We start from the raw sequence: 111,726 nt of genomic DNA, 5'->3' as shown, positions 1-111,726 counted from the left end.
CACGGCTTTAATATCAAATTTCACCGAGCCAGCCACCGCAAGCTTGTCGTCAGCGACACCGAGGCTTGCAAAGCGCGCTTGGTCGTTTTGATGCTGACAAACGATTAAGTCGATATGTTTACTCATGGCTTGAAAGAGCGGTGCGATTTTCTGATAGCGTTGGCAAGCTTTTTGAGAAAGCCGGGCGTTGATAACCGTAATGGGAATGCCCGCTCGACCCACATGATGCAAGGTATTCGGCCAAAGCTCAGTTTCCATGATCACGCACACCCGTGGTGACACCGCGCGGAGAAAGCCTTTTACCGCAAATGGAAAATCAACCGGCATATAGCGGTGTATGATCCCATCAAGACGCCTGGCCTGCTCTGCGCCGGTGGCGGTAGTGGTGGTGACCAAGATCGGCACGTCTGGATAGGCTTGTTGCAGCGCGCTGATCACCGGCTTTGCCGCGAGAACTTCCCCCACCGACACCGCATGGAGCCAAATAGGCTGACCGTCTACGTTGGGCGTACCGCCAAAGTGCTCACGCCATCGCTCGCCAACAGAAGGCTTACCAGGCCGTTTACGGTACAGCCCAATAAGCAAAAAAGGGGCGGCAAGCGTGAGTAAGAGTGTATATATCCAGCGCACAAGTTAGGTCCTGTTGAAGATTTGGTGAGACAAACATTGGGACAATTTTTACCGATCCTCTATAACCCAAACCTTTATGGTTGCTGGGCTGTCAAGCTAAGATTCGTCCTTTACTTTTTGATACAGAGTTTGGTAGGTCAAGGCGGTTTGACTGACATCGAAAGTTTTCGCTTGTTCGAGACTGCCAGTAATAAGGTGATCTCTAAAAGCGGTATCAGTGGCAATATTTGTGATAAATTTTGCTAATTGGCTGCTGGCTCCAACTTCGATAAGTAGTCCAGAAATACCATCTGTAATGATATCAGGGATCCCGCCGGCTCGAGCGCCTATCACGGGTAGCCCTGCTGCCATCGCTTCTAAAATAACTGATCCCAATCCCTCTGTATAAGAAGGGTGGATAAGCAAATCGGCCGCCGCGAACCAATCTCCCATATTAGTTTGTTTACCTATAAACTGCACATTCGTGATCCCTTGGGCTTGCGCCTCTAGTGACGCTCGCTCTTTGCCGTCACCGAGTAAGCAAAACTGAATGTTAGGTGATGTGTCAGCCAGTAACCGTGCAGCTTCAATCGTGACATCAAAGCCTTTATGCGCATACATATTGGCGGCATGAAGCACCAAGAACTTCCCACGAAAGTGCGCTTTGATTTGCTCAACCTTATCTTGTGAGACAGGGTAGGTGACAGGAGAGCTAGGGATTTTGACTAACTTGGCATCAGGGTGGCGTTTTTCTAGTTGATGGATAATCTCCGAACTCAAACCGACCAGCGCGCTGGCTTCGCGGTACGCCAGTTGAGATAACCACTTTTTCTTTAAAGGGTTATCAATGCGGCGTGTCACTATGTAGGGAACACGATGCAATAGGTGTTGAAGCAACGCCCAATAAATGGCGCGGCCTTCGTGGACATGGACCAGATCGCATGTTGCGGTGATTGAGCGCCCGTGTCGCCGAGTATAGTGCGGACAAAGCACGATCTGGCATTGAGGTATCGCACGAAGTTCGTTGACCAGCGGGCTTTTGGGGTTCACCACTGCGGTGAGCTGATAGCCCATTTGGGCTTGTTGCTGGATCAAGGTGAGGGTTTGACGTTCACCACCGCTAAAACCTGATGCGAGATTGATGTGACAAATGTGCATTTTAACGCTGCTTTTTAACATAGTCTCTCAGCCATAAGTCGGCATAACGCGTAAATACAACATTGGCACTGAGTAACGCGAGGATAAACCCATGTCGGCCATCTAAAAATCCTTTTTTAAAGAAATACATCTTAATAAACCGAAAGATCGCATGCCCGACAGCTTTCGAAACGCTTGACGATTTTTTCCCTTCTCGCTGATCGCTCCATAGTCTAATGTATTGATTTGTTTTAGCCGTATACTCATGAAGATAATTAAACGTGTTATGTCGCAGGACACCGTTTAAATAAACTTTTTTATGTGTATCAGGGACTACAACGTGCTCATGTACCAGTGAGTCAGAATAATGCATTTCTGATGTTTTATAGAGGCGGCAGATCCAATCTGGATGCCAGCCGGAATATTTGATTTCTTTACCAAAGGCGTTAGAAAGCCTATTTATATAGTAGGCGCAGTGGGATTGGCCATGATTGATAGCGTTTAGGATGTTTGCTTTTAGTTCAGGCGTTACTTGTTCATCGGCATCGAGCCAAAAGATGAACTCACTTTCTACATAAGACTGAGCACGCTGGCGTTGTTTACCGAAACCGGGCCAGTCAGATGCTATATAAACTTTATCTGTATATTTTTTGGCTATTTCAGGTGTGTTGTCTGTGCTCCCTGCATCCATCACCACAATTTCATCTACCCAGTCGTGCACTGATTGTAAGCATGACTCAATATTATGTATTTCGTTTTTAACGATGAGTGCGGCGGCAATCTTTTTGTTCCCTTTGCTCATGGTGCTTTATCCGTTTCAATTAAAGAAGACACTCGGCTCGGGGCGAGATCGTTTAAACATTTTAAGTGCCCTAGGGGACATTCGCGCTGGAAGCAAGGACGGCACTCGATATCCGTGTGCACAATATCGACCTTACTGGTCAGCGGCGGGGTGTAATCGGGGGATGTTGAGCCGTAGATGGCTATCACTTGGCAGTTGACTGCCGCGGCGATGTGCATCAACCCCGAGTCATTGCTGACCACGGTTTGACACGCGCCTAAAAGGTCGACGGCTTCGATTAAGTTGGTTTTGCCTGCCAATACATGAATATTAGGCGCATGCTCTGCGATAGCGGCAATTTTTTCACAGGTTTCAACATCTTTCGCCGAGCCAAAAAGCCAAATTTGGTAGCCTTGTTGATGCGCTTGGCGTGCGACCTCAGCATAGTGCTGTTCTGGCCACTTTTTGGCAGGCCCGAACTCGGCCCCCGGGCATAAACCAATCACAGGTTTGTCTTGGTTTAATCCCAGTTTGGCGATGACAGCCGCTTGGGCGTCTGGATCGATGTCTAGCGCCGGCTTAGGGAGGTTGTCGAGCCCTCCCAGCGAGGAAGAGCTTTGCATCTCGGTGCGCGGGTGACCGAGGGCAACATAACGCTCAACCATGTATTGAAACGCTTTCTTGTTGGGACGCAGGTCGTTGAGCAAGCCATAACGCATTTCACCTTTCCAACCCGTACGCGTCGGGATCCCCGCAAACCACGGGATCAGTGCGGATTTAGCGGAATTAGGTAACACGTAGGCGCGATCATAACCGTGCTTTGCTAAGCGTTTCCCCAGTTGGTAGCGCTTACCAAGTGCCAATTCGCCATGGCCGAGTGGCATTTCAATGCTGCGATTAACCTCGGGCATGCGCGCGAGAATTGGCGCGCACCAAGCGGGCGCCATCACATCAATCTTGGCATCCGGGTGCTGTTGCTTGAGGGTTTTATACAAAGACTGCGACATCACCATATCGCCGACCCATGATGGGCCAATGATTAATACGCTGGTCATGATGCCCGTTTCCTCTTTGCTTCTTGGTAGATATTACGGCCGTCCTCGCGGGTACGAAGTAGCTGCAAGATCCACATGTATTGATCCAGCTGACCGTCGAGCATGGTTTCTATTTGTTGGTTCATCATGCGTGCGTCGATGCAACTGTCTCCCGTTGGGAAGTCGTTAAACGCAGGGTGAATCTCGATGACGAACCGACCCGTCTGGGCATCAAAGCCTGACAGCACAGGGACAATATGCGAGCGGGTGACTTTGCTTAACTTGCCTAGACTCGGCAAGGTCGCTTTGGTGGTGGCAAAAAACGGCACGAACTCGCTGCTCTCATCTCGCATATCTTCGTCGGGCAAGTAATATCCCAAAAATCCGCGCTTAACTGCACGGATAAAGGGCTTAATCCCTGCTTCGCGCTCATAACAGTTACCGCCATATTGTACGCGTTGGCGATGCATCAGCCAGTCTAGTAGCGGGTTTTTTTGTCGTTTTGAGAATGCCGCCACGGGGAGCCCTTGCGAGGCAAATAAAATCGCGGCTGCATCGATGGCCCAAGTATGGGGCACAAAGAGGATCACCGCTTCGTCGTTATCAGTGTGCCGAGTGATATGTTCCATGCCAGTCACATCACAGTGGTGTTGAAACCACTGGCGACTGCGCAAGGTGATCAGCGGAAAGCTCAGCAAAAAAGCCCCTGCGGTGGTCAAGGTGTCGACTAATATGGCTTCGCGTGCTTGCGCGGATTTCTCGGGAAAGCAGGCTTCCAAATTAAGCCAGGCGTTAAGGATCGTGCCTTTTTTCTTTTTAACCAGTTTGCGCGCCACCCATTGTGCGAAGCGATGCTTACCGCGCGCCGGCACCAGAAGGCTGAAAGGCATTGCGATGAGTAGCATCAGCCACGTGCCCCAGAATTTAGGCGCTAAGTAAGCACGCGAGAACTCTGGGTTATACGCGTGCGCGTCGTAATCGTGTCGCTGTTTTGTCATTGCTCTTTCTCGCGTCCCACTATCAAGGGGGACGAATTGCTTTTATTAGCGATTGATTTCGGCTAGGTAAGCGGCGACACCTTCAGCCACGGTCTTAAAGGAGGCGGTGTATCCCGCTTCACGCACCTTGGTCAGATCGGCTTGTGTGTACGCTTGGTAGCGACCTTTTAGGTGGTCGGGGAAGGGGATCTCTTCAATCTCTCCTTGACCGTGGAAATTAATCACCGCATTGGCAACCGCACTAAAAGGCTCGGCGCGGCCGGTACCACAGTTGTAGATCCCGCTGATCTGTTGCTGCCAGAACCAAATATTCATTGCGCAGACATCACCGACATAGACAAAGTCACGCTTGAAGGTATCACTGCCCTCAAAAAGTTTGGGGTTCTCGCCTTTTAGAATTTGTTGATTGAGGTGATAAGCCACTGACGCCATGCTGCCTTTGTGCTGTTCGCGCGGACCATACACATTAAAATAACGGAAGCCAGTAATCGGTGGCAGTGTCTCGCCATGGGCTTTGGCATCTTCTTGCACACGACGGACATAGTTGTCGAACTGCTGCTTGGAATACCCATAGACATTCAGCGCGCCTTCATACTCTGGCGCTTCAATGAAGTTACTGTCGCGGCCGCCATAGGTGGCTGCTGACGAGGCGTAGAGAAAGGGGATATCGCGGTCAATACAATAATGCAACAGTTCTTTCGAGTACTCGTAGTTGTTGAGCATCATGTATTTGCCGTCCCACTCTGTGGTCGCTGAGCAAGCGCCTTGGTGGAAAATGGCTTCGATAGGGCCGAAGTTCTCTCCGGCCATGATTTGGGTAAGAAAATCTTCCTTATCCATATAGTCCGCGATGTCGAGGTCAACCAGGTTAACGAATTTGGTGCCGTCTTTGAGGTTATCGACCACCACGATGTCACGGTAGCCTTGCTCGTTCAGTGCTTTTACTAAGTTGCTGCCAATCATGCCAGCACCACCAGTCACAAAAATCATATCGTTACCTAATTCATCTCTATCTGACGACAGACCCCGTCGCCATCACTGTTGACTGTGATAGTATGGTCAAGCATCAACCGGGCAGAGGACTGAACCATACATGAAAACCCGAGACCGAATTATCCATGCTGCACTGGCTTTATTCAATCAACATGGTGAACCGAATATCACCACCAACCATATCGCAGCAGAACTCGGGATTAGCCCGGGCAACCTTTACTATCACTTCCGTAATAAAGAAGCGATTATACACAGTATATTCGACCAATACGCACAAGATCTTGCCCTTGCCTTTGATCCTAGTCAGCCTCGTGATGATACCCAAGCCTTGCTGCAGCATTACTTGGACGCGACCTTTAGCTTGATGTGGCGTTATCGGTTTTTTTACGCCAATTTGCCGGACATTTTGCGTCGTGACGAAGCACTGCAACAAAAATATCTTGGGGCGCAGCAACAGCTACAAACCAACTTGATGACCATTTTGCATCATTACCGTCAAGCCGGTTGGCTGAGTCTCAATGACAGTGCTTTGTCTGCGGTCGGAGAAACGCTTAAGCAAGTGGCGTCGAGCTGGATTTTTTATCAAAGTGCACAAGCTCCCCAAACGCAAATTCATGCAGGGGTGATCTACAAAGGTATTTTGCAGATGCTGGCATTGTTACATCCTCTGACATCGGCACAGGGACAAATGGCCATCACTGCGTTAATAGACCACTACGAGCAGCAGTTAGTTCGCCAAGACTCACGCTCGCTGGACACATTGAACTGAGCTATCTCTCTAGGCGGTGGTGGCATTGCGCGATATTCGCCCAGCTTGTCAGTGATTACACGATATGAATCACTGTCTCGCGCCCCTTATTGGCACAAAACGCGCGAACGTGCCATGATAGCAAGCATTCATTCGTCGTACACAATGTGTGCGGCGGCCTTCCCAAAGTAATCATCACAGCACGGAGATTGCGATGACGGCTGCCTTCTACCAGCAAATCCGTCATCAGCTTGAGCAAGTTAAAGCTGATGGCTTGTACAAAAGTGAACGCCTTATCACCTCACCACAAGCGGCCAGTGTGGCCGTCAATCATGAACAGCAGGTATTGAACTTTTGCGCCAATAACTATTTGGGGCTCGCTAACCATCCCGAGTTGGTGGACGCTGCCAAAGCAGGCATGGATGAGCACGGCTTTGGTATGGCGTCGGTACGGTTTATTTGTGGGACGCAAGATGCGCACAAAACCCTGGAAGCCAAGTTATCTGACTTTCTCGGGATGGAAGATACCATCCTGTATTCCTCATGCTTTGACGCCAATGCGGGATTATTCGAAACCATTCTCGGCCCAGACGATGCCATTATTTCTGATGCGCTAAATCATGCGTCGATTATCGATGGCGTGCGCTTATGTAAAGCCAAGCGTTTCCGTTATGCCAACAACGATATGGACGAGTTGGAAGCCCAGCTAAAAGCGGCGAAAGCGGCCGGTGTGGCGAATATCTTGATTGTGACTGATGGTGTCTTCTCGATGGACGGCGTGGTAGCGAATTTGCCGGCTGTGTGCGATCTGGCGGAGCAATATGGTGCGTTGGTGATGGTGGATGACTCTCACGCGGTCGGCTTTATGGGCCAGAACGGTCGAGGCACCCACGAATATCATCAAGTGATGGATCGTGTCGACATCATCACTGGTACCTTGGGCAAAGCCATGGGCGGCGCGTCAGGAGGCTACACCTCAGGCAAAAAAGAGGTGATTGATTGGTTGCGTCAACGTTCGCGCCCTTACCTTTTCTCCAACTCGCTGGCACCGGCGATTGTATCTGCCTCTATTCGCGTACTGGATATGCTGGCCGAAAGTGATCACTTGCGTGAGCAGCTTTGGGACAACAGCCAACACTTCCGTGCACGCATGACGGAAGCTGGCTTTACCTTAGCGGGCGCTGATCATGCCATTATTCCTGTGATGCTCGGTGATGCCAAAGTGGCCAGTGAGTTTGCCGAGCGGATGATGGAAGAGGGTGTCTATGTGGTGGGCTTCTCCTACCCAGTGGTGCCCAAAGGGCAAGCACGTATTCGTACCCAGATGTCAGCCGCGCATACGCGTGAGCAACTGGACCGTGCCATTGATGCCTTCATCAAAGTGGGCAAAGAGATGAAATTGATTGGGTAATGTCATGACACAAACAACCATGAAAGCCTTGGCCAAACTCAAGGCGGAGCCCGGCATTTGGATGACGGAGGCCGAGCTTCCTGAGCTGGGGCATAACGATCTGCTGATCAAAATTCGTAAAACGGCCATCTGTGGCACCGATGTGCATATTTATAAGTGGGACGAGTGGTCACAAAATACCATCCCTGTTCCTATGGTGGTCGGCCATGAATATGTCGGTGAAGTCGTCGGCATTGGTCAAGAAGTGCGTGGCTTTTCACTGGGTGACCGTGTTTCTGGTGAGGGCCATATCACCTGTGGGCACTGCCGGAACTGCCGTGGCGGTCGTACCCACCTATGTCGTAATACCGTCGGGGTGGGGGTTAATCGCGAAGGGGCGTTTGCCGAGTATTTGGTGATCCCTGCGTATAATGCGTTCAAAATCCCCGATGAGATTTCGGATGACTTAGCCTCGATTTTTGACCCGTTTGGCAACGCCGTCCACACCGCGCTCTCGTTTGATTTGGTGGGCGAGGATGTGCTGATCACCGGTGCAGGTCCGATTGGGATCATGGCCGCTGCGGTGGCGCGCCATGTCGGGGCGCGTCATGTGGTGATCACCGATGTGAACGAGTATCGCCTCGAGCTTGCCCGCAAAATGGGGGTGACTCGTGCGGTCAATGTCGCCAATACCTCGCTGGAATCCGTGATGGAAGAGCTGGGGATGAGTGAAGGCTTTGATGTTGGCCTCGAAATGTCTGGTGTGCCGGCGGCGTTTAATAGCATGCTGACGGCCATGAATCACGGTGGCAACATAGCGCTGCTTGGGATCCCACCCAGTGATATGGGGATTGATTGGAACCAAGTGATTTTTAAAGGCTTGGTGATCAAAGGTATCTATGGCCGTGAGATGTTCGAAACCTGGTACAAGATGGCGTCGTTAATCCAATCAGGGTTGGATTTAACCCCGATCATCACCCATCACTACAGCGTGGATGACTTTCAACAAGGCTTTGATGTGATGTGCTCAGGCCAATCAGGCAAGGTGATCCTCGATTGGCAGAACTAAATGCCACGATTGCCGCGTCCATGTTGAACCATGGCGATGGGCTCTGTTAGATGACAAACGCGCCCGCCGATGAGGTGGGCGTGTTTAATCCAGCCAAGGCACGGGGTTGATGGTGTTGCCTTTACGGCGAATTTCGAAATACAGAGAAGGGGTGGATTGTCCACCACTGTCACCGACCAAGGCGATAGCTTCCCCGGCAGTGACCGTATCGCCTACGTCTTTTAGCAAAGCTTGGTTGTAGCCATACAAGGTCATGTCACCTTTACCGTGGTCCACGGCAATCAATAGGCCATAGCCACGCAACCAGCTCGATAGCACCACTTTACCCGCATGCGCCGCTTTGACCTCGGTACCGCGTTTGGCCCCAATTACGATACCATTCCACGAGACTTCACCTGACTGACGCTCACCAAAACGGTGGAGCAGCTTCCCTTGGGTGGGCCAGTGAAGTTTGCCTTTGGCTTTTCCAATGCCCGCCATTTTTACTTGTGCACGGCGCGCGGCCGCGGCAATTTGTTCTTGCAGCCGTTGCTTATTTGTCTTGAGCTCAGCTAAATAAGCATTGTCGCTGGCAATTTTGGCCCGGATTTTTTTCGCGGTCTGGCTTTGCGAGGCTTGCTCCCGCTCCAGTGCTTGTTTTTTCTCGGTTAACTCTGCCACCAAGCTAGCCTGCTTATCACGTTGTTGTTTGAGCTGGTGGGCCGTGAGTTGATAATCGGTGCGGGTCGCAGCTAATGATTCGATCGCCTCCTGCATGGTGCTTGCTAGCACTTCAGCATACTTCGTGAGTCGGTCGAGCTTGGTAGGTGATTCTTGGCTAAGTAGGCGTTTGAGCTGATCATGCTCGCCTTGGCGATATTGGGCGTCGATCAATTCGGCTAACTGTGCCTGCTGGGCAATCATCTCTTGTTTGAGTCGCGCTTGCTTTTTGCTTAGGCGCGTGATTTGAGCATCAGTCTGCTGCAGGGTTTGCTGAGCTTGGCGCGTTTTTTTAGACAGGGTATCAATGCGTTTCGACTGTGCTTTTAGATCGCTTTGTAACGCATTGAGCTTTTTATTGTGCGCCGCCAATTGCGATTGTTGGCGGGCAATTTCATCGCTCACTCCCTCTAGCTCAGAGTTGGCATTGGCTGAGCCAATCAACAGGCAGAGAAAAACGCCAGTGCATAATGCACTGGCGCGGAGGGTTTGGCTTAAGCGTGTTCGTTTCTCCCGCATAGGGGGATTATTTCAGATCGAACAGTGGCTTGCCAGTCATCTCTTCAGGAATCTCCATACCGGTTAATGCCAGCATAGTCGGTGCAAGGTCAGAGAGCTTACCGCCTTCTTTCAAGCTTACCGGCTGACTCCCCACATACATCAGCGGGACAGGCAGGTTGGTGTGTGCCGTATACGCACCGCCGGTCTCTTCGTTGACCATCATCTCAGCGTTACCGTGGTCGGCGGTGATCAGCATCTGACCATCGACTTCTTTGATGGCTTCCAAGACACGGCCGATGCAGTGATCGACGGCTTCGCAGGCCTGTACTGCAGCGTCATACACCCCAGTGTGGCCAACCATGTCGCCGTTTGGATAGTTACAGATGATCATATCGAACTTACCAGACTTAATCGCATCAACGAGCTTGTCGGTCAGCTCTTCTGAACTCATTTCTGGTTGCAGATCATAGGTAGCCACTTTTGGTGAGGCGACCAAGGCACGCTCTTCGCCTTCAAACACGGTCTCGATACCGCCGTTGAAGAAGAAAGTCACGTGTGCGTACTTCTCGGTTTCAGAGATACGCAGCTGAGTTTTACCATTTTTTGATAGCCACTCGCCAAGCGTGTTGGAGAGGCTTTCAGGTGGGAAGGCCACCGTGGTATCGATGTCGGCTGCATATTCTGTCAGCATCACAAAGTCAGACAGTTCCGCGTATTTTTTACGCGCAAAGCCATCAAAATCCGGCATAAAGGCGCGCGTCATTTGACGAGCACGGTCGGCACGGAAATTCATGAAAACGACCGCATCGCCATCGTTGATGGTCGCTTTGTTGTCACCGTCACGGTAAATTTCTGTTGGGGCGACAAATTCATCATTTTCTTCACGTGCGTAAGCCGCTTCCAAGCCTTCTACAGCGCTGGTCGCAGTGAATTCGCCTTGCGCTTGGGTGAGCAAATCATAAGCGCGCTCGACACGGTCCCAGTTGTTGTCACGGTCCATGGCGTAGTAGCGACCAACCAGTGATGCGGTACGGCCTTTACCCAGCTTTTCAAACAGGGCATCGAAGCGCTCTAGCGATGCTTTTGCACTGCGTGGCGGCGTATCACGGCCATCCAGGAAGCAGTGTAGATAAATCTGATCGGCACCGCGCTCTGCGGCCAGTTCAACCATGGCGGCAATATGATCTTCATGGCTGTGTACACCGCCAGGCGACATCAGACCCATAATATGCACGGCTTTGCCTTTATCGACGGCTTTATCAACGGCGGCCGTCAGTGCTGGGGTTTGGTTAAACTCACCGTCCGCAATGGATTTGCCAATACGGGTCAAGTCTTGGTAAACCACGCGACCTGCGCCGATGTTGACATGGCCAACTTCTGAGTTACCCATTTGCCCATCAGGCAGACCCACATCGAAACCGGACGCTGAAATCAGTGTGCTGTTCTCGGCCATGAGGCTGTCGATCACAGGGGTGTTGGCGTTGGTAATCGCGTTATCGCTTTGTGGGTCGCGATAACCCCAGCCATCGAGAATCACCAGTGCAAGTGGTTTTTTCGCAGACATGTTACGTCCTCTTAATTCAAGCAAAAGACTGACATTGGATGCCAATGACATTGGATGTCATGGAGCAACCACTGAGGCATGGAGCCAGATGCATGGCTAGCTTCAGGGCTCAGTGTGTGCGTAATTTTACAACATTTTACGGGCTGATATGTAGGCTAAGATCAATTATCCCAGCTGACAAGTTAACCAGCAAGCCTTGGTTCACTTGCCTTCGACCCTTGACTCCCCTCATTATGGCGAAGATCGCCGCTGTGCGCGAATGGCTTGGCTCGATTTCTGCGATTGATGAAACCTTCTTTCTTTTCAAGTTATTGAGCGGAAGGTGAAAACGCGGGGACGTGCGTATGAGTGAGCAAACGCGCGATTTCGTCTCGGCAGGCTGTAAAACCATGGCGAGCAGGTTATACTCGACACCATTTTCACCCCTTGATGGACTCTCGCCCTCGGCGAGACAAGCAAGCAGTATAGAGCAAAGGTTATGCAGGAATATATTGATTTTGTCTCCAATAACATGATTCTCACCCTTGTCTGGGTAGGCTTGGCGGCCGCTTTACTGATGTCGCTGATTAAACAAAAAACGGCTGCCTATAAAGTGGTAGGCCCTAATGACGCGGCGATCCTTAACAACCGAGAAAATGGGGTATTCGTCGACATTCGTGGCCATGATGATTTTCGCGCCGGCCATATCACGGGGGCGATTAATGTGTTGCCGAGTGAAATCAAATCACAGTCGTTTGGTGAGCTTGAAAAACACAAAAATGACCCCATCATTGTGGTATGCAAAACCGGTCAAACGGCGGCAGACAGTGCCAATCAACTGGCAAAAGCAGGCTTCGAGTCCGTTTATATTCTTAAAGACGGTTTGACCTCTTGGAACGATGCCAAAATGCCGCTGGTCCGTGCCAAAAGCGGTAAGGGCAAGAGCAAAAAGAAAAAGTGATCCTTCACTCAATTCTCGAGCGACCGCATGACGCGGTGGCTCGCATTTTTTAATGTGCCAAGCGCATTTGCAATTTTTAAAATAAGGACGAACCATCATGGCTGAAGCCGAAAACAACCAACAAGCCGAGCAAAATTTTGCCATTCAACGCGTTTTTCTCAAGGACGTGTCTTTTGAAGCGCCAAACTCTCCAGAAGTGTTCCAACAAGATTGGGCGCCAGACGTTAACCTTGATTTGGACACGCAAAGCCGCGAGTTGGGTGAAGGCATCTATGAAGTGATCTTGCGTTTGACCGTGACGGTGAAAAACCAAGAAAGTAATGCCTTCCTTTGTGAAGTGCAGCAGGGTGGTATTTTCTCTGTGTCAGGCATGGAATCGCCACAATTGGCACATTGCCTGGGCGCTTTCTGTCCTAACATTCTTTTTCCTTATGCGCGTGAAACGATTTCGAGCTTGGTCGTTAAAGGAACCTTCCCGCAACTGAACCTGGCACCGGTTAACTTTGATGCCTTGTTCATGAACTACCTGCAGCAGCAGGCGGGCGAAACAGCTAGCGAAGAAGACGCGCAAGCGTAAGGTGTGATGATGACAGATCTTGCTCCTACTCAAGATGCGGCCATTACGGTACTGGGCGCCGGCTCTTACGGGACGGCGCTAGCAATCTCGTTGGCCAGAAATGGCGCCAACGTGGTGTTATGGGGGCACGATCCGAGTCATATCGCACAGCTGGAAATTGATCGCGCCAACCAAGCGTTTCTTCCCGATGTGGCGTTTCCAGACTCATTAGTGCTCTGTGCGGATCTATCTGTTGCGGTCAATGCCAGTCGCGATTTGCTTGTGGTCGTCCCCAGCCATGTATTTGGTGATGTACTGAGCCAAGTGCGCCCTCACTTACGGGCCGACTCTCGTGTGTGTTGGGCGACTAAAGGCCTAGAGCCGGAAACCGGTCGTTTATTGCAAGACGTGGCACGTGAACAATTGAGCGACGATATACCGCTCGCGGTGTTATCGGGGCCTACGTTTGCTAAAGAGCTTGCCGCGGGCATGCCTACCGCGATTTCGGTGGCCTCGCCCGACGCAGAGTTCGTGAGTGATTTACAAGAAACCATTCATTGCCAACATAGCTTCCGTGTGTATGGCAATCATGATTTTATTGGCATGCAACTTGGCGGCGCGGTGAAAAATGTGATTGCCATTGGCGCAGGGATTTCCGATGGCATTGGCTTTGGCGCCAACGCACGGACGGCCTTGATCACGCGGGGCTTGGCGGAAATGACCCGGTTAGGTGAAGCGCTGGGTGCGTCCCGTGATACCTTTATGGGGATGGCGGGGTTGGGAGATTTGGTGCTGACGTGCACCGATAACCAGTCGCGTAACCGTCGCTTTGGCCTGGCATTAGGCCAAGGTGAGGATGTGCAAGGTGCCCAAGACAACATCGGCCAAGTGGTCGAGGGGTATCGCAACACCAAAGAAGTATGGGCACTGGCCCAGCGCGCGGGCGTCGAGATGCCTATTGTAGAGCAGATTTATCAAGTGCTCTATCAAGGTAAATTGGCCCATCATGCCGCGCGCGATTTGCTGGCACGAGACAAGAAGTCCGAATAACAGCAAAAATCGAAGAGAGTAACGCGCGGGGTGAGAACCGCGCGTTTTTTTTATACACTGGCGTGAGGCGGTGTTGTCGCCTGAGTGGTAGATCATTTGGGATAAGGATGAAGGCAGTGAATCAGGCCAAAAAACAATGCCAACAAGATCGTGTCTGGCAAGCAGTGAAAAAAGAAGCGCGTGAGCATTCAGAGCGTGAGCCGATGTTAGCGAGTTTTTACCATGCCACCATTATTAAGCACGACAATTTAGCCAGTGCGCTTAGCTATATTCTCGCCAACAAGCTTTCCACCCCCTCGATGCCCTCAATGGCGGTGCGAGAGGTGATAGAAGAAGTGTATGCCAATGATGCTTGCGTGGCGGAATCAGCCGCGTGCGATATTTGTGCCACCGTTGAACGTGATCCTGCCGTTGAGCTGTATTCAACGCCACTTTTGTACCTAAAGGGCTTTCATGCATTACAAGGTTTTCGGGTTGCGAACTGGCTATGGCGTCAAGGACGAAAAGAACTCGCGACCTACCTGCAAAACCAAATCTCGGTGACCAGTCAAGTGGATGTTCATCCCGCTGCCTGCATAGGTCGTGGCATTATGTTTGACCATGCAACGGGTATCGTGATCGGTGAAACGGCCGTTATCGAAGACAATGTGTCTATTTTGCAAGATGTGACCTTGGGCGGGACAGGCAAAGAAGGCGGCGATCGCCATCCGAAGATCCGCACAGGGGTGATGATTGGCGCAGGGGCAAAAATACTGGGTAATATTGATATTGGTGAAGGCGCGAAAATTGGCTCCTGCTCTGTGGTGCTTAACCCTGTTCCACCTCACACCACGGTGGCAGGCGTGCCGGCCAAGATTGTGGGTCGACCCAGCTCGCACATGCCATCGCTGGATATGGATCAAGAATTTAATGGCTCGCACAAGACATTTATCTCGGGAGATGGGATCTAATGCGGCTTGCACAAGCGCGGCTTGCATAAGTGCGGCTTGCATAAGTGCGGCTTGCACCCAAGCTATCTCAGAATAAAAAAACGGAGCCGTGGGCTCCGTTTTTAGCAATAGATGAAAGCTTGGCCGCGAGTTAGAACAGTTTTTCGGCAACTTCGTACAAGTCGTCGCGGAATGGGCGCTTCATGTTTTCAATCGCGTCAACGATGTCATGATGCACCATTTTGTCATTCTGAATACCGACACAACGGCCACCTTCACCTTGTTGCAGAAGGTCAACGGCGTAAGCGCCCATGCGCGAGGCAAGAATGCGGTCAAAGGCACCGGGTTGGCCGCCACGTTGAATATGGCCAAGAATGGTCGCGCGTGTTTCGCGGCCGGTTTCGCTCTCGATGAACTTCGCGAGTTCATTGGCGTCGGTCATCAGCTCCGTGATCGCGATGATCGCGTGCTTCTTACCTTTGTAGATGCCTTCTTTCACTTTGGCGAGAAGCTTGTCTTTATCCAGCCCAATCTCTGGGGTAATAATGTATTCACAGCCACCAGCAATCGACGCCATCAGGGTCAGATCGCCGCAATGACGGCCCATGACTTCAACAATAGAGATACGCTGGTGAGAAGACGAGGTGTCGCGCAGGCGGTCAATGGCGTCAATCACCGTGTTCATCGCCGTCATATAGCCGATGGTGTAGTCCGTCCCCGCAACATCATTATCAATGGTGCCCGGCAGGCCAATACAGGGGTAACCCATTTCGGTCAGTTTCTTTGCCCCCATGAATGAGCCGTCACCACCAATGACGACCAAGGCGTCGATGCCGTGCATTTTCAGGTTCTGAATCGCTTGCTCACGCACTTTCTCGTCGGCAAATTCAGGAAAACGCGCTGAACCTAGGAAGGTGCCGCCGCGGTTAATCACGTCAGAAACGCTTGTGCGATTGAGGCGCTCAATGCGGTTTTGATGCAGGCCGAGAAAACCATCATAAATACCATATACTTCTAAGCCTTCGCTGAGCGCGCTGCGAACCACACCGCGAATCGCTGCGTTCATACCTGGCGCATCACCGCCACTGGTCAAAACACCAATTTTTCTAACCATGGTTACCCTCTAACTGTTCGTCACTTAATTCGTGCCGATTGCGGTAATGGCAACCTGCTTGCCCCAGTGAACCCGCAATGACGATCGCTTAAACTGTAATTTTCCTACTTCTGTAATAGTATTACAATTGCTATAGAAAAAAAGTTGATACATGTCAGCCCGATGAGCTTTTGTTCATGCCGCCCTTCACGCTTTTGCCTCCTTTGGCACCACGGATTTGGGGTCTTGATGGATGATCACATCTGCCCCGGGAAAGGCGACGAGCAATCTATCTTCCACTTCATCGGCAATAGTATGTGCATCCACTAAGGGTAGCTCGTCATCAAGCTCTATGTGTAATTGGATAAACTTTGTCATGCCCGCCTGACGAGTGCGCAGTTGATGAATGCCATGCACCCCTACCACTGAGCTCGAGAGCACCGCTATTTTTTCTTGCTCTTCAAGCGGTAACTGCCTATCGAGCAGTGATTGGATGGCCTCGTAAGCCATTTTAAGTGCTTGCGATAAAATAAACAGGCTGATGGCAATCGCAAACCAGGCATCGGCCTGTGTCCAGCCGTACCAACTCAGTCCAAGGGCAATAATGATCGCGACATTCATTAACAAATCAGATTGATAGTGAAGGGCATCGGCGGCGATGGCGGGACTGGCGGTTTTGCGGATCACCCATTTTTGAAACAGCACCAAGCCGAAGGTGATCATGGTAGCGCCAACGCTGACCATAATGCCAAGTTCAGGGGCGGCAATCGGTACGGGCTTGAACAAACGTTCGAGTCCACTGAGCAGCAAGAAGGAGGCGGAGCCAATAATGAAGGTGGATTGCGCCAAGGCGGCCAATGATTCCGCTTTACCATGACCAAAGCTGTGTTCACTGTCCGCGGGCTGAACCGCGTAGCGCACCACGAGTAAGTTGGTGAGCGAGGCGAGCAAATCGAGCAATGAGTCAACAAACGAGGCCAGCACACTGACCGAGCCGGTGAGCCACCACGCGATGAGTTTGGCTAATAGGAGGAGGGCCGCCACACAGGTGGCTGCCCACGCCGCGGCTTCGACCCAAAACGCATACTTTTTTGTCATACAGAGGGCAGTCGGTTAATCAACACTGCCCTCAAGTATATATGCCATTGACGGCAAACGTATGACACGGCGCAGGTTTAGCGCCAACAGTCGCCTTTTTGACCCGGTTGGCGATGCTCCCCTTTACCTCGGTGACCGTGACCGCGTTGCGCCCGCTTTTCCATCATCGCATCAAAAAAGGCGCTTTGTTGCTCAGCGGTCAGCACTTGTAACATCGCATGCTGATGGCGGGCGTGCTTAACGCGACGCTCAAGATTTGGCTGTGGTTGAGACGCCAAGAGATCGCGCACTGCCGCTTCATCGAACGTCTGTTGGGTGAGTAAAGCATGCATGTTGGCATGGAAATCGTCTCGTGCCTGTTGACGCTGGGCACGATAGTCATCACGAAGCGCTTGAATTTGCGCTTTTTGCTCATCAGTTAAATCCAGATCGCGCCACAGACTGCGGTCCATGCCACCACTAAAGTGCGGGGCAGCCAAGGTGGGAAGGGTCACTGCCGCAAGTGCTAAGCCAATCGTAAAGCGTTTCATCATCTCTCTCCTGAATGGAATGTTTACCCTGTTAGCCTACGTGTTGGGATGTAAAGTGACGTTATTGGGTGTAAAGATGGGTAAAGTCACGCATGTGTGTGAGCCGCTATGATAAAAATACACCCTGTTCGGTGTCACAAACACGCCACCCTGGGAGTGAGTGTAAAAGCATGTATCAGGTTTTAATCATCGATGATGACACAGCGTTAACGGACCTTCTCAGCGAACTGCTGTCCTTGGAGGGGTTTTCGGTGCGCTGCGCGGATAACGGCCAAGTGGGTTTGGAGATGGCGAATGCGTCACCGCCTGATATCATTTTGCTGGATGTGATGATGCCTGTGCTCAACGGGATGGAAGCCTTGCGTCAGCTACGCGCGACCTCAAACGTGGCGATTTTGATGCTCACTGCGCGAGGTGAGGAAGTGGATCGTGTGATGGGGCTAGAATTAGGCGCGGACGACTATTTGGCTAAACCCTTTAGTGATCGTGAACTGCTTGCCCGAATGCGAGCGATTTTACGCCGGACGCAGGGAGAGGGTGTCGAGCCGACGCAATCGGACGAAGAACCTGTCCTCGCCCATCATGACGTGCGGGTCTACCCACGCCGGCTGGAAACCCTCTGTCAAGACAGACCCGTGGAGCTAACGGGGATGGAAACCGAAATGCTCGCTTGTTTACTTCATCACCCAGGCGAAGTGGTGAGCAAAGCCCTGCTGAGCGAACAAGTGCTCGGTAAACGCTTAATGCCGTTTGATAGGGCAGTCGATGTACACATTTCCAATCTGCGCAAAAAACTGCCTGAGCGCCTTGATGGCAAGCCAAGGATCAAGACCTTGAGAGGTAAGGGTTACTTATGGGTCGATTAGTGACGTGGCGACAACGAGCCGGGGCACGTTGGGCGCGGGTGCCTTTTCTCGGCAGCTTATACGGTCGGGTTTTTATTATTTTCTGGCTTACGTTGCTGGTGGTATTAGCCGCAGTGATGTGGGCGCAGCGTGGTGATCCGCGTAGCCTGCATGCGATCCCGTCCCCAGAAAAGGCGCGCATACAAGCTCAGATTGAGAAATTGATGGCCGTCGCGCAAGGTCGCGATATACCGCTTTCCGTGTTGGTTGCACGGCAAAATCAACATCATGGACACCGTCGCACCCCCTACAAGCTCTACTGGGTGCCTGACAGCGCACCGCTCGACTCGCTTCCTCGCGAGTTACGTCACTTTATGTCACGGACGTCAGACACTGCCGAGCCCTTGCAACGCCTCTATCATCGTTACATGCTGGCGGGGCCATTTCCGATTGTGACTTCACGTGAAGCCGGCCGTTTTTACCACGCCAGACGCTGGCAACCTAGGTTGCCCTTTGTTCTCAAAATATTGGAAAAGCCGGAGCATCTATTGGGTGTGACCATGTTGGTGAGCACGCCTTTATTATTGTGGTTAGCGTATACTTTAACGCGCCCTGCTCGGCGCTTTCAGGCGGCAAGTCAACGGGTGGCGCACGGTGAATTGGTGACAGACTCTGATCTTGAGCGAGGTCCGCGGGAGTTTCGCGACGCAGGGCGGGGGTTTAACCAAATGGTCACCGCGCTTAATCAGATGGTGACCGGACAGCAGCAATTGGTCTCAGATATTTCCCATGAGTTACGTTCGCCACTCACCCGTCTGCAGATGGCGCGTGCCTTGGCGGTACGTGAGCTGGGGGACAGCGAGGCGTTAGCGCGGATTGAGCAAGAGGCGAGCCAACTAGAGTCGCTGATCAGCGAGTTACTGACCTTGTCACGTTTACAATCCCAAGGCCATCTCGAGCGAGAAAGAATCAGTGCCGATGCCTTGTGGCAAACAGTGATAGAGGATGCCCAATTTGAAGCAGGCCAACAAGGTAAGCAGGTCACCAGCAATGGGATCCCAGATGCCATGCTGACCGTTAATGTGCGCCTGGCGCGTAGTGCTTTAGATAACGTATTACGCAATGCCATTCACTATGCCGACCAACAAATTCGCATCACCATGGAACGAGACGAGGGACAGCTCTGCCTCTCCATTGACGATGATGGACCTGGGGTGCCAGACAGCATGTTAAAAGACATTTTTCGCCCGTTTTATCGGGTATCGGCCGCGCGTGATCGCCAAAGTGGCGGCTCAGGACTTGGGCTGGCGATTACCGCACAAGCGATTCAACAGCACGGTGGGCAGGTTAACGCGGCCAATCGCCCACAAGGTGGACTGGCGGTGTGTTTATATTGGCCATGTAGTTAATATTGCGCAATCGAAAAGCGGTTGCGACAATACCGCCTTTGCTGGATTTTGCAGGTCACTGCCATGTTTGATATTGCGCTCTATGAGCCTGAAATTGCACCGAATACGGGCAATATTATTCGTCTGTGTGCTAATTGCGGCGCGCACTTACATCTGATTGAGCCCTTAGGCTTTGATCTTGACGAAAAGAAAGTTCGTCGCGCGGGGTTGGATTATCACGATCTGGCGCGTGTGACGCGTCATCAGGACTATGCGGCGTTTGCAAAAGCAATGGCTGGCCGACGGATCTTTGCGTGTACCACCAAAGCAACCCAATTTCATACTCAGGCGCAATTCCAAGCGGGTGATGTGTTGCTATTTGGCCCCGAAACCCGAGGGTTACCCGATGCGCTGATCCAAGCGTTACCCGACGCGCAGCGGTTACGCATTCCGATGCAGCCAGAGGCACGCAGCCTTAACCTTTCTAACGCCGTGGCGATTATTGGGTATGAAGCGTGGCGGCAGTTTGGTTTTAATGGCGCGCAATAAAAAACGCCCCCAGCGATGGCTGAGGGCGTGGGTCTTTTGTGTCTTCGGCGCGTAATTTACGCGTTTTTCGCCTCAGCCGCGGCTTTGGCAATCGCCGCAAAGCCAGCGGCGTCAAGTGCAGCACCGCCAACTAGCGCGCCGTCGATATCCGGCATCGCGAATAGCTCAGCCGCGTTGCCTGCTTTCACAGAGCCGCCGTACTGAATCACCACTTTGCTTGCGACATCTTCACTGTAAGATGCAATGTGCTTACGAATTGCAGCATGGATATCTTGTGCTTGCTGCGCGGTTGCCGCTTTACCCGTACCGATAGCCCAGATAGGCTCGTAAGCGATCACAGCATCGTTCAAGGCTTCAACACCTTGTGATTGGATCACTGCATCCAGTTGGCGAGCACAAACGGCCAGCGTTTCACCCGCTTCATTCTGTGCGTCAGACTCACCAATGCATAATACAGGCGTGAGGCCATTTTCTTTCAAGAAAGCAAATTTCTTTGCCACAAACTCGTCAGACTCTTGATGGTATTCACGACGCTCTGAGTGGCCGATAATGATGTGCGTGGCACCAAAGTCTTTCAGCATGTCTGCAGAGATATCACCGGTGAATGCGCCGCTGTTATTGATGTCTACGTTTTGCGCACCGAGTTTAATGGCGCTGTCAGCCAGCAGTTGCTCGGCTTGTGCCAAATACATCACCGGTGGTGCAACGGCAACGTCGACGCCTTCAACATTTTGTAGTTCGGCGTTCAGGCCGTTAAGCAGTTCAGTGACCATGGCTTTGCTGCCATTGAGTTTCCAGTTACCCATTACCAATGGACGGCGCATAGGAATTCCTCCGCGGTTTAGTTGATTTGAAGTCAAAAGATGTAAAGAAGGTAGTCTATTGTAGCGCGGCCTTCTCTGTTTAAAATCATAGAATGGCGAGAATGCTTTCGTTTTTACCCGTTTTAGGCGTAAAAGGGAACCTTAAGGTAGTAAATTTTCATCATAATGGCGGCGAGAGACGGACGAAAGTGTGAGCCATGCGCTCGTGCAATACGCAACGTTTCGGCACTATGCAGGCTGACGATGATAATGGAGGGAGGTTTTATGCCCCATCTGGTGATGGAATACACAGACGCACTGGCAGAGCGCGTCAATATTGATCAACTGGTGGATGATCTTCATCGTGCCGCGATTTCGACGGGAAGCTTCGATCCCGAGGCCTTAAAATCACGCGCGGTGCCTTGCGGTGTGTGGCGTGTCGGAGCGCAGGCAGATCGTAGTGAGTTTGTTCATGTTGAATTTCGGTTACTCGCGGGACGCAGTGCCCAGCAAAAAGAAGCAATCAGTGACGCCCTAACAGCCCCATTGCGTGAGCACGCCGGCCATGTCAGCAGTCTTACGGTAGAAGTCCGAGATATGGACACCAGCAGCTACCGTAAGTGGGTGGGCGACAAGCAAGCGATGTAAACCTAGCTTGGACGCTCGGGCGCATCGGCTGTCGCTTTTCTGGCGGCTTGGCCGACGCGAAAGTCCATAATGTCTGCTTGATGACTGCGCAACTCTTCCGGGGCCGTAAAGGCGGTGGCAAAGCGTGAGTACTGGCGCGTGAGTGCCTGGAACAACATCATGTTAACGTGAAGCGGGTTCTTACCATGGTCAATCATTCGATTGATGTGGCTTAACATCGCGTGGAGTTGAGGCTGGGTGGCATATGAGGCGTTAGCGATAACATCTTCACTCATTGACAGTCTCAGCGCTTCTAATGCATGCGGGTCTGACTCAGCCAGTGCCGCCAATTCGTCGAAAGAGGGTAGGGTCTTCATCGCTTACTCCTTACACGCCGCCGATCATCTGATCGTGTTACCAAAGCGTTAATCTAACTATGAGCCGTGGGCTGGAGGGGATCAAATAAGCGGTGTCTGGCTATATTGACGGCCTGAATGGAGATGCAGACGGAGGCGGGGGCAATCGACTGAATCCGAATTGGTTTTTGTGGTTAATTCTCGTCGATAAAAATGCCCTGCTTTACCGTATGCGTGTCAGCAAAGCAGGGGAGCAGCTTACCAGTAGTGCTCGGTGGTGACGTTGCCTGGCTTACGGCGCAGGTTTTTGCTGAGTCCTTTGCCTTCCAAGAGTGTTTTCACTTCTTTGACCATGGCGGGGTTGCCACACAGCATCACTTGGCTGTGTTCAGGCGTGAGGGGCAGACCAACCACCCGTTCGAGTAGTCCATCCTCAAGTGCGTGGGTCACACGCCCAGAGAGCGCACCCGCGGTCGGCTCACGACTGACAAATGGCTGCACCACTAGTTGGTCAGGGTATTGCTCTTGCAGCGCGTTAATGCGTGCTTGGTAGGTTAAATCGGCCGCGAAGCGTACCGCATGCACCAGTATCACTTTACGAAAACGTGACCACAGATCGCCTTGTTCCATCAGTGAGATGTAAGGGCCGATTGCCGTCCCAGTGGCAAACATCCAAAGGTGTTGGCCTTGTGGCACTTCATCGAGGGTAAAGTAGCCGGCCGGATCTTGCGTGATCATCACGCTGTCGCCTGGCTCGAGTGCATGGAGGCGGGGTGACATTATCCCGTCGGCGACACGCGTGGCATAGACTTCTAAGTATTTACTTTGTGGAGGATTCACGAACGAGTAGGCACGCTGGATCAACTTACCATCGATCTCCATGCCGAGTTTTGTGAATTGGCCTGCCTTAAACGGCTCGACAGGGGCGGATAACACCAGGCTGAAGAGATCCTTTGTCCAATGTTGGTTCTCCACTACCTCAGCCTTGATCCAAGTGGCCATATTACCTCCTCACGTCTTCTCTCCAATACGATATGTGCAGCGGCGCTGTCCAGAGACGATATGCTCTTCGCGTTCGACCCGGTAGGCCTCACCGAGTAGGTGGCGGAATAACTGGATTTCTGAGCGGCATAATGCCGGACAGGACTTCGCTGCATGACAGATAGGGCAGTGATGTTCAATCAGTATATAGTCGGTGCCGTCTTGATGAAGCTCGGCCATATATCCCTCGCTCTCTCTAAGATACGCCAAGGTTCGCAATTTAGCCTCTAAATTATCGCAATCTTTGAGCGCGTCTTGATATTGGGCAAAGGTGGCGGCTTCACGTTGAGCAATGACTTTTGCAACACCTTGCTCGCCAAAAACGTCTTGCACGGAATCGATAAGGGTAATCGATAAATCATGGTGGCTGTCGGCAAAGCGGCGGTGACCATGGGCGGTTAGGGACCAATGACGAGAAGGTCTGCCCACTTTGGCGCGGATATCCTCAAAGTCGACCAAGCCATCGCGCTCTAAGCTTTGCAAATGTTGACGTGCGCCCATGGTGGTCATGCCAAGCTCATCAGCCAGGGATTTCGTACTTACGCTGCCTTCGCGTTTGATGGTGTGTAGAATGCGGTCAGTGGACTTCATGATTCGATTTCGATTACCCCAATCGTGTCGTCGCAAATAAATAAAGTAAACTATTTATAAAAGGGTAATCGAAATCGACGGGCTTGACCAGTCAGTGGCCGTATTCACGGCCACTGAGGTTACAGGATGTGCGGTTTGATCGCCGCATCTTTGCGGCTTAAATAATGGGTCGAGCGGATCCGACGAATGGTGCGGCACTGTCCGCGCACCACCAAGGTTTCAGTGGTGGCTAAATCCCCGTGTCGGGTAATGCCATCGAGCAGATCGCCTTTGGTGATCCCGGTCGCCGCAAATACCACATTATCACTGCTGGCCATGTCCGATAGCGTTAACACCTGATGAGCGGTAATCCCCATTTGCGTACATCGTGTCATTTCTTGTTCACCGAGCAAGCGGTTGTCTGGGGTATCCCCTTTCACGTCGTGGCGTGGTAGCAATCGCCCTTGCATATCGCCGCCCAGCGCCCGGATCACGGCTGCGGACACCACGCCTTCTGGCGCACCGCCAATGCCAACCATCACATCCACTTCACTTTCAGGCATACAGGTCAGAATGGAGGCCGCCACATCCCCATCGGGGAACGCAAAGACGCGGATCCCTTTCGCCTGCATGGTGGCAATGATCTCATCATGGCGTGGCTTGGCCAAGGTGGCCACCACCAAGGTATCGAGTGTTTTATCCAGCGCCACCGCAATGCGCTCAAGGTTATCGATTAAAGGTTTACTGAGGTCAATCGCGCCTTTGGCGTCGGGGCCGACAACCAGTTTTTCCATGTACATATCAGGGGCTTTCAAAAAGCTGCCTTTCTCGCCGGCGGCGAGCACCGCGAGCGCGTTGGCTTGCCCCATGGCCGTCATTCGTGTGCCTTCTATCGGGTCAACGGCAATATCGACCGCATCGCCACCCAACCCGACGTGTTCGCCAATGTAGAGCATCGGGGCATCATCGATTTCACCTTCCCCTATCACGATTTCACCGTCGATATCGGTGAGGTTAAGTAAGGTGCGCATTACTTCAACAGCCGCGCCATCGGCCGCGTTCTTGTCTCCTCGTCCCAGCCATTTGTACCCAGCCAATGCTGCGCCTTCGGTCACACGCGAGAAAGCCAATGCGAGATCACGTTTCATCAGTACTCCGGAAATGTCAGCCACATTAAGACAGGCCTTAGCCCAATTTGCGCGCAAGTCTACCAGAAAGGGAAAACGTTTGCGTTGGGTCAGGTCGGGTGTTTTTGCCGAATCTGAAACGGTGATGACAAAAGGCGCTGCATTTTTGCGCACTTGTACGCGGGCAGGTAGCGAGAACAGTGGCAGTCTGGTATCACCTGAGTACAATAAAGCCGGGGTGCACGTTCAGTTGCACGGGTTGCTGCGCATTAGGCAGTAACGGGATCAATCGTCAGAAATAAGGTGGCCTTGATGTCATTGGAAGTATTAGAACAACTCGAAGCTAAAGTACAAATGGCGGTGGATACCATTTCGCTGCTACAAATGGAAATCGAAGAGCTCAAAGAAAAGAACGGGTCACTCGAGCAAGATGCCGTCGCGGAAAAAGAGCGCCGTGAGCAGCTTGAGCAGGAAAACGCCAAACTGCGCGACGAGCAGCAAGCATGGCAAGATCGCATCCGGAGCTTGTTAGGTAAGATTGAGAACGTCGAATAAACAAAAACAGAGCCAATTGGCTCTGTTTTGCTATTCGGTGTCAGGCGACGAGTCAGTCGTCGTCTTCCGCCTCATCGATGTCCGCGTCTGCCATGGTCAGCGCATCAGGTGAAAGGATCACGCCGGTGGTGTCGGCATAGACATGATCATCAGGCAAGAAGGTAACGCCGCCAAAGTTCACTGGCACGTCCGTTTCACCGACACCTTGCTCGTCAGCCCCCACAGGAATTGAAGCCAGTGCTTGAATGCCGATATCGATTTCATCAATGGTATCGACATCACGGACACACCCATAAACAATCATGCCAGCCCAGTCGTTGTCAGCGGCAAGCTGCGCAATCTCGCCGTCAATAAGGGCGCGACGTAACGAACCGCCGCCATCAATCAGCATAATTCGCTGCTCGCCGTCTTGTTCGGCCATTTCACGAATTAACCCATTGTCCTCAAAGCATTTTACTGTGGTAATTTGGCCACCAAACGAGCTGCGGCCCCCATAAGAGCTAAACATTGGCTCCACGACATCCACGTGTTCGGGGTACATGTCGCATAGTTCCGAGGTATTATATTCCATAGTCTAACTTCTTGTTGAGGCAGAAAAAGGCTGGCAAGCTAGTGTTGCCAACATGGCAAGTCCAAGTATAACGAGCCCATAAGGGTTTGCAATGTTAAAGCGGACAATCTGTGGCCTGATTAGACTAACAGCATACCGGTCATAAACAGGCCATTGGTGATCAGTGCACAACGCACCATGGCTCCCATCATGGGACGCAGGGCGTTGGCATTGGTGGCTTGGTAAACGTCACGCCCATGGCGCACCAGTAAGGGCACACTGGCAAGGAACAACCAACCCAACCAGGCTTGCAAGGTGAGGGCGGCAAATAAGGAATAACACGCAACCGCCCCGGCCAGTAAAATCACATGATACTGACGTCCGCGCTCCGGGCCTAAACGCACCACTAAGGTATGCTTACCACACGCGCGATCGTTATCAATATCTCGTAAGTTATTGATATTGAGAACGCCGACCGCTAATAAGCCACAAGCCGTCGCGGGTAAAATGACCAAGGAATCAATGTGGCCGACCTGCAAATAATAAGTGCCTGCCACCCCGAGCCAACCAAAGAAGATCAGCACCGACACATCTCCTAAACCGCGATAGCCATACGGCTTGTTGCCCACGGTGTAGGTAATGGCCGCGACAATCGCCATCACACCGAGCAGCAAGAAACTAATAATGTCAGTCGGCTGTTGGCAGGCAATCGCAATCAGTGACCCACCACTGAGTAGGGTTAAACCAATATTAAGTATGAGCGCGCGGCGCATGGTGGTCAGGCTGACGTGGCCGGATTGGATCGCGCGCATGGGACCGATACGCGTCGCGTTATCCGTGCCTTTTATCGCATCACCATAGTCATTCGCGAGGTTAGACAGGATCTGCAGCAATAGGGCAGTGACGAGCGCCATCAAGCTGATTGACCATGACAGGCTCCCTTGCGAGGCAGCGACCGCACTGCCGGACAAAATCGAGGTAACGGCCAGCGGTAGCGTTTTAGGTCGCGCCGCATCCAGCCATATCGCGAGAGTAGAAGGCCGCATAGCGATCCTCAAGACGAAAAAACGATGTCACCATTATTGCGCAAGCCAGGGGAGGAGTAACCCATTGTCGGCTGAAATCCGACTTGCTGTTGCGCTAGCTCAAATTTTGATGCAAAAAAGGGCAGCGTTTGCTGCCCTAGTGTTGCGGTCTCGAGCTCGTTTAGAGGATGAAGCGACTCAAGTCTTCGTCATCAACCAGCTCTTCGAGGTGGCGGCGGACATAATCCGCATCAACGGTGACACTTTGACCGGCGCGTTCGCTGGCGTCGTATGAGACCTCTTCCATCAAGCGTTCCATCAAGGTATGCAGGCGACGGGCGCCGATGTTTTCGGTTTTCTCGTTCACCCGCCACGCGGCAGAGGCCAGCTCATCAATACCACTTTCCTCAAACGCCAGATCAATCTCTTCGGTTTTTAGCAGTGCGGTATATTGCTGAGTGAGCGACGCATTTGGCTCGGTGAGGATCCGCTTAAAGTCATCGGTGGATAGCGCTTCAAGCTCAACACGGATGGGCAAGCGCCCTTGCAATTCCGGGATCAGATCAGACGGACGTGATACTTGGAAAGCGCCTGAGGCGATAAACAGAATATGATCGGTTTTGATCATACCGTGTTTGGTGGACACTGTGCTGCCTTCAACCAATGGCAAGAGATCGCGTTGCACCCCTTCGCGAGACACCTCGCCACCACTGGTGTTACCTGACTTACAGATCTTATCGATTTCATCCACGAAAACGATGCCGTTATTCTCCACCATGTGGATGGCTTGCTCTTTAATTTCTTCTTGGTTAACCAGCTTGGCGGCTTCTTCCTCGGTCAGCGCTTTCATGGCGTCTTTGATTTTCATCTTACGCTTTTTGGTGCTGTTGCCACCGAGGTTTTGGAACATGCTTTGAAGCTGGTTGGTCATCTCTTCCATGCCTGGTGGCGACATGATTTCCACTCCCATTTGTGGGGCGGCGACATCGACTTCCACTTCTTTATCATCAAGCTGGCCTTCGCGTAATTTTTTACGGAAGCTTTGCCGTGTTGAAGAGTCCTCTTGGCTGGCCTCATTTTGGCCCCATGCGTCGCGTGCTGGTGGCAGCAAGATATCGAGGATACGATCTTCAGCTTGTTCTTCAGCGCGGAATTTTACCTTTTCCATCGCTTGCTGCTGGGTCATGTTCATCGCCACATCCGCCAGGTCGCGAATAATGGTTTCCACCTCTTTCCCAACATAACCCACTTCGGTGAACTTGGTAGCTTCCACCTTGATAAAAGGCGCGTTGGCAAGGCGTGCTAACCGGCGAGCGATCTCCGTTTTACCCACACCGGTTGGACCAATCATCAAGATGTTTTTCGGGGTGACTTCCGCACGCAGCTCTTCGGCAAGCTGCATTCGGCGCCAGCGGTTTCGCAGTGCGATCGCCACCGCACGTTTGGCATTGTCTTGACCGATAATGTGACGGTCAAGCTCATGCACGATTTCGCGTGGAGTCATTTCAGACATCACTAATCCTGTTTCTTACTCTCGAGTTCTTCAACGGTGTGCTGCTGGTTAGTAAACACACATATATCACCGGCGATGGTTAGCGCTTTCTCTGCGATCTCGCGGGCATCTAACGCCGTGTTTTCAAGCATAGCAACGGCGGCGGCTTGGGCATAGTTGCCGCCAGAGCCAATGGCGATCAAGTCGCGCTCTGGTTCAACCACATCGCCGTTACCGGTAATGATCAATGAGGCGGTTTCATCAGCGACCGCCAGTAGGGCCTCTAATCGACGTAGCGCGCGATCAGTACGCCATTCTTTAGCCAGTTCAACGGCCGCTTTGGTTAGGTGCCCTTGGTGTAATTCAAGCTTGCGCTCGAAGCGCTCAAATAAGGTGAAGGCATCAGCAGTGCCGCCAGCAAATCCGGCGAGAACTTGGCCGTTATACAAACGACGGACTTTTCGGGCATTGCCTTTCATCACGGTATTGCCGAGTGACACTTGGCCATCGCCAGCAATAACCACTTTACCTTCGCGACGAACGGAAACGATTGTAGTCACGGGAACCTCTTTCTTTGTGTCTGGTACACCAGGTGGGTGATTAATGTAAGAGGTTGGGCTTTGCCGCTCACTTTTCAAGGGGAGAAGGAAGGATTTCAATCAAGGCTGGGCAAGGAATAGACTTGGCCCAGCCGATAAAATGTGGCGCTGTTATTCCCAGTACCAAATAGCACAAGGCTCAACCCCGGCGCGGCGGAGCATATTACGGTCACGCTCTGCTTGACGCTTGCGTGGGTAAGGACCTAATACCACCCGGTACCAGGTGCCTTTTTCTCCTTGGCTTATCTTGATTTGGCTTTCTAGCCCTTGAAAAGCGATGATCGCTTTACGTTCATTTGCCTGCTCTTGACTGCGGTACGCACCGCATTGCATCAGGTAAGGACGCGTGGATTGCGGCAATGCTTTGGCCTTCACTTCCACCTCTTTACTCTCCAGCTCTTCGATGTAACTCCATTTTTCTTCAGGCTTTTTAGGCAGATGTGCCTTCTTGCTCTGCGTGGAAGGCTGAGGCTGTGTGTCTGTTGCCGGTTTAGGCGCGGGTGCGTCGGTATTGCTTAATAGGTACAGGCCATAACCAAACGCGCCAACCAAACAGACAGCAAGCAACGCCCATTTTAATGGGAAACGAGCACGCGCTTTAGGTGGTTGGCGGCGGGTATTTTTTTTACGTGGTGCTTTACCACGTTTTACGTAGTCACGAGTTGCCACAGCAAATATTCAATTTCAAAAAGCCAGTAAAGCGCTCATGTTACTGGCTTCGACTCGTGCTGACCAGTCTTACTACCGAGACGGTGGGGCAACGCTCTCACGGATCACTAACTTGGCATCTAAAAGTCGTGATCCTGCATTCACTTCACGCCCTTGCAAGGTGTTGAGCAGCATTAACATCGCCTGACGACCAATGTCGTAGCGAGGTTGGGAGACAGTAGTCAGAGGAGGATCGCAATATTCGGCGAATTGGATGTCATCAAATCCTACAATCGAAATATCTTGCGGCACGCGCATGCCTAGGCGCTTTGCTTGTTGCATGGCACCGACGGCCATCACATCACAATGACAGAATACCGCGGTGGGAGGCTCAGGGAGGGACAATAGATTTGTCATTGCCCGCGCTCCAGAGGCAAAACTGAAATCTCCCACCACGCTGTAGGCTGGGTTGACTGTAATCCCCGCGCGCTGCAGGGCCTGCTGATAGCCTTGTGAGCGGAATTGCGTCAGTGCGGTTTCCGGCACCCCAGTAATATTGGCAATACGGGTGTGGCCGACTTGGGTGAGGTAATTGACCGCCTCAAAAGCGGCAGTCAGGTTGTCGATATGCACCGTCGGCAATTCAAGATCCGGGGCATACTCACATGCCATCACAAGCGGAGGGAGATTTTTCTGCTCGGGCTTACTGACATCAAAGGGGACATCGGAGCCCAGTAGGAGCATGCCATCTGCCTGTTTGGTAAAAACCAAGTTGACGAATGAGTTTTCGCGGTGGTGTTGTTGGGCACTATCTCCGAGCAAAACCAGGTAACCGTGCTCCATCGCCGCTTCTTCGATCCCGCGGATGATCTCACTAAAGTAAGGATCGCAGATGTCTGGGACAATCGCGACGATGGTTTTGGACTCGTTGCGGCGTAGGTTACGTGCAAGTGAGTTAGGGGAATAGCCAGCTTCTACGACCGCTTGCTCAACCTTTTTACGGGTTGTGGCCGAGACCTTCTCAGGGTTCATCAGCGCGCGAGAGACGGTTGCTGTGGATACACCGGCAATGTGGGCAACGTCCTTCATTGTCGCCATAATGACAGTCCTCTTGTTATCTGTATTGTGAGATCAGACAGTTATTAGCTCGTCTGACCTGTTCTCTTAGCCAATTGCGGCCTTATTCTACCTAGCCTTGTCCGATTTAAACACGGACAAGCTAACACTTATTGCAATGAAAGTGTGATTGCTGTCGCTTTACTGCAAGGGAATGTTAAGAAAGGTCTTGCGGCTCGACATCTAATGACCACCTCACTTTACGCGACAGAGGGAGCTGTTGGATGGCCGGGAGCGCCACTTGGAGCCATTGCTGCATGATTTTTCGGCTGGGCGCTTGAATGAGGAGTTGCCACCGATAGCGACCCGCGCGTTTCGCCATGGCGGCGGGCATAGGCCCCATAATATGGCATTCATCCTGTTGAATCGGTGAGGTAGCCAGCGTTTGACGCACCTGTTGTAAAAACTGCTGGACACTGTTTTCTTCATGCCCGTCGGCGCGAAAGAGACTAAGAAACGTGTAAGGCGGCAGCCACGCCTGACGCCGTTCATTTAACGCAGATTCGGCAAAGGCTTGATAACCTTTATGCACTAAAGATTGGATCAGGGTGTGCTCTGGATGGTGGGTTTGTAATAACACGGTACCCGGCTTACTGGCGCGGCCCGCTCGCCCGGCGACTTGCACCATCAATTGGGCCAAACGCTCAGGGGCACGAAAGTCATTACTGAATAGAGCCCCGTCAACATCGACTAAGGCGACCAGGGTGACGTTAGGAAAGTGATGGCCTTTGGCGAGCATTTGTGTGCCCAATAGAATTTGATACTCACCCTTTTCAATGTCGGCCAAGTAACCTTCAAGGCTCCCTTTTCGCCGGGTATTATCGCGATCAATGCGAACGGTATTGTATTCGGGAAACAAGGTACCAAGCTGGGATTCGAGTTGCTCGGTACCGACACCGACACTAATAAGCTGGGTAGAACCACAGTCGCCACATTGGGGAGGCACACGTTTTTGGTGGCCACAGTGATGACAACGCAACTCTTGGTGTTGTTGATGAAGGGTATAGTAGGCATCACAGCGTTGGCAGTTCGCTAGCCAGCCGCATTCGTGACACATCATCGCGGGCGCATAACCGCGGCGATTTAAAAACAGCATCACCTGGTTACCTTGTTGCAGGTGCTGACGCATTTCAGCAATCAGCGGCGCCGACAAGCCAGCTTCGAGGTGATGGCCTTTGATATCGAGCACCCCTTGCCGGGCGGTGACCGCGTTACCAGGACGTTGCGTGAGCTTAAGGTACTGGTATTTGCCGGTTTTGGCGTTGTGTAAGCTCTCCAGTGATGGCGTTGCCGAGCCCAAGATCACCGGCACTTGTTCTTCATGCCCCCGCATGACAGCCAGATCGCGGGCGTGATAGCGAAAGCTATCTTGCTGCTTATAGGAAGGGTCGTGCTCCTCATCGATAATGATGATGCCAAGCTTTGCCATGGGGGTAAAAAGCGCTGAGCGTGTACCAATCACTATCGCGGCTTGATTCTCCCGTGCGGCCAGCCAGGCGTTGAGACGGTCGGTATCGCTGAGCCCTGAATGCATCACGGTCACAGGAACAGCAAAGCGGCGCTCAAAACGGCGAATGGTTTGTGGTGTCAGGCCAATTTCTGGCACCAAGATGAGCGCTTGCTGGCCACGTGCGAGCACCGGCTCAAGCACATTGAGATACACCTCGGTTTTGCCTGAGCCAGTGATCCCCTCTAATAGCGCGCAGGCAAAACCATCGCCAGCATTGAGGGTGGCAACCGCCATCGCTTGCTCGTGGTTTAACGTCGGTTTTTCTTCGGTCACCGCAAAGTTTTTTACCCAAGCATTGGCCTGAGAAGGGGGCGAGTAGGGCGCGATCCAGCCTTTTTCTGCCACCGTTTTTAGCACCGGCGTGCCGATGTCTTGTTCCATCAAGTCGGCTTGAGTGGCTGGACCGTGCGTGAGAAGCTGCAACACTCGGGCTTGTTTGGGGGCGCGGCTCAGACCTGATAGAGGTTGGTTTTGTCCTGACTCGGTGATTTGCCACCATTTTTGTTGCTGCAATGTCGCAGGGCGTCCTTTACGCAGCGAGGTTGGCATCACCGCCCCCATCGCATCTCCTAGCGGATGATGGTAAAAACGGCTCGCCCATTGCAGGAGATTGTATACCGCGGGGGTCCAAACCGGCTGCGTGTCGAGTACGGTATCAATCGCTTTGAGTTGGCTGGCTTCCACACTGGCCGTTGGCGACAAGCCGGTAACGATGCCAACTTTATGCTGGCGTCCAAACGGCACCTTGACGCGCCCTCCGATGATCGGATGCTGATCGTCTGCAATACGGTAATCAAAGGTTTTCGGCAAAGGGACAGGCAAAGCCACCTGAGCAAACTGTTCCATCACAACATCTTATTGGCCAGAAGGAATGTCAGTGTAACGGTTAGCCACACGTTGGCAAAGCCTTGTTGCACCGTAAGAGACACGCGGATTGCACAAAAAAGTTGCGAAAAAGAGGGCGCTTGATTAGAATTGCGCGCCTTAGAAAATGTTTGTTAACGACGTGTGGTGCCCGGCTTAGGATCGGGAGAGCGACACGGCCTTTAAGATGAGGTTATCCCTATGAAAGCTGGTATCCATCCAGAGTACAAAGCCGTCACAGCAAAATGCTCTTGCGGTAACGAATTCGCGTTCAGCACAACCCTAGGCAAAGACATTTACCTAGACGTGTGTGACAAGTGTCACCCATTCTACACTGGTAAGCAGCGTATCCTTGATACCGGTGGCCGTGTTGACCGCTTTAAGAAGCGTTTCGGTGCCCTTAGCAGCAAAAAATAAGCCGCTATTGACCGAATACAGAGAAGGGACGCATCAGCGTCCCTTTTTTGATCGTATCGTCCCTGTCATCGGACAACAGGTCCGAGCATCATCGCGAATGTGCTGTTAGTACTGGTGGACGTTTGCTCCCTGCGTTACCATCTTTTTTATTATACAAACCTTCCCTGTGTGGTTTGTAGAGTGTCTGACTAATATCGGTGACGCTTCCCTGTCGATATTAGTTTCCCCTTCACGATAATAATTAGGAACACTAGATGTCGGACGATAAACGCCAGCAAGCGCTGGATTATCATGCATACCCTACTCCCGGAAAAATTTCTGTTGAATTGAGCAAACCTGCCGACTCGGCCGCGGATCTCGCGTTGGCGTACAGTCCTGGCGTTGCTGAGCCTGTGCGTGAGATAGCGCAAGATGCGGATGCGGTTTACCGCTATACGGGTAAAGGCAACATGGTGGCGGTGGTCTCAAACGGCACCGCGATTTTGGGGCTAGGAAATTTAGGCCCCATGGCTTCTAAGCCTGTCATGGAAGGTAAAGCTTTATTGTTCAAGCGTTTTGCTGGATTGGACTCGATCGACATTGAAGTCAAACACCGTACTATCGATGAATTCGTGGATACCGTGGCGAACATCGCGGATACCTTTGGCGGTATCAATCTCGAAGATATCAAAGCCCCAGATTGTTTTGAGATTGAAAAACAATTAATTGCACGTTGCGAAGTGCCTGTATTTCATGATGATCAACACGGCACTGCCATCGTCACCGCTGCCGGCATGCTTAACGCGCTTGAGCTGCAAGGCAAAGATATCCGCGAGGCGACGGTGGTGTGCATGGGCGCAGGCGCAGCGGCTGTTGCCTGTATGGAGCTATTAATAAAATGTGGCGCTCAGCGGGAAAAAATCTATATGTTGGATCGTAAAGGCGTGATCCATACGCGTCGTGACGACATCAACAAATATAAGCAGCTGTTTGCCAATAACACGGATAAGCGTACCCTCGAAGATGTGATTGAGGGCGCGGATATGTTCGTTGGCGTCTCCGGTCCAGACTTGCTTTCACCCGACGCCTTGAAGCTGATGGCAGATAAACCCGTGGTATTTGCCTGCTCGAACCCAGATCCTGAAATTCATCCGGATGTGGCGCATCAAGTGCGCGATGATCTGATCATGGGAACCGGGCGTTCGGATTACCCGAATCAGGTCAATAACGTGCTCTGCTTCCCGTTTATTTTCCGTGGCGCATTGGATGTACGTGCCAGTGAAATTAACGATGCGATGAAGTTGGCAGCGGTAGAGGCCATTCGCAGCCTAGCCAAAGAGCCTGTCCCACAAACGGTATTAGACGCCGCCGGTTTGTCTTCGCTAAGCTTTGGCCCAGATTACATTATTCCCAAGCCAATGGACGCGCGTTTATTACCTAAGGTTGCCCGCGCGGTAGCGCTGGCCGCCGTGGAAACCGGCGTGGCTCGTATCGAGATGCCAGAAAACTATATGCTCGACAAGGCGTAATGCTTGAGCGTGAGGAAAAGCGCGGTGGAATAGAGCCCGAAAAGGCTGTGCTGAGCACCTATCATTACAGAAAACCCGCCAATCGGCGGGTTTTTTTAGTATTCGCTATCGTCGAACTCGATACCAAGCTCTTCCATGATCCGACGTGCTTCAGCGGGAATGCTGTCGGGTTTATCCTTACGGATATCGTCATCGGTTGGTAGTGGTTGGCCGGTGTAGGCATGAAGAAATGCCTCACACAACAACTCACTGTTGGTCGCATGACGGAGGTTTTGCACCTGACGACGAGTACGCTCGTCGGTAAGAATTTTTAGTACTTTTAATGGGATAGAGACGGTGATCTTCTTTACCTGCTCTTTCTTTTTACCATGTTCGGCATACGGATTAATGTAGTCGCCGTTCCACTGCGCCATGTCTCACCTATCTTGATTATGGAATACCCAGAATGATGCTGCGGAGATTTTAGCTATATTAACCGCCACATGCAAAGGAGTATAGACGTCTAGAAGTGTTGACGTCCCAAAAAGCGCAGGGTAAGGTGGCAGTATGAAACCTGGATCACGCCCACGATGCGCAAACCAGACTAGCAAGGATAGATCATGACTGAGAAAAAAACCGACACTATCGCCGTTCGGACCGGGATTGGGACTGACACCCAGCACCATGCGGTGGTGCCTCCCCTGTACTTATCGACCAATTACCGTTTCCCGGCACTGGGTGATGTGCCTACTTACGACTACGCGCGAGGCGGCAACCCAACGCGTGCGCAGCTCGAACAAGCGCTGACTGACTTAGAAGGGGGCGCAGGTGCGGTGGTGACCAACTGCGGGATGTCGGCGATAAACTTGGTGCTATCTCTGTTGGAGGCTGGCGAGCATATTGTCGCCCCACATGATTGTTATGGCGGCACCTATCGCTTGCTCGAATCGCGTGCCAAACAAGGGATCTGGCAGGTAAGTTTTGTCGATCAATCGGACCATGATGCGTTGGACCAGGCATTGGCCAAACAGCCCAAGCTCGTGCTGGTGGAAACCCCATCCAATCCACTCTTACGCGTGGTCGATATCGCAGAAATATGCCAAAAAGCCCATCAAGTGGGGGCTTGGGTAGTGGTCGACAACACGTTTTTATCGCCAGCTTTGCAAACGCCTTTTGCGCTGGGCGCGGATATGGTGGTGCATTCGACCACCAAATTTATTAATGGCCATTCTGATATTGTCGGTGGCGCGGTGATCGCCGCGACCAGTGAACTTGCCGAGACATTGGCTTGGTGGGGAAATTGCTTAGGGGCGACGGGCAATGCATTTGACAGTTATATGACACTGCGAGGGTTGCGCACATTGGGTGCACGCGTTAAACAACACCAACACAACACTGAAGCGGTACTCAGCTACCTGCAAACGGTGTCGGCAGTGCGGAAAATCTACTACCCCGGGCTGGCCTCTCACCCTGGCCACCAAATTGCTGCGCGCCAGCAAGCGGGGTTTGGTAGCATGCTGAGCTTAGAATTGGATACAGACCAAGCCGGTGTGGCGCGATTTATTGATGGCCTCACGTTATTTGCCCTCGCCGAGTCTCTCGGGGGGGTAGAAAGCTTGGTGACGCATCCTGGTTCGATGACACACAGAGCCATGAGTGACGCCGCGCAAGCGGAGGCGGGCATCGCACCGACCTTGTTGCGTTTTTCCATTGGATTAGAAGATGCGCAAGATTTGGTTGCCGATTTGGCGAACGCCTTTGCCCGTTTAGAGGGTGACACCCCATAGAGGCTGCGCTTCAGTGCGCGCCGCTTTACCGAGATCGATAGACATTAAGAGAGACCTTGCCATGCATGCGCAACCGACGGAAACGTCCCCCGAGTCACCACGCCAATTGCACAAGTTTGGTGGCAGTAGCCTTGCGAGCCCTGATTGCTATCGCCGTGTGGTCGATGTATTGACCGCGCATGCGAGCCAGCAAGACTTAATCGTGGTGTCCGCGGCAGGAAAAACCACTAATCAGCTGATCATGTGGTTAGCACAGTTAGACAAGGATGGACGAGTGGCGCATGAGACCTTGCAAGCGGTGCGCGCCTTTCAGCAAGACTTGATTGAGAACTTGATTGATGGTGAACCCAAGCAGCAGCTGGTGGATGCGCTTTATGCCGATATCGCAACCATTGCGTCGTTGGGCGATCAGGGCGTGAACGAGAGCGACAAAGCGTACGTGCAAGGTTTTGGAGAGGTCTGGTCGGCGCGTCTGTTGGCCCAGTTATTGAAACAGCATCGACGTGCCGCGGTGATGTTAGATTCACGCCAATGTTTGCGCGCCGAGCGCGCCGCTCAGCCGGAAGTAGATCGCGGGGCGTCTTGGCCTTTATTGCAAAATCAGCTTTCTCAGCATGGCGATACGAATGTGGTGATCACCGGCTTTATGGCACAAAATCAAGCGGGAGAAACCGTGCTGTTAGGGCGCAATGGCTCCGATTACTCGGCCACTGTCTTGGGGGCGCTTGCAGGCGTGAGCCGTGTGACCATTTGGAGTGATGTCGCCGGGGTCTATAGTGCGGACCCACGCCATGTTGATAATGCCTGTTTGCTGCCTTTAATTCGTCTCGACGAAGCGGGCGAGCTGGCGCGACTCGCCGCTCCCGTGCTGCATAGCCGAACCTTACAGCCGGTGGCGCAAAGTGCGACCGACCTGACGTTGCGCTGCACCCAAGCGCCGGATAGCGGATCAACACGTATTGAGCGCGTGTTAGCCACCGGGCGCGGGGCAAAAATCATTACGGCGTTGGATGAGGTGAGCTTGCTCCAGTTTGATGTTGCGCGAGGACAAGATTTTCAAGCGATAAAACAAGAGCTCAGCCGGATTTTGTCACAGCTAAAAGTACAGCCATTAGCAACGGATTACCAAGACGACCAGTACCGTATTTTGTTAGCGTTTACCACGGAAGTCGTGGCATTGGTAATGGCGCAAATTCAAGACGCCGGCCTCCCAGCTGAACTCAAACTGCGTGAAGGCTTTACCATGGTGGCGGCGGTTGGGGCAGGTGTGGTGAACAATCCCGTACACTGCCATGGCTTCTATCAGCAACTCAAATCACAGCCGGTGGAATTTATCAGTGAGTCGGCCTCTGGGCTGAGCCTGGTTGCTATCCTACGCCATGTCCACACTCAGGCACTGGTTGCCAGTTTGCATGATGCCTTGTTTCAAGCTCAGCGCCGTATCGGCTTGGTGTTGGTGGGCAAAGGCAATATTGGTACCCGTTGGCTAAGCCTTTTTGCCGAGCAAAAAGCACACTTGGAAAAGCGTCATGGTAAGGAAGTCTCACTGATTTCAGTGGTGGACAGCCGCAACCAATGGCTTGATTTTGCCGGTATTGATGCCACGCATGTGTTGGATGGGTTTGACGAGCGTTGCGAGCCTTATTTTGATGATGAGTGGCTCACCCGTCTACTGAATCACCCGTATGACGATGTGATTGTGTTGGATGTCACCGCCAGTGAGTCATTAGCGTACTTGTATCCGCGACTTGCCGAGCATGGCTTTCACTTAATCTCCGCCAACAAAGAGGCGGGCGCCGCACCCGCCGAGCAGTACCACGCGATTCAGCAGGCGTTTAGCAAAACCGGGCGCCATTGGCTCTACAATGCGACCGTGGGCGCCGGGTTACCGATTAACTACGCGGTGCAAGATCTGCGTGAAAGTGGTGACACGATTGTTGCACTGTCTGGGATCTTTTCTGGCACCTTGTCATGGCTGTTTTTGCAATTCAGTGGTGAGGTCCCCTTTAGCGTCCTGCTTGAGCAGGCTTGGCAGCAAGGCCTAACCGAGCCTGACCCACGGGATGATCTTTCTGGGGCTGACGTGGTGCGTAAATTGGTGATTTTGGCACGTGAAGCGGGCATGTCCCTCGAACCTGAGCAGGTAAAGGTTGAGTCCTTGGTGCCTAAGTCACTGGCTGATCTGTCTTTGGATGCCTTTCTTGATAATGCACACCAAATGGATGAACCGCTACAAGAGCGATTAGACAAAGCGCATAAAAATCGGTCAGTGCTACGTTATGTGGCGCGCTTGGAAGTTAACGGTCACGCCCATGTGAGCCTAGAAACCCTACCCAGCGAGCATCCACTTGCGCATCTATTACCGTGTGACAATGTGTTTGCGATTGAAAGCCAATGGTATCGCGAGAATCCTTTGGTCATTCGTGGGCCAGGGGCGGGACGCGATGTCACCGCAGGCGCCATTCAATCCGATTTAAATCGCTTGATAAGTCGCCTTCACTAACCCGCTAATGGATAACCGTGATCAAGCTGTCTGCGCGCTGCGTAGGCAGCTTTTTTTGTGCCGTTACCCGCGTTGTGAGGTGTGCATTGATGGCTGTGTCGTCTATCTTCATAACACCATGAGTTTTTTTCATGGCTTGCATCGTTGACATTTTATCCGAATCACGACAATCTTTAGACATATGGACGTCTAAACGTATAAATCAAAAGCAGAGCAGAAACAGGCAGACTGAACAGCGTCGTTCGGTGTCAGGGAGAGGATATGAGCTACACACACGCAGGCCACATTGATGCACTCAATCAGAACATTGCTGACTTAGATGGCGATATTAATGTCTCATTTGAGTTTTTTCCTCCCAGCACCCCAAGTATGGAAGAAACCCTCTGGAACTCAGTACATCGCTTAAAAGCACTCAAACCTAAGTTTATGTCGGTAACCTATGGCGCCAACTCCGGGGAGCGTGATCGCACCCATGACATCGTGAAAAGCATTCATGACCAGACTGGTATCGCGGCGGCGCCCCATCTAACCTGCATTGATGCTACTGAAGATGAGCTCCGTCATATTGCCCGTGATTATTGGCAAAATGGCATCCGTGACATTGTGGCGTTGCGTGGCGACTTGCCATCGCCGGAGAAGAAGCCGGATATGTACGCGGTCGATTTAGTCCGTTTGCTCAAAGAAGAGCATGACTTTGATATCTCGGTTGCCGCTTACCCTGAGGTGCACCCAGAAGCGAAAAGCGCGCAGGCGGATTTGATTAACCTCAAGCGCAAAGTGGATGCTGGTGCTAGCCGGGCGATTACGCAGTTTTTCTTCGATGTCGAAAGTTATCTACGTTTTCGTGATCGCTGTGTTGCCGCCGGGATTGATGTGGAAATTGTCCCAGGGATTTTGCCCGTCTCTAACTTTAAGCAGGCGTCGCGCTTTGCCAAGATGACCAATGTGCGTGTGCCGCAGTGGATGCACAAACAGTATCAAGGGCTGGAGGATGATCCTGTCACGCGTCAGATGGTTGGCGCCTCTATTGCGCTTGATATGGTGCGAGTGCTAAGCCGTGAAGGCGTGAAAGATTTTCACTTTTATACCCTCAACCGTGCGGAATTGACGTATGCCCTGTGCCATACCTTAGGGGTTCGCCCGCTTACGGTCACGCCTTAAAAAAATACGCCCCGGTTATGTCGGGGCGTATTAAGTTGCGTGTTGTGTTTGTTGTAGTGATTAAGCACTTGCGGCGAGCATAGTGAGCTCGTCGCGCACTTCCTGCGCCCATGCCATCCATGCACGACGTTGATGGATGCTGCGTCGCAGTGCGAGGCGCATTAAACGTTGTTGTGACGTGAGCAGAGTGACTTGGCCATATTCACGCTGTTCCAGTAGCGTATAGTGATTAAGCAGCTGCTGAGACTCGGCAATCAAGTTATTCACATGATCCAGCATGGGAGCTGGGTCGAGTACATCACAACTGAGTAGTCTGGCGACATACTCGTCACGTGGTGGGGCTAACTTGGGTGTTTGAATAAACCACGCCTCAAGCATCTCAGTGCCGACAGGTGTGATGGCGTAGACCTTCCTATCGGGTTTACCGACTTGCGGCTCCAGGCGGTAGGTGACAGCACCTCGATCGGCGAGCTTATTGAGTTCACGATATACCTGTTGATGGCTGGCTTTCCACACATTGCTGATGGTGGTGGAAAACGCCTTGGTAATATCATAACCCGTGGCCTCGCAGTTGCTTAGCACTGTCAGTATTACATGGGGGAGTGACATCTCTTATATCCACAGTTTTGTTTGTACAACGATTGTTTCCTGGCGGCGGCTAGCCTTCTTTGGGCTATTTCACCGTCGCCAAGGCTTGTTCCAAGTCGGCAATGATGTCATCGATATGCTCAATGCCGACACAAAGACGGATCATCTCTGGCGTTACCCCGGCTTTGGCTTGTTCTTGCTCATTCAGTTGGCGGTGGGTCGTCGAGGCGGGGTGACAAGCCAGCGATTTAGCATCACCGATATTCACTAAACGTTTAAACAGATTAAGCGCATCATAAAATTTCACCCCTTCATCAAAGCCGCCCTTTAAGCCGAATGACAGCAATGACGCGGGCAGCCCACCGCGTATCAGTGACTGGGCGCGGGTATAATGTGGGTGAGCGGACTGACCCGCATAGTTCACCCACGCGACGGCGGGGTGTTGGGCAAGGTAATCGGCCACGGCTTTGGCGTTTTCGCAGTGGCGCTCCATCCGCAGACTCAAGGTTTCTAAGCCTTGCATCAACATAAAAGCATTCATCGGCGAGAGGGCTGCGCCACTGTTACGCAGCGGTACCGTACGTGCGCGGGCAATAAACGCCGCAGGACCAAAGGTCTCACTGTAAACCACGCCATGATAGGCCGGTTCCGGTTGTGAGAATTGCGGGAAGCGGGCTTGATGGGCCACCCAGTCAAAGGTACCGCCATCGACAATCATGCCGCCAAGGGTGGTGCCATGGCCGCCAATGTATTTAGTCAGCGAGTGCACCACGATATCGGCGCCATGCTCAATGGGTTTACACAAAACGGGCGTAGCCACGGTATTGTCGACCACCAAAGGGACACCATGCGCGTGTGCGATTTTGGCAAAACCCGGTATATCCGCGATATTGCCAGCAGGGTTGCCAATCGACTCGCAATAGACCGCTTTGGTGTTATCATCGATCAGCGCCTCAATCGCACTGGCGTCGTCACTCGCGGCAAAACGCACCTCGATGCCTTGCTCGGGAAGCATGTGGGCAAACAAGGTATAGGTGCCACCATAAAGCTGTGGCGTGGCGACGATGTTATCACCGGCCTTGGCAAGTGTTTGAATCGCATAGGTGATGGCGGCTGCACCGGCACTGACGCAAAGCCCTGCGATCCCTCCCTCTAATGCCGCCACCCGTTGTTCCAACACGTCGTTGGTCGGGTTCATGATCCGTGAGTAGATATTGCCTGGCACATCGAGGTTAAATAGATCAGCGCCGTGTTGGGCATTATCAAACTCGTAAGCGACGGTTTGATAGATAGGTGTCGCCACCGATTTGGTAGTGGGGTCGGTCTGGTAGCCGTGATGAATCGAGAGGGTTTCGTCTTTCATGGCAATTCCTTTGCGTTGTTGGGTCGCGTCAGTGCGACCTTCAATAGTAATAATATTATCAATGCAACAGCAAGCATTCGCTGACGCTTTAGCTAAAAAAAACGAGCAGCGGTTGCCGTGACACGACAAATCGATACGGAAACAAAAAAGCCGTACCCTGAGGTACGGCTTGGTGCTCGGTGATTTAACCGGTATTACGTAGGCCGGCGGCAATCCCCGCGATGGAAATCATCAAGGCATCGTCGAGTGATTGGTCCGGATCCTCTTGCTGACGCGTGCGGTATAACAGTTCGGCTTGTAGCATGTTGAGCGGCTCGACATAAATATTACGTAAGCGAATCGCTTCAGCCCCCCACGGGTTTTGCTCCATCAGGTTATCGCTGTTTTCCACCGCCAGCACCACTTGGATATCTTGGCGTAATTGCTCACGCAAGGATTCACCTAGCGGCCAGAGGCTTTCATCGACCAAGCGCTGATCATAGTACTTGGCAATGTCTAGGTTGGTTTTGGTAAACACCATTTCCAGCATCCCGAGACGGGTGGAGAAAAACGGCCATTCGCGGCACATTTCTTCCAGCTGGGCTTTGTGGCCCTTTGCAATGGCGTGATCGATTGCTTGTCCAGCCCCCAGCCAAGCCGGTAGCAATAAACGGTTTTGACTCCAGGCGAAAATCCAAGGAATCGCGCGCAAGCTTTCCACACCGCCGTTGGGGTTGCGTTTAGAAGGGCGCGATCCCAGTGGTAGTTTGCCTAATTCAAGCTCAGGGGTGGTGGAGCGGAAGTAAGGGACAAACTGCTCATGCCCCCGCACTACATCACGGTAGGCTTGGCAGGAGATGTCACTCAAGGTGTCCATCAGCTGTCGCCATTCCTGCTTAGGCTCCGGCGGTGGCAGCAAGTTCGCTTCCAAAATCGCGCTGGTATACAGGTTTAAGCTGTTAACGGCGACACCAGGCAGCCCCAATTTAAAGCGGATCATCTCGCCTTGTTCGGTCACGCGTAGGCCACCTTTTAGGCTGCGAGGTGGCTGTGAGAGCAAGGCGGCGTGGGCAGGGGCACCTCCCCGGCCAACCGTCCCGCCACGGCCATGGAAAAGGGTGAGATTAACCCCTTGTTCATCACACAAATTGACCAAGGCTTCCATGGCGCGATATTGCGCCCAACCCGCGGACATGACTCCAGCATCTTTGGCGGAGTCCGAGTAACCGATCATCACCATTTGAACGTTCTGGGTAAAGCCTCGGTACCAATCAATGGCCAGCAGCTCACCAATCACCGCCTCGGCATTGTTCAGATCGTCCAGGGTTTCGAATAATGGACACACATCCATGCGGAATGGACAGCCGGCTTCTTTTAGCAATAAATGCACGGCCAGCACGTCGGAAGCGGTGCGAGCCATCGAAATGACATAGGCGCCCAAGGCTTCACGCGGCTGTTCGGCAATTACTCGGCAAGTGTCGATCACTTCTTGTACCTCAGGCGAGGGTGACCAATCACGTGGCAACAACGGACGCTTAGACGCCAGCTCGCGAGTCAGGAAGGCTTGCTTGTCTTGCTCGCTCCATTGGGCGTAATCGCCCATCCCCAAATAACGGGTCACTTCTGAGAGTACGTCGGCATGACGGGTACTTTCTTGGCGAATATCGAGTTTGATCAGGTGTACGCCAAAGCATTGCACGCAGCGAAGTAGGTCAAGCAACTTGCCGTCGGCAATAATGCCCATGCCACATTGATGGAGAGACTGGTAACACGCCAGTAATGGTTGCCACAATTGCTGGATGTCGGTCAGGATACCTTGTGATGAGGCGCGTTCGCCTTTCAGTTTGGCATCCAAGTAGTTCAAGGTGTGGGTCAGCTGACTGCGCATGGTTTTGAGGATGGCGCGATACGGTTCGTGCGCCTCGCCGGCCATTTCACGCACAGTGTCATCACACTGTGTCATTGACAGTTCACTGATCAAATCCTGCACATCGCGCAAATACAAATCCGCTGCTTTCCAGCGTGATAACAGCATCACTTCACGGGTAACCTCGCTGGTGACATAAGGGTTACCGTCACGGTCGCCGCCCATCCAAGAGGAAATTTGTACCGGTTTGGCATCAATGGGTAAGTTGATGTCGAGGTGGCTTTCAAGCTGCTGATCAAATTGGCGTAAAAACGCCGGTACTGCTTGCCACAATGAATTTTCAATTACCGCGAAGCCCCATTTGGCTTCATCAAGCGGGGTAGGGCGCTCTTGGCGAATAACATCGGTGTGCCACGCTTGTGCAATCAACTGCTCAAGACGTTTCTCAGTTTTGGCACGCTCTGCCGCCCCCAAATGTTCACTGAGCTCTAATTTCGATAAACATTTATTTATTTGCACCAAGTTATGAATGGTGGTGCGGCGTGCGATTTCGGTCGGGTGAGCGGTCAGCACTAACTCAATTTTTAAATCGGCGATCGCTTGTTGCGCGTCATTGGCATTTATTTCACCTTGGCTGACACGGCGGAGTAAATCGTCGATAGCGTCCGGGCTGCACTCCAACGCGTCGCATTGACGCGAGACGGTGTGATATTGCTCGGCGATATTAGTCAGATTCAAAAATTGGCTAAAGGCGCGGGCGACCGGAAGCAGTTGGTCAGCCGGCAAGTTTTGCAGCACGGTTTTCAGCTTAGCATGATCGTTCTGATTGCCAGCGGCAGCCGATTTTGAGAGCTGACGAATTTCCTCAACTTTTTCTAAGAGTGCTGGACCATGGGCATCTTGGATGGTGTTACCCAGCAGACGGCCAAGCATACTGACATTGCTTTTTAAGGCAGAGTACTTTTCGTTCATAGCGTATCCATTCTGTAACAAAGTTACATCCTACTGTGACTGTAAAGAACCAATCTAGCGAATATTGCGCGATCGGGTCAACTTAACCGCAAATTAGCGCGAAAACTGACCACCGGATTTGATGCTTATCATAGCACCACCCTAAAAGCTGAAAAAAAGTTTCAGCTTTTAGGTTTGCCAGCCCTTCGAGGGTTTCTCCGCGCCCGCTATATCGCGACTTTCTCGTGAATGGCGACAGGGCGATTTGCATGATTAGATAGAATTATTGCTCTAATGTGAATGAAAAGACATAAAAAGTGACTTTTTACGCTTTTAGTGCTTGACGTCCAAACGGGAATGCGATAAAAAATAACCATTCACTATTTATGAATAAAAATATTTTCGAGAGTTGACCCATGATGCCACTCGCCACCAAATACAACGCCCTTTCTGCTCGACGACGCTAGCCTGCCTTGCGTGGCTATTGGCTACGCCCTCGATACTCTGCTGCCCCGCAGCACACCGTAAACACCCATAAAGAGAGACACCCATGACACTTAACACCATTATTGTCGGTGCCAGTGGCTACACAGGAGCCGAGCTTGTCGCCCTTGTCCATCGCCATCCACAACTTCACTTGGCCGGTTTATATGTCTCGGCAGGCAGTGAAGACGCCAACCGTCCTGTGAGCGCGTTGCACGGCCAATTGCGTGGTGTAGTGGATATGCCACTGATGCCTTTGACCTCGCCACAGGATGTGGCCAAGCAAGCCGATGTGGTGTTTTTAGCTACTGCGCATGCGGTTAGTCATGAATTGGCGCCGATTTTTCTGGCTCAAGGTTGCGTGGTGTTTGATTTGTCGGGGGCGTATCGGGTCAATCAAGCGGATTTTTATCCTACCAATTACGGCTTTTCGCACCAGTCACCGGTATGGCTGGCGCAAGCCGTGTATGGCTTGGCGGAGTGGCAACAGGAAGCATTATCTGCAGCGCAGTTGGTAGCCGTGCCGGGATGTTACCCGACCGCCAGCCAATTAGCGCTCAAACCTGTGCTGGATGCAGACTTGTTGGATAAACAAATGTGGCCGGTGATCAATGCCACCAGTGGCGTAACGGGCGCGGGGCGCAAAGCGAGTCTGACCAACAGTTTTTGCGAAGTGAGCCTGCATGCCTACGGGGTGTTTTCTCACCGTCATCAGCCAGAGATTGCCGCACACCTAGATACGCCGGTGATTTTCACCCCGCACCTTGGCAGCTACAAACGCGGCATTCTTGCCACCATTACCGCCAAATTAGCGACAGGTGTTAGTGAGGCCGAGGTGGGGCAGGTACTGAACCAAGCTTATCAAGATGCGCCGCTGGTACGGGTACTTCCTGCCGGTGAGGTGGCCAAGCTGCAAGCGGTGCAACATACCGGCTTTTGCGATATTGGCTATCAGGTCGCGGATGGGCATCTGATCCTTACCAGTGCGATCGATAACTTACTTAAAGGCGCGGCCAGCCAAGCCGTGCAGTGTTTAAACCTTAAGTTTGGCTTTGCCGAAACCACAGCGATTGTCTAGGAGAAACGGATGAAAACGCCATTAGTGATTAAGTTAGGCGGCGCGGCACTGAGCTGCAGCGAGACCCTCGCCAAGGTTTTCGGCGCGATGAACACCTATCGCAGTGAGGCTGAGCGGCCGCTAGTGCTGGTGCACGGTGGCGGCTATTTGGTCGATGATCTACTGAAAAAGCTCAGTCTCACCAGTGTAAAAAAACAAGGTTTACGGGTCACGCCAACTGACCAGATTGATTATGTCACCGGTGCCTTAGCTGGCACGGCCAATAAGCTGCTGTTAGCTGAGGCGCGTAAGGCGAAGATTAAAAGCTGCGGCTTGAGCTTGGCCGATGGCGGCTTGTGTCAGGTCAGCCAGCTGGACCCTGAACTGGGGGCAGTGGGGGAAGCCAGCGCCGGTGATCCGAGTCTGCTGCAAGCGGTACTGGCCACGGATTGTGTTCCTATTATTAGCTCGATTGGCATCAGTGACCAAGGTGAGCTGATGAACGTCAATGCCGACCAAGCGGCGGTAGCGGTGGCAACCACTCTCGGCGCGGAGCTGGTGTTGCTGTCGGATGTCAGCGGCGTATTAGACGGCAAAGGACATTTGCTGCCTTGCCTTACCGAGTTAGATGCGCAGCACTTAATGGAAAAAGGGGTGATCACCGATGGCATGGTGGTCAAGGTCAACGCGGCGTTTGCCGCTGCCCGTGAACTGGGTAAACCGGTTGAGATTGCCACCTGGCGTTACCCAGAAAAACTCACGCAATTATTCGATGGCCAGCAAATCGGCACCCGGTTTAGCGCCAGTTAATTAGACGTATAACGACGCGACGAAACCGTCGATTTAGGATTTAAGGAGAGCAAGATGAGTAAGGTAAATAAAGTCGTACTGGCCTATTCGGGTGGATTGGATACTTCGGCCATCATTCCATGGCTAAAAGAAAACTATGACTGTGAGGTGGTGGCCTTTGTCGCTGACGTGGGTCAAGGCGAACAAGAGCTCGATGGCATTGAGCAAAAAGCACTTGCCTCGGGGGCATCACAGTGTTTTATCGCCGATCTGAAACACGAAATGGTGGCGGAGTATATTTACCCCAGCCTGAAAACCGGTGCGGTGTATGAAGGTAAGTATCTTCTGGGCACCTCGATGGCACGTCCTATCATTGCCAAAGCGCAGGTCGAATGTGCTCTAGAGGTCGGGGCGGATGCACTGTGCCACGGCTGTACCGGCAAGGGGAACGATCAAGTCCGTTTTGAGAGCACCTTCTCCGCGTTGGCGCCGCAACTGAAAGTGATTGCGCCGTGGCGGGAGTGGGATCTTACCAGTCGTGAAGCCTTGCTCGATTACTTGGCCGCCCGTGACATTCCTTGTACGGCGAGCCTTGAGAAAATTTATTCACGTGATGCCAATGCTTGGCACGTTTCGACCGAAGGCGGTGTGCTGGAAGATACTTGGACCGCGGCCAACCAAGATTGCTGGGTATGGACAGTGGCACCAGAAGAGGCGCCCAATACGCCTGAGTTTGTCACCTTGGGAGTACAAAGCGGAGAGGTGGTCTCGGTCGATGGTGAGTCTATGTCGCCTTATGACGTGCTGACGCTGCTGAACGACAAAGGCGCCCAACATGGCGTGGGACGGATTGATATCGTTGAGAACCGTTTGGTGGGGATGAAATCCCGTGGCTGCTATGAAACCCCGGGTGGCACCATCATCATGGAAGCGCTGCGTGGCGTTGAGCAATTGGTGCTGGATAAAGAGAGTTATCAGTTCCGTGAGGAGCTCGGTTTAAAAGCGTCTCACCTGATTTATGATGGGCGTTGGTTTACGCCGCTTTGCCAGTCGATTGTTGCCGCGGCTAATTCCCTTGCCGCACCGGTAACGGGCGAGGTGGTGATCAAACTCTATAAAGGGCAAGCGACTGTGGTACAAAAACGCTCGACCAACAGCCTGTACTCGGAAGACTTTGCCACCTTTGGTGATGATGATGTCTACGATCACAGCCATGCCGAAGGCTTTATCCGTTTGTATTCGCTGTCGAGCCGGATTCGGACGCTGAACAAACAAAAACAATCCTAATTAAAAAAGCATCGTGAGCAGTAAGGAGAGACAGCATGGCATTATGGGGCGGACGCTTTAGTCAGGCAGCAGACAAACGGTTTCAAGCGTTTAATGATTCACTGCGCTTTGACTATCGCTTAGCAGAGCAAGACATTGTGGGCTCCATTGCTTGGTCCAAAGCCTTGCGTTCGGTGGGCGTGCTGAGTGATGACGAGCAACAGCAATTGGAGCTCGCGCTCAATGAGCTCAAGCTGTCGGTGATGGAAAACCCGAAGCAAATCTTACGCTCAGAGGCCGAAGACATTCACAGCTGGGTTGAGCAGCAACTGATCGACAAAGTTGGGGATTTGGGCAAAAAGCTGCACACCGGACGCTCGCGCAACGATCAGGTCGCTACGGATCTCAAGCTCTGGTGTCGCCAACAAGGCCAGCAAATCTTGCTGTCTCTCGACAAGCTTCAGCAGCAGCTGGTGGATGTGGCCAGCCAACACCATGATACCGTGCTGCCCGGCTACACCCACTTGCAGCGTGCGCAGCCAGTGACCTTTGCCCATTGGTGTTTGGCCTATCTGGAGATGTTTGAGCGCGACACCACCCGCTTACAAGATGTGCTTAATCGTCTTGATACCTGTCCGTTAGGATCTGGGGCGCTGGCAGGCACGGCGTATCCGATTGATCGCGATGCCTTGGCACAACAACTGGGCTTTGAACGGGCCACCCGTAACAGCCTTGACTCAGTCTCGGATCGTGATCATGTGATGGAAATGCTGTCTGCGGCGTCGATATCAATGCTGCATTTATCACGGATGGCCGAAGATATGATCTTCTATAACTCGGGCGAATCCGGGTTTATCGAGCTGGCCGATACGGTGACATCAGGCTCCTCGCTGATGCCACAAAAGAAAAACCCTGATGCGTTAGAGCTTATCCGCGGCAAAACCGGCCGCGTCTATGGCACCTTGTCGGCAATGATGATGACGGTCAAAGCCTTGCCACTGGCTTATAACAAGGATATGCAAGAAGACAAGGAAGGGCTCTTCGATGCGATGGACACTTGGCATGATTGCTTGGATATGGCCGCCTTGTGTTTTGAAGGTATCACCATTCACAAAGACAAAACCTTGCAGGCGGCGCAGCAAGGTCATGCCAACGCCACCGAGCTCGCGGATTATTTGGTGAGCAAAGGGATCCCGTTCCGTGAAGCGCACCACATAGTGGGCGTGGCGGTGGTGTCTGCCATTGAGCAAGGTTGTGGACTAGAAGATTTACCGCTTGCCACCTTGCAGCAATTCTCACCGGTGATTGAAGACGATGTGTATGCCATGCTCACGATCGAATCCTGCTTGGCCCAACGTCGGGCGCTGGGTGGGGTGGCACCTGAACAGGTCAGCTTTGCCATTCAAGAGGCGCAAAAGCGTTTAGATAAGCGCTTTACCCCTAAAGTCACGGTGCGCTCGGCAAGGCTCACTGACCTCGATACCATCGAAGGCATGGTGGTGTATTGGGCAAAATTGGGGGAGAACTTACCTCGTGATCGCCATGAATTGGTGCGTAATATCGGCCTATTTGCGGTATCCGAGCATCAAGGGGATCTCACCGGCTGCGGATCGCTCTATATTTACGACTCAGGACTGGCAGAAATTCGCTCCTTAGGGGTTGAAGCAGGCTGGCAGCGCCAAGGTCACGGTACGGCGCTGATGATGCACTTGATTAAAAAAGCCAAGCAAATGGCGATTGAGCAAGTCTTTGTCCTCACCCGGGTGCCCGAGTTTTTCACTCAATTAGGCTTTACCCCGGTGTCGAAATCGCAACTGCCTGAGAAAGTGATGAAAGATTGTGAAATCTGTCCGCGCTTCCACGCCTGTGACGAAGTGGCACTGACCTATCACATAGCTGGATCTGCGACCATCTCGACATTCTCACACGCAGAGGTTAAGTAAAAGAGAAAAGGAGGCGGCTTTAGGGCCGCTTCTTATTGCGCCGAAACGGATAAATCACCACATGCAGGGTGAGTAGCACACTGGCACTGCCGGCGGCGAATAACAAGGCAATTGACTCCACTTGCCGTGGCGTGTCGGCATAGCCCCACCACCAGAGTGGCCAAAGTAGCGCGCAGATGGCGGCCAGTTGTTTCATACAACGGGTACAGCGTCCCAGTTTTTGTTGCCAAATCGCGGACTGACAGTATTTGCAAGCCATGCGGTGTCTCTTGGTCGGTAGTAGCGATAGCTTATTGTGGCGCAGTGGGCCGCTGGATACAAAAAAGCCCTCCAACGAGGAGGGCAAAAGGTAAGCAAGTGCTTGGGGAAGCAACAGGCAGCGCCTGTAAAGCGCCGAGTGTCGGCGAAAAGGGCAGTGGATTAGCAGCCTGGGCCGCAGTCCATGCAGTGTTTGATCATTTCAGGGCCGAGTTTGAGCTTGGCATTCACATCCCGCAATGCGGTACGTACCCCCTCCTCAATCACTGGGTGATAGAAGGGCATATCTAGCATTTGCGAAATGGTCATTTGGTTTTGATGTGCCCATGCCAACAAGTGGGCCAAGTGTTCGGCGTTCGGGCCAATCATTTCGGCGCCCAAGAAACGGCCAGTGCCTTGTTCGGCATAAACGTGTAACAAGCCTTTGTTGCGCAGCATCACCCGTGAGCGGCCTTGCCCTTCAAAAGAGACCACGCCGGTTTCAAAGCAGCCGCAGGGGCCGAGACGGTCGGTAATTGCTTTGTAGCTTTCGCCCACCATCGCAATTTGCGGGTCAGAGAAGACCGCAGAGAGCTTGCTGCGGCGCAATCCGGCACGAATACCTTTGCCGCGTCCGGCGTTGTCACCGGCGATACGCGCTTGGTCAGCCGCTTCGTGCAGCAACGGAATTTGGTTACTGGCGTCACCGGCAATAAAAATGTGCGGTGCCGTGGTTTGCAGGGTGTAACTATCGGCAACTGGCACCCCGCGGGCATCCACTTTGATGCTGGTCGCATCGAGGTTTAGCTTGTCGACATTGGGGCGACGACCGGTGGCGGCAACCACATAGTCGACCCAACGCAATTGGCTCTCGCCCTCTTTATCACGATAACGGATTTGCACCTTATCGCCTTCACGTACCATCTCTTCCACCTTGGCATCGGCGTCGAGATAAAACTCCTCGCTAAAGGTTTTATCCGCATATGCCATGATCTCTGGATCGGTGAGGGGGCCCACTTGGCCGCCGACGCCAAACATGGTCATCTCGACCCCGAGGCGATGCAGCGCTTGCCCCAGTTCAAGGCCAATCACGCCCGGACCAAACACAGCGAGTGAATCAGGCAGATCGTCCCATTCGAAAATATCATCATTGACCACTAAACGATCACCAAGGTGATCCCAAGCGGACGGCCAGCTTGGTCGCGAGCCTGTCGCGATCACGATGCGATCAGCATGGATGGTGGTGTGATCGTCAACCATTAAAGTGTGATCATCCACAAAGCGCGCATAGCCATCAATTTTGTCTTGGGCGGGAATGTCATCGACACTTTCCAGTACAAAGCCGACAAAACGGTCACGCTCGCGTTTCACCCGATCCATCACCTCACGGCCATTAATTTCCGTGGTGCCGCCGGGGTACACACCGAAGCCGGGCGCTTTGTCGATATGATGCGCCGCTTCAGCCGCCGCAATTAACAGTTTGGAAGGCATGCAGCCAACTCGCGCACACGTGGTGCCATAGGGACCGCCTTCAATCATCACCACGTTATCCGTATGTGCTTTGGCTGCGCGGTAAGCACCAAGTCCGGCAGTTCCGCCACCAATCACAGCCACATCAACCGTTAATGTTTTCATTGCTTTCTCCTGGGAAAATAACGGGCGGCGAAGAGGCCGCCCAAACAGCGGATTACTGATTTAGATAGGTGTCTAGCTCTTCACTGCCACCGATATGACGGCCACCGATAAATACTTGTGGCACCGTGGCGCGACCGCTCACCGCACGCAAAGAAACCGTGGTGGCGTCTTTACCGAGGATGATTTCTTCAAACTGAAGGCCTTCATCGATCAGGGCTTGTTTGGCCTTGGCACAGAATGGGCAGCCTGGCTTACTAAACACGGTGATCGAGTCTTGCAGTTTGTGCTCAGGGGCGATGTAGCCCAGCATGGTGTCGGCATCAGAGACCTTGAACGGGTCGCCTGGTTCGTTGGGTTCGATAAACATTTTCTCGACCACGCCGTTTTTCACCAGCATGCTGTAGCGCCATGAGCGTTTGCCAAAGCCAAGATCGTTTTTGTCGACCAGCATTCCCATGCCATCAGTGAACTCGCCGTTGCCATCAGGCAGGACATGAATGTTGTCAGCGTCTTGGTCGGCTTTCCATGCATTCATCACAAAGGTATCGTTGACGGACACACAGACAATGTCATCGACGCCGTACTGTTGGAACACTGGATACAGCTCGTTATAGCGTGGCAGGTGCGAGGATGAACAGGTTGGGGTAAACGCACCCGGCAAGCTGAATACAATCACGGTTTTATTGGCAAAAATGTCATCGGTGGTGACGTCTTTCCATTGATCGCCTTCGCGAGTACGGAAAGTAACTTGTGGTACTGGCTGACCTTCTTTTGTTGCTGTCATGGTGATGTCCTTTTTATTCAAGTATTGATTCAAGTGAATGGGCGAGTGCTTCGCCGCGTTTTGATGGAATCAGTATTACCGATTGCAATTGATAGCTCTAATCGCTTAATGCTATGGTTTTGATAGTTATCCTCTATAGAAGAGACAAAGATGAACATTCGTGACTTGGAGTACTTGGTCGCCTTGGCCGAACATCGACATTTTCGTAAAGCGGCCGAAGCCTGCTTTGTTAGCCAACCCACCTTAAGCGGGCAAATTCGCAAGTTGGAAGATGAGCTGGGTGTGAGTTTGTTAGAGCGAACCAGCCGTCGTGTGTTGTTCACCGATGCCGGTATGAGGTTAGTACAACAGGCACGTAACGTCTTGCGGGAGGTCACAATTTTGACCGAATTGGCCAGTGAGCAAGGGGAAAGTATGACCGGCCCTTTGCATATCGGTCTGATCCCTACGGTCGGGCCTTACCTGCTGCCTAAAATCATCCCGCTACTGCGTGATCGTTTCCCTGAGCTGGAGCTGTTTATTCACGAAGGACAGACGCAGCAGTTAGTGCAGCAACTGGAAGAGGGCAAACTCGATTGCATCATTTTGGCCTCTGTAGAAGAAACCCAGCATTTAAAAGAGCTCCCACTTTACAGTGAGCCGATGTTGCTTGCGGTTAATGAAAAGCATCGCCTCGCCGATTGTGCCGAGGTGGCGTTAGATGTATTGCAAGGCGAAACCTTGTTAATGCTCGGCGATGGCCATTGCTTACGTGACCAAGCGATGGGTTTTTGCTTTAAAGTGGGCGCGCGCGAAGATCAGCGCTTTCGTGCCACTAGCTTAGAGACCTTGCGCAACATGGTTGCGGCGGGGAGTGGAATCACCTTGTTGCCTCAATTGTCCGTGCCTGCTGATAAGCGAGATGGTGTGGTGTATATTCCGACGACCTCGCCGACGCCGTCGCGACAAATCACCCTCGACTACCGTCCTGGCTCGCCATTACGTGGCCGTTATGAGCAGTTGGCTGATGCCATCCATGAACAAATGACGGCCGTGATGAATGATCGAACTCGCCACTAGTGTGTCGTGTGACGCGTAGATAAAAAGACGCCCGCATCGTGATGCGGGCGTCTTGATATTACGCGGCTATTGACGATGTAACAGAGTTAGAACAGCGACTCTGTGCCTGACTCATAAATGTTGCCATCTGATTGCGACGACACATACTCGGTTGGCTCGGTGCCTTTTATAAAGTACTCGAACATCGAAGTATGATCGGTTTTTCTGGTTAACAGCCCTGTTTCGCGGTCAATGCGCACTTTGACGATCCCCGGCGGCACGGTTTTATTCTGCTCAGGTACGTCCGCGAGTGCATGCTGCATAAAATCAATCCATGCTGGCTCCGCCGTTTTGGCCCCCGACTCCGCGCCGCGGATAGGCTGACGCTCGTCGCCTAAGTTTGCATTACGGGTCGTGCGACCCAGTTTACGGGAGTGATCATCAAAGCCCACCCACACAGTGGTCACAATCCCTGGGCCATAGCCGGTGTACCAGGTATCTTTGGAGTCATTGGTGGTCCCCGTTTTTCCGCCGATATCGCGTCGCTTGAGCGCTTGTGCGCGCCAGCCCGTACCATTCCAGCCTGTCCCGTAGCGCCAATCACCGCCACCCCAGATGTTGCTTTGCATCATTTCACGTACCAAAAATGCATTTTGCTCATCAATGACTTGTTTGGCATGACGCTGTGTGGTGGTGTCGTTGTTCTCTAGCAAATTCTGCTCATTAAACGGATCGGCCTGTTCTGCTTTTTGTTCGCAGTTATCACAAATGATGGGTGGATTGGCGCGATATATTTCCTCGCCAAAGGGGGTTTCGACCCGATCAATGATAAAGGGCTCCATAAAATAGCCGCCATTGGCAAACACGCTAAAGCCCTGTGCCATTTCAACCGGCGTCAAGCTTCCCGCACCAAGCGCAATGGCTTCTGCACGCGGTAAATCATCTCGTTTAAAGCCAAAGCGGGTGAGGTAATCGAGAGCGTCATCCAATCCCACCCGACGCAGGACACGTACGGCCATGACGTTTTTCGACTGTGCCAAACCCAGTCGCGCCCGCAGTGGCCCTTCATAACGTGGTGGCGAGTTTTTCGGCCGCCATGCCACGCCTTGACTGCGATCCCAGCGATTAATGGGGGCGTCGTTAATCAGGGTGGCGAGTGTCATGCCCTCATTCACTGCCGCGGAATAAATAAACGGCTTGATGCTCGAGCCCACCTGACGTACTGACTGTGTGGCACGGTTAAATTTGCTATGGACAAAATTAAATCCGCCCACCAGTGCTTTGATTGCTCCGGTTGCGGGGGACATGGAAACCAGTGCGGTATTGGTCGTCGGGACTTGGGCCAAATGCCAGCTGTTATCCACTTGGCGAATAAATATTTGTTGGCCACTGGCAAGGAATTCATCAGCGCGTTGAGGGGCCGGACCTTGACGGCTATCGGTGATATAAGGGCGCGCCCAGTCAAGTCCCTCCCAAGGCAGTTCGATTTCACGGCCATTGGGTCCGACAACCTGCGCCGATTTAGCTTGGACATCAATCACGACGGCGGGCTCTAGCGGGCCGTAGCTGGGTTGCTTGGCCAAGTGATCAACGATGCGCTGGTGTTGCCAACGTTGGCTAGGGGCTTGCCATAGCGTGGCAACTGGCCCACGGAACCCATGGCGACGGTCGTAGGCGAGAACGTTTTCTACTGCCGCCTCATTTGCGGCGCGTTGCATATCGGCATCGACGCTGGTGAAAATACGCACACCCGAGGTATAAGCGTCTTCGCCAAACTGCTCAACGGCCCATGCGCGTGCCATTTCTGCTACATAAGGTGCGGACAGTTCAATTTCGGCCCCATGATAGCGGGCTACGATCGGCTCGTTCTTCGCTTGTTGGTACTCGGCGTTGGAAATATATCCCTCTTTAAGCATGCGCCCCAGCACCACATTCCGGCGATCGGTGGCGCGCGAGAGCGAATACAACGGGTTCATGGTGGAGGGGGCTTTGGGTAATCCGACAATCACCGCCATCTCACTCAAGGTCAGTTGATCGAGGGTTTTGCCAAAGTACACCTGGGCAGCTGCGCCAACCCCGTAAGCACGATAACCTAAGAATACTTTGTTGAAATAGAGTTCAAGGATCTCTTCTTTGTTCAACAGCTGTTCGATATGCACGGCGATAAAAATCTCTTTTATCTTGCGCATAATGCGTTTTTCGTTAGAGAGGAAGAAGTTCCTTGCCAGCTGCTGCGTGATAGTACTGGCCCCTTGCTTGGCCGTACCTGACATCGCCACCACCACCGCGGCGCGGACAATGCCGATAGGATCAATCCCTGGGTGTTGGTAAAAGCGACTGTCTTCTGTGGCAATCAATGCATCAATCATAGGCTGAGGGATGTCCTCGAGCATGACTGGGATGCGACGCTTTTCACCGAACTGGGAGATCAACTCACCATCGGCGCTATAGACCTGCATCGGAGTCTGCAGTTCGACACTTTTTAGTGTCGCTACATCGGGGAGGTCAGGTTTTACATACAGGTAAAACCCAAAGATTGTAGTGACTCCAAGCACTGTGCAAACCAGTGCAAAGATAAGCAAACGCTTTATGAACTTCACCTGAGATTTCCCGTTCTGTTGCCGTTGAGCCGTTCAATAATCATACGTGAGTAGTATAAAGGCACCAGCATTAAAAATAACCCGTGATGAGGCCAGTTTTGTAAATACTGACTTCACGCTGACGTTGGGAGCCTAACACGAAATGATGCGAAGTTCGGCAGTTTTAGGTATCGATATCGGCCGAGATATCATTCACGCCATTGTGGTTCGTGCACATCGACAAGGTATTCAGGTGGCAGGCCATCATCGGGTGCCGTATCGCGCGACTGACGATCTCTGTGTCCCGCTTACCGAGATAAAAAAACGATTACTCGCGTGTGTACCTTGGTATCAGCGCCTACACATCTCTGTGGTAGTGGGGGTCGATGAAGAGGCTGTGATCACCAAGCAAATGACGGCGCCACTGATTGACGACGAGATTGAGCAAGAAGCTTTGATCGGCCAAAAGCTGAGTGCTGCCCTCAATATGGACATGGATACATTATATTACGACTTTGCGGTTATGAGCGGCGTGACTGTTCAGCCGGGACAAGTCTGTTATCAAGTGGTGGCATGTCGGCGTCATGCGCTCACTCCGGCCCTAGACGCGCTCAAGCGGGTCGGGTTATCGCCTACGGTGGCAGACATCAACAGCCAAGCGTTAGTCGGCGTTTATCAAGCACTCCGCCCTGTTGCGCAGGCGAACCGCTGGCCATTGTGGCTGCACTATCACAGCGGCTTGCTGACTGCGATTCGTCTTTATCCTGATGGGCAAGTTTATCAGCATCGCTGCCGTTTGGGGGAGGGAGAGCGCTATGAACACCGCGAGTCAGCGGCCAAAGCCTTGGTGCAGCAGCACTTTGATCAGGCTTGTCATCGAGCGCGTGAGCATAATCGACTCTTGCTCCTGAGCACGGTTTGGATTAGCGGCGCTTGGCCGGCCACGCTAGCGTCTGAGCACCTTACCATCACGCGATTCAATCCAGTGGCGATGTTGGATCAAACGGCGCCGAACATCAGCGATGATGCGTCTATTGCCTTGGGGTTAGCGCTGCGGGGAGAATATTCATGCGTATAAATCTACTCCCTTGGCGAGAAAAAGCGCGCCGCGCGCAGCGTCAAACGTTTATGGTCCATAGTGGTTTGGTACTGCTGGGTGTAGTGCTGATGGTCAGTGCCGTGAACGCGGTCCAGCAGCACTGGCTGACTGAGCAGCAGGCACGTAATCAACAATTAACCGCGGGGATGAACGATTTTCGTGCCACCTTACAGACCTTTAAGCGCGAAGATAAAAAGCGTGAAGCGCTACAATCGCGCTTACAACTGGTCAACGCCTTACAGCAACAGCGCAATAATGTCACCGCATTGCTGAATTTCATTCCAACCGTGATGCCTGAAGGGGCGTATTTAAGTCGTTTGGCGCAGCAACAGGGGCGTGTCACGGTCGAAGGCTGGGTCACATCCAATGCGGAGATGGCAAGTTTATTGGCAGCGTTAGAGCAAAGTGCGTTGGCCACCGACGTTGATATTGACACTGTGATCACCGAATCAGGATCGCAACGCGCCAACAAACGCTTCACTTTAAGCTTTCGTTTGACCGACTACGTCACACCGCAGTTACCCAAGCCCCAAGGCGTGCAGTCATGATTAGCGCCTTTGCATGGGATTGGCAAAAACTCCCCAGTGCGCCACTCGCCACCCGCGCCATTGTTTGGGCAGTGGGCGCGATCGCGCTATCGATGCTCGCAGCTTTGCTGATTTTGCAGCCCAACCAAGAGGCGCTGGAGGCAGCGACTCAGCGCGAAGCACAACTTAAAGCCGAGTATCGGTTGTTGGCCAATCGCGCGGCCGCTCTGCCCGATGTGGAGGCACAAATGCGCGCGTTAAATCAGCAATATGCCACCTTGATTGCCCAACTGCCGGAAGAAGAAGAGCTTTCGGGATTACTCGCCGGGGTTAATGAAGTTGGGATCCGTCATCAGTTAGGTTTCAACACACTGAAGTGGCAGCCAAGAAAGCATGGCAGTTGGCTCGATGCGATCCCGATGACGGTTGTCTTGACCGGGGATTATGCCTCTATTGGTGCATTTAGCGCGGATATTGCCGCCATGACTCGCTTGGTTTCGCTGCAAGATTTTGTCTTAACCCGTACTGAGGACGATGACATTCATGCGCCCTTGCTGCTGTCGGTGTCGGCGACCACATATCGCTATACCGGTGAAGGTATTGCCACTGATAAGGAGTTCGTACAGTGAAGCGTCTTTTGGTGTTGTTATTTGGGTTGAGCTTGGTGGGCTGTGATAGATACCACAGTGATATCGAACAGTTTATGCAACAAACTCAAGCCAGTGCGCAAGTCAATGCCACCCGCATCCCCCCTTCGCCGAATTACCAATCGATAGCCTTTTTCACCGATCAGCGGGATCCCTTTGTGCTACCCGCAATCAATGTTGGTGGACAGGCTTCAACGGGCGACTGTTGGCAGCCCAATTTACAACGGCCTTTAGAGCCGCTTGAGCAATTTCCACTGGCAAGCCTTGCCATGAAAGGCAGCTTAACCAAAGGCGCACAGCAACAAGCCTTAATTGCCCGTCCTGATGGCACCATCACTCAAGTCAGTGAAGGTGCGCATTTAGGCGAAAACCGTGGCCGTGTGGTGGCCGTGAATGCAAATCAGATCGCGATTGAAGAAGCCCTGCCGGATGGGTTGGGGTGTTGGCAGCTTCGCACTGTCACCTTGTCGATGGAAGCAACTTTGCCGTAGTTAGGATACCAATATGATAATACGCCCTTACCTTTCCCGCACGTTTACGCCAAGCGTTCGCTCGGTCTGGCTCATATTATTGACACTGATACTAAGCGTTGGCTCGGCGCAGGTTGCCGCAAAGAGTACGCTGACCGATATCGCGGTGAAGCGCCTCGACAATGGTGATGCTAGCGTCTCGCTGACGTTTTCTGACGCCGCGGTAGCGGCTGACTTTCGCCAACCGACGCCTCAGCAAGTCATGCTACGTTTGCCGAATGTGCAGCTTAAACCGGCACTGCTGGCGGTCCTCGATACTCGCCGTCGTCAGACGCCCGTGACTGAGATTGAAACCTTTCAGGCATCTGAACGTGCCCGCATCGTAATGCGTGCTGAGCAAGCCGTGGAGTTTGATTACCAGCAGCAAGGAAAAGTATTGACCATCCGCGTGTCTGCGGCCAGAAAAGCGCTTTCCGCGACCGCCTTAGCGCAAAAAGGGGCGGCGATCTCGATTAACTTTCAAGATATTCCGGTCCGTACCGTGCTGCAACTGATTGCCGAGCAGAATGATTTTAACCTGGTGACCTCGGACTCGGTGCAAGGCAACATCACCATGCGCATTGATGGTGTGCCTTGGCAAGATGTATTGGATGTGATTTTGCGCGTAAAGGGGCTGGATAAACGCCAACGGGGGCAAGTGATGCTCGTTGCCCCTCGCCGAGAGCTCATGGCACAAGAAAAGCAAGCGCTCGAAATGCGTCAGCAAGCGGACGCCTTACTGCCACTGAGCTCAGAAGTGCTCACGGTGAACTATGCCAAAGCGAGCGATATCGCCGCACTGATTAAAGGACAAGGTGAAGGGGTCAGTTTACTGTCGCCCAGAGGGGCGGTATCGCTTGATGAGCGAACCAATGCGTTGATCATTAAAGATAATCAAAAGAATCTAGCCCGCATTCGCACCTTGGTTCGTCACTTGGATGTGCCCGTTAAGCAAGTCGAAATTGAGGCACGTATTGTGACGGTCGAGCAAGGTTCAGTGGACGAATTAGGCGTGCGTTGGGGGCTGTTGAATCGAAATGGCTCAACCACGGTTGGCCCGTCTGTGGAAGGTAACTTGATGTGGGATAGCAATGTCACTGGGCAAGGACCTGAAAGCTTAAACGATGCGGCGACAGACGGGGCAAATATTGGCGACTTCCTCAGCGTGAACCTGGCCGCTGCTAACCCCTCGGCCTCAAGCATGGCCTTGCAAGTGGCGAAGCTTGGCAATGATCTTCTGCTCGACTTGGAGCTGTCTGCGCTTGAAAGCGAAAGGAAAGCAGAAGTGGTATCGAGCCCCCGACTTATCACCACCAATAAAAAAGCGGCCTATATTGAACAAGGGACTGAGCTACCTTACCTTGAGGCGTCCTCTAGCGGTGCGGTGGCGGTGTCTTTTAAAAAAGCAGTGCTGAGTTTATCGGTGACCCCACAAATCACGCCCAACAATACGCTGGTTTTGGATTTAAAATTAACCCAAGACATGCCCGAAAAAGCCGTGGTGGCCGGGAAAGGCGAAGCGATGTCGATCAGTACCAAGCGCATTAATACCCAAGTGCTGGCGGAAAATGGTGAAACCGTGGTCTTAGGGGGGATCTTTCAGCAAACCATGATCAATAAAGAGACCCAAGTGCCGCTGCTGGGGGATATTCCCTTGGTTGGCAACTTGTTCAAGCACCAATTAAAAGACCATGCAAAACGCGAACTTCTGATCTTTGTGACCCCTAAAATCGTCACAGACTAGGTTAGGTGTTGCCAAAGGGGTCACTGTCCTGAGATAATTTTTAATCTGATCACGAAATATCTGTGAGGAATTGGCGCCTCGGGCTTTTTTCATTAAGCCTGCGGGCGGTGTTGTCTTATTTAACCGCGCGTAAAATTGCTTAAAATGGCTGAAAAACGAAACATCTTTTTGGTAGGCCCTATGGGGGCTGGTAAAAGCACAATTGGTCGTCATCTCGCTCAGCAACTTCATATGGAATTCTATGATTCTGATTCAGTGATTGAAGATCGTACTGGAGCAGACATTGCATGGGTATTTGACGTTGAGGGTGAAGAAGGTTTCCGTAAACGCGAAGAAAACGTGATAAACGACCTCACTGAAGAGCAAGGTATCGTTCTCGCGACTGGCGGTGGCTCGATCATGAGCAAAGAAAGCCGCAACCGTCTCTCTGCTCGTGGTGTTGTGGTGTATTTAGAAACCACCATCGAGAAGCAGCTGGCACGCACCCAACGCGATAAGAAACGACCATTATTACAAACTGACCAACCACGTGAAGTGCTTGAGTCGTTAGCGGAAGAGCGTAATCCTCTTTATCAAGAAATTGCTGATTATGTTGTACGTACTGACGATCAAAGTGCCAAAGTGGTGGCCAATCAAATCATGGCTCTGTTAGAGCAGCAATAACCAAACACAGGACCCGACCATGGAACGGATAGACGTTAACCTAGGGGCACGTAGCTACCCTATCTCGATCGGTGAAGGGCTGTTAGCTGATGCTAGCCTATTTGGGAGCGTCCATTCGCGTCGGGTTGCTGTCATCAGCAACGAGACAGTGATGCCGTTATACGGCGACGCACTGGTCTCAACCTTAAAACAGGCAGGCGCGGCGGATGTCGCTCGCTTGAGCCTACCCGATGGTGAGGCTTACAAGTCTTTAGAGACATTTAACACCATTAACACCTTCCTATTAGAAAACAATTACAACCGTGATGTGGTACTTGTTGCACTGGGCGGCGGCGTGATTGGTGACATCGTTGGCTTTGCCAGCGCCTGTTATCAGCGCGGGGTAGACTTTATCCAAGTGCCCACCACATTACTGGCGCAGGTGGACTCGTCGGTTGGTGGCAAAACCGCCATTAATCATCCACTGGGTAAAAACATGATTGGGGCTTTCTATCAGCCTCAAGCGGTCGTGATTGATACGCAGGTGCTTAGCTCTTTACCGCGTCGTGAATTTGCCGCGGGCATGGCCGAAGTGATTAAGTATGGCATTATTGCCGACGCGCCTTTCTTTGATTGGCTCGATAGCGAAATGGCTGCACTGACAGCGCTCTCGCCGGATGCGCTACGTTATGCGATTCGCCGCTGTTGCCAGATAAAAGCCGATGTGGTCGCACAAGATGAAACCGAGGCGGGTGTCCGTGCACTCTTAAACTTGGGTCATACGTTTGGCCATGCCATTGAGGCAGAAATGGGATACGGCAACTGGCTGCACGGTGAAGCGGTCTCAGCAGGGACGGTGTTGGCGGCTAAAACGGCACAGCAACACGGTCTGATTGAGCCAAAAACTGTGTCACGCATCACTGCCTTGCTGGAAAGTGCTGATCTTCCCATACAGGCACCCAGTGAGATGAACTACGATGCTTTTATTAAGCACATGATGCGTGATAAAAAAGTGCTTTCAGGACAGTTGCGCCTGGTTTTGCCGACAGCGATAGGCCAGGCTCAAGTGGTTGCAGATGTGCCCCATCAGTGTATTGCTGATGTGATTGATGCCGGTTAACCATTGAATGCATGACAGACACTTTTGATACCTTAACCTTGGATCTGGAAAGCCAAACCCAGCTCCTTTCTCGACTGCAATTTATTACCCGCTTTAGTGCCAACTTGATCCAAGTGACTGGGCCTGAGGGGGCGGGTAAAACCTGGCTCAGTGAGCGCTATATGGAGCAGTGGGCAGATGCCCATGTTCATGCATTATTGGCGTGCCACACCGCTCAGAGCGATGCACAGCGCCGCGCTATCTTGCTGCGGCAAATTGTTAAAGATGGGGTGTTTAACGAAGCCGACCCGCTCATTGATAGTCTCACCATGATGCTCGATGGTGGTGGGTGCGATGCCTTATTGGTGATTGATGATGCGCATCGTTTGACCCCCGGTTTGTTGTCAGAGTTGTGGGCCTTGGTACAGCACGCCCAGCACCAAGCCAATTGGCGTATCAACGTGGTGCTTTTCTCGCTACCTGGAAAGTTGAACAAGTGGCTAGGCCAGGTGTCTTACGGGCACGAGCAAAAACCCCTGGAGCTCGAAATCTCTCCCCTCAACGAGGGAGAAGCTGAGATGTTTATTGATGTGCTGGCGGTCACCCAGCGCATCGGTGGCGAGAAAAAGAAACAGTGGTTAGCCAAACTTGCCAATCAAACCGTTTACCCCGGCACCATTATGGGAAAGGACAATCAGGAGACAGGCGCTGTGAGTAAAGATAAGAAAAAGCCCGCTAAAAACAACAAACCCTTCTTAATGCTGCTCCTTGCGGTGGTATTGATGATCGTCGGCGCGGGGGTGATTTGGTGGGTATTTCCAAGCCAGCAAGGTGACGCTGCGTCAGAAGCGGTGCTTCCTGAAGGGCTCAAGAATTTAGATGATTTGCTCAGTGAACAAGAGGAGCAAGCGATCACTGATCCGCAAACCGCGACCCAAACAGGCACACAACCTAGTGCGTCTAACGCGGATGCGGGGAGCGAGACGATGACGTCGCCATCAGCCGATAATGGTGCGGTAACGGAAGATCAGGCGACCCTACCAGACGATATTAATGGTGAAGGGCTGACTGTTGGGCGCAGTGATGAAGGACAGCGTGTTGTGGTGCCCGATGATGTGGTCGATGCGATTATTGACGAACAAGATGCTGGAGGAGACGGCACTGACGCCGTTGATGAGCCATTAGCCAGCGAAATCAGTGAGGCGGTGCCTGCGCCTGCGGCACCACAAACCGCTGCGGATGACGTCGCGAACGCGGGTCAAACAACCGATGAGGGCGCAACGGCATCGGCTACAAATGCCGATTCAGGCAATCGCAGCCAAGACACTCCTAGCCAAAATGAGAGTGGGCGAAATGGGTTGCCTTTAGCGCCACAAGCTTTGCTCAATATCCCTGCCCAGCGTTATGCCCTGCAATTGGCCGCCCTGCAATCTCGGCAAGATGCGGTTGCCTTGATTGAGGATTATCAATTGGCTGATCGCGTGCAGGTGTACCAAACGCAGCGCAATAATGCGACTTGGTATATGGTGCTATTGGGTGACTATGCCAGTGTGACTGAGGCTCGTCGTGCTGAACTAAACTTGGCGGATAATGTCCGTTCACTGCAGCCTTTTGTGAAATCATTCAGTCAGATCCATCGCGAAATTAACCGAGCAAATGGCCAGTAAAATCCGCTGATTGATGAAGCAAAATAGGGTACAATCCGCCCCTTTTCAGACCGCAGAGATAGACTAGGGGCAATGAGAAAGCATCGCGCGTTTCTAAAGTGGGCGGGAGGTAAGTACTCACTGGTCGATGACATTCGTCGTCATCTTCCTGAGGGGAACACGCTGATAGAGCCCTTTGTTGGCGCCGGATCGGTGTTTCTCAATACCGATTATGACCACTATATCTTGGCGGACATCAATCCCGATCTGATCAACTTATACAACATTATCAAGCAAACCCCGATGCGGTTTGTGGCTGATGCGCGCGCGTTTTTTTGCCAAGAGTACAACCAAAAAGAGCGTTATTTGGATGTGCGTCGTGAGTTTAATCTCACCACGGATCCCTACTTACGCTCGTTGTTTTTCCTCTATATGAATCGTCACGGCTTCAATGGCTTGTGTCGTTACAATAAAAAGGGTGGCTTTAATGTGCCCTTTGGCTCCTACAAAAAACCTTACTTTCCGGAAAAAGAGCTCGCGGTTTTTGCCGAAAAAGCGCAACGGGCAGAGTTTGTTTGTGAAGGGTATGCGGAAAGCTTTGCCCGCGCCAAGTTAGGCGACGTGATTTACTGTGATCCGCCCTATGCGCCGCTTACCGCCACGGCGAACTTTACCACCTATGCTACCAATGGCTTTACGCTGGACGATCAAGCCTTACTGGCCGAACACGCTGAACAGGCCTCTGTCAGCCAAGGGATCCCGGTTCTTATCTCCAACCATGATACGCCTTACACGCGTCGGCTATACCGTGGCGCGTCGTTTAACGTGGTGAAAGTCAAGCGTACCATTAGCCGTAATGGACAAGGCCGGAATAAAGTGGACGAGCTACTGGCACTGTTCGACCCGCCATCGCCTACTCTGTGATGCTTCTTATCCGTCTTGGGCCATTAGGTCAACACACTGACTAACGCCAGCAAGGCAGCGACAAAGATCCCAATCATCACCACACCGGTGATGATATACGCCGCCGGCGAATCATGGCCAAAATCTCGTTCGCGATTTTGTTGCGATTGGACGCCAAACAATGCCGCGATGACGCTCTTCATAACGTCAGTGAGTCTAGGTTTGCTGTCCATGATGCCTCCTTTTTTGGCGCCTCTGTTTACTCTAGTCAAGCCACGATAACTTGTCAGTGTTAGCGAGGAGAAAACCGTGAACGGGTAAGACTTCGTGGCCAAAATCGGGTAGAATTGCGGCAACTTTTTGGTAACTGAGGCGACCGTGCTATGAAGGATTTTTTGATCGCGCCATCGATTTTATCTGCTGATTTTGCGCGACTGGGTGAAGAAGTGGACAAGGTGCTCGCCGCGGGGGCGGACGTGGTCCATTTTGATGTGATGGATAATCATTATGTCCCCAATCTCACCTTTGGTGCCCCGGTTTGTCAGGCGTTACGTGACTATGGCATTACCGCCCCCATTGATGTCCACTTGATGGTTAAACCCGTCGACAGGATTATTCCTGATTTTGCCAAAGCGGGCGCCAGCATGGTCACCTTTCATGCAGAAGCCAGTGAGCACATTGATCGTACCTTGCAGTTGATTAAAGAGCATGACATGCAAGCGGGCTTAGTCTTTAACCCGGGCACGCCGTTGCATTATCTCGATTACGTGATGGATAAGCTGGATATGATCTTGCTGATGTCGGTCAACCCAGGCTTTGGGGGGCAGTCGTTCATTCCCACCACGCTTGATAAACTCCGAGCCGTTCGACAGCGTATTGATGCCAGCGGTCGAGACATCCGTCTCGAAATCGATGGTGGTGTAAAAGCGAACAACATTGCTGAGGTTGCTGAGGCAGGCGCAGATATGTTTGTGGCGGGCTCCGCCATTTTTGGTCAGCCAGATTACAAGGCCGCCATTGATGAAATGCGTGCCGAACTGGCAAAAGTAGAAAGGTAGTTGAAGTAGTATGAGCCTGCGTTATATTGCATTTGATTTAGACGGCACCTTAGTCGATAGCGTGCCAGATTTGACCCAAGCGCTGCAGATGATGTTAGCCGATTTGGACAGACCCACAGTGAGCGTTGCGGAGGTCACCGGCTGGATTGGTAATGGTGCAGATATCATGATTCGTCGTGCATTATCGCGTGCGCATAATCACGATCCCGATTTAGACCCAGCCTTGGTGGCGCAAGCCAGAGAGCGCTTCAATTTCCATTATGAAAACAATGGGCACGAAAAGACGGTGCTGTACCCTGGGGTGAAAGACACCTTGAATCACTTACACCAGCAAGGCTATCAACTGGGGGTCGTCACCAATAAGCCCTACGCCTTTGTGCCGGCCATTTTAGCTGATTTAGGCCTGGCCGAATTATTTACCGATGTGATCGGTGGCGATAGTTTGTCGACCAGCAAGCCCGATCCTGAAGGCCTACACCTGCTGCGCGACAAGCACGGATTAACCAATGCCCAGATGTTGATGGTCGGTGATTCAAAAAATGATATTTTGGCGGCCCAGAATGCCGGATTCGCCTCCGTCGGCCTGACCTATGGCTACAACTATGGTGAGCCCATCAGTGACAGCCGACCTACCTATATCTTGGACAACTTTAGTGAGTTAGTTTCTGTGGTTGCCAACCACCCCGTATAACGCGTTTAATAAGTCAATAAGACCGCCCCCACGGGCAATATGTAAAGGAATCAAATCATCATGAGTCAACCTTCAAAACCCATTGTATTGAGTGGTGTGCAACCCTCTGGCGAGCTGAGTATTGGTAACTATCTGGGCGCGTTGCGTCAGTGGGAACAGATGCAAGATGATTATGACTGCCAATATTGCGTGGTGGATTTACATGCGATCACCGTCCACCAGGATGCTGACGCGTTACGCGAAGCCACGCTTGATGCCTTAGCGCTTTGCTTGGCGGTGGGGGTGAGCCCAGAAAAAAGTAACCTGTTTGTGCAGTCACACGTGCCTGAACACGCGCAACTGAGTTGGGTACTTAACTGCTACACCCAAATGGGTGAGTTAAACCGGATGACCCAGTTCAAAGACAAGTCGCAGCGTCATGCTGAGAACATTAATGCGGGGCTGTTTGGCTATCCGGTGTTAATGGCAGCAGATATCTTGTTGTATCAAACTAACCAGGTGCCCGTTGGTCATGACCAAAAGCAACACCTGGAGTTGGCGCGTGATGTGGCGACCCGCTTTAACAACCGTTATGGCGATGTGTTTGTGCTTCCAGAGCCCTACACGCCTGATGTCAATGCGCGGGTCATGAGCCTACAAGATCCGACCAAAAAAATGTCTAAATCGGACGATAATCGCAACAATGTGATTGGTTTGCTGGAAGACCCTAAAGTGATCGCGAAAAAGATTAAACGTGCGGTGACTGACTCCGAAGAGCCACCACGGGTGCGTTTCGATATTGCGCAAAAGCCAGGGGTGTCTAATCTGCTTGGACTATTGTCGGGCGCCACGGGTGAGTCGATTGACGCGCTCGAGCAAGCCTACGAGGGCAAGATGTACGGGCATTTGAAAAAGGATACGGCCGATGCGGTGGTCGCTATGCTTGAGCCGTTGCAAGCGCGTTATCACGAGTACCGTGCCGATCGCGCACTGCTTGATAGCGTGATGCAAAAAGGGGCAGCCCATGCTTCGGCGCGCGCGCAAGAGACACTGCGCAAAGTCTATGACGCGGTTGGCTTTGTTCCACGCGTATAACGGGTCACTAAAAGATGACAAAAGCAGCGGGTGAAAGCTCGCTGCTTTTTTTTAACATAACTGAACCAGCTTCTCACTTCTAATTACTTCATCAATAATCGCTGATTCCGGTGCGATTCATATCACGTCATATCCTGTATCTATCATGAATAATACACTCGATTTTCGAGTAAACACTCAATTACGTGAAGGAACAGGTATGAAAAAGCCAATGATGTGGTCACCGCTTGCGCTGGTAATGGCGGGGATTGCACTGCCCGCGGCGGCAAAAGCGCCACTTACCGAGAGCTACCAATGTGGGGTGACCACCCCGACCCCCATTTATGCCATTCAAGGCGACGGGGCGCGGAGCCCGCTTGTCCCGGATGGCAAATATAGCTCAGACAAAACTTATGCCGTGCAAGGGGTGGTGACGGCGGTCACTCAGGGTTTGTATAAAGGGGTCTGGATTCAAGATCCGCAAGGTGATGGCAACCCTGCCACGTCTGACGGGTTGTTTGTCTATTTGCGTGACGCGCAACACTTAGCGTTGGCGCCCGGCGATACCCTTTGTGCCAGCGGTAAAATTAAAGAGTACTACGGGCATACCCAGCTAGGCGTCACGGATGGACAGGTGGCAAAAGGGCCTTACCAAGGTGATGTGCTACCCACTGCCATCCGTGTGGGGGCAGAGGAAACCCTTGATCAGGCACTGGAGCGCTATGAAGGCATGAAGGTGACCATGGACGCTGACAGTGAATTAGTGATCACCCGTAACTTTGGTTTTGACTACGATGCGTTCCGTAACAACATGGTGTTATCGCATCAGGCACCTTTGTATAAACCGACACAATTGTATCCAGCATTAACACCAGGCGCTGAGGCGTTGGCAGAGAAAAATGCCCAAAACCAGCTTTATATTGAAACCGACCAGAAAGCGAAAGATGGCGAGATCCCGTACTTCCCTGGCCTTGATGCTGAGCAAGGCTATTTGCGGATTGGCGATCGCATCGAACGGTTGAGTGGTGTGCTGGGCTATAGCTACAGCCAGTATCGTCTGGTGGCGACTAACACGATCACCGCTGGGGATATTGTGCATCGCAATGACCGTCAACCGGCGCCTAAGACGGTACCAGGCACAGATATTAAGGTCGCGAGCTTTAATGTGCTTAACTACTTTACTAGCGCCAGTGCGGTCGGTGGCCCACTCAATGTGACCTGTGAAGATCAAGCCGACGCGGATGCGAGCCGTGGCTGTAACCGTGGCGCAAAAACCGCGGCTGAGTTTGAACTGCAACGCTCGAAAATCGTTAACGCATTGACGGCAATGGATGCTGATATCGTTGGGTTGATGGAGATTGAGAACAACGGCTTTGCAGCGGGTAGTGCCATTGATGATCTGGTGACTCAACTCAACGCCCAGTTTGCTGACCCCCGTGATCACTACCAATTTGTTGAACCGAGTGAGGCGGAGAAAAATCAAGGCGCTTACTTTGGCTCTGATGCCATCATGGTAGGCATGATTTATCGTCCTGCGACAGTGGCATTAGCAGGCAATGCCCAGGCTATCCCAATGCCCGAGCAGCATATCAGTGGCGAAAGCCCAGACGGAGAAACCAAGGCACTTGACAAATACCAGCGTGATAGCTTGATCCAACGCTTTATGATTAATGATCAGCCTCTTAGTGTGGTGGTGAATCACTTCAAATCAAAAGGCTCGGGCTGTTATGAAGATTGGGTTGCCGGCGAGTTTGATAGTGAAACGGCTGATCTGCAGGGCCGTTGTAATGAGTTCCGTGTCTCTGCGGCGGTGGCATTACGTGACCGGTTAAACACCGTAGAGGGTGATGTCCTGATCTTAGGTGACTTGAATGCGTACGCGCAAGAAGATCCTGTTCGTGTGCTGACGGACTATCAGCGTCGCGAGGGTCAGCGCGATATTCTCACCGCTGCGGGCACGGAAATTCGTGGTGTGCCTATGCATGCAACCGGCCAACCGGTGGAAGAGGGATTGGGGTATACCAATTTGGCCACCGACTGGTTAGGGGACAAAGCCTATTCGTATTCGTTCTCTGGAGAGCTGGGTGCGCTCGATCATGCTTTGGCCAATGCCAGCTTGGCAAGCAAAGTGGTTGGCGTAGAAGAGTGGCACATTAACTCGGTAGAAAGCACGCTGTTTGAATATAGCCGCCAGTATACGGGTGATTTGGTGAAATCGGACAATGCGTTCTCATCCTCCGATCACGATCCTGTCTTGATCTCGCTTGACTACCCAGAGCCTGTGGTGCCTGTTTCTGTGACCGTGAACAATCGCAGCATTTTACCGATTGTGCCGCTGCTTAACGGACAGAAAAGCCCGGTTCATGCGTGGATGAAATGGCGCGCGACGCGCACGTTCAACCAAGCCAGCCCTTTGGTTCAATCCTTGGCGTTAAGCGCAGATGATCGTATTGCGGTTGCGGTGAAAGCCTTGGGGTTGTTCCCTGTATACTGTGGCAGCGCCCCCGCTGATACACCGATGACAGTGACATACACTGGCTTTCGCTGTCAGTTAAATCGTTAACCAATAAGCGTCGTCCCTAGCTCACGCTAGGATGACGCCCTATAAGCACTGTGTTAGCATCATGCCGGTTTTCAATCGCATGGCCGCGCACAGTGCTTCTTATCATCGATAACTACGACTCGTTTACCTACAACCTGTATCAATACTTTTGTGAATTGGGCGTATCTGTTTGCGTCAAACGCAATGATGCGATTAGCTTGGCGGAGATAGAGGCGATGGCACCCACGCATATCGTGGTCTCGCCAGGCCCGTGTACCCCAGATGAGGCTGGGATCTCGCTGGCGGTGATTGAGCACTTTGCGGGAAAGATCCCCTTGTTAGGTGTCTGTCTGGGCTACCAAGCCCTAGCGCAAGTATTTGGTGCTAAGGTGATACGCGCGAGGGCAGTGATGCATGGTAAAACCTCGCCCGTTGATCACGAAGGACAAGGTGTCTTTGCGCATTTGCCAAGCCCGCTTACCGTCACGCGATATCACTCCTTAGTGGTAGATCCACACAGCTTACCTGCTTGTTTGATGGTAACAGCGACCACCACGGAGGCGGATGGACGTGAGATCATCATGGGGTTAAAACACCGAGAGCTCGCGGTGGAAGGGGTCCAATTTCATCCAGAAAGCATCCTCACCCAAGAGGGACATGCGTTACTGGCTAACTTTCTCCAGCAATAAAGCCGACAGGATCAAGGCGCGACAGTTTTAAGCGCCATTACCTCGGGGCATCCCAGTCGTGCCCACTATTACACCCTCTTGCACAAAATAGCGATCTTTATCACTAATTTTACATTTCGCGATTTTTGACTGCCTTATCAATGGCTGCAACCTTATGCAACCTGGGTGTTGTCTCCCTTCAGTCTTGCCTATTTGGCATCATAGCCTTGCTCGCTCTGCGCTTCTCCCTGTTCACAGTTTATGCATAACTATCTCTGTAAACTGCATGAGATCGGTTACCCTGCTGAAAACAAAACATAATCTGCTATTGCCGCGGTTAAAATAATGTAAATACTATGCGTCATAGATAAAACACAGAAGGATTGAGTGATGACAATGGAGCACAAAGTAGAACGTAAACTCTTCGATGAAGTCATGGTGCCATGTTACAACCCAATGCCGATGATCCCAGATCATGGTAAAGGGTCGCGCATCTGGGATCAGGAAGGTCGAGAGTATATCGATTTTGCCGGTGGTATCGCGGTGAGCTGTTTAGGCCATTGTCATCCGGTAATGGTGGACGCACTGACCGAACAAGCACAGAAGCTGTGGCACCTGAGTAATGTGATGACCAATGCCCCGGCATTACGCTTGGCAAAACGCCTCACAGAGCTGTCTTTTGCCGATCGTGTTTTTTACGCAAACTCAGGCGCCGAGGCGAACGAAGCCGCACTGAAACTGGCGCGTCGCTGGGCAAAAGAAGAGCACGGCGAGCACAAAAGTGAAATCATCGCGTTCACCAAAGGTTTCCACGGTCGTACCTTCTTTACCGTTACGGTAGGGGGACAGCCCGCTTATTCCGACGGCTTTGGCCCTAAGCCTGGCGATGTGACCCACCTTCCCTACAACGACATCGCCGCATTGGCTGACCATATCTCCGATCGCACCTGTGCGGTGATGATGGAGCCATTGCAAGGTGAGGGCGGCATCGTGCCACCGGAGGCAGGCTTTTTGCAGGCCGTGCGCGAGCTGTGTGATAAGCACAATGCGTTGTTGATTTTTGACGAAGTCCAAACCGGTAATGGCCGTACTGGCACCTTCTATGCCTATCAAGAATCAGGGGTCGAGCCGGACATTCTGGCGACCGCTAAATCATTAGGTGGCGGGATCCCCATTGGTGCCATGCTTACCACCGAACGTCTCGCGGCACATATGAAACCTGGCGTTCACGGCTCCACCTATGGCGGCAACCCACTGGCGTGTGCCGTGGCAGAAGCGGTGGTCAATGAAGTGACCAAGCCTGAAGTTTTAGACGGTGTGATTGAGCGAGAGCAATGGTTCCGTGACGGTTTAGAAGCGATTAACGATAAGTACGGTATCTTCAGTGAAGTCCGTGGCAAAGGCTTGCTACTCGGTGCGGCACTGAATCAAGACTGGGAAGGCCGTGCCCGCGATATTTTGGTTGCCGCGGGTGAAGAAGGCCTGTTGGTATTAGTCGCCGGCCCAAATGTGGTGCGTTTTACCCCCTCATTGGTGATTACCAAAGCTGATATTGAAGAAGGGATGGCACGCCTAGAGCGCGCGATTGCGAAGGTCGTTGCAGGATAAGCGACCTCATACACTCGGAGGGATTTGAGATGTTAGTTATTCGGCCTATCCGTGCATCAGATTTTGATGCACTGATGTTGTGTGCGGAAGCGTCCGGCCATGGGTTTACCTCGTTGCCGGTGGATGCCGATTTGCTACAAGGGCGAATTGATAATTCGCTAGAAAGTTTTGCCAAAAAGGTGACAGAGCCTGGCCCGGAAGGCTACTTGATGGTCGCTGAAGATGTAGAAACGGGTGAGATTGCTGGGACAACAGGCATCGAGGCCGCGATTGGCCTCGACAACCCATTTTACAGTTACCACCTGACGAAGGTGGTGCACTCGTCGCGCAAACTGAATGTGCATAACATCGTGGAAGTGCTGACGTTTGGCAACAACTACACCGGCACGACAGAGATCTGCACCTTGTTTATGCGCCCTGAGTTTCGTGGCGGCCTAAACGGCAAGCTCTTGTCCAAGTGTCGATTTTTGATGTTGGCACAATTTCCAGAGCGTTTCGCAGACGTGGTCTTTGCTGAAATGCGTGGTGTGTCTGACGACGAGGGGAACTCGCCGTTTTGGCAATGGTTGAAGGATAACTTCTTTAACATTGACTTCACGTTGGCTGACTATCTCACCGGGATTGGGGCGAAAGGCTTCATTGCTGACCTGATGCCAAAATTGCCGATTTACGTGAGCCTGCTTAGTGAGGAGGCGCGAGCGGTGATCGGGCAAGTGCACCCAAATACCCGCCCAGCGTTGCGCTTGTTGGAAAAAGAAGGCTTTTCGTGCCGTGGTTATGTCGACATCTTTGATGCCGGCCCCACGGTGGAATGCTTACGTCACAATATCGAATCCGTGCGTCATTCTTTTAACGCCTCGGCAAGCGTAAGAGAGCACAGCAGCGCGCAGGACTATTTGATATCGAACACGGACTTTGCCGGTTTCCGCGCCACGGCGGCGAAAGCGGCGGTGGATCATGAAACCAATCAGGTGGTGATCAGCCCCGCGGTAGCAGACGCATTGAATGTAAAAGAAGGCGATCAGCTGCGTTTGATTGCCATGGAGGGATAAGATGACAAAGCAATCAGCAGGCCATCTGATTAACGGTGAATGGGTGAAAGGCGAGGGCGAGGTGATGACCTCGCAAAATCCCTTTGATAGTCAGTGTATTTGGCAAGGTGAAGAAGCGACGCGCCCCCAGGTTGAACAAGCGGTTAGCGCCGCACGTGAAGCCTTTCTTCGTTGGCGTAATACTGAATTTGCCGAGCGCCAAGCGCTGGTTGAGCGCTTTGCCGAGATAGTGAAAGCGAATACGGATGATTTAGCGCGCACCATTGCGGAAGAGACGGGCAAACCATTCTGGGAAACCAAAACCGAAGTCGGTGCCATGGTGGGAAAAGTGGCGATCTCGGTGCGTGCCTACCACGAGAGAACGGGCTCACGCGAGAAGGACGTCAATGGCACGCAAGCCGTGTTGCGCCACCGCCCGTTAGGTGTGATGGCAGTCTTTGGTCCCTACAACTTCCCGGGTCACCTGCCCAATGGTCACATTGTGCCTGCGCTTTTAGCCGGTAACAGTGTGGTATTCAAGCCGTCAGAGTTGACGCCGAAAGTGGCGGAGAAAACACTGGCGTATTGGCTAGAGGCGGGGCTGCCACATGGCCTTATCAACTTGGTGCAAGGTGGCCGTAATACCGGTGAGGCACTCGCGCAAGCGCGCGGCATCGACGGACTGCTATTTACCGGTAGCGCCAATACTGGCCATATTCTCCACCGCCAGTTTGCCGGTCAGCCTGATAAGATGCTCGCACTTGAAATGGGGGGAAATAACCCCTTGGTGGTCAGTGATCAGTTTGGTGATTTAGAGGCCACCGTGTATACCATCATTCAGTCAGCGTATCTTAGCGCCGGCCAACGCTGTACCTGTGCGCGCCGCTTGCTGTTGCCTGAGGGTGAAGTGGGTGACAAGATCTTGACGCGCCTAGCTCAATGGACAAAAACCGTGCGTGTAGGCGGTCAGTTTGATGATCCGGCTCCGTTTATGGGCGCACAGATCTCAGTGGCGGCAGCGGAAGGCATCCTGGCGACACAACAAAAGCTTGTTGATCTGGGCGCGAAGCCAGTGATTGAGTGTGAACATCAGCATGATGCGGTGATCTCGCCAGGGATCTTGGATGTCAGTGGTATCCAAGACTTACCGGATGAAGAGTATTTTGGCCCGTTGTTGCAAGTGCAGCGTTACCAGGATATGGCCGATGCGGTCACCAAAGCCAATGACACCCGTTATGGATTGTCTGCCGGACTTATCAGTGAAGACGATGGTGAATGGCAGTATTTCCTTGACCATATTCGTGCAGGGATTGTTAACCGCAACCGTCAATTGACCGGAGCCAGTGGCGATGCGCCATTTGGTGGGCCAGGTGCTTCGGGGAACTTACGCCCTAGCGCGTATTACGCGGCAGATTATTGTGCTTATCCGATGGCATCCATGGAGGGCGAGCAGGTGATGCTTCCCGAGACATTCGCCCCCGGTATACCGACTCAACAGGACTAAGGAGAGCAACATGGACAGTGGCCAAGCGTTATTCGACAAACTGTGGCAGGACTACATCAACCGCCTGTGCCCTTCGGCACATAAGGTGCATGCCTTATTAGAGGAAGGGCAACCTTTGATCAATGATCATATTGCCTTACGTACATTTGGTTTGCCTAAGGTTGGGCTAAAGGTACTCGCGCGTCCATTTCTCGCCTTGGGGTATCAGCAAAAAGGTGACTATACCTTTGAAGCGAAAAAGCTCAATGCTTGCCATTTTGAGCACCCCGATCCCTTGATGCCGAAAGTCTTTATCAGTGAGTTGATGGTCGAGCAATGCTCGCCCGCGCTTCAAGCGATTGTTGAGAAGCTGGTGGCACAAGTTGATGCGTCGTCACTTACAGGCAGCGATTTTCTCCATCAGGGCCGCCTATGGGATATTGATTGGGCAACCTATCAAACGCTTGCCGAAGAGAGTGAATATGCGTCTTGGGTGGCGGCACACGGTTATGGTGCGAACCATTTTACCGTGAGTGTGAATCAGCTGAATGCGCATGATGATTGCCTCTCGGTGAACAACCGATTGCGCGATAATGGCTTTGCGATTAACGAGTCAGGCGGGGAAGTCAAAGGGGATGCATCTGTGTATCTGGAGCAATCCTCTACCATGGCGGACCGCGTGCCCGTTACTTTCTCCGATTGCACGCAAACCATCCCGGGTGGCTTTTACGAGTTTGCCAAGCGGTATGTGTTGCCCAATGGTGAACTTTACCAAGGTTTTGTGGCTGCTTCGGCAGACAAAATCTTTGAAAGCACCCATTAGTGCGTCACGCATTGCTTATCGACATCATGGGAAAAGGGAGCGTGTGATACGCTCCCTTTTTTATCGTCTATTGGGCCTCGATGTCGAGCCAAAACGTGTCTGGAATCGCTTGTGTTTCGTTGCTTAAATGCGGGTTATCGACTCGGATGACAGTACGCTCACCAATGTTCGCCTTTTCAAAGGTTTCCTTAACTAAAGGCGCATTATTGAAAAACTCGATAAATGATCCGTCTTGATACGCCGCTTCAAAAGCGCTATTTAACATCTCGGCGACGTCAGCATGTTGCGGAGACACAAACAGGAACATCGGAAAGCGATAGATCAGCATCAGGTGTGGGTCAACTAACAGATTACCGTATTGCGGCCGCTCGGCTAATTCACTAAAAGGCTCAATCAAGGCACGAGGGAAGAGATCGGCCCGGCCCGTATCAACCACTTTGAAAATGTTTTCAAAGCTCGATATTTCACGTACGCGAAATCCCGCTGAGTTAAGCACCTTGACGTCGGCCCAACCTTGTCCCTGAATCATAGTCAGAGACTGCAAGTCACTCGCGCTACTTATCTGAGCAAGTTGGGGCTCGGTGGCTTGGTTGGTAATAAACAGGCGGTGGCCGAGTAAGCCACGAAACACGGGATAGCGAACGGGGATCAATTCAGCTTCCAGTGTACGGTCGGCACCAAGCCAGTCGACGGTGAGCTTGCCTTGCTTGAGCATTTCCACCTTACGAGATTGAGAGCCAATTTGGCCGTCAAAGGCTTGTAAGGTAACAGATCCTCCCGACTTTTCGGCAAGAAACTCGATGAGCTCAATGGCATAGAGATCAAGCGCCGAGCCGGCGCGTGGCTCGGGGTGGACAATCGTCGTATTGGACGCAGCATGGACTGAAAACACAGAGAGCGCGAAGGCGGTGAGGGTAACCATGAGTTTTTTCATAAACGACACCTTGTTAATTTTATGTTAACCATGTCGTTTTGAGTGTAGAAGCAATCCGCGTGCTTGCCAGATAATGGAGATAAAAAACCGACGCCAGGGCGTCGGTTGGTGATACAGAGAGCGGCGCGATTAGCGTGTGCCGTATACCACGATGGTTTTACCGTGTGCGGAAATGAGGTTTTGCTCTTCCAGCATTTTAAGGATACGTCCCACTGTTTCGCGTGAGCAGCCAACGATTTGGCCAATTTCCTGACGGGTGATCTTAATCTGCATACCATCAGGATGCGTCATGGCATCAGGCTGCTTCGCCAAGTTCAATAGGGTTTGTGCAATGCGCCCTGTGACGTCCAGGAAGGCAAGATCCCCCACCTTTTGGCTCGTTACCTGCAAGCGGCGCGCCATTTGTGAGGACAAGCGCATCAAGATATCAGGATTCACTTGGATAAGCTGGCGGAACTTTTTGAATGAAATTTCTGCCACTTCACACGGTGATTTGGCGCGTACCCAAGCAGTGCGCTCTTGGTCTTCTTCGAAAAGCCCGAGCTCACCGATGAAGTCACCTTGGTTAAGGTAAGACAGGATCATTTCCTTGCCTTCTTCATCTTTGATCAGTACGGCCACAGACCCTTTCACGATGTAATACAAGGTCTCCGCCTTTTCACCAGCATGGATAAGCGTGCTTTTCGACGGATACTTATGAATATGACAATGTGAAAGGAACCACTCGAGTGTAGGGTCTGTTTGAGGTTTTCCTGGAACCATATAACTTATTTCCTCTGCATGTGTTGCCCGGCAACAACGTCCTATCTTTGTCTGAGGGGTAACCCATCAGATCATTGCACAGAATACGAAGTCTGAACGCGGGCTACAAGCTCACTGTATGTTAACAAGAGTGTATCTTTTTTTGTTGGTGATTTCTTGATTTTGATCTAGGCCAACCGCCTAAAAAACTGGCAAAAACGTGGCTAAGATCACGGCTTGAGAAGTAATACATCATGAATGCGCTACGCCTCAGCCAATCTTGCCTTTTTCTATCAATTGCTGAATCAATGGACGGATGATCAATTCCATTGCAAAGCCCATTTTTCCTCCCGGCACCACTAAGGTGTTATGGCGCGACATAAACGACCCAGTGATCATTTGCAACAGATAAGGGAAGTCGACGTTTTTCATGCCACGAAAGCGGATCACCACAAAGCTTTCATCCAAAGACGGAATCCCTTTGGCATTTAATGGGTTTGAGGTATCTACCGTGGGAACGCGCTGAAAGTTGATATGGGTGCGAGAAAACTGCGGGGTGATATAGTGCAGGTAATCATCCATTGAGCGCACAATCGAGTCGGTCACCGCTTCACGAGAATGGCCTCTATCGCGCGTATCGCGGACAAATTTTTGAATCCACTCTAAGTTGACGATGGGGACCATACCAATCAAGAGATCGACGTGCTGCGCAACGTTGACGTCACCGTCGACCACGCCGCCGTGCAATCCTTCGTAAAACAATACATTGGTATTGTCGGCCAAGTCTTGCCATGGCGTGAAGGTACCAGGCATTTGGTTATAGGGCACCGCTTCATCAAAGGTATGTAAGTAGCGGCGGTACTTCCCGGTGCCTTGGTCACCATACTCACGGAAAAACTGCTCTAGCCGCGGGAAGTCGTTGGCGGTGGGGCCAAAATAGCTGATATGTTTACCCTGCTCACGCGCTTTACGGATCTCGACGTCCATTTCGGGACGGGTAAAGCGATGAAAGCTGTCCCCTTCTAGCCAAGCCGCTTTGATGTTCATCATTTGGAACATCTTTCGGAAGGCTTCCGAGGTGGTGGTGGTGCCGGCTCCTGACGAGCCGGTGACCGCAATAATTGGATGTTTAGCCGACATGACGCGCCCTGTCATTCAGTCTGAATTTGTATCGCGATACGGCGAGTACTGCGATGCTAGGATCCGAGTGCTGCTTTACGACGAATATCCACTGTCTCGTGCAACTCAGAATACACAATCACGGCTTCTCCGGATTGCAGTTGTTGGCGAACGTCCTCCACTTTTTGTGCAAAGCTGACTTCTTGCTCACCATAATCGGTTCCTTCCCGTAACACAAAATGCTCAATTAAACCTGTGAGTGTCTCGTCGGGAATCGATTGCCATGGAACCATCATACTACATCACCTTTTATCGATCTCAGGATGGCATGCTAGGGTGCCTGATGTGAATGTTGTGAATTGGCTCGCATTTTACCCGATCATTCCGCGTAATGCAGTGGTTCTCTACGCTTTCTTGATCGTGCGCGTGTCACTCACACGATCCGAATGAGGTGATGGTACGGGTAGATAAGTGGCAAGCCAGTGGGGGACGGCGTGCTCAAGCCAAAACTGTGGCTGTCGCCAACTACCGGCGACAAAGCCAACATGGCCGCCATGTTCAGTGAGTTGGTAATCAATGTTTGCGGGTAACGGGGACGTAGGGATCACCGCGTCGGTCATAAAAGGATCGTCTTTGGCATGAATAATCGCCAGTGGGGCCTTGATGGTGTCGAGCACCGATAAACCACTGCAGGCGCGATAATAGTGGAGGGCATCGTCAAAGCCATGAAGCGGAGCGGTGACGGTTTGGTCGAACTCGAACAGAGTGTTTATCGCCGGGCGCTCCCCCGCGTGCCATCGGCCTACTTGCTGATGCCGTGTGAGCTTTTCCGCTAGGGTTTGTCGCATCGAGCGCAATAAATAGGCTTGATAAATACGGGAAAAGCCTTGCTGGATACGCATCGAGCAGGCGGCAAGGTCAAGTGGCGGCGACACGGCGCAGCCACAGGCCACGATGGGATCATCGTGATAGTCCGCCAGGTAACGCACCAGCATGTTTCCCCCCAAAGAGACCCCGACTGCGCCAATTTGACTCTCTGGATAGGTTTGACGCAAATGGGTTAAGAAGGCGCGTGCGTCCTGGGTTTCTCCCGAGTGATAGGTCCGCGCGGCACGATTGAGGCGGCCACTGCAGCTGCGAAAGTGCATCACCACGCCGCACCAACCTTGGCGTTGGAAGGCCGCGAGCAAGCCGTTGGCATACGGGCTGTCAAAACTGCCTGCTAAGCCATGGAATAAAACAACAATCGGCTGTCCATGTTGCGGCTGATGCGTCCACGCCAGATCAACAAAATCGCCATCGGGCAGGTCAAATTGCTGCCAGCGAGGGGTGAAAAGCGGGGCACGACGCAGAAAGCGAGGCAACAAGGTTTGCAGGTGCGCATTCCGCGCGCTGGGAATGGGTTTAAACGGTGTCATCATGGTTGCTTCCCTGTTCCTCGGCGGGTGTCACCTTCAGTGATGTGTATAGGTTGCGTGCTGATGGTGACAACTGACGGCAATAGTAGGCGAGAGGAGAGGCGGTGTCCGTGAGCCAGGTTTGACGATTCAGGGCATCGACTAAATCTTGCTGTTGGAATTTTTCTAAGCTGAGCTCGAAGTTAAGCATTTTTTTATATTGCCCACTCCCGACACGCGGCTTGATGTCACGCCGTAAATGACGGTAAGCAATCAGTAAGTGCTCAGAGCGGCTCAATGCGTGCTTCAGTTGTGTGAGGCTCTCGGGCGCAAGACCATAGCCGTGTTGTTCAATCCAGGCGAGTAATAAGGCAAGGTTGACGTTGCCTTGATGCTCGTCTTGGAGCCTGAGGCAAGCTTGCTTCACCTCTGGCTTGCCATAATGATGTAAACAAAACTGCCATAGGTCGGCGGGGTTCGCCATCCCAGGGGTTAGTGTTGATTGAATGTCGCCTCCAGGGCTTCCAGCTCTTCTTGTCGCTCCATCCATTCTTGTTCCACCTCTTCGAGCGTCGATTTGGCATCCGCTTGACGTTGCAATTGCGCCGTGAGTTGCGCCTTATTATCAGTGTGATAAATGTCAGGGTCCGCCAACTGATTTTCTGCGTCAGTGATAATGGCAGAGAGTTGCTCTATCTGTGTGTCGAGATTGTCAATTTTTTTCCGCAAAGGCGCGGTTTGCTTGCGTAACTCGGCATCGCGGCGTTTTTGCGCTTTGCGATCCATCTGTGTTTGTTGCGGCGCTGTTTTCTCCGCGGCCGCTTGTTTTTTGGTCTCGGCGCGATCGGCGCGCTGTTGATCGGTCAGCCAGCGATGATAATCGCTCAAGTCTCCATCAAAGGGTAGCACTGCGCCATTGTCGACCAAGTACAAATCATCGGTGGTGGCGCGCAGCAAAAAGCGATCGTGACTGACAATCACCATCGCGCCCTCGTAGGACTGTAAAGCGAGTGTCAGCGCTTGGCGCATATCCAAGTCCAGATGGTTGGTTGGCTCATCAAGTAACAATAAGTTCGGCTTTTGCCAGACCAGTAAGGCGAGCACAAGGCGGGCTTTTTCTCCGCCAGAGAAGGGGCCAATAGGCTCGAGCGCCTTGTCGCCTTGAAAGCCAAACCGGCCGAGAAAATCACGCAAGGTTTGCTCAGCGGTGGTGGGGGCCAACCGGTTTAAGTGCTGAAGTGGTGTATCGTCGATGCGTAACGTATCGAGTTGGTGTTGGGCAAAATAGCCAATTTTAACCCCTTGTGAATAGGTTAATTCGCCCGCCATGGCGGGTAAGCTGCCCGCGAGGAGTTTAATCAGGGTCGACTTACCCGCACCATTGAGCCCCAGTAAGCCAATGCGCGCCCCCGGCACCAGGTTAAGGCGAATGTTTTCAATAATGGGGGTCTTATCATAACCGGCCGCCACCCTGTCCATCATTAAAATGGGAGTGGGTAAGGCATCCGGTGTGAAGAAGGTAAAACTAAACGGATTATCGTATTGCGCGGGCAATACTTTCTCCATGCGCTCGAGCGCTTTAATCCGGCTTTGCGCTTGGCGGGCTTTGGTCGCTTTGTAGCGAAAGCGGTCAATGTACGATTGCATGTGGGCAATTTGCTTTTGTTGCTTCTCGTACTGCGCCTGTTGTTGGGCCAATTTTTGCGCGCGCATCTGCTCAAAGTCAGAATAATTACCGGTATATTCATTAAGTTTTTGATGCTCAATATGAATAATCCGGTTGACGACAGGATCCAAAAAGTCCCGGTCGTGGGAGATCAACACCAAGGTGCCTGGGTATTGTTGTAACCATTTTTCCAGCCACATCACCGCATCGAGATCCAAGTGGTTGGTCGGCTCATCCAGCAACAATAGATCAGAGCGGCATAATAGCGCTTGTGCTAAGTTCAGTCGCATTCGCCAGCCCCCTGAGAATTGGGTGAGCGACCAGTGGACTTGGGGTTGGCTAAAGCCCAAACCATCAAGCAGACTCGCGGCGCGAGCTTCAATGGTGTAGCCACCAATGGCATCCAATTTGTCGTGTAACATCGCCACCGCGTTACCATCATCACGGGCTTCGGCGTCGCGTAGGGCTTGTTGGAGCTCGCGGTATTCGCTGTCGCCATCAATGACATATTCAAGGGCGCTTTTATCAAGTGCGGGGGTCTCTTGCGCTACCCAAGCCACTTGCCATTGGCTTGGGTAATCACAACGGCCGGCATCCAGGGATAATTGGTGGCGGAGTAAGGCAAACAGGCTAGATTTGCCACAGCCATTTTTGCCCACCAAGCCGACTTTGTCGCCTGGTGAGATAGTGGCTGAAGTGTGGTCAAGCAGGGGCTTACCACCACGAAGCAGTTGAATGTCGGAGAAGCGAATCATGATTACTCAGTCTGTCTCGGGTTGATGGATGCGCATTGTTGCGCGGTCGTTATACCAGCTTGATACGGGGATTGCCAAATTCTACCGTGTCATCCTACTGGTCAGACACAGACGGGGCATATTTGTGTGTTAAAGTTAAAAACACGGAATAAATGAACAGATTGCGTTCTGACCATAATCATAAGACAAGGAAGCCTATGCCCCGAGATAAGGCTGAAAGCCCCTCTCTTCCTAAGGTACTGGTGATTTTTGCTCACCCCGACCCCGATGAATCCGTTGCTAATCGTCGTTTAATTGAGGCCATTACCCCGCTGGCCCATGTCACCGTGCACGATATTTACGCTGCATACCCTGATTTTGTGGTGGACGTCCATCATGAGCGCGCGTTGGTCACTGACGCCGATGTGTTGGTCTTTCAGCATCCACTGCAAATGTATTCCTGTCCGGCGCTGTTAAAAGAGTGGATAGATGTGGTGCTAGGGAAAGGGTTTGCACATGGCCAAGGTGGGGATGCGTTGGCAGGTAAAACCTGTCGCTTTGTAGTGACCACCGGGGGGGCGGCCGAAGCGTTTAGCCAACAAGGTTACAATAAATATTCGATGGCCGAGCTCTTGCAGCCCTTTGAATTGACTGCCTCATTATGTCGGATGTATTGGATCCCACCGTTGGTCTTGCACTGGGCGCGTCGCGTTGGCGATGCCGATCGCGAGGCGTTTGCCGAGATTTATGCCGATTGGCTCGCCGATCCGCTGGTGCAACAAGGAGGAGAGGATGGATAACAACCTCTTATCGGTGGCTTTTGTCTTTTTATTGGCGGCGGTGATTGCGGTTCCGTTGGCGCAGCGCTTGGGCATGGGCTCTGTCCTTGGCTATTTGCTGGCAGGCATAGTGATCGGGCCCTGGGGGCTGGGCCTAGTCCGTGATGTGGATGCGATTCTCCATTTTGCGGAGTTCGGCGTGGTGCTGCTGCTTTTTCTGATTGGCTTGGAGTTGAACCCCAAAAAGTTGCTCCAGATGCGACGGCCGATTATCGGGCTTGGGGGCAGTCAGGTCGTGGTCACAGCGTTGTTTATCGGTGTGATTTGCGCATTGGTCGGCTTGACACTCCCGCAAGCGTTGGTGATTGGGGTTGGCTTGGCGCTTTCTTCAACCGCGATTGCGATGAAGATTATCGAAGATCAACGCCTAATGCGCAGCGAAACCGGGCAAGCGGGATTTGCCGTCTTGCTCTTCCAAGATATAGCGGTGATCCCGATGCTCGCGATGATCCCCGCGCTTGCCGGTGGCAGTGCTGGCAGTTGGCTCGACGTATTATGGATGTTTGTCGGCATTGGTATTTTGCTGGTGGGCGGTCATTTCCTGCTGCGTCCGTTGTTTCGTTTAGTGGCCATGAGCGGTGTTACCGAGCTATTTACAGTGACCTCGCTGGCCTTGGTGATAGGGATTGCCCTCGCCATGCAAGCGTTAGGATTATCAATGGCGCTAGGTGCTTTTCTTGCGGGCGTATTGCTTGCGGAAAGTGAATACCGTCATGAATTAGAAACCGCGATTGAGCCTTTTAAAGGTTTGTTGCTTGGGCTGTTCTTTATTGCGGTGGGAATGACCGTTGACCTTGGTTTATTGCTCGACTATCCATTGGCCATACTGGGAGCGGTCGCGGCGTTGGTCTTGGTGAAGACCTTGCTGCTTTATGGCTTGGCGCGTGCCTTCGGGGTCGCACCGAAAGCGCGTAGTCAAATGGCGGTATTACTCAGCCAAGGGGGAGAATTTGCGTTTGTCATTTTCACTGCTGCGCGTAACCAGGGTTTGCTTGACCAAGAGTTAAACGCGTTTTTGTTGGTGGTGGTGAGCTTGTCGATGATGACCACGCCTTTAATGTTGACGGTTCAACAACGTTGGTTTGCTCGCACGTTTAATGAGCCTGAAGAAGCGCCACCACAAGGGCAGTTTGAGCAGGCCGATGCGCGCGTGATCATTGCCGGTTTTGGTCGCTTTGGTCAGGTGGTAGGCCGGTTGATGTTCGCCAATAAAATTGGGGTAACCATATTAGAACGTGATCCGACGCAAATTAAGCTGCTACGTCGTTTTGGCTATGAAGTGTATTATGGCGATGCAACTCAGCTCGATTTATTACGGGCGGCAGGCGCGCATACCGCTGAAGCGATTGTGATTTGTACTGATTCGCCTGATGAAGTGATGGAGATTGTTGATCTTTGTGCGCGCCATTTCCCTAACCTTAAAGTAATGGCGCGGGCAAGGAGCCGTGTAGAGGCTTATCAATTGATGGCACAGGGCGTGGATCAATTCTCGCGTGAAACCTTTTTGGGGGCCCTTGAACTCGGGAGGCAGACGCTAGAGTCACTGGGTATGCATCCGTATAAAGCCAAGCGAGCCGAAATTTTATTTCGTAAGCTGGATATGCGGGTATTGCAAGATCTATTGCCGCAACACAGCGAAGACTTGGCGACGGCCTCCCGAGCGAAAGAAGCACGCAAAGAGTTGGAAGAAATTTTTGACCGAGAAATGCGTGGTGATAGTGAGCGGCACCAAAGTTGGAATCGAGATGAGTAAGGTGTTGAAGTGAAAAAACGTTTCATTGCTGGGGCTGCTTGCCCAGCGTGCCAACAGCTCGATACGTTACGAGTGTGGCGCGAAAATAATATTGACAAAGTAGAATGTGTCAGCTGCGATTATCATGATAGTCGGTTGCCTGATTCGGCACAACAGTCACACTCTGGTGCCGAGTCAGCAGAGAATGTCATTGGGATCTTTAAACCGGAGTAGGGGATCCGTTATCATCGGCAGTCCATTTACCTTCCGGTCTCGGAGCGAGCATGAAAATTGCAAAAGATGTGGTAGTCAGCCTGGCTTACCAAGTAAAAAATGAAGATGGTGCACTTGTTGACGAATCAACAGCACAAGAGCCTCTCCAATACCTGCACGGTCATCGTAACCTGATTGTAGGTCTTGAGAACGCGCTGGAAGGCCGCGAAAAAGGTGAGAGCTTTGACGTGACTGTAGGCCCAGACGAAGCTTATGGTGACTACCAAGAAGCCATGGTACAACGCGTACCTGCTAACGTATTCCAAGGCGTAGACCAAGTAGAAGTGGGCATGCGCTTTATGGCAGAAACGGACCAAGGCCAAATCCCAGTTGAAGTGACTGAAGTTGATGGTGAAGAAGTGGTGGTTGACGCTAACCACATGCTAGCCGGTCAAACCCTGTCTTTCTCTGTGGAAGTGGTTGACGTTCGCGAAGCGACAGAAGAGGAAGTGTCTCACGGTCATATTCACCAAGACGGTGAAAGCTGTGGTCACGACCACTAAGACGGTATCCGTCTGTGGTGAATGAAAGGCGCCGAATGGCGCCTTTTTCGTAGTCAGTAGTGTGGTGGCGGGGTTTCTTCTGCTTGGCTGGCAATGTTTTCCGGCTCTATGTTTTTTAACTTACTGACTAAGTATTGAATTTGCACTGTCATACGCTCAATATCCCCCTGCTGCTGGGTTAACGCGCTGTTGAGCTGCTCGATGGTGTCTTCTTGAAAAGCGACCTTATATTCCAGGTCGTCGATTTGCTGCTGTAACTTATCAATCTCGCTCATACTGCTCTCTCGCTATTGCGCGTCGGTTAACCAAGCTTGGGCGATACCGGCGGATGTCCCGGAAATCACTCGCCCGGTGGGGTCGATAGCCACATCATACACGACTGCGCTCGGCGGGCGAGTGTCTGGTTGTGCCAAGGCTTGCCAGCGGCCGATGTTTTCACCGCTTTGTACGTCCCATAACTCGACTCGCTGTGAAGGCGTGCCCGTCGCCAACTGACGGCCATCATCGGAAAAACGGGCACTGGCGTAAATGGCTTGGCGAGCGAAAATATCTAACTCACTCACCTTCTCGCCACTGGGTAAGGCCCAAATCACGGCGCGGTTGCCGCCATCAGAGACGAACGCGTATTGCCCGTCACGATGCAGGGCCACTTGCTTAACCCGTTGATCATAGGCGAAGTCGTTGATAATTTGTCCCGACTCGGTATCCCAAAAGTAGGCATGATGGTCATTACCGCCTGACAGGACGTAAGCACCATTGGGGGAAATCGCGACCGCATTGACTTTATCGCGATGCGCGAGGAACTCTAGGCGCCTCCCCGTGCCTAAGTCGATGAATAATGCTTTACCGCTAGACATGGCAAGCACCAGCTTTTCACCATTGTTGCTGATCGCAGCATCGCGAATGATGCCGTCAGAAATGGACCAAAGTCCCTGAGACTGGCTCCAAGCCAGATCCCAAACGGCAAAGTTTTGTGCCGTTGCGGTGATAGCGTAGCGTTTATTATCGGAAATATGGCTGACCACGACGGGGTTCGCATTGGGGTCTTGCGGCCCCAGCTCCGCCAACTGCTGATTGGTGACAAGGTCCCACAGCACAATATCGGTCTCGTCCGAGGCGAGTAGGGCAAATCGCCCGTCTCGACTCAGGCTAAAGCTGGTGGCGCCCTCAGGGTGGATTGACCAGCGCTGGGCTTCTTTGCCAGACTGCCAACAGCCGAACAGGGTGCTTAAAACAATAAAAATGCCAACAATGTGGCGGATTTTGGGCATCATACTTGAGTTCCAGTGTGTGCAGCCATATAACCACGAGTATATGGATAGAAACAGGCTTTCGCATGGTTGATGCGTCAGTAAATACAATACGAGGATTAATCCTTACCATCAACGGAGTACCCAATGAAATCAGTAATGAAGATGTCGCTACTCGCGGCAACCGTTGCCTTTGCCGTCGGCTGTCAGCAAGAAGACGCAAAAGTAGAGCAAACGAACCAAGCGGCTGAAAAAGCCGAAGCAGCGTTTGCGAACGAAGACGACAAAGCAGCCTACGCGATTGGCGCTTCTTTGGCACAATACCTCAACGCCAATTTGGAGCAGCAGGCCGAGATTGGTCTCGAGCTGGATAAAGAGGTGGTATTGCAAGGGGTGCAAGACGTCTTTCAAGGTGAGTCAAAGTTAACTGATGAGCAAGCACAAGCGGCACTGCAATCGCTTGATCAGCGTGTGACCAAGCTTGCGCAGCAACAAGCGAAAGAAAAGGCAGAAGCCGCCATCGCTGACGGTGAAAAATACCGCACTGAGTTCGCGCAAAAAGAAGGCGTAAAGGAAACTGACTCTGGGCTGTTGTACAAAGTCGATAGCATGGGTGATGGCGAGAAGCCATCAGCTGAAGACACCGTCGTGGTGCATTATAAAGGTACTCTGACTGACGGTACGCAATTTGATAGCTCGTACGAGCGTGGTGAACCTGCGACGTTCCCACTTAATCGTGTGATCCCAGGTTGGACTGAAGGGGTGCAGCTGATGCCTGTAGGCTCTAAGTTCACCTTTGTTGTGCCGCCAGAGTTGGCTTATGGCGACCAAGACACCGCATCGATCCCGGCTAACTCAACCTTAGTGTTTGATGTTGAATTACTTGAAATTAAAGACGATAGCAACAAAGAAGCGGCCAGCGAAGGCTAAATCACCCCGTCTTATCGTTTAGCATTTGCCCCGGCCTAGCCGGGGCTTTTTACATTTTTCAGCGTGAATTCTGTTAAACTGAGCGCAGAACAAAAAAGAGACATGGTCGAATAAGGATAGGCGTACGTGGTACCGACAGAGGGTTTTGGCGCGAACATTATGACGGAAAGTGAGCTCATTGAGCCCAATCCACTCAACCAACAAGACAGCATTATATTGCAGTCATATTCGGCTGTGGTTGATGGGCTAGCAGCCTTGATTGGTGAGCACTGTGAAATCGTGCTGCATGCATTAGACGATTTAAATAAGTCTGCAATAAAAATTGCCAATGGCGAGAACACCGGGCGCCAGGTAGGCTCGCCCATCACTGATTTAGCGTTGCGTATGCTACGTGATATCGAAGGGTCCGAGCGCAACTTTTCTCGCGCTTACTTTACGCGTGCGAAAAGTGGCACCTTGATGAAATCAATCACGGTGGCCATTCGCAATGGGGACAATCGCATCATTGGGCTGTTATGTATCAATATCAATTTAGATGCCCCTTTTTCTCAGGTACTGCAAGCCTTCATCCCCGACGACCAAGCTAAACAAGCGGCCTCATCGGTTAACTTTGCCAGTGATGTTGACGAGCTGGTGGATCAAACGGTCGAGCGTACCGTTGAAGAAGTGAACGCCGATAAAAGCGTGTCTAACAATACCAAAAACCGCCAGATAGTGATGGCGCTCTATGATAAAGGCATTTTTGATATCAAGGATGCCATTAATCGGGTCGCGGCTCGGCTGAATATCTCTAAACATACGGTGTACCTTTACGTCAGACAACGTAAAACCGAAGAGGCTGAGTCATGAGTTTGCAGTATGTGTTAGTGGTGACTGAGCCGGCTTATGGGTCACAGATGGCACGTACCGCGTATCAGTTTGCCTGTGCGGCGATTGAAGCAGGACATCAGGTCAGTAAGGTGTTCTTTTATCAAGACGGCGTGTTAAACGGCATGGCGACCACGGTGCCTGCCAACGATGAGTTTGATATGGTGACAGCATGGCAAACCCTCGCGCGAAATCATCAGGTGCAACTGGAAACGTGCGTGGCGGCGGCGCTGCGCCGTGGTGTGATCAGTGATCAGGAAGCGACACAACATGAGTTAGCGCAAAGCACCTTGGCCGCGGGGTTTTCACAAGCGGGGCTCGGAGCGCTAGCGGAAGCTTTATTGACCGCAGACCGCGTGATGCAGTTTTAAGGGGGATGTGATGCAAATAGGGTTTGTTTTTTCCTCGGCGCCTCACGGTCGCGCGAGTGGTCGAGAAGGGCTTGATGCGCTGCTTGCCGCGTCCGCCTTTTGTGACAACCTTGCGGTGTTTTTTATCGGCGACGGTGTCTTTCAATTACTTGAAGGGCAGCAACCGAGCCACATTTTGAGCCGCGACTATATTGCCAGTTTTAAAATGCTCCCTTTGTGTGATGTCGAAGCGATTTATGTCTGTCAGGCCTCGTTGACCGCACGAGGACTTGAGCAAGCCTCGACTGTGCTGCCAACTCAAGCGTTATCCGTCGAGCAAATCAAAACGCAGCTGTCAGGCTGCGATCGCATTTTACATTTTTAAGGAGAAGGCCGTGCTGCACCTGGTCAAACACTCACCATACAGCCGTCAAGCCTTGGCACAGTGCTTAGACTACGCGCCGTCAAACAGTGCGATTGTCTTGATCAGTGATGCCGTCGTCGCCGGGATGGCGGGGAGCGAGTGGGCAACCCGATTGTTTACCGAGACTCATGCTGTTTATTTGCTCAAAGATGATGTGGACGCACGAGGGCTAGGCGATACATTACATCCTCGTGCTGAGCTGATTGATATGCATCAATTGGTCGATTTGAGTGCTGAACATGTCACGCAAATGACATGGTAATCGGCTAGTCTTTGTCGCGTGTGAAAATCCCCCGCGTGCTGTTCGAAAAACAAACAATGCAAAGATCTCTGTATAAATCTTGACACCCCATACCCCGACGCCTAAAATTTCGCGTCCCTGTTGTATTGGGGCTAGATTTTTCACACTTATACGTTAAGTAATATCAGGAGCTATTTAATGGCAACTATTAACCAGCTGGTCCGCAAGCCACGCTTGAAGCAAGTTGCGAAAAGCAACGTGCCTGCGTTGGAAGCGTGTCCACAAAAACGTGGTGTATGTACTCGTGTTTACACCACTACTCCAAAGAAACCAAACTCTGCACTGCGTAAAGTATGCCGTGTACGTTTGACCAATGGCTTTGAAGTCACCTCTTACATTGGTGGTGAAGGCCACAACCTGCAAGAGCACAGTGTTGTGCTTATCCGCGGCGGTCGTGTTAAAGACTTGCCGGGTGTGCGTTACCACACTGTTCGTGGCGCACTAGACTGTGCAGGCGTTAACGGCCGTAAACAAGGTCGTTCTAAGTACGGTGTGAAGCGTCCTAAGTCTTAATGGATTCCGTTAAGTAAGGCCAAACACTCAAACAATTGAATTTTGAAAAAACTGAAAAGTTTTGGATAAAACCTGAAGAAGACAACGGAGATAATCCATGCCACGTCGTCGCGTAATTGGTCAGCGTAAAATTCTTCCAGATCCTAAGTTCGGATCAGAATTGCTGGCAAAATTTGTAAACATCCTGATGGTTGACGGTAAGAAGTCAACTGCTGAAAAAATCGTTTATGGTGCACTAGACATCATGGCTGAGCGTTCTGGTAAAGAGCACTTGGCTGTATTCGAACAAGCTCTTGAAAACGTACGCCCAGCGGTCGAGGTTAAATCTCGCCGTGTAGGTGGTTCAACTTACCAAGTGCCAGTAGAAGTACGTCCTGTACGTCGTAACGCACTGGCTATGCGTTGGTTGGTTGAAGCCGCTCGTAAGCGTGGTGAAAAATCTATGGCTCAGCGCCTAGCAAGCGAGATGCTAGACGCGTCAGAAAACAAAGGTACTGCTGTTAAGAAACGTGAAGACGTTCACCGTATGGCAGACGCGAACAAAGCGTTCGCACATTACCGCTGGTAATGCCTTCATGGCGTGTCCCATTCGGGGCACGCCAAACCCATTTTCTAAGGTTAACCTTAGCAAGAGGATACTATTGTGGCTCGTAAAACCCCTATCGAGCGCTACCGTAACATCGGTATTTGTGCTCACGTAGACGCCGGTAAAACCACGACTACCGAGCGGATCCTGTTCTACACAGGTCTGTCACACAAAATCGGTGAGGTACACGACGGCGCCGCTACCATGGACTGGATGTCGCAAGAGCAGGAGCGTGGTATCACCATCACCTCAGCCGCGACCACGACTTTCTGGGCCGGTTCTGATCAGCAGTTCAAACAACACCGCGTAAACATCATCGACACCCCTGGACACGTTGACTTCACTATCGAAGTTGAGCGTTCTTTGCGTGTGCTTGATGGTGCGGTAGTTGTATTCTGTGGTTCATCAGGTGTTGAGCCTCAGTCTGAGACCGTATGGCGTCAGGCTGACAAATACGAAGTACCGCGTATGGTATTCGTGAACAAGATGGACCGTGCGGGTGCCGATTACCTGCGCGTGGTTGATCAAATCAAAAACCGTCTTGGCGCACATCCTGTGCCAATTCACTTGAACATTGGTGCAGAAGACCAGTTCAAGGGCGTCATTGACCTGATCAAAATGAAAGCGATCAACTGGAACGAAGAAGACATGGGTATGACTTATACCTATGAAGAAATTCCAGACGATCTGAAAGAGCAAGCAGAAGAGTGGCACAACTACCTAGTTGAGTCTGCTGCTGAAGCCTCTGAAGAGCTGATGGACAAGTACCTTGAAGAAGGTGAGTTGTCTGAAGAAGAAATCAAGACAGCGCTGCGTCAGCGTACGCTTGATAACGAAATCGTACTGGCAACCTGTGGTTCTGCGTTTAAGAACAAAGGCGTTCAGGCCGTACTGGATGCGGTTATTGAATACTTGCCTTCACCGATTGACGTTAAGTCAATCAAAGGTGAAGACGAAGACGGTAACCCAATCGCACGTCACGCTGACGACAAAGAACCGTTTGCAGCATTGGCATTTAAAGTCGCGACTGACCCATTCGTGGGCACGCTGACCTTTATGCGTGTTTACTCAGGCGTGGTTAACTCTGGCGACACTGTATATAACTCAGTGAAGCAAAAGCGTGAGCGTTTGGGCCGTATCGTACAGATGCACTCAAACAAGCGTGAAGAGATCAAAGAAATCCGTGCCGGTGACATCGCTGCTGCGGTTGGTCTGAAAGACGTGACCACGGGTGACACCCTATGTTCAATGGATTCAAAAGTAATCCTAGAGCGCATGGAATTCCCAGATCCAGTTATCCAAATCGCGGTTGAGCCTAAGTCTAAAGCTGACCAAGAGAAAATGGGTATCGCGCTAGGTAAACTGGCGGCAGAAGATCCATCTTTCCGCGTTGAGTCTGACGAAGAGTCTGGCCAGACCCTGATTTCTGGTATGGGTGAGCTTCACCTAGACATCATCGTTGACCGTATGCGTCGCGAATTTAACGTTGAGTGTAACGTTGGTAAGCCTCAGGTAGCTTATCGCGAAACCATCCGTGGTAGCACCAAAGTTGAAGGTAAGTTCGTTAAGCAGTCTGGTGGTCGTGGTCAGTACGGTCACGTATGGCTGAAAATCGAACCATCAGAGCCAAACGAAGGCTTTGTCTTTGTTGACGAAATCGTTGGTGGTGTGGTTCCACGTGAATACATCAGCTCTGTTGCTAAAGGTATTGAAGAGCAGATGGCCAACGGTGTACTCGCTGGCTATCCGGTACTTGACGTTAAGGCAACCTTGTTCGATGGTTCTTATCACGATGTTGACTCTAACGAAATGGCGTTTAAGATCGCCGCATCAATGGCATTCAAGAAAGGTGCACACGACGCGCAGCCTGTTATGCTTGAGCCAATGATGAAGGTTGAAGTAACCACGCCAGAAGAGTGGATGGGTGACGTTGTTGGTGACTTGAACCGTCGTCGTGGCCTGATTGGTGGTATGGATGAAGGCCCAGCGGGTCTGAAGATCGTACGCGCCCAGGTTCCACTGTCTGAAATGTTCGGTTACGCTACTGACCTACGTAGTGCAACACAAGGCCGTGCATCTTACTCGATGGAGTTCAGCGAGTACGGTGAAGTGCCTAAGAACATCGCTGACGCCCTGATCGCAGAGCGTAGCTAATTATTTTGGTCCAGATGCCGACATCATGGTCGGCATCAAACACTGACTTCTGAGTTACTAGGCCAAGCCCGTTAACTCACAACTAGGAAGGAAGACGATCGTGTCTAAAGAAAAATTTGAACGTACGAAAACGCACGTTAACGTTGGTACTATCGGCCACGTTGACCATGGTAAAACTACGCTGACCGCAGCTATCTGTACTGTACTTGCAAAAGTACACGGCGGTGCTGCTCGTGACTTCGCGTCAATCGATAACGCACCAGAAGAGCGTGATCGTGGTATCACCATCGCAACGTCTCACGTTGAGTACGATACGCCAAACCGTCACTACGCACACGTTGATTGCCCAGGACACGCTGACTATGTGAAAAACATGATCACCGGTGCTGCGCAAATGGACGGTGGTATCCTGGTTGTAGCAGCAACTGATGGCCCAATGCCACAGACGCGTGAGCACATCCTACTAGGCCGTCAGGTTGGTATTCCAAACATCATCGTGTTCATGAACAAATGTGACATGGTTGATGACGAAGAGCTGCTTGAGCTGGTTGAAATGGAAGTACGTGAGCTACTTTCAGAGTACGACTTCCCAGGTGACGACTGCCCAGTAATCCAAGGTTCAGCGCTAGGTGCCCTGAACGGTGAAGAGCAGTGGGAGCAGAAGATCGTTGAGCTATCTGAAGCGCTGGATTCTTACATCCCAGAGCCAGAGCGTGCGATCGACAAGCCGTTCATTCTGCCAATCGAAGACGTATTCTCAATCCAAGGCCGTGGTACTGTAGTCACTGGTCGTGTTGAGCAAGGCATCATCACTGTAGGTGACGACGTTGAAATCGTGGGCATGAAAGACACCGCGAAGACCACGTGTACTGGTGTTGAGATGTTCCGTAAGCTTCTAGACGAAGGCCGTGCGGGTGAGAACGTTGGTGTTCTTCTGCGTGGTACTAAGCGTGACGAAGTAGAGCGTGGTCAAGTACTGGCGAAGCCTGGTTCAATCACTCCGCACACCAAGTTCGAGTCAGAAGTATACGTACTGGGCAAAGACGAAGGTGGCCGTCATACGCCGTTCTTCAAAGGCTATCGTCCACAGTTCTACTTCCGTACAACTGACGTAACCGGTACTATCGAGCTGCCAGAAGGCGTTGAGATGGTAATGCCTGGTGACAACATCAAGATGGTTGTTGAGCTGATCGCACCTATCGCGATGGACGAAGGTCTACGCTTCGCTATCCGTGAAGGTGGCCGTACTGTAGGCGCGGGTGTTGTTGCTAACATCATCGCTTAATTTGATAGACATCTTGTCTTATCAATCAAAGGGAGCGCATTTGCGCTCCCTTTTTGTTTGCGCTTTCTTTCGCGATAACTTGATATAAATGAGTTAGTCATCAATAACCAAGCGTTATATAAAAACCCTTTACCTTGAAAGCAATGCGAACTATTCTCGTTATAGTTAATGTTTTGAGATGACAGAGATGTTAGTTTGTATTTGCCACAGTGTGTCGGATAAGACCATTAAGCATTGGGTGCGTCAGCAAGGCGTCACCAGTATCCGTGAGTTACGCCAGCTGACCCCTCTGGGTTCGCAATGTGGTAAATGTGTCCGTCAAGCCAAAGAGGTAATATATGACGAGAGCCAACTGATCACGCTACAAAAAGCGAGTTAACCTGCAGTCAATATTTGACAGCCTCCTTATGGGTTCTACATTTGTTAAGTAGAACCCATAAGGAGGCTTTGCCATGAAAGGCGATCCAAAATCGATAGCGTTTCTCAACACGGTACTCGGCAATGAACTGATTGCGATTAATCAGTACTTTTTGCATGCGCGCATGCTTAAAGACTGGGGCTTAAAAGTCATCGCGGACAAAGAATATGAAGAGTCCATTGATGAGATGAAACATGCGGACAAGCTCATTGAGCGTATCTTGTTTTTAGAAGGGACGCCCAATTTGCAAGATTTAGGCAAGTTACGCATTGGTGAAGATACACAAGAAATTTTCGAGTGTGATTTGGCGCTAGAGATGCAAGCGCACGAAGACTTGAAAGAAGCGATTGCCTACACCGAAAGCATCCGTGATTTCGTGTCGCGCGATCTGTTCCAGTATATCCTCGATGATGAAGAAGAGCATATTGATTGGCTCGAAACCCAGTTGGGTCTGATTGATAAAGTGGGTATCGCCAACTACAACCAAGCACAGATAATCGAAGACGCCAGCGATAAAGCTTAAAACCGCGCTCAACGTCTCGAGGTAGATAAACGCACCCAGTCGGGTGCGTTTTTGTTTGGGCTTATTTTTTAACCAAGGCTTGCAAAGCTATCGCGCATCGGTATAATGCCCGGCACTGCTTAAGTCATTGCGACTTCCGACGCAGTTGTGAACCAATGAGCATCGAGGAATGGAACAGTAAACTGTTCGTTTAATGTATACTCCGCTTATGTTCGCAGTCATAGAATAATGGCTGACAATGTGCCTAATTTTGGCACTACGGTTTCACATAAATTAATCGGCATTCCCTCGTCTTAATGAGGTGGAATGGCGATATTGTTTGTGTAAATATTTTAGAATTTGGAGCTCTGTCTCATGCAGAACCAACGTATCCGTATCCGCCTTAAGGCGTTCGATCATCGTTTGATCGATCAGTCTACCGCGGAAATCGTTGAAACCGCTAAGCGCACTGGCGCACAGGTTAAGGGACCAATCCCTCTACCTACTCGTAAAGAGCGCTTCACCGTTCTTATTTCTCCGCACGTAAACAAAGACGCACGTGACCAGTACGAAATTCGTACTCACAAACGTCTGATCGACATCGTTGAGCCAACAGATAAAACTGTTGACGCTCTGATGCGTCTTGACCTTGCTGCGGGCGTTGATGTTCAAATCAGCCTGGGTTAAGGGGGAGTAGATAATGATTGGTCTAGTCGGTCGTAAAGTCGGTATGACTCGTATCTTCAACGAAGATGGCGTTTCTATCCCGGTAACCGTAGTTGAAGTTGAAGCTAACCGTGTTGCGCAGGTGCGTAAGCCTGACGTTGACGGTTATGCCGCAATTCAAATCACTACAGGCGAGAAGAAAGCAAGCCGTGTTAACAAGGCACAAGCTGGTCACTTTGCGAAAGCAGGTGTTGAAGCAGGCCGCGGTTTGTGGGAATTCCGTCTGGAAAATGGTGAAGAGTTCGAAGTTGGCGCTGAGCTAAATGTCGATCTTTTCTCTGAAATCAAAAAAGTAGACGTTACTGGCACGTCAAAAGGTAAGGGCTTCCAAGGTGGCGTTAAGCGTTGGAACTTCCGTACTCAAGACATGAGCCACGGTAACTCTTTGTCTCACCGTGCACCTGGTTCTATCGGACAATGTCAGAGCCCAGGTCGCGTATTCAAAGGCAAAAAAATGGCAGGTCACATGGGTGCTGAGCGTGTAACGACTCAAAACCTAGAGATCGTACGTGTTGACGCTGAGCGCAATCTGCTCCTTATTAAAGGTGCAGTCCCAGGTGCGACAGGTGGCAACGTGATCGTTAAACCAGCCGTTAAAGCGTAACGTCGAGGAGATAGTAATGGAATTGGTAGTCAAAGGCGCCGACGCGCTAACTGTTTCCGAAACTACCTTCGGGCGTGAATTCAACGAGTCCCTGGTTCACCAGGTAGTCGTTGCATACGCAGCTGGTGCCCGTCAAGGTACTCGCGCTCAGAAAACTCGTTCAGACGTGTCTGGTGGCGGTGCTAAGCCATGGCGTCAGAAGGGTACTGGTCGCGCCCGTGCAGGTACAATCCGCAGCCCAATCTGGCGCAGCGGTGGTGTCACTTTCGCAGCACGTCCTCAGGACCACGCTCAGAAAGTAAACAAAAAGATGTACCGTGGTGCTCTTAAGAGCATCCTGTCAGAGCTGGTTCGTCAAGAGCGTTTGATCGTTGTTGATAACTTCTCTGTTGAAGCACCAAAAACTAAAGAGCTTGTCGCTAAGCTGAAAGAGCTTGAGCTGAACGATGCTCTGATCGTCACTGCCGAAGTTGATGAGAACCTGTTCCTTGCGGCACGTAACCTTTATAAGGTTGACGTACGCGATACAGATACCATCGACCCAGTTAGCTTGATCGCTTTCGACAAAGTCGTGATGACTGCTGATGCAGTTAAACAAGTTGAGGAGATGCTGGCATGATCACTGAAGAGCGTATCCTAAAAGTTCTGCGTGCTCCGCACATCTCTGAAAAAGCGACGATGGCCGCTGAAAACAACAACACTGTTGTATTCAAAGTAGCCAAAGAAGCAACTAAAAAAGAGATCAAAGCGGCAGTTGAAAAACTGTTCGAAGTTGAAGTGAAGTCTGTTCGTACTCTTCTCGTTAAGGGTAAGACCAAACGTCAAGGTATGCGTGAAGGCCGTCGTAGCGACTGGAAAAAAGCGTATGTTGCCTTGAAAGAAGGTCAGGACATCGACTTCGTTGGCGGCGCTGAGTAAGACGGAGGAGTAAAAGCAAATGGCTATTATCAAATGTAAGCCGACTTCACCGGGTCGTCGTCACCTTGTTAAAGTGGTTAACCATGAACTGTACAAAGGTAAACCATATGCACCACTGCTAGAGAAAAACTCTAAGTCTGGTGGTCGCAATAACAACGGTCGAATCACAGTGCGTCACATCGGTGGTGGTCACAAGCATCATTACCGTGTAATTGACTTCAAACGTACTAAAGACGGTATCCCAGCGAAAGTTGAGCGTCTTGAGTATGATCCAAACCGTAGTGCAAACATTGCGCTTGTACTGTATACGGATGGTGAACGTCGTTACATTATCGCACCGAAAGGCCTAAAAGCCGGTGATCAGATTCAATCTGGTGCAGATGCAGCAATCAAGGTAGGTAACAGCCTGCCAATGCGTAACATCCCAGTGGGTTCTACTATCCACAACATCGAGTTGAAACCTGGTAAAGGTGCTCAGCTTGCTCGTTCTGCGGGTGCTTATGCACAGATCGTTGCTCGTGACGGCGCGTACGTCACACTTCGCCTGCGCAGCGGTGAAATGCGCAAGGTTCTTGCTGAAGGTCGTGCGACCCTTGGTGAAGTTGGTAATTCAGAGCACATGCTACGCGAACTGGGTAAAGCCGGTGCCGCGCGCTGGAAAGGCGCACGTCCAAGCGTACGTGGTGTTGCAATGAACCCGATTGACCACCCACACGGTGGTGGTGAAGGCCGTACCTCAGGTGGTCGTCATCCAGTATCACCTTGGGGTATGCCAACTAAAGGCTTCAAGACCCGTAAGAACAAACGTACCGACAAGTACATCGTACGTCGTCGTAACAAGTAATTATTATCAGAGGATAAGCCATGCCACGTTCTCTCAAGAAAGGTCCTTTTATTGACCTGCACTTGCTGAAGAAGGTAGAGAAAGCGGTGGAAAGCGGTGACAAGAAGCCTTTAAAGACTTGGTCCCGTCGTTCAATGATCATCCCACAGATGATCGGATTGACCATCGCTGTCCATAATGGTCGTCAGCACGTACCCGTTTTCGTTTCTGAAGAAATGATCGGTCACAAGCTGGGCGAGTTTGCACCAACACGTACTTATCGCGGCCATGCTGCTGATAAGAAAGCTAAGAAGCGTTAAGGGGTAAGAAATGGAAGCTATTGCTAAACATCGCTTTGCTCGTATCTCGCCTCAAAAAGCACGTTTGGTTGCGGATCAAGTGCGCGGTAAAGACGTAGCACAAGCACTGGAACTACTGACTTTCAGCAACAAAAAAGCTGCTGACCTGGTTAAGAAAGTGTTGGAATCTGCTATTGCAAACGCCGAGCATAACGAAGGTGCGGATATCGACGATCTAAGCGTCGCCAAAGTCTTCGTTGATGAAGGCCCAATCATGAAGCGTATTATGCCTCGTGCAAAAGGCCGTGCCGATCGCATCTTGAAGCGTTCTAGCCACATCACTGTTGTTGTAGCAGACCGCTAAGAGACGAGGAGATAAAGCAATGGGTCAAAAAGTACATCCTAATGGTATTCGTCTTGGCATTGTTAAGCCTTGGAATTCCACTTGGTTTGCTAATAACCAAGATTTCGCTGACAACCTAGACGGCGACTTTAAGGTACGTCAGTTCTTGAACAATGAACTGAAAAAAGCGTCAGTCTCTCGCATCGTTATCGAGCGTCCTGCTAAGAGTGTTCGTGTGACTATTCACACTGCACGTCCTGGTGTGGTTATCGGTAAGAAAGGTGAAGATGTTGAGAAGCTGCGCGCTCACGTTGCAAAACTAGCCGGTGTACCAGCGCAAATCAACATCGCTGAAGTACGTAAGCCTGAGCTAGATGCGCAACTTGTTGGCGACAGCATCGCATCACAGCTAGAGCGCCGTGTTATGTTCCGTCGTGCGATGAAGCGCGCGGTACAAAACGCTATGCGCCTAGGTGCCAAAGGTATCAAAGTAGAAGTAAGCGGCCGTCTTGGCGGCGCTGAAATCGCTCGTACCGAGTGGTACCGTGAAGGCCGTGTGCCACTGCACACCCTTCGTGCTGACATTGATTACGCAACTTCTTCTGCTCACACCCAGTACGGTGTAATCGGCATTAAAACCTGGATCTTCAAAGGTGAGATCCTAGGTGGAATGGCTGAAGTTGAGCAAAAGGCTGACAAGCCGAAGAAGCAGCGTAAAGGCCGTAAGTAAGGAGTCTATCGATGCTTCAACCAAAACGTACTAAGTTCCGCAAGACTTTTAAAGGTCGTAACCGCGGTCTGGCGCACGGTACTGACGTAAGCTTCGGTACCTATGGCCTGAAAGCTGTTGGTCGCGGTCGTATCACTGCGCGTCAAATTGAGGCGGCTCGTCGTGCGATGACTCGTCACATTAAACGTCAAGGCCAAATCTGGATTCGTGTCTTCCCTGACAAACCAATTACTGGTAAGCCGTTGGAAGTTCGTATGGGTAAGGGTAAAGGTTCAGTAGATTACTGGGTTGCCCAAATCCAACCAGGCAAGGTCCTGTACGAAATGGATGGTGTTCCTGAATCACTGGCTCGCGAAGCGTTTGAATTAGCTTCACGTAAGCTACCGATCAAAACCACTTTCGTAACTAAGGCGGTGATGTGATGAAAGCACAAGAACTACGTGAAAAGACTGCTGAGCAGCTGAACGAAGAGCTAATGGGTCTGCTACGTGAGCAGTTTAACCTGCGCATGCAAGCGGCTACTGGCCAACTTCAGCAAACTCACACTCTTAAAGCTGTTCGTCGCGATATCGCACGTGTAAAAACCGTACTGACTGAGAAGGCTAACGCATAATGAGCGAGAACATCCGCACTCAGCAAGGTCGCGTTATCAGCGACAAAGGCGATAAAACTATCGTCGTTGCTATCGAGCGTTTTGTGAAACACCCAATCTACGGTAAGTACATTAAGCGCACGAGTAAGCTACATGTACACGATGAATCAAACCAGTGTAACCAAGGTGACACTGTCGAGGTTCGTGAGTGTCGTCCAATCTCTAAGCAAAAGTCTTGGACATTGGTTCGCGTTGTTGAAAAATCACGCATCTAAGCGATTTTTCATACAATAATAAGTCAAACGGCTCTCATTTGGGGGGCCGTTTATTTTTTATCTACCCATCTGGTCAAAATAGTGTTATTATTCGCCGCCCTTGTAAAAAGGCAGCCCGACCCGAGATGGGTCTAGATGTAATAACAGCGGAGCACTAACAATGATCCAAATGCAAAGTATGCTGGACGCAGCCGACAACTCCGGCGCTCGCAGTGTAATGTGTATTAAGGTTCTGGGTGGCTCTCACCGTCGTTACGCCCACGTTGGCGACATCATCAAAGTTACCGTTAAGGATTCAATCCCACGCGGTAAAGTGAAAAAAGGTGATGTGCTTAAGGCGGTGGTAGTTCGCACCCGTAAAGGCGTACGTCGTCCAGACGGCTCTGTCATTCGCTTCGACCGCAATGCTTGCGTGTTGTTGAACAACACTAACGAGCAACTAGTCGGCACACGTATCTTTGGCCCTGTGACACGCGAACTTCGTACTGAGAAGTTCATGAAAATTGTGTCTCTGGCGCCTGAAGTTCTGTAAGGAGCGATCTCATGGCAGCTAAAATCCGTCGTAACGACGAAGTTATCGTTCTTGCCGGTAAAGACAAAGGCAAGAAAGGTAAAGTATCTAAGGTTCTACCGACCGGTAAAGTTATCGTTGAAGGTATTAACCTCGTGAAGAAACACCAGAAGCCGGTTCCGGCTCTGGGCACTCAAGGTGGCATCGTTGAACAAGAAGCCGCTATTGACGTTTCAAACGTGGCTATCTTTAACGCAGCGGCTGGTAAAGGTGACCGTGTAGGCTTCCGATTTGAAGACGGCAAAAAAGTGCGTTTCTTCAAGTCGAATGGCGAAACTATTAAGTAATTCTGGAGTAGTACAATGGCGAAACTGCATGATTACTACAAAGAGACAGTTGTAGCTGAGCTATCTAAGCAATTTGGTTACAAAAGCATCATGCAAGTCCCAGGGATCGAAAAGATCACCCTTAACATGGGTGTGGGCGAAGCTCTGAACGACAAGAAACTGCTTGAAAATGCAGCTGCTGATATGACCGCAATTTCTGGTCAAAAGCCGCTGATTACTAAAGCACGTAAATCAGTCGCAGGCTTCAAGATCCGTGAGGGCTACCCAATTGGTTGTAAAGTAACCCTACGTGGCGAGCGTATGTGGGACTTCTTTGAGCGTTTGATCGCTATCGCAGTTCCTCGTATCCGTGACTTCCGTGGTCTGAACCCGAAAGCGTTCGACGGTCGCGGTAACTACAGCATGGGCGTTCGCGAGCAAATCATCTTCCCTGAGATTGACTACGACAAAGTCGATCGTATCCGTGGTCTTGATATTACTATCACTACCACCGCAGGTACAGATGAGGAAGGTCGAGCTCTGCTGGCTGCCTTTAACTTCCCATTCCGTAAGTAAGGTGAAGGGTTACTGTTATGGCTAAAAAATCGATGAAAGCACGTGACGTAAAACGTGCGAAGCTCGCAGCCCGTTATGCTGAAAAGCGTGACAACCTGCGTGCGACCATTAAGAATGTCAACACGTCAGACGAAGAGCGTTGGGACGCCGTCCTGAAGCTTCAGTCGCTACCACGTGATTCTGCGAAGTCTCGTCAGCGTAACCGCTGTAACCAGACTGGTCGTCCACATGGCTACCTACGCAAATTCGGCCTAAGCCGAATCAAGGTTCGTGAAGCTTGCATGAAAGGCGAGATTCCGGGTCTGCGTAAGGCAAGCTGGTAATTGAATCACGGGAGTAAAGACTTATGAGCATGCAAGATCCGATCTCGGATATGCTGACCCGCCTACGCAACGGTCAGGCAGCAAAGAAAGTTGCTGTTAAAATGCCTTCGTCAAAGCTAAAAGTGGCAATTGCTGAGCTACTAAAAGCAGAAGGTTACGTGGCTGACGTCGCAGTAAATAGCGACGCGAAGCCTGAACTGGAAGTGACGTTGAAATACTTCGAATCTAAACCAGTTATCGAGCAAATCCAACGTGTTAGCCGTCCAGGCCTGCGCATCTACAAAAAGAAAGATGAGTTGCCTTCAGTGATGGGTGGCCTTGGTATTGCTGTTGTATCAACTTCGAAAGGTTTGATGACCGATCGCGCAGCTCGCAAAGCGGGTCTGGGCGGTGAAATCATCTGCTACGTAGCTTAATAAGGAGTAGGAAATGTCTCGTGTTGCAAAAGCACCTGTCGTAGTTCCTGCCGGCGTAGAGGTGAAACTTAACGGTCAGGAAATCACTGTAAAAGGAAGCAAAGGCGAACTAAGCCGCACGCTTCACGATATGGTGTCAGTAAACCAAGAAGAGAACACCATTACCTTCGCACCAAGTGTGGAGCACGCTAAAGCATGGGCACATGCTGGTACCGCGCGCGCACTGGTTAACAGCATGGTTGTTGGTGTGACAGAAGGCTTTACCAAGAAACTGATCCTGAAAGGTGTTGGTTACCGTGCAAACGTTGCAGGTAATAAACTTAACCTGACACTTGGTTTCTCTCACCCGGTTGAGCACGCTCTGCCAGAGGGTGTTAAGGCAGAATGTCCAAGCCAAACTGAAATTGTTATCAGCGGCGCTGATAAACAAGCGGTTGGCCAGGTGGCTGCCGATATCCGCGCATACCGCAAGCCAGAGCCTTACAAAGGCAAAGGCGTTCGTTACTCTGACGAAGCTGTGCGTACCAAAGAAGCTAAGAAGAAGTAAGGTAACACTATGGATAAGAAAGCATCTCGTATCCGTCGTGCGACCAAAGCACGACGCAAGATCGCGGAAATGGGTGCGACTCGCCTGGTGGTACACCGTACTCCACGTCATGTGTACGCACAGGTTATCGCTGGTAACGGCGCGGAAGTTATCGCCGCCGCTTCTACCGTAGAAAAAGCGATCCGTGAGCAAGTGAAGAGCACCGGTAACAAAGACGCCGCTGCAGCCGTGGGTAAGATCATTGCTGAGCGAGCGAAGGAAAAAGGCATCGAAGCCGTTGCTTTTGACCGTTCCGGTTTCCAATACCACGGCCGTGTGGCTGCACTGGCAGATGCTGCCCGTGAAGCTGGTCTGAAATTCTAAGGTAGGTGGAAGATGGCTAACGATAAACAACAAAGTGATTTGCATGAGAAGCTGATCGCTGTAAACCGTGTATCTAAAACGGTTAAAGGTGGTCGCATCTTTACCTTCACTGCCCTGACTGTGGTAGGTGATGGTAACGGTCGCGTCGGTTTCGGTTACGGTAAAGCCCGTGAAGTACCTGCTGCGATCCAAAAATCAATGGAAAAGGCGCGTCGTAACATGATTACTATCGCGCTGAAAGACGGTACTCTGCACCACGCTGTTAAAGGCCGCCACACTGGTTCAAAAGTGTACATGCAGCCAGCATCAGAAGGTACAGGTATCATCGCCGGTGGTGCGATGCGTGCCGTGCTTGAAGTAGCAGGCGTTCAAGACGTTCTGGCGAAAGCATACGGTTCGACCAACCCAATCAACATCGTTCGTGCAACGATTGATGGTCTGGGTGGTACGAAGTCTCCAGAGATGGTAGCTGCGAAACGTGGCATGCCTGTCAACGAAATTCTGGGGTAATACGACATGGCTAAGACAATTAAAGTAACTCAGACTCGTAGCGCTATCGGCCGCTTGCCGAAGCACAAAGCGACCCTGCGTGGCTTGGGCCTACGTCGCATCAACCACACTGTTGAACTTGAAGATACACCGTGCGTGCGCGGTATGATCAACAAAGTCAACTACATGGTTAAAGTGGAGGAGTAATCACATGCGTTTGAATACTCTATCTCCGGCTGCAGGCTCAAAGCCTTCTGCGAAGCGTGTAGGCCGTGGTATTGGTTCAGGCCTGGGTAAAACCGGTGGCCGTGGTCACAAAGGTCAGAAATCACGTTCAGGTGGTTCAGTACGCCCAGGTTTCGAAGGCGGTCAAATGCCTTTGAAACAGCGTCTGCCAAAATTCGGTTTTACTTCGCGTAAAGGCCTCACTTCTGCTGAAGTTCGTCTCGGCGAGCTGGCAAAAGTTGAAGGTGACGTGGTAAGCCTTGAAACACTGAAAGCAGCGAATGTTATCGCACAAGACACTCGTACGGCGAAAATCGTACTGTCTGGCGAAATCGCTCGCTCAGTGACCGTGAAAGGTGTTCGTGTCACTAAAGGCGCTAAAGCGGCAATCGAAGCTGCAGGCGGTAAAATCGAGGAATAATTTAGCTCGAGGACGAGGTACAGATGGCAAAACAACCAGGACAAAACTTCAGTAGTGCAAAAGGCGGAGTCGCGGAGCTAAAAAGCCGCCTACTTTTTGTAGCAATGGCATTATTGGTATTCCGTGCCGGCTCTTTTGTGCCAATTCCTGGTATTGACGCTGCTGTACTTGCCGATCTGTTCGAACAGCAACAAGGGACCATCATTGACTTGGTTAACATGTTCTCTGGTGGTGCCCTTGAGCGTGCTTCGATACTGGCACTGGGCATTATGCCGTATATTTCGGCGTCGATTATTGTTCAGTTATTGTCAGTGGTTCACCCCGCATTAGCGGAGTTGAAAAAAGAGGGCGAATCTGGCCGTCGTAAGATCAGTCAGTATACCCGCTACGGCACGCTGGTGTTGGCAACTTTCCAAGCAATTGGAATCGCGACTGGGTTACCGAGTATGATGCCAGGTCTGGTGATTAATCCAGGTCCTGCGTTTTACTTTACTGCGGTTGTCAGTTTGGTCACAGGTACCATGTTCTTAATGTGGTTAGGTGAGCAAATTACGGAACGTGGTATAGGTAACGGTATCTCGCTGATCATTTTCACCGGGATTGTCGCGGGTCTGCCACCCGCAATTGGACAGACAATAGAGCAAGCGCGTCAAGGCGACATGTCTCCGCTTCTCTTGCTAGGTATCGCAGTGATCGTATTGGCGGTCGTCTACTTTGTGGTCTTTATGGAACGTGGTCAACGTCGTATCGTCGTTAACTACGCCAAGCGGCAACAAGGTCGCCGTGTCTTTGCAGCGCAAAGCACGCACCTGCCACTTAAGATCAACATGGCAGGCGTTATTCCTGCGATTTTTGCATCAAGTATTATTTTGTTCCCTGGCACGCTTGCTAACTGGTTTGGTAAGGGTGATCAAACAAGCTGGCTAACCGATGTGTCATTGGCACTGAGTCCGGGGCAACCAGCGTACGTAATACTTTATGCGGCAGCGATTATCTTCTTCTGCTTTTTCTATACAGCGTTGGTGTTTAACCCGCGAGAAACAGCAGATAATTTGAAGAAGTCAGGAGCGTTCGTACCTGGTATTCGCCCGGGTGAGCAGACTGCTAAATACATTGATAAAGTAATGACACGGTTAACCCTCGCAGGTGCCATGTATATTACCTTTATCTGTCTGATCCCCGAGTTCATGATGATTGCGTGGGATGTCCACTTCTACTTTGGTGGTACATCACTACTCATCGTAGTAGTCGTAATCATGGACTTTATGGCTCAAGTTCAGACTCATTTGATGTCTCAACAATATGAGTCCGTGTTGAAAAAAGCCAACCTCAAAGGCTACGGCCGCTAATAGGTTGTCTATTTACGGAGTTTAGCAATGAAAGTTCGTGCTTCCGTTAAGAAAATCTGCCGTAACTGTAAAGTGATCAAGCGTAACGGTACCGTTCGTGTGATCTGCAGTGAGCCAAAGCACAAGCAGCGCCAAGGCTAATAGCAGAATATTTTTCTTGCAAAATGAGGTCAGGCTGGCTACATTAGCCAGCCCACCTTTTGTATGTGCAAAAGAAGTGGTTATGCCGCTGCGTATCCTCGACGGGCTCTGCAGCGGCTCTACTTGAAAAGTACTAGGAGTGAATAGTGGCCCGTATAGCAGGCATTAACATTCCTGATCAAAAGCATGCTGTTATCGCATTGACTGCGATTTACGGCGTCGGCAAAACCACCTCTCAAGCTATTTTAGCTGATGCAGGTATTGCTGAAAGCACTAAGATCAGTGAACTATCAGAAGAACAGATCGACCAATTGCGTGACGGTGTCGCTAAGTACACCGTAGAAGGCGATCTACGTCGTGAAATTTCCATGAACATCAAGCGTCTTATGGACCTTGGTTGTAACCGCGGTATTCGTCATCGTCGCAGCTTGCCACTACGTGGTCAGCGTACGAAGACCAATGCTCGTACCCGTAAGGGTCCGCGCAAGCCGATCAAGAAATAATCGGGGTAGATAAGTACTATGGCTAAACAAGCAACTCGTGCACGCAAACGCGTACGCAAGCAAGTCGCTGATGGCGTCGCGCACATTCATGCGTCTTTCAATAACACAATCGTGACGATTTCTGACCGTCAAGGCAACGCTCTGGCATGGGCGACCGCCGGTGGTTCAGGTTTCCGTGGCTCTCGTAAGTCAACTCCATACGCTGCTCAGGTTGCTGCAGAGCGTTGTGGTGAAATGGCAAAAGAGTACGGCCTGAAAAACCTCGAAGTGATGGTTAAAGGTCCAGGTCCAGGTCGCGAGTCTACTATTCGTGCCTTGAACGCAGCGGGCTTCCGCATCACTAACATTGTTGATGCGACGCCAATCCCGCATAACGGTTGTCGTCCACCTAAGAAACGCCGCGTTTAATACGCACTAGCGCTGTTTCTTAGAATATTGGAGAAAGATCATGGCAAGATATTTGGGTCCTAAGCTGAAGCTTAGCCGTCGCGAAGGCACTGACTTATTCCTTAAGTCAGGCGTACGCGCGATTGATACCAAGTGTAAAATCGATAACGTCCCAGGCGTTCACGGTCAGCGTCGCGGCCGTCTGTCTGACTATGGCGTTCAGCTTCGCGAGAAGCAAAAAGTACGTCGTATGTACGGCGTAATGGAAAAGCAGTTCCGTAACTACTACAAAGACGCTGCCCGCATCAAGGGTAATACAGGTGAGAACCTGCTTCAGCTTCTTGAAGGTCGCCTAGACAACGTAGTTTACCGCATGGGCTTTGGCGCAACTCGCGCTGAATCACGTCAGCTGGTAAGCCACAAAGCGATCCTAGTTAACGGCAAAGTAGTTAACGTACCTTCTTTCAAGGTTTCGGCAAACGACGTGATTAGCATTCGCGAGAAAGCTAAGAACCAGGCGCGTATCAAAGCAGCTCTAGAAGTTGCCGCTCAACGCGAACTGCCAACTTGGATCGAAGTAGACAGCAAGAAGATGGAAGGCACATTCAAGCGCCTACCAGAGCGTTCTGATTTGTCTGCTGACATCAACGAACACCTGATCGTCGAGCTTTACTCTAAGTAAAGCTGAACTAAAGAGAGGACATAATGCAGGGTTCTGTAACAGAATTTCTTAAGCCGCGTCTAGTTGATATTGAACAAGTTAGCTCGACGCACGCAAAAGTAACTCTTGAACCCCTAGAGCGTGGTTTTGGCCATACTCTGGGGAATGCGCTACGTCGTATCCTACTTTCATCTATGCCAGGCTGTGCGGTGACGGAAGTTGAAATTGACGGCGTATTGCACGAGTACAGCACCAAAGAAGGGGTTCAGGAAGATATCCTGGAAATCCTACTTAACCTTAAAGGCCTAGCCGTTAAGGTTGAGGGTAAAGATGAAGTTATCCTTACTCTGACCAAGTCTGGTGCAGGCCCTGTTGTTGCAGGCGACATCACCCATGATGGTGGTGTTGAGATTGCGAACCCAGAACACGTTATCTGCCACCTGACTGATGCAAGCGCTGAAATTAGCATGCGTATCAAGGTAGAACGTGGTCGTGGCTATGTACCAGCGTCTGCGCGTATCGATAGCGAAGACGACGAGCGTCCAATCGGTCGCCTACTTGTTGACGCAACGTTCAGCCCAGTAGATCGCATTGCTTACAAAGTGGAAGCAGCGCGTGTCGAACAGCGTACTGACCTCGACAAGCTGGTCATCGATATGGAAACTAACGGTACACTGGATCCTGAGGAAGCGATTCGCCGTGCGGCAACCATCCTAGCAGAACAGCTAGATGCGTTTGTTGACCTGCGCGATGTACGTGTCCCTGAGGAGAAAGAAGAGAAGCCAGAGTTCGATCCGATCCTACTGCGTCCTGTAGACGATCTTGAACTAACTGTTCGCTCTGCTAACTGTTTGAAAGCAGAAGCGATTCACTATATCGGTGATCTGGTACAGCGTACCGAGGTTGAGCTTCTGAAAACGCCAAACCTTGGTAAGAAGTCTTTGACTGAAATTAAAGACGTGCTGGCATCACGTGGTCTGTCTCTAGGTATGCGCCTAGAAAACTGGCCGCCAGCATCTATTGCTGAAGATTAATCAGAGACTGATTATTTAGTTAGAAGGATTAGGTCATGCGCCATCGTAAGAGTGGTCGTCAACTCAATCGCAACAGCAGCCATCGTAAAGCGATGTTCAGCAACATGGCTAGCTCGCTGGTAACTCACGAAGTTATCAAAACAACTTTGCCGAAGGCAAAAGAGCTGCGTCGCGTCATTGAACCGTTGATTACCTTAGCTAAAAACGACAGTGTTGCTAACCGTCGTGTAGCATTCGCTCGTACTCGTAACGACGAAGTCGTAGCGAAACTGTTTAATGAACTCGGCCCACGTTTTGCTTCACGTGCTGGCGGTTACACTCGCATTCTGAAATGCGGTGTTCGCTCCGGTGATAAAGCCCCAATGGCTTACATCGAGCTTGTTGATCGCCCAGAGCAAGACGCTGAGCAAGCTGCAGAATAAGTTTTATTACTTATAAGCAGCACCCAGAAAAGCCAGGCAACTCGCCTGGCTTTTTCTTTATCTAGCCTAGGCTTGTATAGAGCAAAATACCTGATAGGTTTTCGATGTTTGTCTCCTTTCATACAAGAGGTCGGGGTACAAAGAATAAAATTTGCATCATAAATGACAATTTTTAATGCTTAGGAAGCAAAACGAGGTTTAGTTGACCAAAAAAGGCGATATCGGACAAAAATAGACCGCTTAGTAAAAAACAAACAATTAATGATTGACGGATGTCACAAACGCTTTAGAATGCCGCCCTACTTAACGCAGATAGCGCGTTAGGGGAGTCAAAAAGAGGTTTTATTTCACCCGGCGGGTTGAAAATAAAAGATAAAATTTCTTCTTGACTTTAACGGCAAGGCGCGTAAGATACGCAGCCCTGACCAAGCGAAGCGCAGCTTCGCATCGTCAACGCTCTTTAACAATTTGACCTATGCAATCTGTGTGGGCACTCGTTGAGAATAGACAAAAAGATTTATTCGATGAACTGAGTGACCAAACGACAACTTTTACAGTTGTTCGGCACAGTCAATTCGTTTTTCTCTTCGGAGAGAAACAGTAATCAGTATTCATTGAGCTGAAACTTCGGTTTCGAAAAAACTTAAATTGAAGAGTTTGATCATGGCTCAGATTGAACGCTGGCGGCAGGCCTAACACATGCAAGTCGAGCGGAAACGGCAGTATTGAAGCTTCGGTGGATTTACTGGACGTCGAGCGGCGGACGGGTGAGTAACGGCTGGGAACCTGCCCTGACGAGGGGGATAACCGTTGGAAACGACGGCTAATACCGCATAATGTCTACGGACCAAAGGTGGCCTCTACATGTAAGCTATCGCGTTGGGATGGGCCCAGTTAGGATTAGCTAGTTGGTAAGGTAATGGCTTACCAAGGCGACGATCCTTAGCTGGTTTGAGAGGATGATCAGCCACACTGGGACTGAGACACGGCCCAGACTCCTACGGGAGGCAGCAGTGGGGAATATTGCACAATGGGGGAGACCCTGATGCAGCCATGCCGCGTGTGTGAAGAAGGCCTTCGGGTTGTAAAGCACTTTCAGCAGTGAGGAAGGTGGTGTACTTAATAAGTGCATG

General features: G+C 51.6%; 123 protein-coding genes, 1 rRNA gene and 1 pseudogene (1 of these 125 only partly in view). 84 read left to right on the top strand and 41 right to left on the bottom strand.

Annotated features, from left to right (window positions below):
* The 6 genes from waaA to rfaD form a co-directional block, all read right to left on the bottom strand.
* Positions 1–630: the beginning of a lipid IV(A) 3-deoxy-D-manno-octulosonic acid transferase gene (gene waaA / locus EHW58_RS08510; RefSeq protein WP_172970013.1), read on the bottom strand. 630 nt of this gene lie to the left of the window's left edge; only the first 630 of its 1,260 coding nucleotides appear in the window; it begins with the start codon at positions 628–630; its stop codon lies beyond the left edge, outside the window.
* A gap of 96 nt (positions 631–726) precedes the next feature.
* Positions 727–1,767: a glycosyltransferase family 4 protein gene (locus EHW58_RS08505; protein ID WP_152795913.1), complete on the bottom strand. Its 1,041-nt coding sequence runs from the start codon at positions 1,765–1,767 to the stop codon at positions 727–729.
* 1 nt (position 1,768) lies between these two features.
* Positions 1,769–2,548 (bottom strand): glycosyltransferase family 2 protein, encoded by a 780-nt coding sequence (locus EHW58_RS08500; RefSeq protein WP_152795911.1) that lies wholly within the window; start codon positions 2,546–2,548, stop codon positions 1,769–1,771.
* A complete protein-coding gene (gene waaF, locus EHW58_RS08495; RefSeq protein WP_152795909.1) occupies positions 2,545–3,582 on the bottom strand; it encodes a lipopolysaccharide heptosyltransferase II in 1,038 nt (345 codons plus the stop codon). Before waaF ends, EHW58_RS08500 begins: the two co-directional genes overlap by 4 nt.
* The gene (gene lpxM / locus EHW58_RS08490; protein WP_152795907.1) at positions 3,579–4,559 is read right to left on the bottom strand and encodes a lauroyl-Kdo(2)-lipid IV(A) myristoyltransferase; all 981 of its coding nucleotides are present in this window, start codon (positions 4,557–4,559) and stop codon (positions 3,579–3,581) included. The genes waaF and lpxM overlap by 4 nt, the downstream gene beginning before the upstream one ends.
* A 45-nt stretch (positions 4,560–4,604) precedes the next feature.
* The gene (gene rfaD, locus EHW58_RS08485; RefSeq protein WP_152795905.1) at positions 4,605–5,549 is read right to left on the bottom strand and encodes an ADP-glyceromanno-heptose 6-epimerase; all 945 of its coding nucleotides are present in this window, start codon (positions 5,547–5,549) and stop codon (positions 4,605–4,607) included.
* Between the two features lie 103 nt (positions 5,550–5,652).
* Between rfaD and EHW58_RS08480 the strand changes: the two genes are divergently transcribed.
* From EHW58_RS08480 to tdh, 3 genes are all read left to right on the top strand, one after another.
* Positions 5,653–6,321, top strand: coding sequence for a TetR/AcrR family transcriptional regulator (locus EHW58_RS08480; protein ID WP_046074708.1), 669 nt, complete (start codon positions 5,653–5,655; stop codon positions 6,319–6,321).
* Between the two features lie 193 nt (positions 6,322–6,514).
* Positions 6,515–7,711: a glycine C-acetyltransferase gene (locus EHW58_RS08475; protein WP_046074709.1), complete on the top strand. Its 1,197-nt coding sequence runs from the start codon at positions 6,515–6,517 to the stop codon at positions 7,709–7,711.
* Between the two features lie 19 nt (positions 7,712–7,730).
* Positions 7,731–8,759 carry an L-threonine 3-dehydrogenase gene (gene tdh, locus EHW58_RS08470; RefSeq protein WP_100297960.1) on the top strand — a complete coding sequence of 343 codons (1,029 nt, stop codon included), beginning with the start codon at positions 7,731–7,733 and terminating at the stop codon, positions 8,757–8,759.
* A gap of 84 nt (positions 8,760–8,843) precedes the next feature.
* Here the strand turns inward: tdh and EHW58_RS08465 are convergent, their stop codons facing one another.
* Both EHW58_RS08465 and gpmM read right to left on the bottom strand, forming a co-directional pair.
* On the bottom strand, positions 8,844–9,977 hold the full coding sequence (locus EHW58_RS08465) for a peptidoglycan DD-metalloendopeptidase family protein (RefSeq protein WP_152795903.1): 1,134 nt from the start codon (positions 9,975–9,977) through the stop codon (positions 8,844–8,846).
* 7 nt (positions 9,978–9,984) lie between these two features.
* Complete coding sequence (gene gpmM, locus EHW58_RS08460) at positions 9,985–11,523, bottom strand: 2,3-bisphosphoglycerate-independent phosphoglycerate mutase (protein ID WP_046074712.1); 1,539 nt, start codon at positions 11,521–11,523, stop codon at positions 9,985–9,987.
* Positions 11,524–12,001: 478 nt separating this feature from the next.
* On the opposite strand from gpmM, the gene EHW58_RS08455 reads away from it, so the two are divergent.
* The 4 genes from EHW58_RS08455 to cysE all read left to right on the top strand — a co-directional run bounded on the left by EHW58_RS08455 (position 12,002) and on the right by cysE (position 15,019).
* Positions 12,002–12,463, top strand: a complete 462-nt coding sequence (locus EHW58_RS08455) for a rhodanese-like domain-containing protein (RefSeq protein WP_046074714.1) — start codon at positions 12,002–12,004, stop codon at positions 12,461–12,463.
* Between the two features lie 97 nt (positions 12,464–12,560).
* The gene (gene secB, locus EHW58_RS08450; protein WP_077459041.1) at positions 12,561–13,040 is read left to right on the top strand and encodes a protein-export chaperone SecB; all 480 of its coding nucleotides are present in this window, start codon (positions 12,561–12,563) and stop codon (positions 13,038–13,040) included.
* Between the two features lie 9 nt (positions 13,041–13,049).
* Entirely contained in the window at positions 13,050–14,069 is a 1,020-nt protein-coding gene (gpsA, locus tag EHW58_RS08445; RefSeq protein ID WP_077578239.1) for an NAD(P)H-dependent glycerol-3-phosphate dehydrogenase, read from the top strand.
* 116 nt (positions 14,070–14,185) lie between these two features.
* Entirely contained in the window at positions 14,186–15,019 is an 834-nt protein-coding gene (cysE, locus tag EHW58_RS08440) for a serine O-acetyltransferase (RefSeq protein ID WP_231637427.1), read from the top strand.
* 130 nt (positions 15,020–15,149) lie between these two features.
* Here the strand turns inward: cysE and pfkA are convergent, their stop codons facing one another.
* The 3 genes from pfkA to EHW58_RS08425 form a co-directional block, all read right to left on the bottom strand.
* Entirely contained in the window at positions 15,150–16,112 is a 963-nt protein-coding gene (gene pfkA / locus EHW58_RS08435; RefSeq protein ID WP_046074718.1) for a 6-phosphofructokinase, read from the bottom strand.
* Positions 16,113–16,298: 186 nt separating this feature from the next.
* Positions 16,299–17,189, bottom strand: coding sequence for a CDF family cation-efflux transporter FieF (fieF, locus tag EHW58_RS08430; protein ID WP_152795901.1), 891 nt, complete (start codon positions 17,187–17,189; stop codon positions 16,299–16,301).
* A gap of 77 nt (positions 17,190–17,266) precedes the next feature.
* The gene (locus EHW58_RS08425; protein ID WP_152795899.1) at positions 17,267–17,722 is read right to left on the bottom strand and encodes a Spy/CpxP family protein refolding chaperone; all 456 of its coding nucleotides are present in this window, start codon (positions 17,720–17,722) and stop codon (positions 17,267–17,269) included.
* Between the two features lie 167 nt (positions 17,723–17,889).
* Here EHW58_RS08425 and EHW58_RS08420 point away from each other — a divergent pair, with 167 nt between their 5' ends.
* From EHW58_RS08420 to EHW58_RS08410, 3 genes are all read left to right on the top strand, one after another.
* Positions 17,890–18,585 carry a response regulator gene (locus EHW58_RS08420; protein WP_152795897.1) on the top strand — a complete coding sequence of 232 codons (696 nt, stop codon included), beginning with the start codon at positions 17,890–17,892 and terminating at the stop codon, positions 18,583–18,585.
* Entirely contained in the window at positions 18,573–19,973 is a 1,401-nt protein-coding gene (gene cpxA, locus EHW58_RS08415) for an envelope stress sensor histidine kinase CpxA (protein WP_077667436.1), read from the top strand. The genes EHW58_RS08420 and cpxA overlap by 13 nt, the downstream gene beginning before the upstream one ends.
* A gap of 63 nt (positions 19,974–20,036) precedes the next feature.
* Entirely contained in the window at positions 20,037–20,501 is a 465-nt protein-coding gene (locus tag EHW58_RS08410) for a tRNA (cytidine(34)-2'-O)-methyltransferase (protein WP_046074722.1), read from the top strand.
* Between the two features lie 56 nt (positions 20,502–20,557).
* Here EHW58_RS08410 and tpiA read toward each other — a convergent pair whose 3' ends face one another.
* Complete coding sequence (gene tpiA / locus EHW58_RS08405; RefSeq protein WP_046074723.1) at positions 20,558–21,325, bottom strand: triose-phosphate isomerase; 768 nt, start codon at positions 21,323–21,325, stop codon at positions 20,558–20,560.
* Between the two features lie 264 nt (positions 21,326–21,589).
* Here tpiA and EHW58_RS08400 point away from each other — a divergent pair, with 264 nt between their 5' ends.
* The gene (locus EHW58_RS08400; RefSeq protein WP_152795894.1) at positions 21,590–21,952 is read left to right on the top strand and encodes a 5-carboxymethyl-2-hydroxymuconate Delta-isomerase; all 363 of its coding nucleotides are present in this window, start codon (positions 21,590–21,592) and stop codon (positions 21,950–21,952) included.
* Between the two features lie 2 nt (positions 21,953–21,954).
* On the opposite strand, the gene EHW58_RS08395 is transcribed toward EHW58_RS08400, so the two are convergent.
* From EHW58_RS08395 to glpX, 4 genes are all read right to left on the bottom strand, one after another.
* A complete protein-coding gene (locus EHW58_RS08395; RefSeq protein ID WP_152795893.1) occupies positions 21,955–22,308 on the bottom strand; it encodes a DUF3135 domain-containing protein in 354 nt (117 codons plus the stop codon).
* Between the two features lie 237 nt (positions 22,309–22,545).
* A complete protein-coding gene (locus EHW58_RS08390) occupies positions 22,546–23,289 on the bottom strand; it encodes a ferredoxin--NADP reductase (RefSeq protein ID WP_046074726.1) in 744 nt (247 codons plus the stop codon).
* A gap of 9 nt (positions 23,290–23,298) precedes the next feature.
* A complete protein-coding gene (locus EHW58_RS08385) occupies positions 23,299–23,919 on the bottom strand; it encodes a metalloregulator ArsR/SmtB family transcription factor (RefSeq protein ID WP_152795890.1) in 621 nt (206 codons plus the stop codon).
* Between the two features lie 119 nt (positions 23,920–24,038).
* Positions 24,039–25,046, bottom strand: a complete 1,008-nt coding sequence (glpX, locus tag EHW58_RS08380) for a class II fructose-bisphosphatase (RefSeq protein WP_152795888.1) — start codon at positions 25,044–25,046, stop codon at positions 24,039–24,041.
* A 291-nt stretch (positions 25,047–25,337) separates the two neighbouring features.
* Between glpX and zapB the strand changes: the two genes are divergently transcribed.
* Positions 25,338–25,580, top strand: coding sequence for a cell division protein ZapB (gene zapB / locus EHW58_RS08375; RefSeq protein ID WP_046074728.1), 243 nt, complete (start codon positions 25,338–25,340; stop codon positions 25,578–25,580).
* A 52-nt stretch (positions 25,581–25,632) separates the two neighbouring features.
* Here the strand turns inward: zapB and rraA are convergent, their stop codons facing one another.
* From rraA to priA, 7 genes and pseudogenes are all read right to left on the bottom strand, one after another.
* Entirely contained in the window at positions 25,633–26,151 is a 519-nt protein-coding gene (rraA, locus tag EHW58_RS08370) for a ribonuclease E activity regulator RraA (RefSeq protein ID WP_046074729.1), read from the bottom strand.
* A 119-nt stretch (positions 26,152–26,270) separates the two neighbouring features.
* The gene (locus tag EHW58_RS08365) at positions 26,271–27,176 is read right to left on the bottom strand and encodes a 1,4-dihydroxy-2-naphthoate polyprenyltransferase (protein WP_152795886.1); all 906 of its coding nucleotides are present in this window, start codon (positions 27,174–27,176) and stop codon (positions 26,271–26,273) included.
* A 160-nt stretch (positions 27,177–27,336) separates the two neighbouring features.
* The gene (hslU, locus tag EHW58_RS08360; RefSeq protein WP_077606822.1) at positions 27,337–28,668 is read right to left on the bottom strand and encodes an HslU--HslV peptidase ATPase subunit; all 1,332 of its coding nucleotides are present in this window, start codon (positions 28,666–28,668) and stop codon (positions 27,337–27,339) included.
* Positions 28,669–28,670: 2 nt separating this feature from the next.
* Positions 28,671–29,207, bottom strand: coding sequence for an ATP-dependent protease subunit HslV (hslV, locus tag EHW58_RS08355; protein ID WP_069361883.1), 537 nt, complete (start codon positions 29,205–29,207; stop codon positions 28,671–28,673).
* A 150-nt stretch (positions 29,208–29,357) separates the two neighbouring features.
* The gene (locus EHW58_RS08350; RefSeq protein WP_077578246.1) at positions 29,358–29,915 is read right to left on the bottom strand and encodes an SPOR domain-containing protein; all 558 of its coding nucleotides are present in this window, start codon (positions 29,913–29,915) and stop codon (positions 29,358–29,360) included.
* A gap of 72 nt (positions 29,916–29,987) precedes the next feature.
* Positions 29,988–30,998 (bottom strand): annotated as a pseudogene (gene cytR / locus EHW58_RS08345) (DNA-binding transcriptional regulator CytR); the annotation flags it as partial.
* 169 nt (positions 30,999–31,167) lie between these two features.
* Positions 31,168–33,369, bottom strand: coding sequence for a primosomal protein N' (gene priA / locus EHW58_RS08340; RefSeq protein WP_172970012.1), 2,202 nt, complete (start codon positions 33,367–33,369; stop codon positions 31,168–31,170).
* Between the two features lie 216 nt (positions 33,370–33,585).
* Here priA and rpmE point away from each other — a divergent pair, with 216 nt between their 5' ends.
* Together rpmE and EHW58_RS08330 are read left to right on the top strand one after the other, a co-directional pair.
* The gene (gene rpmE, locus EHW58_RS08335) at positions 33,586–33,801 is read left to right on the top strand and encodes a 50S ribosomal protein L31 (RefSeq protein WP_046074736.1); all 216 of its coding nucleotides are present in this window, start codon (positions 33,586–33,588) and stop codon (positions 33,799–33,801) included.
* Between the two features lie 254 nt (positions 33,802–34,055).
* Complete coding sequence (locus tag EHW58_RS08330; protein ID WP_046074737.1) at positions 34,056–35,309, top strand: malic enzyme-like NAD(P)-binding protein; 1,254 nt, start codon at positions 34,056–34,058, stop codon at positions 35,307–35,309.
* A gap of 95 nt (positions 35,310–35,404) precedes the next feature.
* Here the strand turns inward: EHW58_RS08330 and metJ are convergent, their stop codons facing one another.
* Positions 35,405–35,722, bottom strand: a complete 318-nt coding sequence (metJ, locus tag EHW58_RS08325) for a met regulon transcriptional regulator MetJ (RefSeq protein ID WP_046074738.1) — start codon at positions 35,720–35,722, stop codon at positions 35,405–35,407.
* Positions 35,723–35,908: 186 nt separating this feature from the next.
* On the opposite strand from metJ, the gene metB reads away from it, so the two are divergent.
* The 3 genes from metB to metF all read left to right on the top strand — a co-directional run bounded on the left by metB (position 35,909) and on the right by metF (position 40,739).
* Entirely contained in the window at positions 35,909–37,075 is a 1,167-nt protein-coding gene (gene metB, locus EHW58_RS08320) for a cystathionine gamma-synthase (protein WP_077578248.1), read from the top strand.
* A gap of 61 nt (positions 37,076–37,136) precedes the next feature.
* On the top strand, positions 37,137–39,578 hold the full coding sequence (locus tag EHW58_RS08315; RefSeq protein WP_152795882.1) for a bifunctional aspartate kinase/homoserine dehydrogenase II: 2,442 nt from the start codon (positions 37,137–37,139) through the stop codon (positions 39,576–39,578).
* Positions 39,579–39,839: 261 nt separating this feature from the next.
* Positions 39,840–40,739 (top strand): methylenetetrahydrofolate reductase, encoded by a 900-nt coding sequence (gene metF / locus EHW58_RS08310; RefSeq protein WP_077638702.1) that lies wholly within the window; start codon positions 39,840–39,842, stop codon positions 40,737–40,739.
* Between the two features lie 60 nt (positions 40,740–40,799).
* Here the strand turns inward: metF and EHW58_RS08305 are convergent, their stop codons facing one another.
* The 3 genes from EHW58_RS08305 to ppc form a co-directional block, all read right to left on the bottom strand.
* The gene (locus EHW58_RS08305; RefSeq protein ID WP_046074742.1) at positions 40,800–41,348 is read right to left on the bottom strand and encodes a PadR family transcriptional regulator; all 549 of its coding nucleotides are present in this window, start codon (positions 41,346–41,348) and stop codon (positions 40,800–40,802) included.
* A 64-nt stretch (positions 41,349–41,412) separates the two neighbouring features.
* A complete protein-coding gene (locus tag EHW58_RS08300) occupies positions 41,413–42,690 on the bottom strand; it encodes an O-acetylhomoserine aminocarboxypropyltransferase/cysteine synthase family protein (RefSeq protein WP_152795880.1) in 1,278 nt (425 codons plus the stop codon).
* 184 nt (positions 42,691–42,874) lie between these two features.
* Positions 42,875–45,508: a phosphoenolpyruvate carboxylase gene (gene ppc / locus EHW58_RS08295; protein WP_152795878.1), complete on the bottom strand. Its 2,634-nt coding sequence runs from the start codon at positions 45,506–45,508 to the stop codon at positions 42,875–42,877.
* A 529-nt stretch (positions 45,509–46,037) separates the two neighbouring features.
* Here ppc and argC point away from each other — a divergent pair.
* The 4 genes from argC to argH are packed head-to-tail and all read left to right on the top strand — an operon-like array spanning position 46,038 to position 51,025.
* Positions 46,038–47,048, top strand: coding sequence for an N-acetyl-gamma-glutamyl-phosphate reductase (gene argC, locus EHW58_RS08290; RefSeq protein WP_152795876.1), 1,011 nt, complete (start codon positions 46,038–46,040; stop codon positions 47,046–47,048).
* A gap of 9 nt (positions 47,049–47,057) precedes the next feature.
* Positions 47,058–47,837: an acetylglutamate kinase gene (gene argB / locus EHW58_RS08285; RefSeq protein WP_152795874.1), complete on the top strand. Its 780-nt coding sequence runs from the start codon at positions 47,058–47,060 to the stop codon at positions 47,835–47,837.
* Positions 47,838–47,891: 54 nt separating this feature from the next.
* The gene (locus EHW58_RS08280; protein WP_077666433.1) at positions 47,892–49,103 is read left to right on the top strand and encodes an argininosuccinate synthase; all 1,212 of its coding nucleotides are present in this window, start codon (positions 47,892–47,894) and stop codon (positions 49,101–49,103) included.
* A 35-nt stretch (positions 49,104–49,138) separates the two neighbouring features.
* Complete coding sequence (argH, locus tag EHW58_RS08275) at positions 49,139–51,025, top strand: argininosuccinate lyase (protein WP_152795872.1); 1,887 nt, start codon at positions 49,139–49,141, stop codon at positions 51,023–51,025.
* 19 nt (positions 51,026–51,044) lie between these two features.
* On the opposite strand, the gene EHW58_RS08270 is transcribed toward argH, so the two are convergent.
* The 3 genes from EHW58_RS08270 to EHW58_RS08260 all read right to left on the bottom strand — a co-directional run bounded on the left by EHW58_RS08270 (position 51,045) and on the right by EHW58_RS08260 (position 53,681).
* Positions 51,045–51,284, bottom strand: coding sequence for a DUF3624 domain-containing protein (locus EHW58_RS08270; protein ID WP_152795870.1), 240 nt, complete (start codon positions 51,282–51,284; stop codon positions 51,045–51,047).
* Positions 51,285–51,445: 161 nt separating this feature from the next.
* Positions 51,446–52,897, bottom strand: coding sequence for a dihydrolipoyl dehydrogenase (locus tag EHW58_RS08265; RefSeq protein WP_152795868.1), 1,452 nt, complete (start codon positions 52,895–52,897; stop codon positions 51,446–51,448).
* A gap of 52 nt (positions 52,898–52,949) precedes the next feature.
* Entirely contained in the window at positions 52,950–53,681 is a 732-nt protein-coding gene (locus tag EHW58_RS08260; protein ID WP_046074752.1) for a glutathione peroxidase, read from the bottom strand.
* 150 nt (positions 53,682–53,831) lie between these two features.
* Here EHW58_RS08260 and oxyR point away from each other — a divergent pair, with 150 nt between their 5' ends.
* Positions 53,832–54,740 (top strand): DNA-binding transcriptional regulator OxyR, encoded by a 909-nt coding sequence (gene oxyR / locus EHW58_RS08255; protein ID WP_046074753.1) that lies wholly within the window; start codon positions 53,832–53,834, stop codon positions 54,738–54,740.
* Between the two features lie 86 nt (positions 54,741–54,826).
* Here oxyR and EHW58_RS08250 read toward each other — a convergent pair whose 3' ends face one another.
* The gene (locus EHW58_RS08250; RefSeq protein WP_370517842.1) at positions 54,827–57,319 is read right to left on the bottom strand and encodes a penicillin-binding protein 1A; all 2,493 of its coding nucleotides are present in this window, start codon (positions 57,317–57,319) and stop codon (positions 54,827–54,829) included.
* Between the two features lie 142 nt (positions 57,320–57,461).
* On the opposite strand from EHW58_RS08250, the gene pilM reads away from it, so the two are divergent.
* From pilM to dam, 9 genes are all read left to right on the top strand, one after another.
* Positions 57,462–58,376, top strand: a complete 915-nt coding sequence (gene pilM, locus EHW58_RS08245; protein WP_152795866.1) for a pilus assembly protein PilM — start codon at positions 57,462–57,464, stop codon at positions 58,374–58,376.
* A complete protein-coding gene (locus tag EHW58_RS08240) occupies positions 58,367–58,945 on the top strand; it encodes a PilN domain-containing protein (RefSeq protein WP_077606838.1) in 579 nt (192 codons plus the stop codon). Before pilM ends, EHW58_RS08240 begins: the two co-directional genes overlap by 10 nt.
* On the top strand, positions 58,942–59,553 hold the full coding sequence (locus EHW58_RS08235; RefSeq protein WP_152795864.1) for a type 4a pilus biogenesis protein PilO: 612 nt from the start codon (positions 58,942–58,944) through the stop codon (positions 59,551–59,553). The genes EHW58_RS08240 and EHW58_RS08235 overlap by 4 nt, the downstream gene beginning before the upstream one ends.
* Positions 59,550–60,062: a pilus assembly protein PilP gene (locus EHW58_RS08230; RefSeq protein WP_152795862.1), complete on the top strand. Its 513-nt coding sequence runs from the start codon at positions 59,550–59,552 to the stop codon at positions 60,060–60,062. The genes EHW58_RS08235 and EHW58_RS08230 overlap by 4 nt, the downstream gene beginning before the upstream one ends.
* Before the next feature lie 13 nt (positions 60,063–60,075).
* Positions 60,076–61,824 (top strand): type IV pilus secretin PilQ, encoded by a 1,749-nt coding sequence (locus EHW58_RS08225; RefSeq protein ID WP_152795859.1) that lies wholly within the window; start codon positions 60,076–60,078, stop codon positions 61,822–61,824.
* A 144-nt stretch (positions 61,825–61,968) separates the two neighbouring features.
* Positions 61,969–62,487, top strand: a complete 519-nt coding sequence (gene aroK, locus EHW58_RS08220; RefSeq protein ID WP_025739049.1) for a shikimate kinase AroK — start codon at positions 61,969–61,971, stop codon at positions 62,485–62,487.
* 19 nt (positions 62,488–62,506) lie between these two features.
* Positions 62,507–63,586 (top strand): 3-dehydroquinate synthase, encoded by a 1,080-nt coding sequence (aroB, locus tag EHW58_RS08215; protein WP_077578255.1) that lies wholly within the window; start codon positions 62,507–62,509, stop codon positions 63,584–63,586.
* Between the two features lie 11 nt (positions 63,587–63,597).
* Entirely contained in the window at positions 63,598–65,232 is a 1,635-nt protein-coding gene (locus tag EHW58_RS08210) for an AAA family ATPase (RefSeq protein WP_152795857.1), read from the top strand.
* Positions 65,233–65,304: 72 nt separating this feature from the next.
* Positions 65,305–66,135, top strand: coding sequence for an adenine-specific DNA-methyltransferase (gene dam / locus EHW58_RS08205; protein WP_046074762.1), 831 nt, complete (start codon positions 65,305–65,307; stop codon positions 66,133–66,135).
* Positions 66,136–66,158: 23 nt separating this feature from the next.
* Here dam and EHW58_RS08200 read toward each other — a convergent pair whose 3' ends face one another.
* Positions 66,159–66,347 (bottom strand): DUF2970 domain-containing protein, encoded by a 189-nt coding sequence (locus tag EHW58_RS08200; protein WP_046074763.1) that lies wholly within the window; start codon positions 66,345–66,347, stop codon positions 66,159–66,161.
* A 150-nt stretch (positions 66,348–66,497) separates the two neighbouring features.
* Here EHW58_RS08200 and rpe point away from each other — a divergent pair, with 150 nt between their 5' ends.
* The 9 genes from rpe to EHW58_RS08155 all read left to right on the top strand — a co-directional run bounded on the left by rpe (position 66,498) and on the right by EHW58_RS08155 (position 77,071).
* Positions 66,498–67,172 carry a ribulose-phosphate 3-epimerase gene (rpe, locus tag EHW58_RS08195; RefSeq protein ID WP_046074764.1) on the top strand — a complete coding sequence of 225 codons (675 nt, stop codon included), beginning with the start codon at positions 66,498–66,500 and terminating at the stop codon, positions 67,170–67,172.
* Positions 67,173–67,182: 10 nt separating this feature from the next.
* Positions 67,183–67,863: a phosphoglycolate phosphatase gene (locus EHW58_RS08190; protein ID WP_077578257.1), complete on the top strand. Its 681-nt coding sequence runs from the start codon at positions 67,183–67,185 to the stop codon at positions 67,861–67,863.
* Between the two features lie 60 nt (positions 67,864–67,923).
* Positions 67,924–68,937: a tryptophan--tRNA ligase gene (gene trpS / locus EHW58_RS08185; protein WP_077578258.1), complete on the top strand. Its 1,014-nt coding sequence runs from the start codon at positions 67,924–67,926 to the stop codon at positions 68,935–68,937.
* A gap of 199 nt (positions 68,938–69,136) precedes the next feature.
* Positions 69,137–71,479: an ExeM/NucH family extracellular endonuclease gene (locus tag EHW58_RS08180; RefSeq protein WP_152795855.1), complete on the top strand. Its 2,343-nt coding sequence runs from the start codon at positions 69,137–69,139 to the stop codon at positions 71,477–71,479.
* A gap of 92 nt (positions 71,480–71,571) precedes the next feature.
* Positions 71,572–72,147: an aminodeoxychorismate/anthranilate synthase component II gene (locus EHW58_RS08175; protein ID WP_077578260.1), complete on the top strand. Its 576-nt coding sequence runs from the start codon at positions 71,572–71,574 to the stop codon at positions 72,145–72,147.
* Positions 72,148–72,516: 369 nt separating this feature from the next.
* Complete coding sequence (locus tag EHW58_RS08170; protein WP_046074769.1) at positions 72,517–73,734, top strand: aspartate aminotransferase family protein; 1,218 nt, start codon at positions 72,517–72,519, stop codon at positions 73,732–73,734.
* 29 nt (positions 73,735–73,763) lie between these two features.
* Positions 73,764–74,786 carry an arginine N-succinyltransferase gene (astA, locus tag EHW58_RS08165; protein WP_046074770.1) on the top strand — a complete coding sequence of 341 codons (1,023 nt, stop codon included), beginning with the start codon at positions 73,764–73,766 and terminating at the stop codon, positions 74,784–74,786.
* Between the two features lies 1 nt (position 74,787).
* Positions 74,788–76,269, top strand: coding sequence for a succinylglutamate-semialdehyde dehydrogenase (gene astD, locus EHW58_RS08160; RefSeq protein ID WP_152795853.1), 1,482 nt, complete (start codon positions 74,788–74,790; stop codon positions 76,267–76,269).
* 10 nt (positions 76,270–76,279) lie between these two features.
* Positions 76,280–77,071 carry a DUF1338 domain-containing protein gene (locus EHW58_RS08155; protein ID WP_046074772.1) on the top strand — a complete coding sequence of 264 codons (792 nt, stop codon included), beginning with the start codon at positions 76,280–76,282 and terminating at the stop codon, positions 77,069–77,071.
* 67 nt (positions 77,072–77,138) lie between these two features.
* On the opposite strand, the gene EHW58_RS08150 is transcribed toward EHW58_RS08155, so the two are convergent.
* The 7 genes from EHW58_RS08150 to EHW58_RS08120 all read right to left on the bottom strand — a co-directional run bounded on the left by EHW58_RS08150 (position 77,139) and on the right by EHW58_RS08120 (position 83,683).
* Positions 77,139–78,005, bottom strand: a complete 867-nt coding sequence (locus tag EHW58_RS08150; RefSeq protein ID WP_152795851.1) for an ABC transporter substrate-binding protein — start codon at positions 78,003–78,005, stop codon at positions 77,139–77,141.
* 129 nt (positions 78,006–78,134) lie between these two features.
* Positions 78,135–78,767 carry a cAMP-activated global transcriptional regulator CRP gene (gene crp / locus EHW58_RS08145; protein ID WP_002535199.1) on the bottom strand — a complete coding sequence of 211 codons (633 nt, stop codon included), beginning with the start codon at positions 78,765–78,767 and terminating at the stop codon, positions 78,135–78,137.
* Positions 78,768–79,016: 249 nt separating this feature from the next.
* Positions 79,017–79,886: a phosphoribulokinase gene (locus EHW58_RS08140; RefSeq protein WP_046074773.1), complete on the bottom strand. Its 870-nt coding sequence runs from the start codon at positions 79,884–79,886 to the stop codon at positions 79,017–79,019.
* 56 nt (positions 79,887–79,942) lie between these two features.
* Positions 79,943–80,161 (bottom strand): YheU family protein, encoded by a 219-nt coding sequence (locus EHW58_RS08135; protein ID WP_046074774.1) that lies wholly within the window; start codon positions 80,159–80,161, stop codon positions 79,943–79,945.
* Positions 80,162–80,269: 108 nt separating this feature from the next.
* Positions 80,270–81,283: a hydrolase gene (locus tag EHW58_RS08130; RefSeq protein ID WP_370517845.1), complete on the bottom strand. Its 1,014-nt coding sequence runs from the start codon at positions 81,281–81,283 to the stop codon at positions 80,270–80,272.
* Positions 81,270–81,746 (bottom strand): TIGR02444 family protein, encoded by a 477-nt coding sequence (locus tag EHW58_RS08125; protein ID WP_046074776.1) that lies wholly within the window; start codon positions 81,744–81,746, stop codon positions 81,270–81,272. Before EHW58_RS08125 ends, EHW58_RS08130 begins: the two co-directional genes overlap by 14 nt.
* Positions 81,747–81,754: 8 nt before the next feature.
* A complete protein-coding gene (locus EHW58_RS08120; protein WP_152795847.1) occupies positions 81,755–83,683 on the bottom strand; it encodes an ABC transporter ATP-binding protein in 1,929 nt (642 codons plus the stop codon).
* 197 nt (positions 83,684–83,880) lie between these two features.
* Here EHW58_RS08120 and kefG point away from each other — a divergent pair, with 197 nt between their 5' ends.
* Genes kefG through slyD form a run of 4 tightly spaced genes read left to right on the top strand, consistent with a single transcriptional unit; the run spans position 83,881 to position 87,009 of the window.
* Positions 83,881–84,462 carry a glutathione-regulated potassium-efflux system ancillary protein KefG gene (gene kefG, locus EHW58_RS08115; RefSeq protein ID WP_046074778.1) on the top strand — a complete coding sequence of 194 codons (582 nt, stop codon included), beginning with the start codon at positions 83,881–83,883 and terminating at the stop codon, positions 84,460–84,462.
* Positions 84,455–86,254, top strand: coding sequence for a glutathione-regulated potassium-efflux system protein KefB (kefB, locus tag EHW58_RS08110; protein ID WP_152795845.1), 1,800 nt, complete (start codon positions 84,455–84,457; stop codon positions 86,252–86,254). The genes kefG and kefB overlap by 8 nt, the downstream gene beginning before the upstream one ends.
* A 9-nt stretch (positions 86,255–86,263) precedes the next feature.
* Positions 86,264–86,467, top strand: a complete 204-nt coding sequence (locus EHW58_RS08105) for a YheV family putative zinc ribbon protein (RefSeq protein ID WP_046074780.1) — start codon at positions 86,264–86,266, stop codon at positions 86,465–86,467.
* Between the two features lie 50 nt (positions 86,468–86,517).
* Entirely contained in the window at positions 86,518–87,009 is a 492-nt protein-coding gene (gene slyD / locus EHW58_RS08100) for a peptidylprolyl isomerase (protein ID WP_046074781.1), read from the top strand.
* A 53-nt stretch (positions 87,010–87,062) separates the two neighbouring features.
* Here the strand turns inward: slyD and EHW58_RS08095 are convergent, their stop codons facing one another.
* Positions 87,063–87,284 carry a SlyX family protein gene (locus tag EHW58_RS08095; protein ID WP_046074782.1) on the bottom strand — a complete coding sequence of 74 codons (222 nt, stop codon included), beginning with the start codon at positions 87,282–87,284 and terminating at the stop codon, positions 87,063–87,065.
* Positions 87,285–87,296: 12 nt separating this feature from the next.
* The gene (locus EHW58_RS08090; RefSeq protein WP_152795984.1) at positions 87,297–88,280 is read right to left on the bottom strand and encodes a hypothetical protein; all 984 of its coding nucleotides are present in this window, start codon (positions 88,278–88,280) and stop codon (positions 87,297–87,299) included.
* Between the two features lie 126 nt (positions 88,281–88,406).
* On the opposite strand from EHW58_RS08090, the gene fkpA reads away from it, so the two are divergent.
* The 40 genes from fkpA to EHW58_RS07890 all read left to right on the top strand — a co-directional run.
* Positions 88,407–89,189 carry an FKBP-type peptidyl-prolyl cis-trans isomerase gene (gene fkpA, locus EHW58_RS08085; protein ID WP_046074783.1) on the top strand — a complete coding sequence of 261 codons (783 nt, stop codon included), beginning with the start codon at positions 88,407–88,409 and terminating at the stop codon, positions 89,187–89,189.
* Between the two features lie 159 nt (positions 89,190–89,348).
* Positions 89,349–90,038: a transcriptional regulator gene (locus tag EHW58_RS08080; protein ID WP_152795982.1), complete on the top strand. Its 690-nt coding sequence runs from the start codon at positions 89,349–89,351 to the stop codon at positions 90,036–90,038.
* Positions 90,035–90,427 carry a sulfurtransferase complex subunit TusD gene (tusD, locus tag EHW58_RS08075; protein ID WP_152795843.1) on the top strand — a complete coding sequence of 131 codons (393 nt, stop codon included), beginning with the start codon at positions 90,035–90,037 and terminating at the stop codon, positions 90,425–90,427. The genes EHW58_RS08080 and tusD overlap by 4 nt, the downstream gene beginning before the upstream one ends.
* A gap of 7 nt (positions 90,428–90,434) precedes the next feature.
* On the top strand, positions 90,435–90,791 hold the full coding sequence (gene tusC, locus EHW58_RS08070; RefSeq protein WP_077578270.1) for a sulfurtransferase complex subunit TusC: 357 nt from the start codon (positions 90,435–90,437) through the stop codon (positions 90,789–90,791).
* A gap of 10 nt (positions 90,792–90,801) precedes the next feature.
* Positions 90,802–91,092 (top strand): sulfurtransferase complex subunit TusB, encoded by a 291-nt coding sequence (gene tusB / locus EHW58_RS08065; protein WP_158010016.1) that lies wholly within the window; start codon positions 90,802–90,804, stop codon positions 91,090–91,092.
* A 177-nt stretch (positions 91,093–91,269) separates the two neighbouring features.
* Positions 91,270–91,644: a 30S ribosomal protein S12 gene (rpsL, locus tag EHW58_RS08060; RefSeq protein WP_025673238.1), complete on the top strand. Its 375-nt coding sequence runs from the start codon at positions 91,270–91,272 to the stop codon at positions 91,642–91,644.
* Positions 91,645–91,741: 97 nt separating this feature from the next.
* On the top strand, positions 91,742–92,212 hold the full coding sequence (gene rpsG / locus EHW58_RS08055; protein WP_025673237.1) for a 30S ribosomal protein S7: 471 nt from the start codon (positions 91,742–91,744) through the stop codon (positions 92,210–92,212).
* 75 nt (positions 92,213–92,287) lie between these two features.
* The gene (fusA, locus tag EHW58_RS08050) at positions 92,288–94,384 is read left to right on the top strand and encodes an elongation factor G (RefSeq protein WP_370517841.1); all 2,097 of its coding nucleotides are present in this window, start codon (positions 92,288–92,290) and stop codon (positions 94,382–94,384) included.
* 100 nt (positions 94,385–94,484) lie between these two features.
* Complete coding sequence (gene tuf / locus EHW58_RS08045) at positions 94,485–95,669, top strand: elongation factor Tu (protein ID WP_046074789.1); 1,185 nt, start codon at positions 94,485–94,487, stop codon at positions 95,667–95,669.
* A 187-nt stretch (positions 95,670–95,856) separates the two neighbouring features.
* Entirely contained in the window at positions 95,857–96,048 is a 192-nt protein-coding gene (gene bfd, locus EHW58_RS08040; RefSeq protein WP_046074828.1) for a bacterioferritin-associated ferredoxin, read from the top strand.
* 73 nt (positions 96,049–96,121) lie between these two features.
* Positions 96,122–96,610 carry a bacterioferritin gene (bfr, locus tag EHW58_RS08035; RefSeq protein WP_046074790.1) on the top strand — a complete coding sequence of 163 codons (489 nt, stop codon included), beginning with the start codon at positions 96,122–96,124 and terminating at the stop codon, positions 96,608–96,610.
* 354 nt (positions 96,611–96,964) lie between these two features.
* Positions 96,965–97,276 carry a 30S ribosomal protein S10 gene (rpsJ, locus tag EHW58_RS08030; RefSeq protein WP_002541412.1) on the top strand — a complete coding sequence of 104 codons (312 nt, stop codon included), beginning with the start codon at positions 96,965–96,967 and terminating at the stop codon, positions 97,274–97,276.
* A gap of 13 nt (positions 97,277–97,289) precedes the next feature.
* A complete protein-coding gene (gene rplC, locus EHW58_RS08025; protein ID WP_046074791.1) occupies positions 97,290–97,919 on the top strand; it encodes a 50S ribosomal protein L3 in 630 nt (209 codons plus the stop codon).
* Between the two features lie 16 nt (positions 97,920–97,935).
* Positions 97,936–98,538 carry a 50S ribosomal protein L4 gene (gene rplD, locus EHW58_RS08020; RefSeq protein WP_046074792.1) on the top strand — a complete coding sequence of 201 codons (603 nt, stop codon included), beginning with the start codon at positions 97,936–97,938 and terminating at the stop codon, positions 98,536–98,538.
* Positions 98,535–98,837 carry a 50S ribosomal protein L23 gene (gene rplW / locus EHW58_RS08015; RefSeq protein ID WP_021024465.1) on the top strand — a complete coding sequence of 101 codons (303 nt, stop codon included), beginning with the start codon at positions 98,535–98,537 and terminating at the stop codon, positions 98,835–98,837. The genes rplD and rplW overlap by 4 nt, the downstream gene beginning before the upstream one ends.
* Before the next feature lie 19 nt (positions 98,838–98,856).
* Entirely contained in the window at positions 98,857–99,681 is an 825-nt protein-coding gene (gene rplB, locus EHW58_RS08010; protein WP_152795839.1) for a 50S ribosomal protein L2, read from the top strand.
* Positions 99,682–99,701: 20 nt separating this feature from the next.
* Positions 99,702–99,980: a 30S ribosomal protein S19 gene (gene rpsS, locus EHW58_RS08005; protein ID WP_021024467.1), complete on the top strand. Its 279-nt coding sequence runs from the start codon at positions 99,702–99,704 to the stop codon at positions 99,978–99,980.
* A gap of 10 nt (positions 99,981–99,990) precedes the next feature.
* The gene (gene rplV, locus EHW58_RS08000; RefSeq protein ID WP_046074794.1) at positions 99,991–100,323 is read left to right on the top strand and encodes a 50S ribosomal protein L22; all 333 of its coding nucleotides are present in this window, start codon (positions 99,991–99,993) and stop codon (positions 100,321–100,323) included.
* Positions 100,324–100,342: 19 nt separating this feature from the next.
* Positions 100,343–101,032 (top strand): 30S ribosomal protein S3, encoded by a 690-nt coding sequence (gene rpsC / locus EHW58_RS07995; RefSeq protein ID WP_046074795.1) that lies wholly within the window; start codon positions 100,343–100,345, stop codon positions 101,030–101,032.
* Positions 101,033–101,043: 11 nt separating this feature from the next.
* Positions 101,044–101,454, top strand: coding sequence for a 50S ribosomal protein L16 (rplP, locus tag EHW58_RS07990; RefSeq protein ID WP_021024470.1), 411 nt, complete (start codon positions 101,044–101,046; stop codon positions 101,452–101,454).
* The gene (gene rpmC, locus EHW58_RS07985; RefSeq protein ID WP_046074796.1) at positions 101,454–101,645 is read left to right on the top strand and encodes a 50S ribosomal protein L29; all 192 of its coding nucleotides are present in this window, start codon (positions 101,454–101,456) and stop codon (positions 101,643–101,645) included. Before rplP ends, rpmC begins: the two co-directional genes overlap by 1 nt.
* A complete protein-coding gene (rpsQ, locus tag EHW58_RS07980; RefSeq protein ID WP_046074797.1) occupies positions 101,645–101,899 on the top strand; it encodes a 30S ribosomal protein S17 in 255 nt (84 codons plus the stop codon). The genes rpmC and rpsQ overlap by 1 nt, the downstream gene beginning before the upstream one ends.
* Before the next feature lie 160 nt (positions 101,900–102,059).
* Positions 102,060–102,431 (top strand): 50S ribosomal protein L14, encoded by a 372-nt coding sequence (gene rplN / locus EHW58_RS07975; RefSeq protein WP_046074798.1) that lies wholly within the window; start codon positions 102,060–102,062, stop codon positions 102,429–102,431.
* Between the two features lie 11 nt (positions 102,432–102,442).
* Positions 102,443–102,757 carry a 50S ribosomal protein L24 gene (gene rplX / locus EHW58_RS07970; RefSeq protein WP_021024474.1) on the top strand — a complete coding sequence of 105 codons (315 nt, stop codon included), beginning with the start codon at positions 102,443–102,445 and terminating at the stop codon, positions 102,755–102,757.
* A gap of 15 nt (positions 102,758–102,772) precedes the next feature.
* Positions 102,773–103,312 (top strand): 50S ribosomal protein L5, encoded by a 540-nt coding sequence (rplE, locus tag EHW58_RS07965; RefSeq protein WP_021024475.1) that lies wholly within the window; start codon positions 102,773–102,775, stop codon positions 103,310–103,312.
* 17 nt (positions 103,313–103,329) lie between these two features.
* Entirely contained in the window at positions 103,330–103,635 is a 306-nt protein-coding gene (gene rpsN / locus EHW58_RS07960; protein WP_046074799.1) for a 30S ribosomal protein S14, read from the top strand.
* A gap of 23 nt (positions 103,636–103,658) precedes the next feature.
* Positions 103,659–104,051, top strand: a complete 393-nt coding sequence (rpsH, locus tag EHW58_RS07955) for a 30S ribosomal protein S8 (RefSeq protein WP_046074800.1) — start codon at positions 103,659–103,661, stop codon at positions 104,049–104,051.
* Positions 104,052–104,064: 13 nt separating this feature from the next.
* Positions 104,065–104,598 (top strand): 50S ribosomal protein L6, encoded by a 534-nt coding sequence (gene rplF, locus EHW58_RS07950; RefSeq protein ID WP_069362267.1) that lies wholly within the window; start codon positions 104,065–104,067, stop codon positions 104,596–104,598.
* 9 nt (positions 104,599–104,607) lie between these two features.
* Positions 104,608–104,961, top strand: coding sequence for a 50S ribosomal protein L18 (gene rplR / locus EHW58_RS07945; RefSeq protein ID WP_021024479.1), 354 nt, complete (start codon positions 104,608–104,610; stop codon positions 104,959–104,961).
* Between the two features lie 12 nt (positions 104,962–104,973).
* Positions 104,974–105,471 carry a 30S ribosomal protein S5 gene (gene rpsE / locus EHW58_RS07940; protein ID WP_046074803.1) on the top strand — a complete coding sequence of 166 codons (498 nt, stop codon included), beginning with the start codon at positions 104,974–104,976 and terminating at the stop codon, positions 105,469–105,471.
* 6 nt (positions 105,472–105,477) lie between these two features.
* Positions 105,478–105,657 (top strand): 50S ribosomal protein L30, encoded by a 180-nt coding sequence (gene rpmD / locus EHW58_RS07935; RefSeq protein WP_046074804.1) that lies wholly within the window; start codon positions 105,478–105,480, stop codon positions 105,655–105,657.
* A gap of 4 nt (positions 105,658–105,661) precedes the next feature.
* Positions 105,662–106,096, top strand: coding sequence for a 50S ribosomal protein L15 (gene rplO / locus EHW58_RS07930; RefSeq protein WP_046074805.1), 435 nt, complete (start codon positions 105,662–105,664; stop codon positions 106,094–106,096).
* Positions 106,097–106,119: 23 nt separating this feature from the next.
* Positions 106,120–107,445, top strand: a complete 1,326-nt coding sequence (gene secY, locus EHW58_RS07925) for a preprotein translocase subunit SecY (RefSeq protein WP_046074806.1) — start codon at positions 106,120–106,122, stop codon at positions 107,443–107,445.
* 27 nt (positions 107,446–107,472) lie between these two features.
* A complete protein-coding gene (rpmJ, locus tag EHW58_RS07920) occupies positions 107,473–107,586 on the top strand; it encodes a 50S ribosomal protein L36 (RefSeq protein WP_021024484.1) in 114 nt (37 codons plus the stop codon).
* Positions 107,587–107,732: 146 nt separating this feature from the next.
* Positions 107,733–108,089 (top strand): 30S ribosomal protein S13, encoded by a 357-nt coding sequence (gene rpsM / locus EHW58_RS07915; protein ID WP_046074807.1) that lies wholly within the window; start codon positions 107,733–107,735, stop codon positions 108,087–108,089.
* Positions 108,090–108,107: 18 nt separating this feature from the next.
* Entirely contained in the window at positions 108,108–108,497 is a 390-nt protein-coding gene (rpsK, locus tag EHW58_RS07910) for a 30S ribosomal protein S11 (RefSeq protein WP_021024486.1), read from the top strand.
* Positions 108,498–108,537: 40 nt separating this feature from the next.
* Positions 108,538–109,158, top strand: coding sequence for a 30S ribosomal protein S4 (gene rpsD / locus EHW58_RS07905; protein WP_046074808.1), 621 nt, complete (start codon positions 108,538–108,540; stop codon positions 109,156–109,158).
* A 23-nt stretch (positions 109,159–109,181) separates the two neighbouring features.
* Positions 109,182–110,171, top strand: coding sequence for a DNA-directed RNA polymerase subunit alpha (rpoA, locus tag EHW58_RS07900; RefSeq protein WP_046074809.1), 990 nt, complete (start codon positions 109,182–109,184; stop codon positions 110,169–110,171).
* A gap of 35 nt (positions 110,172–110,206) precedes the next feature.
* Positions 110,207–110,593 (top strand): 50S ribosomal protein L17, encoded by a 387-nt coding sequence (gene rplQ, locus EHW58_RS07895; protein ID WP_046074810.1) that lies wholly within the window; start codon positions 110,207–110,209, stop codon positions 110,591–110,593.
* Positions 110,594–111,238: 645 nt separating this feature from the next.
* Positions 111,239–111,726 (top strand): 16S ribosomal RNA (locus tag EHW58_RS07890); the annotation flags it as partial.

It is taken from the genome of Salinivibrio sp. VYel1 (genome assembly GCF_009377945.1).
Lineage (GTDB): Bacteria > Pseudomonadota > Gammaproteobacteria > Enterobacterales > Vibrionaceae > Salinivibrio > Salinivibrio siamensis.
The sequence above is the reverse complement of the archived record's forward strand: the minus strand, read 5'-3'. Positions and strand labels throughout refer to the sequence as shown.

Bases quoted from the DNA above. Each gene is read 5' to 3' on its own strand.
- EHW58_RS08505 (WP_152795913.1), bottom strand. From the start codon at position 1,767: ATGCACATTTGTCACATCAATCTCGCATCAGGTTTTAGCGGTGGTGAA.
- EHW58_RS08500 (WP_152795911.1), bottom strand. From the start codon at position 2,548: ATGAGCAAAGGGAACAAAAAGATTGCCGCCGCACTCATCGTTAAAAAC.
- waaF (WP_152795909.1), bottom strand. From the start codon at position 3,582: ATGACCAGCGTATTAATCATTGGCCCATCATGGGTCGGCGATATGGTG.
- lpxM (WP_152795907.1), bottom strand. From the start codon at position 4,559: ATGACAAAACAGCGACACGATTACGACGCGCACGCGTATAACCCAGAG.
- rfaD (WP_152795905.1), bottom strand. From the start codon at position 5,549: ATGATTTTTGTGACTGGTGGTGCTGGCATGATTGGCAGCAACTTAGTA.
- EHW58_RS08480 (WP_046074708.1), top strand. From the start codon at position 5,653: ATGAAAACCCGAGACCGAATTATCCATGCTGCACTGGCTTTATTCAAT.
- EHW58_RS08475 (WP_046074709.1), top strand. From the start codon at position 6,515: ATGACGGCTGCCTTCTACCAGCAAATCCGTCATCAGCTTGAGCAAGTT.
- tdh (WP_100297960.1), top strand. From the start codon at position 7,731: ATGAAAGCCTTGGCCAAACTCAAGGCGGAGCCCGGCATTTGGATGACG.
- EHW58_RS08465 (WP_152795903.1), bottom strand. From the start codon at position 9,977: ATGCGGGAGAAACGAACACGCTTAAGCCAAACCCTCCGCGCCAGTGCA.
- gpmM (WP_046074712.1), bottom strand. From the start codon at position 11,523: ATGTCTGCGAAAAAACCACTTGCACTGGTGATTCTCGATGGCTGGGGT.
- EHW58_RS08455 (WP_046074714.1), top strand. From the start codon at position 12,002: ATGCAGGAATATATTGATTTTGTCTCCAATAACATGATTCTCACCCTT.
- secB (WP_077459041.1), top strand. From the start codon at position 12,561: ATGGCTGAAGCCGAAAACAACCAACAAGCCGAGCAAAATTTTGCCATT.
- gpsA (WP_077578239.1), top strand. From the start codon at position 13,050: ATGACAGATCTTGCTCCTACTCAAGATGCGGCCATTACGGTACTGGGC.
- pfkA (WP_046074718.1), bottom strand. From the start codon at position 16,112: ATGGTTAGAAAAATTGGTGTTTTGACCAGTGGCGGTGATGCGCCAGGT.
- fieF (WP_152795901.1), bottom strand. From the start codon at position 17,189: ATGACAAAAAAGTATGCGTTTTGGGTCGAAGCCGCGGCGTGGGCAGCC.
- EHW58_RS08425 (WP_152795899.1), bottom strand. From the start codon at position 17,722: ATGATGAAACGCTTTACGATTGGCTTAGCACTTGCGGCAGTGACCCTT.
- EHW58_RS08420 (WP_152795897.1), top strand. From the start codon at position 17,890: ATGTATCAGGTTTTAATCATCGATGATGACACAGCGTTAACGGACCTT.
- cpxA (WP_077667436.1), top strand. From the start codon at position 18,573: ATGGGTCGATTAGTGACGTGGCGACAACGAGCCGGGGCACGTTGGGCG.
- EHW58_RS08410 (WP_046074722.1), top strand. From the start codon at position 20,037: ATGTTTGATATTGCGCTCTATGAGCCTGAAATTGCACCGAATACGGGC.
- tpiA (WP_046074723.1), bottom strand. From the start codon at position 21,325: ATGCGCCGTCCATTGGTAATGGGTAACTGGAAACTCAATGGCAGCAAA.
- EHW58_RS08400 (WP_152795894.1), top strand. From the start codon at position 21,590: ATGCCCCATCTGGTGATGGAATACACAGACGCACTGGCAGAGCGCGTC.
- EHW58_RS08395 (WP_152795893.1), bottom strand. From the start codon at position 22,308: ATGAAGACCCTACCCTCTTTCGACGAATTGGCGGCACTGGCTGAGTCA.
- EHW58_RS08390 (WP_046074726.1), bottom strand. From the start codon at position 23,289: ATGGCCACTTGGATCAAGGCTGAGGTAGTGGAGAACCAACATTGGACA.
- EHW58_RS08385 (WP_152795890.1), bottom strand. From the start codon at position 23,919: ATGAAGTCCACTGACCGCATTCTACACACCATCAAACGCGAAGGCAGC.
- glpX (WP_152795888.1), bottom strand. From the start codon at position 25,046: ATGAAACGTGATCTCGCATTGGCTTTCTCGCGTGTGACCGAAGGCGCA.
- zapB (WP_046074728.1), top strand. From the start codon at position 25,338: ATGTCATTGGAAGTATTAGAACAACTCGAAGCTAAAGTACAAATGGCG.
- rraA (WP_046074729.1), bottom strand. From the start codon at position 26,151: ATGGAATATAATACCTCGGAACTATGCGACATGTACCCCGAACACGTG.
- EHW58_RS08365 (WP_152795886.1), bottom strand. From the start codon at position 27,176: ATGCGGCCTTCTACTCTCGCGATATGGCTGGATGCGGCGCGACCTAAA.
- hslU (WP_077606822.1), bottom strand. From the start codon at position 28,668: ATGTCTGAAATGACTCCACGCGAAATCGTGCATGAGCTTGACCGTCAC.
- rpmE (WP_046074736.1), top strand. From the start codon at position 33,586: ATGAAAGCTGGTATCCATCCAGAGTACAAAGCCGTCACAGCAAAATGC.
- EHW58_RS08330 (WP_046074737.1), top strand. From the start codon at position 34,056: ATGTCGGACGATAAACGCCAGCAAGCGCTGGATTATCATGCATACCCT.
- metJ (WP_046074738.1), bottom strand. From the start codon at position 35,722: ATGGCGCAGTGGAACGGCGACTACATTAATCCGTATGCCGAACATGGT.
- metB (WP_077578248.1), top strand. From the start codon at position 35,909: ATGACTGAGAAAAAAACCGACACTATCGCCGTTCGGACCGGGATTGGG.
- EHW58_RS08315 (WP_152795882.1), top strand. From the start codon at position 37,137: ATGCATGCGCAACCGACGGAAACGTCCCCCGAGTCACCACGCCAATTG.
- metF (WP_077638702.1), top strand. From the start codon at position 39,840: ATGAGCTACACACACGCAGGCCACATTGATGCACTCAATCAGAACATT.
- EHW58_RS08305 (WP_046074742.1), bottom strand. From the start codon at position 41,348: ATGTCACTCCCCCATGTAATACTGACAGTGCTAAGCAACTGCGAGGCC.
- EHW58_RS08300 (WP_152795880.1), bottom strand. From the start codon at position 42,690: ATGAAAGACGAAACCCTCTCGATTCATCACGGCTACCAGACCGACCCC.
- ppc (WP_152795878.1), bottom strand. From the start codon at position 45,508: ATGAACGAAAAGTACTCTGCCTTAAAAAGCAATGTCAGTATGCTTGGC.
- argC (WP_152795876.1), top strand. From the start codon at position 46,038: ATGACACTTAACACCATTATTGTCGGTGCCAGTGGCTACACAGGAGCC.
- argB (WP_152795874.1), top strand. From the start codon at position 47,058: ATGAAAACGCCATTAGTGATTAAGTTAGGCGGCGCGGCACTGAGCTGC.
- EHW58_RS08280 (WP_077666433.1), top strand. From the start codon at position 47,892: ATGAGTAAGGTAAATAAAGTCGTACTGGCCTATTCGGGTGGATTGGAT.
- argH (WP_152795872.1), top strand. From the start codon at position 49,139: ATGGCATTATGGGGCGGACGCTTTAGTCAGGCAGCAGACAAACGGTTT.
- EHW58_RS08270 (WP_152795870.1), bottom strand. From the start codon at position 51,284: ATGGCTTGCAAATACTGTCAGTCCGCGATTTGGCAACAAAAACTGGGA.
- EHW58_RS08265 (WP_152795868.1), bottom strand. From the start codon at position 52,897: ATGAAAACATTAACGGTTGATGTGGCTGTGATTGGTGGCGGAACTGCC.
- EHW58_RS08260 (WP_046074752.1), bottom strand. From the start codon at position 53,681: ATGACAGCAACAAAAGAAGGTCAGCCAGTACCACAAGTTACTTTCCGT.
- oxyR (WP_046074753.1), top strand. From the start codon at position 53,832: ATGAACATTCGTGACTTGGAGTACTTGGTCGCCTTGGCCGAACATCGA.
- pilM (WP_152795866.1), top strand. From the start codon at position 57,462: ATGATGCGAAGTTCGGCAGTTTTAGGTATCGATATCGGCCGAGATATC.
- EHW58_RS08240 (WP_077606838.1), top strand. From the start codon at position 58,367: ATGCGTATAAATCTACTCCCTTGGCGAGAAAAAGCGCGCCGCGCGCAG.
- EHW58_RS08235 (WP_152795864.1), top strand. From the start codon at position 58,942: ATGATTAGCGCCTTTGCATGGGATTGGCAAAAACTCCCCAGTGCGCCA.
- EHW58_RS08225 (WP_152795859.1), top strand. From the start codon at position 60,076: ATGATAATACGCCCTTACCTTTCCCGCACGTTTACGCCAAGCGTTCGC.
- aroK (WP_025739049.1), top strand. From the start codon at position 61,969: ATGGCTGAAAAACGAAACATCTTTTTGGTAGGCCCTATGGGGGCTGGT.
- aroB (WP_077578255.1), top strand. From the start codon at position 62,507: ATGGAACGGATAGACGTTAACCTAGGGGCACGTAGCTACCCTATCTCG.
- EHW58_RS08210 (WP_152795857.1), top strand. From the start codon at position 63,598: ATGACAGACACTTTTGATACCTTAACCTTGGATCTGGAAAGCCAAACC.
- dam (WP_046074762.1), top strand. From the start codon at position 65,305: ATGAGAAAGCATCGCGCGTTTCTAAAGTGGGCGGGAGGTAAGTACTCA.
- EHW58_RS08200 (WP_046074763.1), bottom strand. From the start codon at position 66,347: ATGGACAGCAAACCTAGACTCACTGACGTTATGAAGAGCGTCATCGCG.
- rpe (WP_046074764.1), top strand. From the start codon at position 66,498: ATGAAGGATTTTTTGATCGCGCCATCGATTTTATCTGCTGATTTTGCG.
- EHW58_RS08190 (WP_077578257.1), top strand. From the start codon at position 67,183: ATGAGCCTGCGTTATATTGCATTTGATTTAGACGGCACCTTAGTCGAT.
- trpS (WP_077578258.1), top strand. From the start codon at position 67,924: ATGAGTCAACCTTCAAAACCCATTGTATTGAGTGGTGTGCAACCCTCT.
- EHW58_RS08180 (WP_152795855.1), top strand. From the start codon at position 69,137: ATGAAAAAGCCAATGATGTGGTCACCGCTTGCGCTGGTAATGGCGGGG.
- EHW58_RS08170 (WP_046074769.1), top strand. From the start codon at position 72,517: ATGACAATGGAGCACAAAGTAGAACGTAAACTCTTCGATGAAGTCATG.
- astA (WP_046074770.1), top strand. From the start codon at position 73,764: ATGTTAGTTATTCGGCCTATCCGTGCATCAGATTTTGATGCACTGATG.
- astD (WP_152795853.1), top strand. From the start codon at position 74,788: ATGACAAAGCAATCAGCAGGCCATCTGATTAACGGTGAATGGGTGAAA.
- EHW58_RS08155 (WP_046074772.1), top strand. From the start codon at position 76,280: ATGGACAGTGGCCAAGCGTTATTCGACAAACTGTGGCAGGACTACATC.
- EHW58_RS08150 (WP_152795851.1), bottom strand. From the start codon at position 78,005: ATGAAAAAACTCATGGTTACCCTCACCGCCTTCGCGCTCTCTGTGTTT.
- crp (WP_002535199.1), bottom strand. From the start codon at position 78,767: ATGGTTCCAGGAAAACCTCAAACAGACCCTACACTCGAGTGGTTCCTT.
- EHW58_RS08140 (WP_046074773.1), bottom strand. From the start codon at position 79,886: ATGTCGGCTAAACATCCAATTATTGCGGTCACCGGCTCGTCAGGAGCC.
- EHW58_RS08135 (WP_046074774.1), bottom strand. From the start codon at position 80,161: ATGATGGTTCCATGGCAATCGATTCCCGACGAGACACTCACAGGTTTA.
- EHW58_RS08130 (WP_370517845.1), bottom strand. From the start codon at position 81,283: ATGACACCGTTTAAACCCATTCCCAGCGCGCGGAATGCGCACCTGCAA.
- EHW58_RS08125 (WP_046074776.1), bottom strand. From the start codon at position 81,746: ATGGCGAACCCCGCCGACCTATGGCAGTTTTGTTTACATCATTATGGC.
- EHW58_RS08120 (WP_152795847.1), bottom strand. From the start codon at position 83,683: ATGATTCGCTTCTCCGACATTCAACTGCTTCGTGGTGGTAAGCCCCTG.
- kefG (WP_046074778.1), top strand. From the start codon at position 83,881: ATGCCCCGAGATAAGGCTGAAAGCCCCTCTCTTCCTAAGGTACTGGTG.
- kefB (WP_152795845.1), top strand. From the start codon at position 84,455: ATGGATAACAACCTCTTATCGGTGGCTTTTGTCTTTTTATTGGCGGCG.
- slyD (WP_046074781.1), top strand. From the start codon at position 86,518: ATGAAAATTGCAAAAGATGTGGTAGTCAGCCTGGCTTACCAAGTAAAA.
- EHW58_RS08095 (WP_046074782.1), bottom strand. From the start codon at position 87,284: ATGAGCGAGATTGATAAGTTACAGCAGCAAATCGACGACCTGGAATAT.
- EHW58_RS08090 (WP_152795984.1), bottom strand. From the start codon at position 88,280: ATGCCCAAAATCCGCCACATTGTTGGCATTTTTATTGTTTTAAGCACC.
- fkpA (WP_046074783.1), top strand. From the start codon at position 88,407: ATGAAATCAGTAATGAAGATGTCGCTACTCGCGGCAACCGTTGCCTTT.
- EHW58_RS08080 (WP_152795982.1), top strand. From the start codon at position 89,349: ATGACGGAAAGTGAGCTCATTGAGCCCAATCCACTCAACCAACAAGAC.
- tusD (WP_152795843.1), top strand. From the start codon at position 90,035: ATGAGTTTGCAGTATGTGTTAGTGGTGACTGAGCCGGCTTATGGGTCA.
- rpsL (WP_025673238.1), top strand. From the start codon at position 91,270: ATGGCAACTATTAACCAGCTGGTCCGCAAGCCACGCTTGAAGCAAGTT.
- rpsG (WP_025673237.1), top strand. From the start codon at position 91,742: ATGCCACGTCGTCGCGTAATTGGTCAGCGTAAAATTCTTCCAGATCCT.
- bfd (WP_046074828.1), top strand. From the start codon at position 95,857: ATGTTAGTTTGTATTTGCCACAGTGTGTCGGATAAGACCATTAAGCAT.
- bfr (WP_046074790.1), top strand. From the start codon at position 96,122: ATGAAAGGCGATCCAAAATCGATAGCGTTTCTCAACACGGTACTCGGC.
- rpsJ (WP_002541412.1), top strand. From the start codon at position 96,965: ATGCAGAACCAACGTATCCGTATCCGCCTTAAGGCGTTCGATCATCGT.
- rplC (WP_046074791.1), top strand. From the start codon at position 97,290: ATGATTGGTCTAGTCGGTCGTAAAGTCGGTATGACTCGTATCTTCAAC.
- rplD (WP_046074792.1), top strand. From the start codon at position 97,936: ATGGAATTGGTAGTCAAAGGCGCCGACGCGCTAACTGTTTCCGAAACT.
- rplW (WP_021024465.1), top strand. From the start codon at position 98,535: ATGATCACTGAAGAGCGTATCCTAAAAGTTCTGCGTGCTCCGCACATC.
- rplB (WP_152795839.1), top strand. From the start codon at position 98,857: ATGGCTATTATCAAATGTAAGCCGACTTCACCGGGTCGTCGTCACCTT.
- rpsS (WP_021024467.1), top strand. From the start codon at position 99,702: ATGCCACGTTCTCTCAAGAAAGGTCCTTTTATTGACCTGCACTTGCTG.
- rplV (WP_046074794.1), top strand. From the start codon at position 99,991: ATGGAAGCTATTGCTAAACATCGCTTTGCTCGTATCTCGCCTCAAAAA.
- rpsC (WP_046074795.1), top strand. From the start codon at position 100,343: ATGGGTCAAAAAGTACATCCTAATGGTATTCGTCTTGGCATTGTTAAG.
- rplP (WP_021024470.1), top strand. From the start codon at position 101,044: ATGCTTCAACCAAAACGTACTAAGTTCCGCAAGACTTTTAAAGGTCGT.
- rpmC (WP_046074796.1), top strand. From the start codon at position 101,454: ATGAAAGCACAAGAACTACGTGAAAAGACTGCTGAGCAGCTGAACGAA.
- rpsQ (WP_046074797.1), top strand. From the start codon at position 101,645: ATGAGCGAGAACATCCGCACTCAGCAAGGTCGCGTTATCAGCGACAAA.
- rplN (WP_046074798.1), top strand. From the start codon at position 102,060: ATGATCCAAATGCAAAGTATGCTGGACGCAGCCGACAACTCCGGCGCT.
- rplX (WP_021024474.1), top strand. From the start codon at position 102,443: ATGGCAGCTAAAATCCGTCGTAACGACGAAGTTATCGTTCTTGCCGGT.
- rplE (WP_021024475.1), top strand. From the start codon at position 102,773: ATGGCGAAACTGCATGATTACTACAAAGAGACAGTTGTAGCTGAGCTA.
- rpsN (WP_046074799.1), top strand. From the start codon at position 103,330: ATGGCTAAAAAATCGATGAAAGCACGTGACGTAAAACGTGCGAAGCTC.
- rpsH (WP_046074800.1), top strand. From the start codon at position 103,659: ATGAGCATGCAAGATCCGATCTCGGATATGCTGACCCGCCTACGCAAC.
- rplF (WP_069362267.1), top strand. From the start codon at position 104,065: ATGTCTCGTGTTGCAAAAGCACCTGTCGTAGTTCCTGCCGGCGTAGAG.
- rplR (WP_021024479.1), top strand. From the start codon at position 104,608: ATGGATAAGAAAGCATCTCGTATCCGTCGTGCGACCAAAGCACGACGC.
- rpsE (WP_046074803.1), top strand. From the start codon at position 104,974: ATGGCTAACGATAAACAACAAAGTGATTTGCATGAGAAGCTGATCGCT.
- rpmD (WP_046074804.1), top strand. From the start codon at position 105,478: ATGGCTAAGACAATTAAAGTAACTCAGACTCGTAGCGCTATCGGCCGC.
- rplO (WP_046074805.1), top strand. From the start codon at position 105,662: ATGCGTTTGAATACTCTATCTCCGGCTGCAGGCTCAAAGCCTTCTGCG.
- secY (WP_046074806.1), top strand. From the start codon at position 106,120: ATGGCAAAACAACCAGGACAAAACTTCAGTAGTGCAAAAGGCGGAGTC.
- rpmJ (WP_021024484.1), top strand. From the start codon at position 107,473: ATGAAAGTTCGTGCTTCCGTTAAGAAAATCTGCCGTAACTGTAAAGTG.
- rpsK (WP_021024486.1), top strand. From the start codon at position 108,108: ATGGCTAAACAAGCAACTCGTGCACGCAAACGCGTACGCAAGCAAGTC.
- rpsD (WP_046074808.1), top strand. From the start codon at position 108,538: ATGGCAAGATATTTGGGTCCTAAGCTGAAGCTTAGCCGTCGCGAAGGC.
- rpoA (WP_046074809.1), top strand. From the start codon at position 109,182: ATGCAGGGTTCTGTAACAGAATTTCTTAAGCCGCGTCTAGTTGATATT.
- rplQ (WP_046074810.1), top strand. From the start codon at position 110,207: ATGCGCCATCGTAAGAGTGGTCGTCAACTCAATCGCAACAGCAGCCAT.